Here is a 115,343-nt window from a genome sequence, read left to right on the forward strand (position 1 = left end):
CAAAAAGATCATCTCTATATTTATTCACCAAAACAGGCCGTTGACCTGCCAGATCTGTCAACGACCTGTAAAGTGAAGTAACAATTACATGTTACGGCGGTACTGCCCACCTACTTCGTAAAGAGCATTGGTAATTTGTCCAAGCGTAGCCACTTTTACCGTTTCCATCAGTTCAGCAAAAATGTTCCCGCCTTCACGTGCTACCTGTTTTAGCCGCTCCAAGGCGACTTTCGCTTCTTCCCGATGTTTTTCTTTAAATTGTTTCACATGCTCCACCTGTGAACGCTTTTCTTCTTCAGTTGCGCGTGTGAGTTGAATTTCCGGCTCTTCAGGCGGGTTAGGATTTTCAAAGGTGTTGACTCCAATAATCGGCAATTCACCCGAGTGCTTTTTCATTTCATAGTAAAGGGATTCATCCTGGATTTTGCTACGTTGATACTGGGTTTCCATCGCTCCAAGCACTCCACCACGATCACTAATCCGTTCAAATTCCCTTAATACAGCTTCTTCCACCAAATCAGTCAGTTCTTCAATAATAAAGGAGCCCTGCAAAGGATTTTCATTCTTCGCCAATCCCAATTCTTTGGTAATAATCATTTGGATGGCCATCGCACGACGGACGGATTCTTCTGTTGGAGTGGTAATCGCTTCATCATACGCATTGGTATGCAAGGAGTTACATTGATCATAAATGGCCATCAATGCCTGTAATGTAGTACGAATATCGTTAAAGTCGATCTCTTGCGCATGAAGAGAACGTCCAGAAGTTTGGATATGATATTTCAATTTTTGACTCCGCTCATTGGCTCCATAGAGATATTTCATGACAATCGCCCAGATCCGGCGAGCTACTCTGCCAATAACCGAATACTCTGCATCCAGCCCATTGCTAAAGAAGAAAGAGAGGTTGCGTGCAAAGTCATCGACTTTCATTCCACGGCTTAAATAATACTCTACATAGGTAAACGCATTGGCTAAAGTAAAAGCCAGTTGAGTAATCGGATTCGCTCCTGCTTCCGCAATGTGATATCCGCTGATACTGACAGAGTAGTAGTTACGTACTCCATGTTCAATAAAATATTCCTGAATATCGCCCATCATTTTCAATGCAAACTCGGTAGAGAAAATACAAGTGTTTTGCCCTTGATCTTCTTTTAGAATATCAGCTTGAACGGTTCCGCGCACGGTTTGAAGTGTATATCTTTTAATCTCTTCTTTTTCTTCTGCGGAAGGCTCCCGGCCATGCTCCTGGCGGAACTTTTCAATCTGCTGATCAATCGCTGTGTTGAAAAACATGGCCAAAATGATCGGCGCAGGACCATTAATGGTCATGGAAACACTGGTATTCGGTGCACAAAGGTCAAACCCTTTATAGAGCTCTTTCATATTTTCCAGAGTGCAAATACTGACTCCAGATTCTCCGATTTTCCCATAAATATCTGGCCGCTCTGCCGGATCTTCTCCATACAGGGTTACACTGTCAAATGCAGTGGATAGACGCTTCGCAGGATCATTCTTAGATAAATAATGAAACCGCTTATTGGTTCGCTCAGGTGTACCTTCACCCGCAAACTGACGCTTCGGATCTTCATCGGTGCGTTTGAGAGGGAATACCCCTGCTGTATATGGAAAATAACCTGGCAAATTTTCTTTGTGCAACCAACGCAACAACTCGCCCCAATCTTTGTATTTGGGCAGTGCGATTTTTGGAATGCGACTCCCTGCCAGGGTTTCTGTATATAACGGAGTAACAATTTCCCGATCCCGCACTTTGGTCACAAATTGATCCTGTTTGTATTTTTTCACAATTTCAGGCCATGCAGTCAGTGCCTGTTTATTCTCTTCGGAAAGCTGTTTCCTAAGTTCCTCTTCTTTTTGCTCCAGCTTTTTGACGATGGTATCATCTGACTCTGATTTCTTAAACAGCTCCTTGACACCATGCACCTGATAAAGCTGGCTGGCCACCCCGGCCTGCCGTTTGGACTCTTCATGATATTTGCGTACGGTATTCACAATATCTCGCAGATAATGGGTACGTTCTGGGGGAATAATGTGTTGTCTTTGCATCTTTTGCCCTTCAATGTTAAGGGAAGATGACCAATTGACCTGCATTTTTTCATTTAGACGATCAATGAGTGCCCGATAGAAAATATTGGTTCCTGGATCATTAAAACGGCTGGCCATTGTCCCATATACCGGGATTTGATCATCGGGCACATCAAAGAGTTGATGATTGCGCCGATATTGCTTCTTTACATCACGCAAAGCATCTTCTGAACCCTTGCGATCAAATTTGTTGATCGCAACCAGGTCTGCATAATCAAGCATTTCAATTTTTTCGAGTTGCGAAGGTGAGCCATATTCTGATGTCATCACATAAACGGATAAATCACTGATGGATACCACATCTGCATTTCCTTGCCCAATTCCACTCGTCTCTACAATGATCAAGTCATAACCTGCCTGTTTCATGACGGCAATCGCTTCACGAATCGCCCCACTCAGTTCAGAACGGGTCTTGCGGGTTGCAAAGCTGCGCATATAAACCCGAGGATGGTGAATGGCATTCATGCGAATGCGGTCACCCAAGAGTGCTCCACCTGTTTTTTGTTTGGAAGGATCAATGGATAAAATAGCAACTTTTTTATCCGTAAAATCATGGATAAATCGCCGCACTAACTCGTCTGTCAATGAACTTTTACCTGCTCCACCAGTTCCTGTGATCCCGACAACTGGTACCATACGGTCAACCGGTTTCATGATTTCTTGCAAAATCGGTTGCATCCGTTCTCGCAATTGCTTGTCTTCGGCGAGCTGTTCCACAAAGGTGAGCAATCGGGCAATGGCTCGAATATCCCCCTGTTTGACCTTTTCCAACTCCCAAGTAATCTCGGTGACGGTTGGAAAATCGGTTTCGCGGATCATGCAATTAATAATCCCCTGTAAACCCAGGCGACGTCCATCATGTGGCGAAAAAATCTTCACCACACCGTATTCTTCCAATTCCTTGATTTCACGTGGAACAATAACACCTCCCCCGCCGCCAAACACCCGAATATGGGACGCCCCTCTTTCTTTCAACAAATCAACCATATATTTAAAGAATTCCATATGCCCGCCTTGATAAGAAGAGACAGCGATTCCCTGGACATCCTCTTGAATCGCCGCTTCCACGATTTCGTTAACAGAGCGGTTATGCCCTAAATGAATCACTTCGACTCCCGATGATTGCAATAACCGCCGAAACAAGTTAATGGAAGCGTCATGGCCATCAAACAAACTGGCAGCAGTAACAAAGCGAACCGCATGTTTAGGACGAAGCACTTCTGTTTCCATCTTCATCACCTCTCGGGATCAGTTTTTCAAAGATTAATGACATCTGTCGCTTTGTATACTCCTCAATATCGTAGTAACGACTCAGTGCCCACCGACGAAACGCCCACATTTGGCCAATAACCATAATATTGTGCGCCATCAGCTTGACTGAATCAGCATCAACCGATAACGTTCCATCTTCCATTCCCCTTAGTAGAATCTTTTCGAAAATACGGGTGATCTCTTCTTCCTTTTGCAATACATAAGACATGAGGTCTTTGGGCAATGACTTGGTCTCCTGATAAATCAGTACAATCAGTGAACTCATCTCATTTACGGTATCAAACAAGTTTTTCACAGATTTTTTCAACGACTCACGTGCAGAGTCCGAATCGGACACGGACTCTCTTAATCGTTGCTCCAGTTGTGTATGAATATATTCACACACCAAATAGAGAACATCTTCTTTTGTCTGAATATACTCATACATCGTTCCAATCGATAATCCGCATTCTTTGGCAATTTCACGTGTCGTTGTTTTATGAAACCCTTTCTGGATAAAAAGCCGAACAGCTCCCTCTACGATTTGTTGCCGACGTTGGGCAATCAAGCGCTGATCTTTCACCACAGAGGGAATGATATGGGAATTTTGTTTCACTCTTCACCCTCCTTTGATCCGAACACAATCTTTCTTAGCCAAATCCGAGCCAATTGATGTTGAACCGTTTTACAGAAATGCCGTCTGGAAGCCCACGGTGCGGGTAGCAGGATGAAAGATGGCGTTATATGAAAACGTTTTCAATTGGAGTGTTTTATCATCCGAACGCGATCGCCCAGTATGGCCCCACCAGTAAAAGGACTGATGGGATCCACAGCAATCACTCCAAAGGAAAGGCCCTGTTGTCTGATCCACTGGGTTAAAAGTTCCAAAAGCGAGCTCTTTCCTGCACTTCTACTCTTTCATTAAATAATTGGCAATAACCACACGTTGAATTTCATTGGTTCCCTCATAAATTTGTGTAATTTTGGCATCACGCATCATACGTTCCACCGGGAATTCACGCGTATATCCATAACCGCCGAAGATTTGCACTGCTTCTGTTGTCACTTTCATGGCTACATCGCCAGCAAAACATTTGGCCATGGCTGACGCTTTTCCATAAGGAAGTCCTGCACTTTCCAACCAGGCAGCTTGATAAGTCAACAGACGTGCTGCTTCGATTTGTGTCGCCATATCTGCCAATTTAAACTGAATCGCCTGCTGTTTGGCAATCGGCTTTCCAAACTGTGAACGTTCTTTCGCATAAGCCAACGCATGATCAAAGGCTCCTTGCGCAATCCCAACAGCTTGAGCAGCAATCCCATTGCGCCCGCCATCCAGGGTCATCATGGCGATCTTGAACCCTTCTCCTTCTTCGCCCAAACGCTGACTCTCATGAATCCGACAGTTTTCAAACAGGATTTCCAAAGTAGGGGAAGAACGAATGCCCAATTTCTTCTCTTTCTTTCCAAATGAAAATCCAGGTGTTCCCTTTTCAACGATAAAAGCGGTAATTCCCTTATGCCTCTTACTGGGATCCGTCACGGCAAAAACCACATAAATTTCGGCCTCTCCACCGTTCGTAATAAAAATTTTGCTACCGTTTAGGATGTAATGATCGCCATCTTTGATCGCTGTTGTTTTCATGGAAGCTGCATCTGAACCTGAACCCGGTTCTGTCAAACCATAAGCACCCAGTTTCTTTCCTTCTGCGAGTGGCCGCAAATAACGATCCTTTTGTTCGGGTGTTCCAAATTTGTAAATCGGCCAACTCGCCAGTGAAATATGGGCAGATAACGTCACTCCTGTGGAAGCACAAACACGAGACAATTCCTCGACTGCAATAACATAACTCAGATAGTCAGCACCACTACCCCCGACTTCCTCTGGCCACGGAATCCCTGTCAAACCAAGTTGACCCATCTTATCAAAAATGGAACGATCAAAGATTTCTTTTTCATCCCGTTCCGCTGCTGTTGGTTCTACCTCTTTCAACGCAAAGTCCCGGACCATCTTCCGCATCATCTCATGCTCTTCGCTCAGACGAAATTGCATCTTTTGTCTCTCCCATCCATCAATCTTTTATCAGTTCATTGGCAATCACCAATCGTTGAATTTCATTGGTTCCTTCATAAATTTGTGTAATTTTCGCATCACGGAACAGACGCTCCACGGGATATTCCCTGGTATATCCGTAACCGCCAAAGATTTGGATTGCTTCTGTGGTAACTTGCATCGCTGTATCAGCAGCAAAACATTTGGCCATCGCGGCCTCCTTTTTACAAATCTGCCCTGACTGTTTGGCTTCAGCCGCTCGATAGATCAAAAGTTTTGCCGCTTCAATTTGCATCGCCATGTCCGCCAGCTTAAATTGAATTGCCTGCTGTTTGGCAATCGACTTTCCAAACTGTTCACGCTGTTTGGCATAGTCCAAAGCATATTGAAACGCCGCTTCAGCAATTCCGAGTGCCTGGGCACCGATCCCGATGCGTCCACCAGCCAAATTGGATAGAGCTATCTCATATCCCTGTCCTTCATTTCCCAATCGATTGGCGGCAGGCACTTCCGCATCCTCAAAAACCAGTTCACATGTATTGGAGCCTCCCAGTCCCATTTTCTTTTCTTTCTTGCCTACTCTAAACCCTGGCGTATCTTTCTCAACAATAAAGGCAGTAATTCCTTTCTTACCCTGGGTTGGATCCGTTACAGCAAACGTAACATAAACATCTGCTTCGCCTGCATTCGTAATAAACACCTTATTCCCATTCAAAATATACTTGTCTCCCACTTTGCGAGCTTGAGTACGAATTCCCGATACATCAGAACCTGCTTGTGGTTCGGTAATGGCAAAAGCACCCAGGAATTTTCCTTGTGCCAATGGCACCACGTACTTCTTTTTTTGCTCTTCTGTCCCATATGAAAGAATCGGAAGCGTCCCTACCGAGGTATGAACAGCCAAAATGACACCTACTGTCGCACTGACACGAGAAATCTCTTCAATCGCCAGAATATAAGAAACATAATCCGCTCCAGCTCCACCCCACTCTTCCGGAATCGGAATACCCATTAACCCCAGTTCAGCCATTTTATTGATCACTTCACGAGGAAAGCGATCTTCTTCATCCATTGAAGCAACATATGGTGCAATTTCGGACTGTGCAAAATCCCGAACCATTTTTTGCATCATGATTTGCTCTTCGCTGAACGCAAATTTCATGGCAATCCTCCCCGCCTTCCATCAACCTCCTAGGTTCCCGGTCTTATTCATATACGTAAAAGCCGCGCCCACTCTTACGTCCCAGCCAACCTGCCTTCACATATTTTCTTAGCAGCGGACATGGACGATATTTGCTGTCGCCAAAACCTTCGTACAACGTTTCCATGATATATAAACAGGTATCCAAGCCAATAAAATCAGCAAGGGTAAGTGGACCCATCGGATGATTCATACCAAGCTTCATCACTTGATCAACCGCTTCTGGTGTAGCAACCCCTTCATAAACGGCATAAATAGCTTCATTGATCATAGGCATTAGCACACGATTGGACACAAACCCCGGAAAATCATTCACTTCAACAGGTTCTTTCCCCATGCGAATAGCTAATTCTTTTACAGTTTGAAACACAGCATCAGCGGTTGCCAGTCCCCGAATCACTTCAACCAGTTTCATCACTGGAACCGGATTCATAAAATGCATCCCAATCACTTTCTCAGGCCGTTTTGTTGCTGCTGCAATCTCAGTAATCGGCAGTGAGGAAGTGTTACTGGCCAAAATCGCATGTGAGGGACAAAGGGAATCCAATTGACGGAAAATCCCTGTCTTGACTTCCATGTTTTCCACTACCGCTTCAATCACCAGATCAGCTTCAGTGGCTGCAACTTCTAACTCGTGGGTCGTTTGAATCCGGCCTAGAATCGTTTCTTTTTCTTCTTCAGCCATTCTCCCTTTTTCTACTTGACGACCCAAATTTTTACGAATGATTGCCATCCCTTTTTCCAACTGTTCGGGAGCCATATCCATTAACACCACAGCATATCCCGCCGCTGCTGCTACTTGTGCAATTCCACTCCCCATCTGACCTGCACCAATCACGCCAATGCGTTTGATTTCCAAGGATCTTTCACCCTTTCTCCCTGTTTCACTCCTGTTACTCCACCTTGACTAAAATCGCATCGCCTTGGGCCGCACCACTACAAATGGCCGCTACTCCCAAACCGCCGCCCCGTCGCTTCAATTCATGAACCAACGTTAAAATAATGCGGGCTCCACTCGCTCCAATCGGATGACCTAAGGCTACAGCTCCACCATTAACATTCACCTTTTCAAGATCCAGACCCAAAATCTTGCTGTTGGCTAAAGCAACCACTGCAAATGCTTCATTGATTTCAAACCGATCAATTTGGTTGACATCCAACTGATGTTTTTTCAACAGTTTCTGTATGGCATATGCAGGAGTGATCGGGAAATCTTTCGCTTCCATCGCAACAGCTGCATGCCCTAAAATACGCGCCATTGGCTTGATCCCCAATTCTTCTGCCTTTTCCCTTGAAGCAACGACAAGAGCTGCCGCTCCATCATTAACTCCAGGAGCATTTCCAGCTGTAATACTTCCATCTTTCAGATAAACAGGTGGAAGAGAAGCCAATTTCTCCAAACTGGTATCTCTACGCACCGATTCATCTTGGTCCACGATCACTTCCTTTTTTCTGGATTTTACTGCGACAGGGACAATCTCTTCAGCCAAATAACCCTTATCCATCGCTGCTGCTGCTCTTTGATGGCTCATAAGAGCAAATTCATCCTGTTCTTCCCGTGACACTTCATATTTTTTGGCGATGTTACTGCCATGCACAATCATATGAACGTCATGGAAAGCACACCACAATCCGTCATGAATCATCAAGTCAACCATTTGTCCATCGCCCATGCGCTGACCAAACCTTGCCGTTTTCAGGAAATATGGAGCATTGCTCATGCTCTCCATACCACCTGCCAAAATCACATCCGCATCCCCAGCACGAATAATTTGATCGGCCAAAGTGACACTGCGCATGCCTGAAGCACATACTTTATTAATCGTCTCTGTTCCCACTTCCCAAGGTAAACCGGCATGACGTGCTGCCTGCCGCGAAGGGATCTGGCCGGCTCCCCCCTGCAAAACCATCCCCATAATTACTTCTTCCACGATTTCATCTCCGATGCCAGCTCGCTTTATTGCTTCTCTTAGAGCAATTCCGCCCAGTTCCATAGCAGATACATCTTTTAGAGCACCACCAAACTTCCCAAAAGGAGTACGTGCTCCACCCAAAATAACTGCTTCCCTCATGCAGGTCACCTCCATGAAATTTCCAAATTCTACCGAGCGCTCGTTCGGGTATTGTTATGAAAGCGCCTTCATATATAGATTACATTAGTGTAATTCCATTGACAATAGTCAAAATAGGATATTATATTTACTTCATTTCATTTATGAATGTCATTTCAAAATCATGATGTATATGAGTAATTATTGAATATAAATAATGTTAATTCTCGTTAATAATCTGAATATTATTATGTATTTAATGATAAAATGTACGACAAATCCACTCAAAGAAAAAGAGGGCAGACATCTAAAACAGACATCTCCCCTCTTTAGCATGATTGACACTCCCGACGCCTGAAAGCGTGGGATTCTTGGGCTGTTAGCATCCGCAGTCCGTTTCCGTCTTTTTACAACGAACAACTTGCCACACAGACGATTCACCGATCCCAAACTATTTGGTAGCAAAATTCTCCAAGTTCACTTGTTCTTCTTCCGTTAATAGTTCTTCCTGTTTAATTGACTCCTTCCTTTCAGTCGTCTCAACTACTATCTTATTCACTTTTTCGCCATCTATATTTTCCTTTTCTTGATCATTTGTGCTCTTTTCCTCCAATAATTTACCTTTTTGCTTATTCGCTTCTTCTTCACCCATACTTTCTATTGCTGGTTCCTCAGTTTCTGATTTTTGTTTTTTCTTTTTCTTTCTCCTTTTTTTCTTTTTCTTTTTAACGTTTTTATCCTCTTCCTCCAAAACAACTGTATGATCCTCGTCTTTATCTGTTTCTATTTCCATTTGATCCAGTTTATTTAATAAATCATCCAATTCCTTTTCGATCCATTCAATTTCTTTGTCAATTTCTGTGATCACTTTCTTTTCAACCATATTTTCTTCTTCAAGATCATCCAACTGCCCAATATAATCTTCGAGACTCATTTCTGCATTTTCTCTGTCTATTTCCATTAAAGATTTACTATCCTCTCCTTTTAATTTGATGTAATCAAAACGAGAGACTTTCGTTTCATTATTAAGAATTCCTTTAAAGAAAGAAAACTGAAATGCTTTTCTTAACCGGATGGGTAACATTCCGGATACCAGTAAAATGGCTTCCTCTTTATCCAAACGAGTCAATTCATCAGGTGTCAGTAAAGGTCGTCCCGTATATGAAGAAGAAATAGAACCAGAGGTTCCACCACGGCTATTTTTTGATAGAGAAGTAGATTCCATTTGAATCGTGGTTTCACCGATCAATTTGGAAAAGTATTCAGCAGTAAGCTTATCACCAACTCCTAACAAATATCGCAAAGCACAATTACCAATAATGGCTTCCGCTTTCTCCTTATTGTATTTATCAACAAGTTGACCTATAGATTGAACAATTGTACTAATACTGATTCCGTAACTCCGGCAGGTAGCCAAAATTTCCTCATATCCAGGAATACTACCCAAATTAGGAAATTCATCCAATAAAAAATTAACGCTTACGGGTAAACGATTAAAATTTCGATCTGCAACTTTATACAATCGTTGAAACATTTGGGAGAAGAACATGGAAGTTAACGGTTCCCAAGTTGGATCAGCAACGGGCAGAATACAATATAATATAATTTTTCTCTGACCAATATCATCCAGTTTGAAATCACTCTTTCTAGTAAACCACCGTACATCTTTCGCATCAAACTTTGATAATGTCATCGCTAAGGAAACGAAAATATCCGATCGTACTGTTCCTTCAGCCATTCTCACAATCTGGTACGCTTGATAAGCTGGATGATCTGGATTTAAATGACTAAAGAATTCATCCATTTCTTTCGCTTTTTTTCCATGTACTGTCAAAATCTCTTTTACTTTATACATGGTAGCTTCATTTGGACATTCATATTTGACATATAGTAACAATGTCTTTAACAGTGCAATTTCTGCTTTCGTCCAAAAGTTTGATTTCGTGTCTTTTTGTGCATTCATAACAATGGTTGTCGCAACTTGTTCAGCATCAATTTCTGTTTCAATATAATCAAGTGGATTATATCGATCACTAATTGTCATCTCTTTAAAGTTGATCAAACGAACTTCATAGCCTTGTTCTTTTTTTAACTTGGCTGTCGCTTCATAAATTTCTCCTTTGGGATCCGTTATAACCATAGAACGATCACGTTCAAAAATGACATTTGTCAGTATATAGGATTGCGTTTTTCCAGAACCTGGAGAACCAACAATAAATACATTACGATTAGGGATTTTCGTATTTTCAGGAAGGATCACCGGCTTATCCTTTAATAAACCAAAAATAAGACCTGGACTATTTTCCATATTTCTTTTTGCTGAATGATTCCAAGTTTTTTTCACGAACGTTTTATTATCGAATACTTCGCGAGGGGTAGCAAAACGAGCAGTGCCATGAGAACCATATGCGGCCGCTTCTTTGTAAACAGATCCTTTTAATAACTTAAAAAAGAGATTAAATAAAAGTATAAATCCTAAAGCGAAAAAAACCTGAAGCTGGACGAATAAGTCAATACTGGATACAGCATAAATGAGAGATAATGGTTGTTGTATAGATAAAAGGAGTAAATCATAATATTCAATTCCATCTCTGTTAGGCATCCATACCAAAAAATTTGCAATGAAAAACTCCAACATACCGATGGAGAGTGCAGATAAAATAAATGCCCCTAAAATCGTACGTATTTTTTCTTTAAACATAGTCTCTCTTCCTCTTTTGTTCATTCATCAAGTATGTATGTTTTCCCTGTCATGAAATCATAAGTATAATCTTATCTAAGCAAACAATCTTATTTCCTTACAAAATCAAAAGAACCTACTCATTAAGTAAGTTCTCTCAGCTTCGTCATCTCCATATTGGATACTTAACATTTTCTTTTCCCCTGTTATTTCTCTCTTGAAATGCTTGGTCGCAATTGCTGCTCTTCTTTTTCACTTTTACTTAGTGCCCCATCATGATTTGGTTTATCATATTTTTCTTGCTTTTCTATACTTAAACCTCCTGACACCTTTTGATTACGATCAAATCGTTCATATTTCAAGTTTAGATTCAGATTGATTCTTTTTTCTATTTTTTGTCCTGCTATATTCAGTTTGTCTTGTGACTGTTTCAACCTTTCCATTCTGTCATTATATTGCTCAGTGGTTATCTGGTTATGATCTCGAGCTTCTTTCAATCTTTCCTGTAATTTCTCAATACGTTGATGGATATTAGAATATTCATCATTTATTTGTCTTTTATTTTCCAGTTTATCATTTCCTGAATTCTTCAATGATTTCGCCTCATCCATTTGTTCTTGCAAAGACCCATGATTCGCCACTTTTCCCTTCGACCTCCTGTCAAGCATCTAGTCTCCGCACATTTTTGATCAATGATATTAACCAATTCAATTTCAATATAAATGTTGTAAAATAATCTTAAGGATTAGTCTATATTTTTAGGACAATCACAATTGAGCTATTATACTAATTATAATAAATAAGGCGGCAAAAAACTTGAAAGGAATTAGAACTTTTTTATTTTGGTTTCTATATTATTTTTAATATTACAGGGTGCGGAAAAAGCGGGAACAGAAACACAAGGAGAATCATTAAATGAATGCATTGATGTCTCTGTCATGGTCAGTTTGGCACTCTGGACATGTCCATTCTCTCAGATTGAGACTCTTCACTTCATTGTTTCTATAGCCACATTTGGAACATAGCTGGATAGATGCTTTGCCCACTTAAACCATCGTTCTTCCAAACCATTTCGTTTTATACTCCAGCATGGCTACAATCAGACCACGATGCATCTGTAATCGATTTTGCCAGCTTGTGATTTACCATGTTTTTGACTTGCAAGTCTTCCAAACAGATCACTTGGTTATCATGAATCAGTTTGGTTGACTGTTCATGTAGAAAGTCAAGCCTTGCATTATTGACACCGCTGTTAAAATCATGCTTATTATTTTATATTATCAGTTTATTGACATATATTGAATAGTTGCTTATAATACTTTTTAGATAGAGTGCTATCTCTATCTTGGCTTGAAATAGCATATTAGAAAGACTGGTTGACAAAGCTGTTGCTTAAAGCAACAGCTTTGTCATTTTATATATAAAAACAAGAACCATATTAATAAACTGAAATGATATGAAAAAGGTGGATCCCATCACCAATGACAGGATCCACCTAAGGGGTACCTCTTTCCGGTAGGGGAACTTAACCCTTTAAGAGGTAGGACGAGATGGCTTGAAACAGCATACCGACCTCAGTGGCCCCTAAACAGGTTTAGTAGTATCTCCTCCAGTTGTTTCAAGATGGCCTCGATATCGGGTCGGACCATCGCGAAAACGACCAGACCGAGAACTACATAAACCTGGAGTCGACGAGAAAAACGATGCTCAATTTCTTTAAGTCGCTGTTGATTCCGAAACTCGACATGCTTCGAGTAAACGTACTTAGCGACATCAAGCACCGTTTCTTTATCGACCTGGGGATACTCTGCCTTTTTTTCAAGGTAGAGTTCCATTACCTCATCAAAATCCCGCTTCATTCCAGAGCTTCGTTCTATATCATCGAAGTCCTCTGGAACAGGATTCTGTTTTTCGTTCTTCTTGCGAAGTCGAAAAACAAAACCGTGCAGGATATTGCTCAGTCGTTTCAAAGCCTTCAAGCCACTCACCTCCTTTCTCACCCCCCCACATGTATACAAGTTCAAATTTTATATACATGTGGGGAGAAAGGAGGTGTCCTACGATCCCCTTGCCATTTCGAAGAGGTTCCCCTCATGTTTTTATATTAACATAAAAATAATAGATAATCTATACAAAAATTAATTTATTAAAAACAAACTTTATATAAATAAAAATGACCCCTTTCATCAAATTTACAGGGGCCAATAAACTTATCATTTATGGACATATTCAGAGAGAAACACTTCAACAAAGCTTTCAATAACATCCGGGCTTGCATGTGGATATTTTTCTTTCAGATTTTGTACGATCGCTTCCACTGATTCAACGATTGTCAATATGTCTTGAAGCATTTCATCTTTTTTCTTTTCAACACTTTCATCAGGATTGATATACTTGGAATAAACATACTTGACAATTTTCAATATCAGCTTTGGATTTACAGTTGGCTTTTTCTGTCTAACTTCTTCATCTAACGCTAATAGAATGGAAATATCTTTCTTCATTACTGACTGATTTAATGGTGAAATCCCAGTTGATTTCTTCGGAGCATTTTCTGCAAATTTTCTAATCCAATCTTTCAACCGCGTTTCCCTCCTTTCTATTATTTTCATTTTAGCAAATTATTTTCTATCAGTTTCATCTTTTCTGCAATATATTTGATTGTTTGTAGATCGATATTCTCCCTATAAACTCTCTTTTCCTACCTACGCAAAAGTTTCAAAAATCCAATTCTGGTTATGCTCAAAGTCATATTGCCCACCGTTCTTACAGTACTTCCCCATGACTGACCACCTTGAGATACATAGGTCCATTCTTTAAACAGACGTGGAGTTCTAATTATCAAAAACATGAAACTGACCATATACAACATCTTTGTAAATAGATCCGAAAAATGAGCAAAAAAAGCACTTGCCACAGATTGGACAAATAACACAAATAACAAAACTTGTACGGATTGTGTTAAAAGCGTCACAAGTGTGTATCTCCACCACATTGGAAAATAATTATACTCCTCATTCATATTGGTAGCAGCTACAATAGGGGAAATCATAAAAAGAAATGCGATCTCAGCAAGCCTTAATACATACTGAACCGTAAACACAAAGAGCATACAAACCAAAGCAACAGAAACAATAATTAATACAAAAACGGATTCAACTGGGTTAAAAAACAGACTTCGGACTTTATCTAATTCAAATTGATCAACCAACCCTCTGACTATCAAATTATTTGCATTCAAAAACCAGCTGAACAGCTCCGGAATGATAACAATTAATCCACCTGTCACAAACACACGATAGATTACATACTTTAACTGACTTTGATCCTCATGTACGTAGTATAAAGCCAAAGCCCGAATCGAATGAAATGTCATAAACGTTGTTAACATTGTCCAAGACAACTCTCGGAGATACTCAAAATATCGTTGAACAAATTCCTGTTTCTTCAAATCCTCTTTGTCTATTAAAAAGAATTTCAGAGTTTGCATTTCCAGCGATATAAGCACTTCAGTACCACTTTTCATAAAAGCCTTCAGGTGACAAAAGACATTCAACCCGCAATCATCCAGAGAGGCATAATCTGTCTCTTGCAATCCCAACTCTTTCTCTCTTTGTTCTTTAAGCTCCTTATATTTGTTTACATCTTCATCTTCACCTGTCACCCATTGTTTGAACCTGCAAATAAGATTCCAGGTTGGACACTTCTTCTTAGGAGGTGGTGGTGGTGTTACTTGAGTGGGCTGGTTCGTGTTTGGCTGGTTCGTGTTCGGTTGGTTCGTGTCTGGCTGATTTTGTGGATCTGATGGTTGAGCATATACATAGCTATAAAAAGTATTGACAAGACATACGGCTAAAAATAAGGCAACAAAGATCTTATACCAAGAAAATCTTCGTTGCTGGTTCCATTTCATAAGTTACACTCCTTTATGCATTTCTTCAAAGCTATCTTAAAGTCAAGTAATCTTTTACTTTCCATTCTCCTCCTTCTTTCACCAAATCGACGCGCATTTCATATTCTTCGTGAATTGGATGTCCATTTAATTGATAATCTGTCTCCACAAAAACGAGCGCATTTACTTCCTTACCAGTTACACGATCAAAAAAAATTTTCTTTATATCTATCTTTTTATCGGCTATCTGTGTTTCTTCACGAGGATCAGGTCCTTCTTTTTCCATTGATTCCAACTCTTGTCTAGCTTCTTTTGTAAGTGACGAAAGGATTTTCTTTTTATCTCCAGCAAAAAAAGATTCTATAAAAGAATGTACAAATTTGGATACTACTTCATCTTCTTTATAAAAAGAAATTTCTTCTTTCAACTTGGCATTCTCCCGCCATTGGCTTATATTTAACATGACAGATAAAAACAAACAGAGCAATATAACACCACTCACAACAATCATTCTGCCATTCATTTTCCCCCTCTTTTCTTCCATCTGTGAATTTGATTACTGCTGTGTTACAATCCGTCTGGCACTGTGCCAATGTTTTATATAATATGGACTGTTTATATCATCAATTTGTAAATCTTGACTGGATGATTTATTATTGATTACTTTTCCATTTCCCATATAAATGCCTACATGTGAAACACCGGCTTTATAAGTTCCTTGCAAAAAAACCAGGTCACCAGGCATTAGCTGGCTTTTATCCACTGGTACTCCCATTTTTGACTGTTCCTCAGCAGTTCGAGGCAATTGAATATTAAAATGTCTTTTAAACATATACTGGACCCAACTGGAACAATCAAAGTTTGGATAATTATCTGCTCCAAAAATGTAATTGATTACCCCAATTTGTGACACAGCTTCCTCCAGCATCGCTTTAATATTTCCTGTAGCCTGTATCGACGCAACAGGAGTACAATGATAGGTTAATCCGCCAAGTTGGTTCACAAATTTAGTTACACTGGCAGGCCATAAATGATTGGTTCCATTTGGATCATTTGCCGCACCTGGTGGAGCATATTTGGGTCCAATCTTATCGGGTGTTGTTAATCCTTGACTAATATAGTTCTTATATAAATTCCAGGTCATTTTCTCAATGCCAGCTTCAAGAGTCGGAAACCGTTGAAGAACCATGGTATTATTTGGATCCATCAAACCGCCAGGATTATTATAGTTTCTAACTGCATTGGATGTCCCATTTCCCGTTTCAAACAAAGCAATGGCAGCTACCAGTACAGGGTCCACCCCATATTTCCGACCTGCCTCAATGAAAACAGCGGCTTTATTTTCAAACACGCCTTTCCCTTGAAGCTTGGCATTCAGTTCTTCAACCGAAATTTCCTGACCATTCGGTCTGCATATAATTCCACCAGGTCCTATTGATCCGGGTGTATTTCCACTTTGTGAAAGGATCGAACCTGCAATAATTAGAAATAAGAAGAAAAAGACTCCAATCCCGCTATATATAATTTTTCTGTTCATTTTAACCACTCATGCTCTATCATCGATCTTTCAGGAATTCAAATGATTTTTTCCATATTTCTTCATGTACCAATCGAAATCCCATAATTTCAATTCCTCTGGAGTAAGCTCGACTTGAAGATGCACCTTTTTCGAGCCCACCACATATATCCCTTTTCCTGCATTTTTATGTCTTTCTGCATCTTGAACAACTAAAAGCCTTTGCTCTTCTTCGGAGAAACTTTCAGATGTTTTAGACATAATACTATTCATTTCTTCTTGCAACATCGGCAAATATAATTTAGTCACTGAATTAAGAATGACAGCTTCCCCATAGTTTTTACTGCCATCAACCGCACTCAAAAAATCCCCCACTTGTTGGGTGGCAGAGGTCACTCCTCCCTTAAACGAACGTATTAATTTATACATAGATGCAAGAAATTCCATGGCAAGAGGGTTTTTTGGATCAGCAAGAATATGTGCTTCATCAACGTAGATTTGCTTTACTCTCGTTTTATCCAGCATGGCATCATCTTGGAGAAATGTAAGAATATTATACATTGCAACTTGTTGTAAATCGCCCTCATTGCGCAAATCAAATAAGTCAAATACCACCAAATCCTTCGATAAGTCCACATTCGTATGTCCATTAAATGCTTTGGAGTAAGAGCCCTCCACATATGGATAGAGAACCTGATAAAAACCATTTAATGGTTTATAACTGTCATCGGAACGCATTAATTCTTCAATTTTATAATAGAGATCACCCATTGTAGGATAATCCAAGGAAGTTTTCTCTTCAAAATTTGTATGCCAATCAATTCCTTTTTCTTTATATGTTTCAACGATTGCCTTTTCTAATAGAGCCAGTTCTACCTGCTGATTTTTCAAATCTTTATACATTAAAGTGAACATCGTTTTTAATCGGGAAATTTTTTGATGTAGTAACGATGTTTCTGTAGTCTGACTCAACTCATTATGTATAGGTTTGACATTCATAATTTCAAATGGATTGATTATGTTGTTATTCATTGGCGAAATTTTAATCCATTCGCCACCTAATTGAACAACCTTTTCTCCAAACTCAGCTTTAGGATCAATGACTCGAATCATGACTCCCTGAATCCAACGACGCATCATGTCTCCCCAAAGGTAGGTGGACTTCCCGCCTCCACTTGTCCCAATCACTACTTCATTTCGATTGAGCAAAGCGTCATGATCCACAATGACTACACTATTACTCTTGATATTTTTTCCTTTAATAATCCCACGCTCTGCAAAGATTTCACATTCATCAAACGGGAACAACGAGGAAAGTGATTCTGCATCAAAATTACGATAAGTCAGTTCTTTTACTTTATTATCCCTTACAGGCAAAACACTGATGAAGGCATCCATCATACGAGTATGTGGAATGATTACTTTCAAATTCTTACTGGTTAACGTTTTTACCTGATGGGTAATATTGTTCAGTTCTTCCAAAGAAGAGGCTTGAATATGAATAAGCATATGCTCATTGAACAGCTCTGTACCACCACTCGTCAAATTCTCCAACAATATTTCTGCATCTTTTAAATCATTTTCAATACGAATCTGATCCATCGGACGCAGACGAGGCTCAGCCAATCTACTTCTAAGTTCTACCACTGCCCGATTGAGAGCTTTCACCATATGCTCCGACTCCGTTGGCTCAATATGGTGAATTACCGAAACATTCGCATTAATATGATGAAGCTTTTCGAGAAAGTTTGCTTCTACTTCCTTAGAAAAATAAGCAACAGCCAATGTTCGAACATAATTGCCACCCAAACGGATATAGCTGTCTTTTTCTTCAATACTATCTGGGGAAAGCAATTCAAGAAGAGCTTGATTTTCGCCAATCAAGCTTTCAAGTGTATCTTCCTGTTTCTTTTCCTTTTTCCTAAAAAAACCAAATAAACTCATATTCTCCTCCTTCTCCCAATTACAAGTATTATAATAAATACTCTTCTTTTTGTTTTAACCTTTCCGCCGCTTCTAAAAGATTCCGTTTTCCAATTATATAAGGCAGACTACTCATATCATCCATCATATGTAAATAAGCATTTTCGTAATCGAACATTTGGTATAAATATCGTTTTAATTCTTCGTTGGTTAACTCATGTACTTCCAATTTATGATTGAACAGCATTTCTTCCAATCTTAATTTCAAATCTGTAACCCGCTCTTTCAGTTTTTTAATCGCTTTTTGTTTTGAACGCTCATCTGAAAATGCTTCATCAATGATGACATAACACTGACGACGAATCATTTGCCGATCTTCTTGCAATCTTTGTGTATAATCAATATAACTTTCAAGCATTCTGCGTCTATAAGGATTTTCTGTTTTATTTAACAACTTTTTCAAATATACGATATATCCCTTTAAATTGATCGGTTCCGCTACACGAGTAATTTGAATAGGTTGTTTTAAACTTTTCAGAAATACCTCATATCCTTCAAGTACTTCTCTTTCTTCTTGATACGACATAAGTGATAGATTCACACTTGATACAGATAATATTTTAATTAGACGCTGATCTGATGTTTCAATCATCTCATCATATATATTACGCACAGGTATTAAATCCTGTGCAGCCTTTTCTGGTGGTTTATTTTTGCGCTGAACCATCCCTTCACCATCCAATATATGTTTTTTCTTTAATAGAAACTCACGTTGACGTTGGTTAAATTGATATCTCCACTTCAACTGATCATAAAGCATGATATTACTTCTTTCTTTAATTGGCCGAACAAAAATAGCTGTTGATCCAAACATTAAAGGAATTAATGATAATGTTAACTTGATTTGCATTCCTAAATCTGGCAGTATATATTGATATAAAATAAATCCAAGTAAAGCTAAGGGCAATAAAATGAGAACATCCCGCAATGTAATAAAGCGCCATATATGAAATGATTTATCTATATGATTGGGTATTTTAAATTTTTTTTTACCTATTCCTGACATTCAGCTGCCCCCATATTATTTAATTCCAGATTGGATCCAAGTGACAATCCCTTGCGCTAAAAAGCAAACAGCAGTAGCAGCCACAGTCCAAATCAACCCTTGCTTGAATTTGGTTTTGCTATTCTCATCGGTTGAAAGTAATGCTCCCAAACCAGTAATAATAATACCAACAATAGCGATAGGAGTAATGAGTTTTAACATGCCACCAACAACATCTTGTTGTAGAAAATTGGCAACGGAATCGAAAGGATTTTCTGCTAATACCAGAAGCTTCGCATTAATTTTTTCCTGAATGATGGAAAACATAAAATAAACTCCTCCCTTATTATCTGATAGTGGAAAACATTTTCATAAGTACTATTGTTTTGTTAATGTAATTCAATTATATGTTATCTAATAGTATTTTATTTTTCAAGGATATTGTCATCTACACTTTTTTTAAATTTTGTACATATCTCCTCAATGAAGCAGATTATTGCTCATTTATTTACTTTTTAGGATCAGATGAACTTTCTCTTCAACGACTGTCCATTCCGTTTCATTATCTATTTCTTCTAAAATCATATTTTCTTTGTCTTCACTATAACGATAAATAAACAAATGATTGTCTCTATTTTCATGAATCAAAGACAAAACGATATATCTTTTTCCGGTCTCTTCCACATGAAACAAGGATAGAACCTCAAATTTTTGTTCTTTCCCTTCCTCATCCTCAATAACAAGATATTCTGTCAATTGAGATTGTCTATTAACCAAAAAATTCCCCTCCACATCTTTAAGATTTCATGAAAAAAAGAATAAAGGCGATGTTGCTAGCCTTTATTCTAAGTAACCATTTTCTTTAAATGATGAATCGACTTTTCAATTTCTTCTGTCTTAACTTTTTTTTCTTGTTCACTTATATTCAATTTCTGTACCATTTCTTTTTCTTTTTCTTTTACATAGATCATTAATTTTATATCTTTAATTTCCTCTGCAAACGCATATGCCCCTGTGAAATCCATTTTGAGCATATGTGCATTAACAATAATTCTATTTCTACGATCATCACGTGGAATCTGTTTTTCCAATTTGATAATCTCATCCAAATCCTTATTAATTACCGCCTTCTCAAACTGAACCAAAGGATCATTCGATTTTAATTTATTCATTCCTTCAACATTGTTGGTTTTCACATAGTAATCAACAACACTTTTGATAAAAGCAGGTTCCAGATCGATCGCTTTTTGTGCCCGACCAGCCATTAGATAAGAAAATAAAACAATTTGTCTATCCTCTTTATTTAACTTCTTATAATCTACCTGATCAAATTCCTTTGTAGCTTCTTCATACAAGTGTTGCGCAGCTAATCGGAGTCCCTTCAATAAACTTGGATTATTGCTTTCTGGACTAACCTCCGTTTTTTTCAATGGTGTACTTGGAATGCTACTAACTATTTTATCTTTTTGAACAGGTTTGTTTTCATGCGTGATGTTCGATGCTTCAGTTGTATCAAACAGATATCCATAAGCAACAAATAATACAGCAGCTGCTGACACTAAAGCAACTACCTTCACCCATTTATTAAACGGATTAACTTGAGCAAGATTCACTTTCAAGCGTTTTTGAACTTTACTACTGTCTTGTGATGAATTCTCTTCAACCATTAATTTTTCTTTTTGAATTTCTTCTTTTTCTTTTGCAATGACCGTTAGCAATTCATCATAGGTTTTTGCATGTATGACTCTCTTGATAATTCGGCGATGTTCTTCAATAATGCGCTGATTGGCAAATTGAAATCCATTGATCCTTAACTCATCAAATCGCGCACTACAAAAGAGCCAAAGAATTAATCGCTTGATCTGATCATAAACAGATTCCTCTGTATAGCCTTCTGATGGAAGAATGTCTTTGACTCCACGGTATAAAATCTTGATTTCTCCTTTATCGTTCGCAAAAAAATTAATAGGCTTAAACACAGTCTGCAATTCCGTTTGGCCTTCGAAATACTTTGCGATCGCTATCAATTTTTCTGAGATGGCCAATTTCAGCTCTTTCGTTCCCTCAATTTGCACTCTGTTTAAAGGCAAGTATCCTGGTTCAACCAAAAAATCAAGAACTAATTTATCTTCATCGTACTTATGTTCAATTGTACAATCAAATGCCATTCCTTCATCATAAAGATCAATGATCGGAATGACTTCCTCCAAAGAATTGACATAAGTATTTTTTACAGGAATTTCAAAGTAAACTTTATTTCGGTCAAAAACAAGTGTACCTTGGTTAAAACTAAATCTTCTCATTTTATATCCTCACTACTTTATCAAATAGTGTATATTTAAGGGACGGTTGTAACTCCGTCCCCTAAATCTGTCTGACCTTCATGGTTAAAACGCAACATGGATCCATTCATTCACCATCTTGCACACCAGCATTAAAAGTTACCATATTGAACTAAAGCAAACAACAGGTCTCCATCGATTTCATTTATATTGGTTTTATACTACTTGGTGTTATTTTACTATAGATTGTTTCATTACTTGGTTTTACATTACTTGGTTTCAGCTTTTTTGCTTTTGTTGTTTTTACCATTTTCTTTCCATGTTTACTTAGAGATTGCTTCTCTTTTTTTAATACTGTTTTCTTTTGTTCCTTTTTATTAAAATCCGGTTTGGTTATTTTGTATTTTTTTTGAGCTGATTTTTCTACTTCTCTTTTTGCTTCGTTTTGCTGCTTATTCACTTGTCCAATAGGTTCACTTTTTGGCGTCTCTTGATCCAAAGACTTTTTGACTACAATTTGATCTTTGTGATTCTCATCAATCTGTACTTCTACGGTAACCTTAATCCTTGTATCTCTTACATCATCAGAACCATCTTTATCCCGTTTGTCAAATTGTACATTGTCTTGAGCGTTATGATTTGCTTTTTGATCTTCTACATCAACTTTTTTATCCATTACATCAGCTTTCTTATCTGTCAGGTCATCGGAAGGCTTGTTAATATCATCCGTGACACTTATCTTCCATTTTCGCCCATGTTCATCCAACTTATTGCCAGTCTCAACCTGCATATGATCACGAACATCAGAAGATTCCAGACTCTGGTTAAAGTCATCGAGTTTATGTTTCTTCTTAATTCCTAGGAGCGATGAATCATGATGATTGGCCAGAGTTTTTTTATGAAGCTTTAACGGTTTGAATATCTGTTTTTGCTGATTGCCAGAGGTGGTAGAATATATATTATAGTTTGTAAAATCAGAATTAAATTGATCATCTTGATTGGAAGTTGCCTGGTTTAAGGCCGCAACAATTTCTACCTTACTTTCTTTTTCCTGTTTTTCACTTAAAGCAATGGATATTACTTTTTCATCCAATAAAGCATTGAATAAATTTTCATTCTTATTTGATATTTTAGGTGCATCTGGAGACACGTTACTGAATGCGAAAGCATTATCGGCATTTAGAGTTAAATGATTGGATACATTCTCCTTTTTATGATCGCCTTTTACATCTCCATATACTTGTATTGCTCTGTTTACAATATTTTCGAAATCCCTATTTGTCAAATTGCTATAATTTTGATCACTGGCCCATGTAACCTGTTCCCCATCTTTCTCACTTGTCACTTGTTGATTAGTTGGGATTTTTTGATAGATATATTCTTTCTCCATCGATACTTTCGTTTTATTAATTGCATTCTGTTTTGATGCTACATCATCGGATTGGGAATAGCAACCTGTCAGCAATCCTACAGAACAAATAGTCATTGCTGCTGTAGCGCCCAATTTTAATGCAATTTTACGATAGTTAACCGGTGAACCTTCAATTTTTTTCATGATTCGAGAAGATGAAGCTGTAAGTTCTTCCTTTTTAAAATCAGAAAGACTCATCATTTTTTCTCCCCTTAATTTGTTTCCAATTAATCCATGTCTATTCATACCTAATGATATACTATTCTAAAATAACCATCAATAGATAATGTGTTAATATTGTAGTAATTTGTAGTTTAATTTACAAATTTATATATGGTAAATAGAGCATTCATTCTGTATGGTTTCTATAAAAGGATTTGTCATTAGTCAAGCTCGATCATCACTTTCTTTTACCTAACAATTTTTTGTTTTTTCAGATATTTTAAACATCCATACCATAAAGATAAAAAACACCTGCATTCTACAATGGTTCGTGTAGAAAACAGGTGTTTTTTTGATTAATGGACCATTTCCTTATTTTCCTCTTTTTCGCCAAAATCAATGGACATTGCGAGAATCTCGACCACATCCATGGTTTTCACGCGATCCTCTACTTCTTTTGCTTTCGTACCATCTGACAACATCGTGAGACAGTATGGGCAGGCACTACCTATAACAGATGGATTTACTTCCAATGCTTGCTCTGTCCGTGCGACGTTTACCCGAACACCTTCGGTTTCTTCCAGCCACATCAAGCCACCGCCCGCACCACAACACATTCCATTCTCACGATTGCGCTTCATTTCAACCAGTTCCAAACCGGGAATGCTCTTTAAAATATAGCGTGGTGCATCATAGGTATTGTTATAACGTCCCAGATAACAGGAATCATGATAGGTAACACGTTCTTTTACTTCTTTGGTTGGTTTAATCCGTCCTTCGCGAATCAATTCAGCCAGGACTTGGGTATGATGATATACTTCTGCATTCAATCCTAAATCGGGATACTCATTTTTAAAGATATTAAAGGCATGTGGGTCGATGGTAATAATTTTCTTCACCTGATGTTTTTCAAACAGAGCAATATTGTCCATCGCCAATTGTTGGAATAAAAACTCGTTTCCAAGGCGGCGTACGGTATCTCCTGAGTTTTTCTCTTTATTACCAAGAATAGCAAATTTCACACCAGCATGATGTAAAATTTTGGCCAAAGCACGGGCAATCTTTTGACTGCGGTTATCATAAGAGCCCATGGATCCAACAAAGAACAGGTATTCAAATTCTTTTTCCTCTTTTACTGTGGGTACAGGTACGTCCGCGTCTTTTTTCCATTGATCCCGTTCTTTCCGGCTTAATCCCCAAGGATTCCCTTGCCGTTCGATATTATTGAAAGTCCGTGTAATTTCTGCATTCATTTTTCCTTCTGTCATGACTAAATAACGGCGCATATCAATGATTTTATCCACATGTTCATTCATAACCGGACACTGATCCTCACAGTTCCGGCAAGTGGTACAAGCCCACAGTTCCTGTTCGGTAATGACATCTCCGATCATTTTGACTGGATAATCATGAGAGCCATCTCCTGCTTTGGAGCCCAGTTCCAACGCTGCCTGATTGGCCGCAGCAAAGGCAAATTGAGGGACCCAAGGCGATCTGGATGTAATGGCAGCACCTTTTGCCGTCAGATGGTCACGCAATTTCACAATCAAGTCCATCGGCGACAACATTTTTCCAGTACCAGATGCTGGACACATATTGGTACAACGTCCACATTCTACACAAGCATATAAATCAATTAACTGCTTTTGGTTAAAGTCCTCAATTTTTCCTACACCGTACTCCTCAACGGATTCATCTTCAAAATCGATTAAAGACAGTTTGGCTGGTGGCTGTTTTCTTTTTAAAAAGACATTAACAGGCGCTGCAAGCAAGTGGAAGTGCTTGGATTGCGGAATATAAACCAGGAAAGTAAATAATACAAGAGCGTGAACCCACCAGAAAACATAGAATAAAACTTTCCCAGCTGCAGGTGTAACAAAACCAAACACTTGAGCTAAAACAGACGAAATGGGCATATACCAAGTCCAGGCAGATTCACCATGCGGCCAGCCGATTTGTTCAAATGTAGCCGATAACAAAATAGAGGTTAAAAGAGAAGAAAGAAAGATGATAACCAGACCAGATTTAAATCCTCGTTTTAACCGTGGTAACTTTTCGATATAGCGACGATAATAAGCATAAAATGTTGCCAACAATACGAGAAATACAGTGATTTCTTGCACAAATGTAAATACGGAATAAATCATCCCTGGCTTTTCGGAAGAAGGACCCACCAAACCTTTAACAAATAAGTCAATCGCTCCAAACTGGATCATAATAAAGCCATAAAACATGATGACATGCATAATCCCGCTTTTCATATCTTTCAGCAATTTCTTTTGTCCAAATACATACACAAGAATATCATCAAGTTGTTCTTTCCAATTGATTTGAAACTCAACTGGCTTCCCCAGGCGAATAAACGTATATCGGCTATAAACCACATACCCAAATAAGTAGAAAGCGTATGCAGCAATAGCCAGAAAAGCCACTAAGTTGAGTATTTGCAAAGTTGCCATCAGATCCTCCCCTTTCTGACTTCTCCATATAATTATTGAATGCGCTTCCAGATATTTTGTTGTCATCCGATTCAATTTTATTTTATCACGGAATGAATGAATAATCATTCATAATTTATCTTTACAATAAGAAATGTATATTTCAGAATATTGTTTTAAATAATGGGATATCATGCATGTAAAAATCTGCCGGCTATTCTTTAGCCAGCAGTGGTTCTTTGCTTTTTATAGGAAAATAATAAATATAAGTACTCTTTTTACAATCGTGGATAATAATATATAATGACCTTATACTCTAACACCCGAATAAACCGATTCTTTTCCTACATAAGCTGTAATATACTCACCAGCTACTTCCAGCATTTTCCCAACCAGTTCTATGCCTTCATGACTATGTATAGCGCTTTCAAAAGCTTCTGGACTCTCAAAATAAATTTCCGCTAACATTGAGTAGTTTTTTTCCTTCTGATGATCCCTTTCCGCACTGATACCGGATGGAAACAAATGGGTAACACCTACTTTTATCACTCCATTGATCTTTAATAATTTCGGAAGAAATTCATGATAGTAAAAATCCTCAAAAGATGACATATCTGGAATTTCTTTATACAAAGTAATGATCTTATACAAACGTCTCCCCTCTTTCTCTCTATTTGATTGGAAATAAATAAATGATTACATTGATTTTATATAGCTATATATTGTGTAAATATAATATTATATAAGATCGTGTTCTTTAATCAATAATTTATTTAAAAAATAACGCACAGGATTCATCCCCGTGCGTATGGTCCCATCGCAGGCCACGCAAAAATGACCTTAAGCTGATTCTTCGATAAATTTGTCCATCGATCTTAATGAACACTGCTCACATTTAAGCTTTTCATTTCTTCTGTTCCCGTTTTGCAATCTCCTGGACAAAATAAGAGGCAACTTGCGGTGCTAAACTGCCTGGACCAAAACCAGCATCAAATCCCAGTTCCAATGCCAGTTCATGACTAATGCGTGGGCCGCCACAGATTAAAATGAAACGATCACGCAGGCCTTCTACTTCCAACAGTTCAACGAGGTGAGTCAAGTTTGTAACATGAACTCCTTTCTGGGTCACCACTTGGGAAACAAGCAACACATCGGCATTTAATTCAATCGCTTTTTTGATCAGTTCTTCATTCGGAACTTGACTGCCCAAATTATAAGCGTCGATTTCGGGATAACGTTCCAAACCGTATTCTCCATGATACCCTTTCATATTCATAATGGCATCGATGCCCACTGTATGAGCATCCGTTCCTGTACATGCTCCAACCACTACGATTTTTCGACCGATTTTTTCACGAATGTACTGATTGATTTCATAAAAGTTCATTACCTTGCTTTCCACTTTTGGAACACGAATCTGAGTATAGTCTACGGTATGCTGGCATTTTCCATAGACAATGAAAAAGCTAAACCCTTCACCCAAATCTTTCATATGATAAACCTGTGGCTCATCCATCCCCATCTTTGCTGCCAGCTGTCGTGCTGCTTCTCTGGCTTCCTCCCCGTAGGGAACGGGCAAGGTAAAGCTGAGTTGCACCATTCCATCATTGAGTGTGTCACCATATGGTTTAACTCGTGTAAAATCAACGTTCATACGTTGATCCCTCCCGCTGCGGAAGCCCCAACTGTTGTCTCAATTCTTCTTCAAAGGGATTATAGTAATCGGGTTCACGCTCAATAACTCCACGCAAGCCTTTTCCTCCTGTGATCGAACGCTTCACATCGGCCAACATCCCTCTTTCCAAAGCTGCAAATAAACCGATTCGTTTTATTTCCTCCAACATCTCAACCGCTTTTTGCAGCACTTCTTGAGCCCGTCGTTCAATACGGCCTCCTGGCTTAAAGAAAATTTCTTCACTCAAGTGACGTGCATTGTTGAAAATATACGCTGCGCTTTCAATGGCCAGTTGCCGATCATGAATATGAGGCGTATGCATGGCCTCGGTCATCATCCCCAGAAGTTGAATGCCCTGGTTTGTTAAAATGCTAACCAAATTAAACATGGCATCCTGGATATGTCCCCTGAAAATATTCCCCGTCATATGCTTCGTTGGTGGCATATATTTCAGTGGAGCATCCGGAAAAATTTGCCGCGCCATTTGTGCCTGCGCCAATTCCATCAGAAAACCATCTTCAATCTCTGGGTTCATCTCAAAAGCATGACCCAGTCCCATTTGTTCGGGAGGTAAACCGGCAAGTAATGCAAACTGCTCATTGATAAATTGTGATGCCAATACGGTATGCGCTGCTTCCACGGCATCTGCTGTCGTTAGATAATTATCCTCACCCGTGTTGATCACAATTCCGGCGAAACTGTTAATCATGCGTGAAAATGCCTGGTCAATCAAAGTACGTTGCATATTGATATCTCGAAACAATATGCCGTACAATGCATCATTCAACATCACATCCAGCCGCTCCAAGGCCCCCATCGCTGCAATCTCTGGCATACAGAGCCCTGAACAATAGTTACACAAACGGATATAACGTCCCACTTCTTCACCTACTTCATCCAAAGCTTTACGCATGATACGGAAATTTTCTTGCGTTGCATACGTTCCACCATACCCTTCGCGTGTAGCCCCATAGGGGACATAGTCGAGCAAACTTTGCCCCGTACTGCGAATAACCGCAATAATATCTGCTCCCTGGCGAGCCGCCGATTTCCCTTGTACCACATCTTCATAGATATCTCCTGTTGCCACAATCACATATAGATATGGCCTTTTCCCCTCCCCTAAACGCTGAATCAATTGCTCTCGCTGCAAGCGGTTGTCACGAATCCGAGCCAGACCCTGATGGGCTAACTCTCTTCCTTTGTCTACAATCATCCGTGGATCACTCGGAGGGATGTCCGTTAAATCAATCGTACCTCCAGCCACTTGCTCAGCAATGGTTTGTGCTTCCTGGCTGTAATACAGCATGGCATTAATCACCCAAAAAGCTACGCCTTTATTGAGGACTCCTTTCTCAACCAAATGATCCACCACCACATTGGGAAGCGGAACCCCATCTGCATCAACACCATCTATCCCCATCAAACGAAGCACCGTTCTCTCTATCGCTACAGTGGTCCGTTCCGAAATAAATTGGTCAACATCTTGAGCAATCGCCCTGGCCGCTTCTCGAGCTCGTCGAATCTGTCTCTCATCGAGTCTCAGTTTCTGCTCCATGCCAATCCCCCTCCCTTTGCATCCGCCTTCTCGCTTCCTCCACAATCAATGAAGGCAATCCCAATCTTTCAGCCAGAATCAAGGCTTGTTCTGGAATTGTGTCACCCGCTTCCAATGGCAATAGACGATAATCCATTTGTTCCTGCAAAGAGCGAGCAATCTCTTCACCATGTCCAAAATGGACATGCCAATCCCCCAAATTTTTCAATCCGCCCATGCGATATCCGCGAATTCCCTCTACTTGTACCACATCACGAAAATGAGTCACATGCACTGCATAATATCCTTGATCCACCAGGTAGCGTGTCACGGCTACAGATAAAGCTGAGCCTTCGACTGGATTGGTTCCTCGCCCGATTTCATCCAGCAAAAGCAAGCCGATGGTATGATTTTGCAAATATCCACTCAAACGAACCATTTCCGCTCCAAAGGTACTCAAACCTTTTTTTACATCTTGTTGATCCCCCATCAAACTGGCTATCCAAGAAAACAAAGGCAAGCGGCAAGTATTGGCTGGAACAAAGAATCCATACTGCGCCAAGGCCACAATCATTCCGATTGTTTTTAAGGTTACCGTTTTCCCGCCCATATTGGGGCCAATAATGATGGTGACTCCTGGTTTGATTTCCAGATCAATGGGGATAAACGAAGATTGTTGTTCCTCTAACTGTATGGCAATGAGAGGATGAATACCTCCTTCAATGACCAATGATTCATCTGATAATTCCGGCTTCACTCCTTGCCAACTTTCTGCTGCCCGAACCCGTGCCCAAAGTAAATCAAAAGATACGATTTTCTCTTCTGTTTGCTTCAACCACTCCAGATAGGGCTGAAAAAAAGCGGTTAACTTTTCGAGTACTTTTTGTTCCAATTGCTCAATCATCCGGTTCCAATTCATTTGCTCCTGCTGTAAAACTTCTTGCTCTTTCGACGGTTTTAGGACAAAAATACGATCATAAACCGTCTCACGAACCAACTGAACCTGATCATCCTGTAACAGCGCTTGCTCTTCCTCTGTCCCCCGTTGAACAACCCATTCGCGAAAACGATTCCGCCGAATGGAACATTTTTCTTCAATGGCCTGGGCTCGCAACTCATTTTGCTTCTGTATTTCTCTTTCAATAGCTGTTCGTTGCTGCCGCGCTTCTTTCAGTTCAGGATCAAATTCATCATAGAGCGCAAAGGAAGGCTGGAGTGGCTCAAAGGGGTTTAATTGACGAAGAAGCAATTCACATGTACCGATTTCCGCTTGGGTAAAAGAAAATCGATTCAATCCTATTTCTTGCAAACTTCGCATCCATATATAGCTGTGCCACAAAAATTGTTTCAGCTGGAACCATTCTGTCAGACTGGGAACTTCCTTGCTTTTCATTTGATCAATGATTCCATCGATGTCAGGAAGATGCTCCAAAGCGGATCGGATGACCGAAGTCTGATTTGGATGCATAAGGAATTCCCTTTGCAATATCTCCTGTTCATCCAGTAACTGCTTCCACTCTTTTTCTTGTCCCGGCAAAAAGGGAGGGAGGTTCCGAGCCTTTCGTTTTCCGACCAACGTATATGGTTGGAAACGGGACAACAATTCATCAAACAATATATCCTTTCTCGTCTCTTCATCCATCCACATGTTTTTCTCCCCTTGATCAACCATCTGGTTCATTTTCTCGCATACAATCAATAACAGGTAATGGGGAACAGATGGGCTCCAGCCATTGTTTCATCTCACTCGAAGAGTAAGAAAAGCCCTCTGGAGAAACGGGATTGATCGCCACTCCCAATAAACGAATGGGAGTAAGCACTTCGATCTTTCCACCCATACGAAAAAATTGGCGTAATGATGATAGGGACACAAAGGCATGCGTTGGACTTGGGAGATATAATGTCAAACCCCACCGTAACTGAATCCATTGCCGTAGAGTGCGATCCGTCAAGGCGCCAGGAACAATGATTGCCTGCCACTTCTTCATTTGACAGATCTTTTTCCAATCGGCTTGCAAGAGAGAAGAGACCGGCAGTGGCTCCCAATCCCCCTCGATTTGGCCATACAAACAGGCTTCCATTTGAGCTTTTTGAATCCACTTACGAGTCTCTTCTTCCTCACATCGAGGTAAACGAAACAGCTGAATGACTTCTTCTGCCTTCGTTATTACTTGAGAAAGCGAATTTCCCAAACTGGCACCTACTACCAAGATCGTTGCAACCGTAATGAATGGACTGGCTGATGTTTTTCGATCATATGCTCCATCGACCAGGGTAATATCAACGCCTGCTTCTTTCATATCCCGAATCACTCGGTTAATCCCCGATAAGGTCGGGATTCCTGCCAGTTTTATGGTCGTATCTCTTCGTGCCTTCGCAATAAATGTTTCCCCCAGAATACTTTCTACACCTGTACTCCCCAACACTTCCCAATGTCCAGCATGAAGGTCAATCAAGGCACCCGCAGTAGCCACAATCGCATCTGCCGGTACCTCGATGGCTGGTTTGGGTCTTCCACTCCAAACATCCCGTTCTTCTCCGTCAACCCCGATACTTGCAACACCTAATCGGCAGTGATCTTTCAGCTCTTGGATGAGAGCATTACATACTGTTGTTTTTCCAACGTTTTTGGCCAGACCAATAATGGATACAGAATCGATTTGCTGTCCCTTTATTTGCTGAAGAAAATGTCTCATTTTCCAATCACTTTTCTCCCATCTTATCTTCTGCTGCTGCTAACTCTACTGCTGCTTTTTCCTTTTGTTTTAACAATAGACGCCGTTCTTCGCGGGAAAGTTCTTTCGGTTCCAAATTGATTCGTTGATCACTCATTAAAGCTGCCACTCCAACTTGTTCCCCAACCGATCTGCAATATTCACAATTAACTGAATCATGCGGTTTGTAATTTTCCGGTTCTGGATAACTGGTAATCACGCCTTCAAAGTTGCGTAGTACTGTTTTGGTCGGGCTTTGCGAAATAATATAGTTGGGTGAAAGCGGAATTTTACCGCCGCCGCCAGGTGCATCCACCACAAATGTAGGTACAGCATAACCGGAAGTATGGCCACGTAAGTACTCAATAATCTCCAATCCCTTGGATACGGGCGCACGGAAGTGTCCAATTCCCATCGACAAGTCACATTGATAGATATAGTATGGACGAACGCGAATTTTCACCAGTTCATGCATGAGCTTTTTCATGACATGAGGACAATCATTAATGCCAGCCAAAATGACCGATTGATTTCCAAGTGGTACTCCTGCATCTGCCAACATTTCACAAGCCCGTTTTGCCTCAGGGGTGATCTCCTTTGGATGATTAAAATGAGTGTTCAGCCAAATCGGATGATACTTTCTCAAAATATTGCACAGGTTTTCGGTAATCCGTTGCGGGAAAACAACAGGGGCTCTGGTTCCAATCCGAATAATTTCCACATGAGGAATTTCACGAAGATTTTTTAGCAAATATTCCAAAATACGGTCATTGACCAGTAAACCGTCTCCTCCTGATAAAAGAACATCACGCACCGTTTTAGTGTTGCGAATATATTCAATACATGCATCCATTTGTTTTTTGGGTACGCCCATCCCAATCTGTCCCGAAAAACGGCGACGTGTACAATAGCGGCAGTACATGGAACATTGATTTGTAATCAAGAATAAGACCCGATCAGGATAACGATGCGTTAATCCCGGAACCGGGGAATCCGTATCCTCCAACAGAGGATCTTCCATATCATAAACCGTACGATACAGCTCAGAAGATACTGGAACTGATTGCATACGAATAGGATCTTTCGGATCATCCGGATCCATCAACATCGCATAATAAGGCGTAATATTGAGTGGAATGGTTTGCTTCGAAATCTTCACTCCTTCAATTTCCTCTGGAGTTAGATGAATCACCTTACTCAACTCATCATACGTCCGAATCGTATGGGTTAGTTGCCATAACCAATCATTCCACTGCTCTTCGGTCACGTCTTGCCACAACTCGATTTTTCGCCAATCTCTTCTCACTTTTGCCGGCGCCCCCTTTATTTAATGAGATGCATAACGAGCAACGAACAACTCTCTCAACGGTTTCGATTCTCTCAGTGTCTGGATCGTCAATTCTGCGTGTCCTTTGGCATAACCGTTTCCAATCAGCATCTGCACATCTTTTCCTACTCCCTCTGCTCCCAATGCAGCTGCAGTAAAGCGAACAGCCATACTGAAGAAATAAACCAAACCACCCTCACGTGTGATTAAAATCGATGACAACTCCGTATTTGGGACATTGACACAGTTAATGGTCAAATCAGCCAATTTGCCATCTGTCACTTTTGTTACGGCTTCCAATACTGCAACCGGATTGGTAGCATCTACACAAATGATTTCATGTGCCATTTGTAACTGGTGAATCTCCTGACAAGCGTCTTCATTTGCTTCCAGCGCGATTACCCGGCCATCTTTTCCGGCTTTCTTCCAGGCATGATACAAACTTAGCAGTCCTGACTTCCCGCCCGCTCCCAAAACAACTACCACATGATCAGGTTGAACCAATCGGGATGTTTGTGCTGGAGCACCACACACATCTAAAGCGGCCAGTGCTACTGTTTCCGGCAAATCTTCAGGCAGTACCGCATAGGGTCCACTTGCAAATAAAATGGCTTTTCCACTTACCTTGAGTTGACCCGTTTTCAGATCTACATGCTGAATCTCTTCCAGTCTTAAAGGGGTTAGTGTTAATGAGACCAAAGTAGCAATCCTGCTTCCTGCTTGCAGATTAGTATGCGGAAAATGAGATCCAATCTGTTCGACTCGCCCAATCAGCATCCCGCCAGAACCTGTGACGGGATTGTGCATTTTTCCCCGTTCTCTTACGATGGACAAAATTTTTTGTTTGATTTTCTCTTCGTTTCCCTTTGCTTCTTCTTTCAACTGCGCAAAGGAAGCGGAATCAATATTCAAACGCTCGACATTAATGAGTAATTCATTGGCATAAATTACTGGAGTTGCATCCAACTTCCACGCTGGCTGTGGCAACACCCCTATGGGTTCACAGACCCGATGCAATCCATAAGGATGTCCGATTAAAGAGGTCTTTTCCAAAGCCTCTCTCACCTCCTCGCCCTTATATAATGCAAAAATGATGCCAATACAAAATAGTCAGTTTTTACTTTCTATTCCAAATAAAATAAAGAAAAAATGCCGATTTTTCGGCACTTACAGCTTGTTGACATTTCCGTTATATACTGGTTTGTCAACACCCTAAAATGCTAAAAAATCGACATTCAATTTGTAATTCATGTTCTTTTGGATAACGGGTTCCTTAACTTTTTCTTTGCATTCTCAGTCTTTTCAATTTGTATTGCAGGGTCTGTCTTGGAATCCCCAACTTCTCTGCAGCTAACAGAATCTTGCCATCAGAGGTGTTCAATGCTTTTCGAATCAACTTCTCTTCTACTTCAGCCAGCACTTCGGGTAGAGTCCGATCCAGGTCAATATTCATATGGAGACAAGTTGCATCGGTCATCTTCAGCGATGCAAAATGAGGAGGAAGATGCTCCATCTTCAGTTCGGTATCAGTCGCCAGGTGCAATGCCCCTTCGACGGTATGTTCCAGTTCCCGGACATTTCCTGGCCAGTCATATTGTAAAAAAAGATCCATCACTTCATCCGAACACCGTTCAACAGGCGAATTCACTTTCTCCTTTAATTTTCTTAAAAAATAGTGGGTAAGGAGAGGAATATCTTCTTTTCGTTCACGCAAAGGAGGAAGCTGGATGCGCACAACATGAATACGATAAAACAAGTCCTTCCGTAATCTTCCTTCCCTCACACTTTGCAATGGATCTTCATTCGTTGCTACGATGATGCGCACATCAACGGAGCGATGCATGGTCTCTCCTACCCGTCTTACAAGCCCATCTTCCAGTACACGAAGTAATTTGGCCTGCAAATCGATCGGCATGGCATGGATTTCATCAAGAAACAGGGTTCCACCATCCGCTAACTCAAATAAGCCTAAACGGTCTTCTGCTCCAGTAAATGCACCTTTTACGGTGCCAAATAGTATGCTTTCAAGCAGTGTAGATGGAATTGCTGCACAGTTTTGGACGACAAAGGATTTTTCTTTTCGTGGTGAACTGGAGTGAATGGACTGGACAAATAGCTCTTTGCCTGTTCCGGTTTCCCCAACGACGAGTACAGGTGAAGAAGACAATGCCACTCGTTTGGCGCGTTCAATCGCCTGTTGCATCTTGGTGTTTTGCGTGATGATATCTTCAAAACAGTACATACGCTTTATACGATGACGCTTTTTTTTCGGTTCCTGGATCTGCTCTTGTAAGTCGATGACTTTTTCAGACAATTCTTTAATCCTGGTAATATCCTTGGCGATTTCTACTGCTCCAATCAATTTTCCTTTTATCCGGATGGGTAATGTTTTATTGACGGTTGTGATTTGCTTCCCTTGGCTATTCATATAGGTTTGCTGTTTTTCTTTTACAGGCTCTCCTGTTTTTAATACCTTCAGCAGTGTACTGGTTTTCTCTGTCAACGAAGGAAAAGCCTCAAGCACATGTTTTCCCAATACTTCCTGAACAGGCAGATCATCGAGCAAAGAAGCAGCTCGATTGTAAAAAACGGTAAAACCGCTTGAATCCACGATATGAATCCCTTCATCCAAACATTCCAAAACCTTTTTAAACATTTCCTCTGCCGGATCCAGCAACCATTCCTCTCTATACACTACTCGACTCCTTTCTAACTGCCAAAAATTCATCATAAAAGACGAAAATTTGTCACATTAATTCTAGCGAGCCGAAAAATAGGGTGTCCAGCCTTTCCATTTTTCTAGCACTATATATCCTGAAAATATGGATACGTTTCTCCCGCGCTTCGAGATGGGTTCCTTCCTCCGTGACGACTTCTGTATCATCAGAGTCACTCCGTAAGGAACCCACTCTCCCGCTTGATAGAAAACTGAACACCTTTTTCATCCTTCTGATGGTGTTGCTCGGTAATAGGGTCTTATCATGAATAATGCCAATCAATCCGGCTCCATATACGTTTGATGTTCAACCCGTCGCACTTTCCATTCATCTCCTTCTTTTTCCCAAACAATCAACCGATTAAAAGCATCCTTTACTTTTTTTGTTTGTCCGTCTTGATACTGCAAGGTAACATCCCTTGCGATATCAACAAATACACAAATCTGCTCTCCTTGAATATAACTGGTCAGGATCTCTGTCTTGGTTGGCTGTTCAAAAATCGTTTTGACTCCAATCTTGTTGGGTTGATTGATTTCTTTTAACTCTTTTGCACGTTGATCCACAAATTGGGAATGCAAGTAAGTGGAAGCTTGTTGAAAATAGTGTTTCGGCTGCTGATCGTCATAGGAAAAGTATACTTCGGCAAATTTTTTGGATCTTACTTTGATTTGTTCCATTTCTTGTTGACTCACTTTGATCTTTGCCACAGGTTTTGGTGGCTCTGCTTCCGTTGCTAAAGAAGGATCCGGTTTTGGTGTAGCCGTGGCATACTTATACCAAACCCAAATCAATAAAATCCCTGCAAATATGAAAAAGAGGTAAGGAGGCCTTCTTGCACGCAATCGAATCACCGCCTTTGTCTATGGAGATTTATTCATTGACTCCATAAATTGGGTGAGTATAATAACTGGGATCAAATTTACTCCGATTGCAAGGTACTCCTTTTCCAATAAAAGGAGTCGGATCAATTCGATCCCGATCTTGGTTTATATGCACCTCAAAATGCAGATGGGCTTGTGTATCTGTCATCCCGTTTCGCCCCACTTCTGCGATTTTTTGTCCTTTTTGCACATAATCTCCCACTTTGACCAACACCGATTTCCGGGGCATATGTCCATACCAAGTGGTTAATCCATTGCCATGATCGATCCCTACATACCATCCAAAACCAATGGGATCGGAAAGACTGATGGGATCTGCCTTTGAAATATAAACTTTTCCCGCTTCTGCTGCAAAAACAGGTGTACCCATTGGTGCTGATATATCAACTCCTCTGTGATAGTACGTTCCTCGATTTTGCCCATAAGGTGAAGACACACAACCTCCCTGTTTATGTACACCACCGCCCACTTGTACTGGCCACAACATTCTTCCACCAAACGATACGGGCTTACCAGAGCCAGTTAGCATAACAGAACCTAAATAGAGCTGCGCCTGTTCTTCGACTTGTGCCACTTTACTCCACGACTCTGAAAAGTATTCTGCCAATGCACAGGTTAAGGCTCCATAATTTCCAGCTTTACCTTCTTTCACTTCTTTAACGGTCTTCTTTTTCAATTCAACCATACAAGCAGTAGGATTCCCCTGTTTACTCGAATCTTCATGTTTCTTTCTCTTTTCTGCCAGTTTACTAGCTACTGATTCGACTTTTTTTCGAATTTCTTCTATTTTTGCAGGATCTACTTTCCCATCACCCATTCCTTTTTTGAATTGTTCATAGTACATCGGTACTTTTTTTACATAATCTTGCGTTTCCGGAATAGGAGGAACCTCTGGTGGTCTAGGATTGTCATCCATTCCTGAAACTCGAGCCGGTCCAGCATTATATGCCGCTAATGCAAAAATTAAATTTCCCTGGTATTTCTTCAGGTATCTGGCAATCTCTTGTGCACCTGCGTGAATGTTTTTAACAGGATCCCAGCAATCTCCATTGGGATCCAACCCAGCCTCCTGACAATTGGCTGGCATCAACTGCATGATTCCTCTTGCACCAGCGTGCGAGAGTTCTTTGGGATTAAAATTACTCTCTTGTTTTGCAATCGCTTTAAGGAGTGCTGGATCAACTCCATACTTTGCTCCTGCTTCATGAAATACTTGAGCAAATGGTACATCATTTGGAAATAATGATTTCATCTCATTCAAATAATCCCCATCGATTTTATGTACAGCTGCAAGGATATTCCAGGGAATATGATATTGTCTTCCTACTTCTTCATAAATTTGTTTGAGTGGCCCAGGGATTGCATCTTGATAACCAAATAATGGAATATCATAAGAATAAGATCCAGAATTTGAATCGACTGCAAGAAAAACAAACAGACTGATCAACATTGGAATCACTACGATAACAAACAAAATGAAAAAACCAATTCCTCCAAATAAAAAAAGATGTTTTTTTCTTCTCTTTGCAATTTTTCCCCTTATTGCTAACACAACTTTTCACCTCTCTTTCCCTGCTTCTATTCGTTCTAAAAAAAATGTCTCCTTCTTCTGACGACTTTTCCATTTTCTCTTGGCGACCTGTTTGCATGAACAATATGCAGTTTTTTCATCCCTGATAAAGCAACATTTCCTCCTATCCCATAATCCATTTTCACGATTATATATCTTTCCATTTCTGAAGTAATAGAAACATCGATTTACCTGGTCCAATAATAAAAAAGCCGAAGGAACACTGCGCCTTCGGCCAAATTTTTTATGTGCCATTTCATCACAAGTCATCATCAACAATTCATTCCCACATCTATTGTTTTACATCCGCTCAGGTGCCTGTACGCCAACCAATTTGAGTCCGTTTCGCACAACTTGTGCCACGCTCGCAAGTAAAGCCAGGCGTGCTTGAGTCAACTCTTTATCCTCTGTAATCACACGATGGGCATTGTAATAGCTGTGGAACTCGGTCGCCAAATCATAGAGGTAACGAACAACTCGATGTGGAGCGAGCTGTTCTGCTGCCTGAGCCACTTCGCTCGGGAATTCGGCCAGTTTTTGCAAGAGATCATATTCTTGCTCCAGCTCCAATTTGGCTAACTTCTCCGGCTCCAAAGAGGCTGCTAACCCTTTCTCTGATGCCTGACGGAATACACTGGCAATCCGGGCATGTGCATACTGAACATAGTAAACAGGGTTTTCGTTGGATTGCGAAACAGCCAAATCCATGTCAAAATCCAAATGAGTATCAGGACTACGCATGGCGAAGAAATAACGGGTCGCATCAACACCTACTTCATCCATCAGCTCTTCCATGGTAACGGCTTTACCCGTTCGTTTGGACATTTTGACCAGTTCCCCGCCCTGGTAGAGCTTTACCATTTGCGTAACCACGACTTCGAGTTGGTCAGCATCATACCCCAAAGCCTGCAAAGCCGCTTTCATTCTCGGAATGTATCCGTGATGATCCGCTCCCCAGATATTGATTAACCGTTGATGTCCTCTCGCTAACTTATTGCGGTGGTAAGCAATATCGGGCGTAAAGTAAGTATAGGAACCATCCTTTTTAATTAATACACGATCTTTGTCATCGCCAAATGCAGTTGTACGTAGCCACAGCGCCCCATCTTTTTCATAGGTATATCCTTTTTCCTTTAACTCTCCAATTACTTCTTCAATCTCTCCAGATTCATATAATGAACGTTCACTATACCACACATCAAAGGTGACACGGAAGCGCTCCAAATCTTGCCTGATCTTGGCAAGCAGCTTTTCTCTTCCAACCTGTTGGAAATAGCTTAACCGTTCCTCGCGATCCATCATCTCAACAAGACGATCGCCTTCCTCCTTAACAATCTCTTGAGCAATCTGAATCATTTCTTGTCCACGATATCCATCTTCAGGGAAAGTACATTCCTTGCCCAACGCTTCAAGATAACGTGCTTCAATCGATAAAGCCATCATGCGCATTTGATTTCCGGCATCATTGATATAATACTCACGAGTTACATCATAACCGGCTGCTGTTAAAATATTGCACAGTGCATCTCCGACAGCTGCACCACGAGCATGTCCCAGATGCAAATTTCCTGTTGGATTGGCACTGACAAACTCCAGATTAACCTTTTCTCCTCTACCTGTTTCGGACTTTCCATACGATTCTTTTTTCTGGTCAATTTCCAAAATGACTTTTGTCAAAAAGGAACGATCCAGGAAAAAATTAATAAACCCTGGTCCAGCTATTTGCACTTCACGAATGGATGCCTTACCCTGATCCAATTTTTCTACTATCGCAGCTGCGATTTCACGTGGGTTACGCCGAGCAATCCTTGTCAGCTGCATCGCAATATTGGTTGCCAGGTCTCCATGGGCTTTTTCACGCGGAATTTCCAAATGGACTTCTGGAATTTCTGCTTCATGGACCAATCCTGCATCAATCACTGCACGACGAATCTCTTCTTTTAAAGTCTCCTTCATTTGCTCAAGTACGCTCATTTTCCTTCCCCTCTATCCATTGAATAGTTAACTGATAACGTCCCATTTTTTCCTGACCCATCGTTAAGTGAAAAGAAAAAGAGATCCTGCCATTTGGCGGTTTCCACTCACGTATATAATCAAGGGTGGTTACATCCATTTCTGTTTGTCCTGCTGGCGTATGAACCATGCTGGTAATGGTTTGGTGCGGCCGGTAAGTTTGCCGATAGGAAACCGCACCATGACGAATCACCATTAAATAATCAGGCCATGATTTTACAGTTGTCCGTGTCTCATCTTCTGTTCCCGTATTTTCCCTATACCTCAATACCCATTCATCTTCACGTACATCAAGCTGCCCTTCTGCCTGTTGTTGAATGACTTCTGGTTCCCCTTCTCCTTCATGGTAGATCACCGATTTGATCTGGATCTGTACGGGAATCAAACTGAATACCCCTTTCCTACTCTTACAGGTATATTATCACTTCTTCATTGGTTCGCCAATGACGAAAGCCGAAGAGAGAAATGAATAAAAGCCTTCCCCGTTCATCAAAAAGGAAGGCTCCCATGATGCGCTAGAATGGCAAGAGAACGGCACGATTTCCAAACCAGATCGCCTTTATAGACAAGTGCAGATCATCCCACACATTATTTAACCCATCCTAGCAAGATCTCACGGATCAGCTTGGCGGCCACCACTGCGGTCTGTTCAGTTGGATCATAAGCGGGAGCTACTTCTACCACATCGGCCCCTACTACTCGTACTTCTGAACGTGCAATGGCATGGATGGCTGCCAACATTTCTTTGGTATCGATCCCTCCGGGTTCTTGGGTACCTGTACCTGGAGCGAATGCAGGATCGAGAGCATCAATATCGATCGTTACATAAACAGGTCGCCCAGCCAGCTCAGGCAGGCTCTTTTTCAGTGGTTCCAATACATCAAACGGATAGAAGTGAATTCCTGCTTCTTCAGCATATATCACTTCCTCCTTGGTCATGGAACGAATGCCGAATTGATATACATTCTCGCCACCGATCAACTCAGCGATTTTTCTTAGTGGTGTTGCATGCGAATAAATTTCTCCTTCATAATCCACCCGCAAATCTGCATGTGCATCAATATGGATGACTGCCAAATCAGGATAATGATTGTAAACCTCTCTTACAACCGGCCAGGTAACGAGGTGTTCCCCGCCCATTCCGATCGGGATTATTTTCCGCTCCAGTACTTTACTCACAAATTCACCGATCTGTTGCAAGCTTCGCTCAGGATTCCCAAAAGCAAGCGGAATGTCTCCTGCATCATAATAGGTAACCTCTTTTAGCTCCCGGCGCAAATAATGGCTATATTCTTCCAGTACAATCGAGGACTCCCGAATACGAGCTGGCCCAAAACGGGAACCTGGACGAAAGCTGACTGTCCAATCCATCGGCATGCCATAAATGACTGCTTGTGCTTTGTCCAAATCCATACTCGCTCCGATAAATACATTACCGGAATAAGCTTCATCAAAGCGCATGGCTTATTCCCCCTTGTCCGTTAGCAACTCTTGTACAAATACAGGTAGCTGAAAAACAGACTTATGCAATCCAGGGTGATAGTAACGTGTATCAAAAGACTGCAATTGACTTTCATCCACTTCGAGCGGATCATACTTTTTCGAACCAATGGTGAAGCTCCACAGACCACTTGGATAAGTAGGAATCGAAGCTGTGTAAAGGCGAGTAATTGGGAAGGTCGCTGAAATATCCCGGAACACTCTTCGAATCAAATCCCGGTTAAACCAAGGAGATTCAGTTTGAGCAACCATGATTCCATCTTCTTTTAATGCTTCTTTAATCCCTTCGTAAAAAGACTTCTGGAACAATCCCACTGCAGGACCCACCGGCTCGGTTGAATCTACCAAAATGACATCATACTTGTTTTTGTTTTCCGCAATATGCCGAATGCCATCAGTCACTTGAATTTCTACCCGTGGATCAGACAGTCCACCAGCAATCTGCGGGAAATAGTTTTGAGCTGCTTCAATGACCTTTCCATCAATCTCAGCCAAAACTGCTTTTTCCACACTCGAGTAGCGCAAAATTTCCCGAATGGCTCCGCCATCTCCTCCTCCGACAACCAGTACATGTTTCGGATTCGGATGTGTATTCATTGCAATATGTGTAATCATTTCATGATAAACAAACTCATCTTCATCTGTAGTCATGACCATTCCATCCAAAACCATCATCTTACCAAACTGTTCAGTCTCAATAATATCCAGTTTTTGAAATTCTGTCTGTTCATGGTGCAAAGTCCTTTTAATTTTACTGGTGATCCCATGACTTGGAGTTTGTTTTTCTGTATACCACAATTCCATATCCATCCAAAATCAACTCCTCTATGTATGTGCTTCCGATAGATTGGAAACCTGCTTAATAGCATAATTCATGTTTCTCACAGATACAATCTTTTTCCAAGCGAACCGATTAAAGATTTATGTCAGGTATATTTTTCCTTTGACTATCAAATAATATGCTTGCCTTCATCATTGAAACCATCAAGTCAAAGGAGAAGCAAAGAATGGGCGATCGCTCCTGTTCACAAATCGATTCACGTTTGGAACAACTACTAATCTGGCGCGTACTCAAGCATACCAGCCGATGGCTTAAAACCATTATTTATGCTTCTTTCGTTGGAGGAATCGGTCTGGGTCTCTTCCTTGTCTATCTTAAGTCACATCCTCTTCCCCCTCCAGATATACATCTTGCGACCAAAATTTATGACGACCAAGGTCAATTGATCAATCAGGCAGAACAAGGAAAACCACATGATCCCATTCAACTGGATTCGCTCCCCAAACATTTGATTCAGGCAACTCTGGCTGCTGAGGATCGAACTTTCTACCAGCATGCTGGCTTTTCCTTACACGGAATTGCCCGGGCTGCCTGGATTAACCTGAAGTCAGGGGAGATTGTTCAAGGAGCCAGTACAATCACTCAACAATTGGCTCGTAATCTATACCTAACCCATGACCGAACCTGGGCCCGAAAAATGAAAGAAGCGATGTTAACTGTTCAGCTCGAGTTACATTACTCCAAAAACCAGATTTTGCAATTATATTTTAACCATATATACTACGGTCATGGTGCTTATGGCGCCCAACAGGCTTCCCATCTTTACTTCAACAAACCCGTCCGGCAGCTTTCCCTTGCAGAAAGTGCTTTTTTAGCTGGCCTCCCAAGGGGACCTGAATATTATTCTCCTTATAGTCACTTTGATCATGCCAAGAAACGTCAAGAACATATTTTAGATCTCATGGTTAAAAATCAAATGGTCTCCAAAAAGCAAGCTGAACAAGCCAAGCAAGCAACCATCTCCATTATTCCTCCGAAAAAAGTGGTTCATCCAAGCACAAGGGCCAACTATTTTCGTGATTATATTATCCGAACAGCGATTATGGAATACGGCCTGGACGAGAATCTGGTTAGACATGGTGGGCTCAAGATTTATACCACGCTTAATTCTGAAATACAACAACAAGCCGAACAAGCGGTAACCAAATATCTCCAAGATCAAGGGGATTTACAAGGGGCATTAGTAGCTGTTGATCCACATACAGGCCATATCAAGGCAATGGTCGGTGGCAAAGATTATCGCCAATCGCCGTTTAATCGGGCTTTCGCACAACGCCAACCCGGTTCTTCCTTTAAACCCATTGTCTATCTAAGTGCTCTTGAAAGCGGCTATACTCCTTTAACCAAAATTTTTAGCCGCCCCACTTCTTTCGTTTATCAGGGAGGCATTTATCAACCTTCCAATTTCCACGGCCAATATCCAAATCGACCGATTTCTATGCGTGAAGCGATTGCTCAATCCGACAACATATATGCTGTGAGCACCTTATTCCAAATTGGAATCGATAGAGTGATCGATGCTGCCAAAAAGCTTGGCATCAAAAGTGAACTTCGCCCCACTCCTTCTCTTGCTTTGGGCAGCTATGCAGTCACACCTTATGAGATGGCTCAGGCATACAGTACATTAGCCTCTGGAGGTGTATTCCATCCACTTTCAGGTATTGTAAAAATCGTAGATATGGACGGCCATGTACTTGTGGAAGAAAAAAGAAGTGCAAAGCAAGTGACTACATCTGGACACGCTTATGTCTTAACCCACCTACTTTCTAGTGTTTTTGAACCTGGTGGAACAGCTCATCGTGTTCGACAAATCTTTACACGTCCCGCCGCCGGAAAAACCGGATCAACCGATTGGGATAGCTGGCTGGCTGGTTATACTCCTGACTTAGTGACCACTGTATGGATCGGATATGACCGTGGCAAAAAATTACCTACAGAAAAAACACGAATCGCACAATACATTTGGGCTTCTTTTATGAAGCAAGCAACCAGTAAACAACCAACCCGAATTTTCCCAATCCCACCAGATGCAAGAGGAGTATACATTGATCAAGAGACTGGCTATTTAGCTACACCACATTGTCCAAAGACAAGAATGGAATATTTCGTCAAGGGAACAGAACCTGTAATCTCTTGCCCAGTTCATCCAATGACTCACTCTGGACATTCAGAAGAACCTTCTCTCTGGGAAAAAATCTGGAACTGGTTTCAGCAATAAGGGGTTATCCACAAGGGGATCGATTCCAATTGAATCCTTAAAAATAGCCCGTATCACCATTGAAGTGGTACGGGCTAATCCATTTTATGTTATTTTTCTGGGCAAAATGGCGCTTGTGTGGAAGTTTGTTGAGAGCTTTTGAGTTAGCCCATCTTTTTGCTAAATATTTCACATACTAACATTCATTACTTCCACCTATTTTTCCTTCTCCATCTGCCCAGACTCTATCATTATGAACCGTGATGAGTCCTGCCTGAGCCAATTCCTGCATCACTTGGTACATACTTTCCCGCTTTGATTCGGGAAGCTGGTTAACAAATTGATTAATCTTTTCAGGAGAAACATTGGGTGTGAAATGTACGCCTCCATGCCGTACATAATGATCAAAGTTCATAATCGATCCTCCTTTTTGCCCTTAGCTTGAGCCAAAAAGAAGTTTTTTATCAGGGATTAAAACAAATAAGAGACAGACCCTTCGAAATGTTTGTGAAAATAATCCCAAATTGGAGATCAAAACAAAAATTGCGGACCGAATCATCGATCCGCAATTTTTGTGTCCTAGCAAAAGGTTCCGTAATCATAATCTAGTGTACTCTTGCTAAAGAAAGAGGACAAGATGTTTGCATATTTGTTCACATACTATTCATTTTTAAGTCAATTGTTCCTTTAATTCCTCTTTGCTATTTTCCCACATTTCCTTATTATGGGTCATTAAAAACTGTTTCAATACTGACTTTTCTTTTTCACTCAATTCGTCCAGTCGAATGCGCCGCTTTAATGCATCATCCATCCGATTGACATGGAATGCCAGATTTTTCCATCCACGTCTCTCTTCCCGATTGATAATCATCGGACAAGCAGTCACGCCTGCATAATAGGGACCGTTTTCATTACGGTCGATGGCTATCCAAACAACCCAGTACAGTTTGCCATTCTGTACTTCCTCTTTATTGGCCGTAAATTTAATCCCACGTTCAACTGCACTTTTGGCATGAAGTAATCCTAAATCGATTTTGGCCGTATCTCCATCAATTAAAACCGCAGATAGATTGCTCAAATTTAAAGTTCCTGTATAATAATCGCCATGCGTTGTTGATTTGTTACCAATAATATTAAATTGTGGTTTATTTTTCATTCTCTTCAGCCTCCTCACCTTATTTTACCTTAGGAAGGCTTGTAGGTGCAAAAAGTGAGAAGGAAAACTACTTGGTCATCAGGCGTTTAAAAGAGGGTTCCATCATCTTTTTTACAGGAAATGATTTCGTCTTGTTCTCCTTCGACTGGCGAATCGGCAAATGAATATGAAATACGGTACCACGTCCAGGTGGGCTGGTTACATGAATATGACCACCATGATCTGAGATAATCCGCTGGCAAATCGACAAGCCCATTCCTGTTCCTTCCCCTTTGGTAGTAAAGAACGGCTCAAAAATTCGTTCATAGTGTTCGGGACGAATGCCTACCCCTGTATCCTTGACTCGAATAATCACTCGATCCCGCATTTCACGCCAATGAATTTCTACCCGTCCTTTTTCTGTCAATGATTCCAAACCGTTTTGTACCAAGTTGATCAGCACTTGCTTCAATTGTTCAGGATCCGCCTCAATCATCACTCTGGAAATAGGGGGGTAAAGCTTTAATTCATGTCCCATGAGAAAAGCACGTGGTTGCAAAAGGCTAAACACATCTCGAATCAGTTGATCCAAGTCAAAATAAGCAAATTTAGCTGGACGTGACTCGCTCAGTTTCAAAAATTGTTTGAGCAAATCATTAATTCGATCAATTTCTGGCAAGATAATCGATTCCCATTTCTTAACGGCATCTGATTCAGCTGCGGAGATCTGAACAAAGCCTCGAATTGAAGTCAGCGGATTACGAATCTCATGAGCAAGACCAGCAGCCAGCTGACCAACCGCAGAAAGTTTCTCCAAATGTCTTCGGCATTCATCTTCTTTATCGCGCAATCGCTGTTGCTCAATAGACAAACGTTCTTCTGCCAAACGGATCAATTCCGCAGCAGAATTCGCTTCCTTCGGATATGAAGCCGTTCCCAGACAGTAATTGGGCAACCCCTGTTCTTCCTTTAAACCCTTCATCACTTGATCAATCAAATTCAAACCATGACACAAGGCTTTTTGATCTCCCATCAATCCAATCGCAAACTGATCTCCATCATACCGGGCCAATTGAACATGAGGTGGTAAATTCTTTTTTAACTGCCGAGCCAACATAACCAGTAATTCATCTCCGTATTCCATCCCATGCTTCATATTCACCTGCTTGAAGTCTGTCAAATCAATACATATAACATGGTATGATTGATTTTGGCTACAACGACTCAACGTTCGAATCATTTGCTCCTGAAAACCGCCCAGATTGTACAGGCCTGTTAAATAATCGCGACGATACGTTTCTTCAATTTCAGCATGGTACTCATGCAAACTTTGTTGAGCTTCTCTCAATTTGTTGAGTAAATAGACATTTTTCTTCTTTGTCTTTTTTAACTCGATAAAGGAACGACGAACCTGCAAACTGATCCAACTGATCCAGACAAACAGAAAAGTTTCACTGATAATCCGGGCCAGATAAAAGCTATGAACATAAGTACCCAACTGTAGCAAATGAAACGTTGCAGCATAAATACATGTAACAAAAACAATCCTTTCGCGATTTGTTCGAACAAGGACATTTCCTAGGACAATTAAGTATAGAACCATCATCGGAATCATGAGTGTAAGGATATCGATTGCAACTAGAGCGACCAATACGGAGAGCATGTAACCATAAGGGGGAAATCTGTTCACCTTTGACTGATTTAAAAAGATTAGAACTAGCAAAGCAATCGTAGCTGCACTCAACATCGTCCAATAAAGAAAAGGATGATTTGAAAAGAAATTTTTTACCAAATCATACATCATTCTCGTTTCAAAAGCCTTGAAGTCGTCTAGCACCTGTTTCCCCACTCCTAACTTTAGCGACTCAATACTTAATCTTGGAAGATCATTAGGGCGTAAAACGATTCATCCATTTTCTTCATTCATTCGTACAAAAATGCTTCTATTCGAACAAGATACGACAAAAGGATTGTAAATTCTTGCAAAGATTCCTATTGTTCACAAAAAGTTTCCAAAATTAGTGATAAAAGAGGGAGCCCTTTTTCGGACTCCACTCTCAACCATGATTTAATCTTTGATCTCATCCCAAATAGTTAACCAAGTGACTAAATCCTTGCGCGTTGGCTGGCTCTCTTTTTATTTCTGTTTCCTCATGGTCTTTCCCATGAGTGGCCAATTTTTCCCAAGCTGGATACGCTTCATCCATCATCACATGATCCCGTTTGAGAAGTGGAGTGACTTTTTGCGCTTCTTCAGCATAATGTTGCTGATAGCCTGAATCCATTCCAGCAGTACCGGAAGCAAAGGTTGCTTGTCCAATGTGACGGGGTGGATACATTGGCTGATCATTGAGCAACGTGTGGATCACCGTCTCTTTCAGGATGTTTTTGATTTCTTCGCTGCGATACCCACTCTCCAAGCTTTTGATCCATTGATACACCGGACCATCTTCGGGAGTAAAGGTGACGTTTCTTTGTGTGGGTACATACTCACTTCTCATTTGGATCTGCTCTTTCAACGTCCTTGCGTCACAGATGGATTGAAGCGGGAAGTAATTGTTCCGCAGATAGGATTGGATGCAGTACTTGACTAGCATCGGGAATTGACCTTTCGGAAGAATTTCGTACCAGTAACGAACCAACCGATCCTTTTTACCGAGATATACTCCAACTGTAATTGAAGACATATTTCACACCTCTTTTTTTATTGGAAAATTTTAAACTCCTTTAATTAATGTTAATGGTAGCAGTATCCAAATAAATACGTCAACAGGAGGTTTTGTCGAAATAGCTCGTATATTTTCGAAAACGAAAAAAACATGCTTTTCGCATGTTGAATTCATTTCTGGCCAGCAAATCAACCCATAAAATTTATAGACTTACAATAAATTTATCTATATTAAATAATTTTTCGGTGATTCTTTATTATTTGCCGATACATGCCCAAATCCGGCAATTTACTGAACATTTTAAATTGGGGACGGGTATTCACTTCAAAAATCCATAACTTCCCTTGCTGGTCAATCCCTGCATCAATCCCCAGTTCCTTTAGTCCTATAAATTTGTTATTTAATATTTTAGCTACCCGTTTGGACAAAAAACTAATTTCCTTCAAATGCCCTTTTGTCTTCCCATAGTTGTTTTTCGTTATACTTAATAATGCCTGAACAGCATTACAAGGTGTTCCACCTTTACAATAGTTGGTTACAATTTTGCCTGGAGCTGCTATTTTAGCTACAATTCCTGTTACTTTCCATTCATTCTCAGGTTTTTGCAAAAATATACGCAGATCAAACGGCCTTCCATGAACAGTAGCTAACGAAATCCCCTGTTGAACAATATATCTCTTTTTAGGTAAAAAACGCTGTTCGATCCATTTGAACAACTGGCTACTCGCTACGATCGAACAACCATATGGACTACAGCACTCATAACTTTTTTCGTTCCATTTGCGAACACGAATGATTCCAGCGCCACCGCCACCTTTATCTGGTTTAATATAGACAGAAGCATATTTTTCCAACATATAAAACAGGGTCTCTCGATTAAACCATTTGGTTTCAGGAAGATAAGCACGAACCTGACCATGTTTTAATAACACCATCGTTTTCAGTGCCTTACTGGCAATTTGCTGATATCTCCTTATTTCCATGGTCTCCCCTCCTTCCTCATTTATCATATTCACCATTGAAACGCTGGGCTTTACACTTTTCGCCTATTTTTTCATAATGACTTTCAAGGAGGATCCATAGAAGTAGTGGTAAAATAAGAAGAGATCATCTGTGGTATATGGCAAAACAGGAAACTTCAAGAGCTTTCATTGAACAGGACTTTCGATTGACTCTTCATAGATATAGGGGGATAAATAATGGGGGCACGCATTTTAATTGTGGAAGATGAAAAAAATATCGCGGATATTATCAAGTTTAACTTAGAAAAAGAAGGCTATCAGGTTAAATGGGTGGGAGATGGGGACGAGGCCATTCAAACAGCATTGGCAGATCCGCCTGATCTCATCATTCTCGACCTTATGTTGCCAGGATCCGATGGAATCGAAGTTTGTCGACAAATTCGACAACATCATCAATTGCCCATTATTATTCTATCAGCCAAAGATTCGGAACTGGATAAAGTGCTGGGTCTCGAAATTGGTGCAGATGATTATGTGACAAAGCCTTTTAGCAATCGCGAGCTACTCGCTCGCATCAAAGCCAATTTACGCCGCTCACAAAAAAATCAATCAACAAAAACGGAGAAAGAAAACAGTCCGCTCGTTGTTGGTGAACTATCCATTGATCCGAATACCTTTGTCGTGCAAAAACGGAATAAAACCATTGACTTGACGCATCGGGAGTTTGAGTTGCTCCTTTATTTGACGAAGCATGTGAATCAGGTTTTAACTCGTGAACACTTATTGCAATCGGTCTGGGGTTATGATTACTTTGGCGATGTGCGTACCGTTGATGTGACCATTCGCCGTTTGCGTGAAAAAATTGAAGATGACCCTGGAGCACCCAAATACATTATTACACGTCGAGGCATCGGTTACACCATGCGTGATCCTAATTCCTAAGCGGTGATGAGATGAAAAACTGGTCTTATTTTGTAAGTCGTTTACAATGGAAATTGGTTGTGATTTTTCTCCTATTATTTATTGCTTCTGTTCAATTAATCAGTGTGTACATCATTCGTTCACTAGAAGACAGCTATAAAACGGATTTTATCAAAGAACTCGGGATTCAGGCACAAGCCTTGGAAATTCCCTTACTCACCATACTCGTCAATCAAAACAATACACCCGAACAAAAGAGCAGAGAAATTGACAATCTGCTCAAGAAAAAACTAACCATCAGCAAAGACATGCAAATCCAGGTATTAAACGACAATGGAATGGTGCTGGGTACTACCTCATCCAATGAAAATATAGTGGGGACAAAAAATGGGTATATCCATCGACTCCAAAACCAGCCAACTCCAACCATGATTCGCCGTGACCCTAATACGAATGTGGATTATCAAATATATATACGGCCGATTAAAAACAGTAATGGCAATCTGGTTGGCATGATTTATATCGAGGCTTCCCTGCAACCGGTTTATACGAAAATCTCCTTTATTACCAAACGGCTTATTTTGATTGGTGGGATCGCTCTCCTCTCTTCCGGTTTTCTGATTATACTGCTTGCCCGAACCATTACTTCTCCGTTAGAGGAGATTACGAAAAAAACGACAGAAATGGCTACAGGCAACTTTGATATCCAGGTCAAAGTCTATAGCAAAGACGAAATAGGAAAGCTGGCCACCGCTTTTAACAATCTGTCCTCTGACTTACGGAAAGCGTTAAACCAGAAAGAGGAAGAAAAAGAAAAGCTTGAGTCCGTGTTGGCAAATATGAGTGATGGTGTATTGGCGACGGATCGTAATGGCAGAATCATTGTCAAGAACAGTTGGGCTGAAAAAATCCTAAATCGCCCGATTCAATTGGGAGATCCCATTGAGAAAGTGCTATCCCTTTCTGATCCACTTTCTCTGCCACTCGAAAACGAACGGCAGACCTTTTTGGAAATCCATACAGATGATCCAGAAGACCACACCATTGTCAAAATTACATTCACCCCGATTAAACCACATGGTCAAAAGGAAATGGTGGGTGTTATCGCTATCTTGCAAGATGTTACGGAAGAAGAGAAATTGGATCGACAACGCAAGGATTTTGTGGCGAATGTCTCACATGAACTGAGAACGCCTCTGACAACTATTAAGAGCTACTTGGAAGCCCTGGAAGATGGAGCCATTCACGATCCAGATCTATCGGTCCGTTTTCTAAAAGTGGCTCGCCAAGAAGCGGATCGAATGACTCGTTTAATCAATGACTTGCTTCATCTCTCGCGTCTTGATGCCAAACAGGCCCGCTTTCACAAAAAGGCGATTCATCTTCGAGAGATGTTGGAAGATGTGGTTGATCGATTTTCTGTCCAATGCAAACAAAAAGATATTTCCATTTCTTTGCAGATTTTGACCAGCTTGACTTATGTATATGCCGACCGTGATAAAATGGATCAGGTATTGGACAATCTCGTCTCCAATGCCGTGAAATATACCCCTGAAGGCGGGAAAATTACGATTTATGCCCGTCGCCGTTTAAATGGCATGGTGGAAATATCCATCAAAGATACAGGAATTGGGATTCCAAAAAAAGATTTAGGCCGAATTTTCGAGAGGTTTTATCGTGTGGACAAGGCCCGCTCGCGCAGTATGGGGGGGACGGGTCTGGGCCTCGCTATTGCTCAAGAAATTGTTCGTGCTCATGAAGGGGAAATTTGGATCGATAGTGAGTACCAAAAAGGCACGACTGTCTCTTTTACTCTCCCCCCTTGTGAACCGGAGGTTATTGGATGAAAGAAAAATGGATTGAGAATGCCAAAACAGTCAGTTTAGTCATATTAGTGGTTCTCAGTTTTGTCCTGACAGGATCATTATGGTACATGACTCCTGCTTACGAGGAAAAAAAAGACATCTATCGCCCTTTGCACTATATTGGTGATATCAAATACAATCAAAAACAGGTTTATCAATTGACATCTCCCCCTTTCCTGCTCCTGCATGAAGCAGGAAACCATTATTGGGTGACTGCCAAAGATAACAGCTACAATGAATGGCTAAAAACCCTCTCAGAAATAAAAATCCGGCATTATGAAAAAAAGAAACCAAATGCCAACGATTGGAAATACCTTTTCCAACAAGCGACTGGCATCGAGCTTTTCTTTTTTCATGATCTTCCGATTGATACGATTTCAGCCTTTATACACATTGATGAGCCTGATCTATCATTTCTAAAAGACTTAACCAAAGTTAGCCGCATCTGGCTTTATTCGGATCCACAAACCAAACAGATCAATATCTGGTTTATCTCTGATTTTCGTGGCGAAATTGTACAAGCAACGACCGATCTCTCTATCTTTCAGTTTGAAAAACAGTTTAATCTATCGGAGAAAACCGATCTCGTTACATTCGAAGCGATTCCTGCAAACAATAAACCACCTTGGGATCCGGCAAATAACAATATCCCTTTTTCCCGTATCATTTATCTGCCTAACCAGCCGATAAATGCCAAAAAATACACTTACCACCTGCAAGAGATCAACATCAACGACATGAAACAATTCCTGTTTAGTGTAGATAACATTACCCCAACGGAACTAAGCAATGGGGAACTTGTTTACGCCTATGATGGACGAACCTTGACTTATAACAAACAGGACAACTATATGGTCTACATTGGACCAATGCCTGAAAACCCGGATAAAGAAAAGAGTTTGGTTACAGATATTATTCAAATCAACAAATTTATGTCAGATCACCGCGGTTGGACTGGAAACTACTTGTTAGAAAAGGTTCAGCGTCAAGGCAGTGCAAATCGTTATACATTTCGTCTCGTTCACCAGGACTATCCTGTTTTCTGGGCAACCGAAAATCATTTATCCAAGCAATACCTGGATACCATCCAATTTCAAGTAGAAAAACAGGAAAAAAGATATTTGCGCTACATGTATACCTTACCGGAAAAACCAACAAATGTCGTAGAAAGATCATTGCCAGACAAGAAATCGCTTTTATCCATTCTGACCGAAAGAAAAATTCCTCTCGATAAAGTAGAGCGTATTTTCCCTGGCTATCGGGCTAGCAAAAAAGAAAAACAAGTGGTTTTAGAGCCCGTTTGGGTGGTTATGACAGTGGATGGAAAACAACATTTGATTGCTTTGCCTTAGTGCGGGGAGGATGAGAAATGGATTGGCGCCGAGCAAAAACCATCTTGATCATTGCTTTCATTTGTTTGGATCTTTTTTTAGGCTTTCAATTGTATCGTACGATGGAAAAGAAATCCCAGTATATGAACAGCAATATCATTGAAAATGGTCAAGTCACAGATCAGGAAGTTCAATCACTCTTGGCCAAATATCAGATCAAACTGGCTACATCTAAGCCAAAAGAGCCTACGCAAATTTCTGCTTTTAAAGCAAAAGCTTCATCTCTTTCTGGTTGGAAAAAAGGAGATGGTGAAACATACGCAAAAACCTTTCCATCTCCTGTCCCTTTTAAAGATTATCAGCATATGGATCAAATGCTGCAGAAATGGATTCCCTTTTTCAAGGACTTTCGCTATTCCGAAAATGATTCAAAGCCCAATGTACGAGTATACCTGCAAATGAAAGACCAGATCCCTATTTACAACAGCCGGATCCTTGTACATCTGGAGAAAAACAAAATAAAAGCGATCGAATTATCCCATTATGAGTTGACTCAACCGATTTCCATTTATTTAACATCTTTCAACTCCGCTCTCTATCATTTGATTCAAAGTGGGAAAGTACCGACTTCAAAAAGTCCGTCTGCTACTGTCACGATCAGAGAAGTTTCTTTAGGATATTGGGTATATCCAAAAGCAGAAGAACACATTATTTTGCCCGCTTGGCGCTTTTATATCGATCATCATTTCTATTACGTTCCAGCCAATAAAAACATGGAAGTTATTAAGAAATAAATGAAAAAGGAAAGAAGGCAAATGAGATTTAGTGTATTAGCTAGTGGAAGCTCAGGTAATTCGATCTATATCGAATCAGAGAGAGCCCGGGTACTGATCGATGCCGGTCTAAGTGGAAAACAATTGGAAGAACGCTTGAAACAGATTGGAGTGCATCCGTCAACACTTTCGGCCATCCTTGTCACCCATGAACATATTGATCATGTGAAAGGATTGGGAGTCCTCGCACGCCGCTACCAAATTCCTGTCTATATGAATGAAGCCACCCAAAAACATTTGCCGACAAGTGTAGGTACCATTCCAGAAAAACAGCAACATCTCTTTCATAGCCAAGCGATTATTGAAGTGGAAGATTTGCAAATTGAGTCTTTTCCGGTCTCACACGATGCAGCGGAACCAGTCGGTTACGCCCTTCATGTTGATAATGAAACAATCGCTGTTGTCACCGATTTGGGATATGTCAGTCAACGGATTATCGAAAAAGTTTCTGGTGCAGATACTTTAATTTGGGAAAGTAATCATGATGTAGAGATGCTGAGAGTGGGTTCTTACCCTTGGAATGTCAAACGAAGAATTTTAAGTGATATTGGCCATTTATCCAATGAGGATTCAGGAGAAGCACTCGTGGATGTATTGCACGGAAAAGGGGAACATGTTTATTTGGCGCATTTAAGTAAAGACAATAATCTTTCTGAACTGGCCCATCTTACTGTGAAAGAAATATTGGAAGATGCCGGTCTGGAAGTAGGAAAAGATGTCCACTTATGGGAAACTTATGCAGATCGTCCAACCCCTTTGCGCTATGTAAAAACAAGAAAATAAAACACCGATGTTTTTAATAAATATCACGTTTTTTTGACATCCCTCTGGCTTATCTCATGAAGAAAGTACCATTTAGTATAATGTTAATAAAAGATTCAAATACTGTAAGCGATGATCCTTGAGGGGAGGAAACTCAAAAAATGGGATTTTATAACAATCCAGAACGGCGTTCTTCTGGATTGGGGATAGCGATCATATCAGCTATCATCGGAGGGCTGATTGTCCTTTTATTTACTCCTCTGTTCATTCGAAGCGGAGTCATTCAGCTTCCAACCAATCAAACACAAGCACCAACAGCTCCGACAAAAGTAACCACTGTAAAAGTAAATTCCAATATTACTCAAGCGGTTGAAAAGGTCCGTCCAGCTGTTGTCGGAGTAGAAAGCATTCGAAAAACGGGTGGCTTTTTTACCAATGAAGAAGAACGTGAGTCCGGGTCTGGGATCATCTTTGAAAAACGAAACGGGAAAGCATTGGTTGTTACCAACCATCATGTGATTGAAAAAGCCCGTGATGTTCGGGTCGTGATTTCAACGAAAGATGAACCAAAAACCGTTCCAGCCAAAATATTGGGAAAAGACAAGATTACCGACTTAGCCGTTTTAGAAATCGATGATCAATATGTGACCACTGTCGCTGAATTTGGCAATTCTGACGTACTTAAAGCAGGTGAGCCAGCGATTGCCATTGGAAATCCGCTGGGATTCACTTTCTCCCAATCTGTAACAGTCGGCGTGATCAGCTCACCGAAAAGAACCTTCCAGGCAAATGAATACATATCCACTGAAGTTATTCAAACAGATGCCGCCATTAACCCGGGAAATAGTGGCGGAGCATTGGTTAATGTAGCCGGACAGGTGATTGGGATCAATACCCTGAAAATTGCCGAACGAGGAGTCGAAGGACTGGGATTTGCCATTCCAATTAATCATGCTCGACCGATTATTCAGGATCTAATCAAAAAAGGTCGTGTCCCTCGCCCCTATATAGGTGTTTCTTTTCTTGGTAATTTATACCAATTTTCTGACCTCGAATTAGCTGAATTGAAAGTACCTGACAATATTACAGGCGGTATTGTGATTGAATCGGTTGAAGCCAATTCTCCTGCAGCCAAAGCCGGCTTACAATACCTTGATGTCATTGTAGCCATTAATGGAAAAGCTGTTAATTCAGTCGTCGACTTAAGAAGTTACTTGTACAGCAAAACTCAAATTGGTTCAAAAATTGAGCTTACCTTTTATCGGGATGGTAAAAAACAAAAAACCCATCTCGTTTTGGCAGAGGCGCCACCTAACTTGACAGAATAACAGCAAGGACGGTTTGTAAAATAAATTCAAACCCAGCATCCTGGCAAAAAGGATTCTGGGTTCTTTTATCTGTGGATCGTACAAAATCAGGAAGGAGAACCCTATATGATTTGGCATGCTTGTGAAGAACATGTGGATTATCTCATGGACGATATCATCGACGAATATCATGTCGCACCCGTATTGGAACCATATTCCCCTGCCTTTCACATCGAAAAAGCATCGTGTAAATGGTGCGGTCAGGAACCTGTCTATCAGTTAATCTTCGAACCTGAAATGTGAGAAATGAGGGAATTCAATGCGTATCCATTTGATCACGGTCGGCAAGTTGAAAGAGAAATATTTGCGCCAAGCTTGTGAAGAATATCTAAAACGCCTTCAATCTTATGCGAAAGTAGAAATTACAGAAGTGACTGAGGAAAAAAGCCAAGATCCTGTATCTCCAACCGAAATCCATCTGATCCTGGATAAAGAAGGAGAACGAATAGCGAAAGCCATGCATGCAGATACCTATCTCATCGCTCTGGCTATTGATGGGAAATCCCTCTCTTCCATCGATTTTGCTAAAAAATTGGATCAATTAACCACTTACGGAAAAAGCCACATTACATTTGTGATTGGCGGATCCTATGGGCTCTCTTCCTCTATTCTTGAACGTGCTGATATGAAATTATCTTTTTCAGCCATGACCTTTCCCCATCAACTGATTCGCGTTTTCTTACTTGAACAAATCTATCGTGCTTGTAAAATCAATCGGGGTGAGACATACCATAAGTGAACAGGTTTAGTGAAAAAACGAAGCGGGTGTTATATCGATCTGTAACTCCAGGGATTTTTGAAATGACTTTTAGAAAAAAAGACCTAACATCCAACATAGAGCGGATGCTAGGTCTATCAGTTTTTTATATATAAACCGGACGTACCTGGATTGTTTGATCACGATCAGGCCCCACAGAGAAAATGGCTAATGGAATTCCGGTCAATTGGGTGATACGTTCCACATAATGCTGGGCTGCCAATGGTAAATCATGCAAACTGCGTACCTTTGTGATATCTTCTTTCCAACCTGGCAACTCTTCATACACTGGCTCGCATTCAGACAAGATCTTTAAATTGCTGGGGTAATTCTCAATGATTTCCCCTTTATAACGATACGCCGTACAGATTTTCACCGTATCCAAACCAGTAAGCACATCCAATGAATTTAATGATAAACTGGTGATTCCGCTCACCCGGCGTGCATGTCTTACAACGACGGAGTCAAACCAACCGACTCGGCGTGGACGCCCTGTTGTTGTACCGTATTCTCTGCCAATCTCGCGAATTCGATCACCGATTTCATCATGGAGTTCTGTTGGGAATGGTCCATCCCCGACACGAGAAGTATAAGCCTTGGCTACACCTACAACCTGATGAATTTTGGTTGGGCCTACTCCTGATCCAATACATACACCACCAGCCACTGGATTGGATGAGGTCACAAATGGATAGGTTCCCTGATCGATGTCCAGCATGACCCCCTGAGCGCCTTCAAATAAAACACGTTTCCCTTGGTCGATGGCATCATTCAATACAACAGATGTATCTGTAATATAAGGACGAATGCGTTCAGCACAAGCCATATATGGCTCATAAATCTCTTCAAATGTAAACCCTTTTTCTTGGTAAAGCTGCTCCAGGATCCGGTTCTTTTCTTCCAGATTCCGCTTCAGTTTCTCCGCAAAAGCCTCTGGATCAAGAAGATCCCCCACACGAATACCGATCCGTGCCGCTTTGTCCATGTAAGCTGGACCAATTCCCTTTCCGGTTGTGCCGATCTTGTTGGTACCTTTTCTCTTCTCAGCCGCCTGATCCAACCGAATATGATAAGGCATGATAAGATGAGCTCGATCGGAAATACACAAATTGGATGGATCCACTCCATGTTCGATCAAGTAATCCAATTCTTCCACTAAAGCTTGCGGATTGATTACCATACCATTACCAAGTACACAAATTTTTTCTTTATAGAAAATCCCCGAGGGAATCATATGCAACTTATAACGAGTTCCATTAAATACAATGGTATGACCCGCATTATTCCCACCTTGATAACGGGCAACTGCTTCCGCTTTTTCTGCTAAAAAGTCCGTGATTTTACCTTTTCCTTCATCTCCCCATTGGGTACCTACAACCACTACTGTAGACATGTTTTTTCCTCCTTACGGGGCATGCATCTACTTCATTGATCCGTACCATGCCAAGCTACGTTTCTATTTTAACAATCTATCCCCCGCCAGGTCAAATAAAAACGAACATTAATAAGAAAAAATCATTTTTTATTCGGGAATATCCTGATTCTTCATTTCAAGACTCAAAAATTTATTGTAGTTTTTCAGGAATAACAATTCCACTTTTCCCACTGGACCGTTCCTTTGCTTACCAATAATCACTTCGGCAATATTCTTTTTCTCCGAATCTTCATTGTAGTAATCATCCCGATATAAAAAGGCTACAATATCCGCATCCTGCTCAATCGAACCGGATTCCCTCAGATCAGACAACATCGGCCGTTTGTCTTGCCTTTGTTCGACAGCACGCGAAAGCTGAGACAGAGCAATGACAGGCACATCAAATTCCCGAGCCATCAGCTTTAAGGAACGGGATATTTCCGAAATTTCCTGTTGGCGGCTATCCCCACCTCTTCCTGTAATCAATTGCAAATAATCAATAAGGACCAGTCCCAAACCATGTTCTGCCTGAAGACGGCGCAACTTTGAGCGAATATCAAACACAGTAACACCAGGCGTATCATCAATAAAAATAGGCGCTTCACTTAATGTACCGATCGCCATCGTTAGTTTTTCCCAATCTTCTTCTTTTAAATTACCCGTGCGAAATGCCTGGGCATCAATATTTGCTTCAGCTGCAAGCATCCGCATTACCAACTGCTGAGCCGACATCTCCAAGTTGAAAATGGCGACAGTCTGCCCTGAACGAAGTGCAACATTCTGAGCCACGTTCAGTGCAAAGGCAGTTTTTCCCATACTTGGACGAGCTGCAATAATAATTAAATCAGACTTTTGAAAACCGGAAGTCATCCGATCCAAATCGACAAATCCGGAGGGAATTCCCTTTAACCCCTTCTGACTATTATACATGGACTCGATTTGCTCAAATGACTCCATCAGTACATTGCCAATGGGAATAAATCCGCCTCGCATACGTCGCTGTGAGATCTCCAATATTTTACGTTCCGCTTCATCAATCACATCGGCTACATCTTCTCCACCAGTATAACCTGAAGCAGCAATTTGGGTAGCTGTGCGAATGAGCCGACGTAGAATCGCTTTTTCTTCTACAATTTGCGCATAATACTCCACATTGGCAGCTGTCGGCACAATACCAGCCAGTTCTGTAAGATAAGCTACTCCTCCTACCTCTTCCAGCCATTTACGATCCTGCAGTTCAGCCGTCAAAGTGACTAAATCAACCGGTTCTCCTTTTTGTGCCAAATCATTGATTGCTTGAAAAAGCTTTTGATGACTTTGCCGATAAAAATCTTCTGCCCTTAATCGCTCATTCACAGTCAGCAATACAGATGGTTCAATTAAAATCGCTCCCAAAACTGCTTGCTCAGCTTCGATATTATGTGGAGGAAGACGATCAGCAAACAAATCACTCATTTGCTTCACCTCCCAACTCAATAAAAAAGCACCCCACCCCTAGTGGAGTGCCACCTATCTTTTATGGCAAGATTACTCTGCCACCACGTGCACATTGATGGTTACTGTAACTTCAGGATGCAGTTTGACCGGTACCTTGGTTACTCCTAATGAACGAATCGGTTCATCCAGTAAAATTTTTTTCTTATCAACGGAAAGCTGATGCTTTTTCTTCAATTCCTCACTAATTTGCTTGGCTGTAATCGATCCGAACATCCGTCCACCTTCTCCTGCTTTCGTAGCAAGCTTCAAGGTGACACTCTCCAGCTTTTTCCCCAATTCTTTGGCGCGTTCCAGTTCTTTTTCTTTTTTGATATTCATAATACGTTGCTGCTCTTTTAGGGTATTGATATTCCCAGGTGTCGCCTCAACAGCCAATTTGCGCGGAATTAGATAATTACGTGCATACCCTTCCGCCACTTCCTTGATTTCTCCTTTTTTTCCAGTCCCTTTTACATCTTGCAGTAAAATGACCTTCATCTTACTTGCCCCCACTTTCTAATGTCTCTTTCAGAATACGCAAGAGTTGTTCTTTTACTTCTTTCAGCTTCTGGCTTTTAATCTGACAAGCGGCATTGCTTAAGTGTCCGCCGCCTCCCATCTGCTCCATGATGACTTGTACATTCAAGTCTCCATGTGACCTTGCACTGATGGAAATCAATCCATCTTCTCGTTTGCAAATGACAAACGAAGCCCGAATGCCTTGCATATTTAAAAGAGTGTCCGCTGTTTGTGCGATCAACACTTGGTCATAACTCTCATTTTCATCACCCACCGCAATGGCGATCGTCTCATGGTACAATTCCGTGTTCTTAATAATCTCAGCCCGTTTGATAAAACGGTCCAGATCTTCTTTCAGCAAAGATTGAACCATTGTCAGATCGGCACCATGACGGCGCAAAAAGGACGCCGCTTCAAAAGTTCGTGAACCGGCACGCACAGCGAAATTCTTCGTATCCACCACGATTCCGGCCAACAGCGCTGTCGCTTCGAGCGGATCCATTGCCAACCTGCTTTCATGATACTGTAACAGCTCTGTAACCAACTCACAAGTGGAAGAAGCATAAGGTTCCAAATAAACAAGAACAGCATCATCGACAAAATCTTCTCCCCGACGGTGGTGATCAATCACGACAATCCGTTCTGCTCGCTCCAACAACCTGGGCTCAATCGCCAAAGAAGGTTTATGCGTATCAACCAGAACCAGGAGAGTATCTGGATCATCTATCCACTGCAACGCTTTTTCAGAATGAATGAGATGATCCCCCAGATAATCATGTTCATACACAACTTTCATCAAACGATCAATAGACGAATTTTTATCATCAAGCACGATATACGCTTCACAATCATTGATCAAAGCAAACTTCACAACACCGATTGCCGCTCCAAGCGCATCCATATCCGGGTCTTTATGCCCCATAACCAAAACCCGATTGCTATCTCGAATCAGATTCCTCATCGCATGCGAAATCACGCGTGCCCGAACGCGAGTCCGTTTTTCGACAGCATTGGTTTTTCCTCCAAAGAATACAATTCGTTCCTTATTTTGAACTGCAGCCTGATCACCACCACGAGCGAGAGCGATTTCCAAAGCTGCCTGTGCATTGCGAGAACGCTCAATCATGTTGTTACCAACACTGGCTACCCCAATACTCAATGTCAAAGGAATTTTATATTGTCTGGTCATATCCCGAACTACATCCAGTATATCAAACCGGGATTTAACCAGTTTGTTCAATGCTTTTTGCTCTGTCACAAAAAACATCCGATCCGTATCCAACCGTTTCACTGTCATCTCATACTCTTCTGCCCAACTGGATATTTCACTCCAAACATTGCTCAACAGAAGAGTGGTTTCCTGATCAGATAAACCTTGTTCTACATCATCCAAATTGTCTAAATGAAGAAATCCCAATACCACCTGTTCATCCTCATATTTTTCTTTCAGACGAACAAAATCAGTGATATCCCGAATAAAATAAAGTCGTTCTTCCGCCTGATGAATCAGCTCAAACGACCGTTCTCCCAATCGAATCTGCAGAGCTTTTTCGTCTTGATTCTTGACCTGTTTTAACTCTGGAAATACATCTCTTAATGGCTCTCCGATCAATCGTGACCGGTTTAGAATTTCTTGTACATAACGATTATGCCATTCAATCTGTCCATCTCGGTCATATAATAAAACGCCAATCGGCATCTCATCCAATACTGATTGACCTGCATTCTTAATGCGATGTGTTAATGTTAATAGATATTGATTAAAATCTTTACGAAAAGCCTGTTCAGCCCGATACAATACGAGTGCAAGTATAAAAAATACAGCTAAGCCAAAGATTCCAATGATCCAATTATAAATCGAAATAATCGCAGTAAGAATCAGGCTAAAACACATGGCAAATACCATGTGATACCCATACCATCTTTGGAATATAAATCTCGGCATCTCTTTATCCCCTCAAATTGCACTCGCTTCATAAACTTCATCTACATGAAAAACATCCCAATTTTGGATAGATCATCCATCAAACATGCTTCATCAGTTAGGTCTTAGTTATATTTTACCCTAGTTCACAGACAGCGCAACTATGGCATTGAAAGTAAATTTGACCAGGAAAGAGATTAAATGGCTATCTTAAGCGAAAGAGGCATTCACTCCAACAAAAAATCAAAACCCCAAACTTACTTTTGTCTATTCTTCATCTGGATCATCCATTGTCTTAAATCAAATCCTACATCAACCAAGCCCAAAAATTGAATAATCGTAAGAATAGGAGTAAAAGCAAGGAAAATGGCCAGCACCATCCAAGCTTTGTTCTTTTCCCCATAATCCAATAAAAACGCAATCAATGAATAGCCTTGGATCGTAAACAAAAGCTGTAAAATAAAAAGGATACTTAAATAATTATTGAAAAAGGGTGAATCCATGAAAATGGCAAGGAAATACACAAGTATGGTTACAACATAAAAATAAAAAAACATTTTTGGCAAACGCCAGTCTTTAAAAGGAGGCAATTTTTTATCTTCAACAGCACGTCTTTTCAACCACTTTCTTCCCAACCAAAGATTTATAATTGGGACAGGAGCAACCATAAAAAAGAGCATAACAGGCATAAACAGATTTAAACGAAAATAATGGGGATCAAACTCTACTCCCATCATTTGCTCCCAATATTGCCGAGCTTGCTCTAATTCCCGATCCCAAACCGTTAATAATTGTTGAAAGGCTGGAACAAACAGAAAAGCGATACCAAGGATCAGCAAAATTCCAACAAAACCAGCAAGGAAGCCAGCAAGGACAACATCTGTACCGGTCGACCCCGGTTTTCGGTAAACATGGCCCATGCTTACTCCTACCAATAAAGCGAAGAATATAAATAATAGCCACTCCACATTACCAAAAGCCAAAACAACTCCCCCTGCCAATACGGCCATGCCCAACGCATAGGACAAACGATACTGCGTGATCAAAAGAAACACAGGAAGGGGAAGAAGATAAAAGGCAAACAGAAGCATCGATGCCATAAACAAACTGATCAAAAACAAAAAGAATAAGGTAAGGAGAAAAAAGTCTCTCCATGCTTCTCTAGGCTGTCTCGGTAAGATTTATATCACCTCTTGTTCATGTATTCTTCAAGCGAAGAAAGATCACCATACCATTCTTCCAATTGGTGACCTTCATTTTTATGTTCTCTTAACTTTTCGATAACTGCCTGATCCAGCTCCCGAAATGAAAGACCCACTCTTCTGGCTAAAATATAAACCGAAACAATCAAACTAGATAAACTATCTATAATAAAATGACGATTGGCATAATGAAGCCCCTTATATAGGTTGGCAATCTGGTCAAGAATTTCAGTTTTTAGCCAATCGATAACTTTTACATTTTTTGCAAATTGCATCCCTTTCTCCGGCCGGTTCATCTGTCTTGCACTCCTTTAATGTAAAGACATCTAGAAGAATTTTCCACAACTTCCGGCCATTTTCCTGCTTTTAGACGAAAAACAGGGGCACCCAAGACCCCTGTTTTCAGATTAATCGTTGGTATATGGTAAGAGAGCCATTTGACGAGCTCTTTTAATCGCACGGGTTAATTGACGTTGATATTTGGAGCTGGTGCCCGTTACACGACGTGGCAAAATTTTGCCGCGCTCACTGATAAATTTCTTGAGCAGATCTACGTCTTTGTAATCGATGTAATCGATTTTATTCACCGTAAAGTAGCAAACTTTACGACGTTTATTTCCGCGACGACGTGCCATTGTTGATTCCCTCCTTCTATCTCAAAATCATCTTTATCTATTCCGTTCACTAGAAAGGCAAATCATCATCGGAGATGTCAATGGGTTTGCCATCATCAGCAAATGGATCATCCATCGACTGCTGACGGTTACCACCATAAGAGCTTCCACCAGAACCTCCACTACCATAAGTAGGTCCAAAATCATCAACAGGACCTGCCGCACGATTTTTCGGTTCTAAAAAGCGTACATCATCAGCTACAACCTCAGTAGTCCAAACTGTACGGCCTTCTTGGTTTTCATAGCTTCGCACCTGAATTCTACCCTCTAAACCGACCAAAGATCCTTTACGGATAAAATTCGCACAGTTCTCAGCCAATCCACGCCAAGTTACAACCGGAATAAAATCGGCTTCACGCTCACCCTGTTGGTTTGTATAGTTTCGATTGACAGCCACAACAAACCGCGTAACCGCTACACCATTTGGAGTATAACGGAGCTCTGGATCACGTGCTAACCGCCCAATCAGGATGACCCGATTCAGCATTGACATCCTCCCCCTCTAAATCACTCGATGATTCACCTTTCCCGTGTTTATTTCTCTTCCAGGTTGATGGTTAAATGACGAATAATGTTATCATTGATGTTAATGACCCGGTCAAGCTCAGAAACCAAGTCCGGATTTGCCTTGAAAGTGTACACGGTGTAAATACCTTCACGGTATTTATCAATCATGTACGCAAGACGGCGTTTACCCATATCCTGCTCTTCGAGGATTTCACCGCCATTTTCCGTGATCACCGATTTTACTTTCTCACGTGTTGCCTTCAAGGTTTCTTCATCCGCATCTGGACGTACGATGAAGTTTACTTCATATTTACGCATCACACTACACCTCCTTCTGGACTTTGCGGCTCCACCCAATTCCAGTGGAGCAAGGAGTAATAATTACTCACGATACTATATTCTATCAAAAAGATGTGGAAGCCGCAAGAATTAAACTGCAAAGCGGAAAGTAATGATGTCACCATCCTGCACGACATAATCTTTTCCTTCTAAACGAAGCAATCCTTTTTCCCGTGCCTGTACCAATGATCCTGCAGCCATTAAATCCTGATAACCAACCACTTCTGCCCGAATAAAGCCACGCTCAAAGTCCGAATGGATCACTCCAGCTGCTTGGGGTGCTTTGGTACCTTCCCGAATCGTCCAGGCACGTACCTCTTTTTCTCCTGCTGTAAAATAAGTAATCAATCCCAGCAAGCGATATGCCGCAGCGATTAATCGATCCAATCCTGAGGTTTCCAGACCCAGTTCTGCCAAAAACAACTTTCTCTCTTCCTCATCCAACTCCGCAATCTCTGCTTCCACTTGGGCACTAACCGTCACTATATCTGCCCCCTCGCTCATGGCGATTTCTTTTACTGTTTGTACATGTGGATTTTTCTCTGGATGAGCCACATCTTGCTCACTCACATTTGCTGCATACAACATTTTTTTCATGGTTAACAGATTCAAACTTTTAATGATAAACTTTTCCTCTTCAGTCAAACCTACCGAACGCGCCGGGCGGCCTTCAGCCAATGCTTCCTGCACCTTGGTCAAAATCTCATATTCCGCTATCGCCAATTTGTCTCCGCTCTTCTTCTGTCTTGCCACACGATCCAGTCTTTTCTCAACCGTCTCCAAATCAGCAAGTACTAACTCCAAATTAATGGTTTCAATATCACTGGCTGGATCCACTTTCCCAGATACATGCGTAATATTCTCATCTTCAAAACAACGGACCAGATGGATGATCGCATCCACTTCACGAATATGTGCCAGAAATTTGTTACCCAGTCCTTCGCCTTTACTGGCTCCCTTAACTAGTCCGGCAATATCCACAAATTGTACAGAAGTAGGTACGATCCGTTGTGGATTGACCATCTCTGCCAAACGCTCCAGACGTTCATCCGGAACATCTACAACCCCTACATTGGGATCAATCGTACAAAAAGGGTAGTTCGCTGACTCTGCCCCCGCTTGTGTAATCGCATTAAACAATGTCGATTTCCCAACATTGGGAAGACCAACAATACCCGTAGTTAATCCCATCAATCGCACTCCTTTTTTTCTCTGTTCATAATCCTTGTTCATTATAGTAAAAAAAAACGCAGATTTCATGTTTCATATCAAACAAAAAGAAACAGGATATCATGTCGCTGGTTGACAAAGTTTCCTTTTTTGAGGACGCAATTCCTTCTCCATTCCCCTATGATGCATCAACTATCTGAAAAAGTAGCAATATTGCGAGCTTAATGATCAGGCTAAACGGCTGATTTACGAGACATGCCCTAAACCGATCAGGTCAAACCGCCAGTAAATGATCACAAATAGCATGGCAAGCGGATATCGTGTCATTGAACTGACGTGAAGAGATACTCTTTCATATGAATACCAGCTTAGTCCATGTTCAAAAAGCCGAGAAGCATGGAGGGTCAGTGTTAGGGACAGAAAAAGGGACTGGCCCAAAAGGCGGTCCCATAACAGAGAAATCGTTCTCATTTGGTTAAAGACTCCATGATTTTATCCATGGTCAGTTTGCTTGCCACCAAGCCGTTGATCGTCCAATGGCTGGGGTCTTCCATTTCGTATACATTCCCTTTCTTGACAGCTAGGATACTTTTCCAAACCGAACTTTGCTTGAGCTGTTCCAGACCGGCTTCATTCGGCCGGCTGACGAGGAAGATGTGGTCAGCATCGAGGTCAGCCAACGCTTCAAGCGAAACCGGGCTCCAGTTCGTTTCTGCTTTTGGCAGTTTTTTTACCATATCTGGCTGAGCCACTCCCAAGTCGTGATACAGCACATTTGCAGCATAACGCGTGTTTTCAAACAGGTAATATTGTTTGCCGAACACCCACAGGATGGCAGCAGATTCATCTCCAATCGCCGCTTTGATGTCCGCTCTTGCTTTTTTGACCTTGGCATCATAGTCCGCCAGTGCCTCTTTTGCTTTTTCTTCTTTTCCCAACAATTGTCCCATCACTTGCAGCTGCTTCCGCCAATCCGCGCTTTCCGCATCTTTAAAAACGTAAGTAGGCGCGATTTTTTTGTATTTTTCATATTGCCCTTTTTTAATGGATGCCGCCGAGCTGAAAATAATCAAATCTGGATTGGCTTTGATCGTTTGTTCCAATGGCAAGTCCCACTCGATTTTAGGTACCCCTTTCAAATATGGCTGTAAGTAATCATGTACCGTTGTGCCGATCGACCATTGAGCGGCAGGTGTAACGCCAAGTGCCACGAGCGAATCTTCCATATTTGGGGCGAGGACCCGCCGGGGATTGTTTGGGATGGTCACTTTGCCCATCGCATCAGTCACGGTGATGTCTTGCTCGGTTTGCCCATTCCCTTTATGGGCGCTTCCATTCTGGCCACAAGCGGTTAATATCAATGCAACACAAAAAACACCAATGATGAATTCCATATACTTGATTCGAAATGCCATGTCCATGCCTCCTTCATGAACAAATGAACACTATCACCGAAAATGATAATTATTATCAATATAAATGTCAACAATGTCGGAATAATGATTTGTCAATTTCGGATGATTAAATACAAAAAGGGATTGAAACTTGAGGAAGGTCGATTCTATAATCATATTAATGAAAATGATTATCATTCGTATTCGATGACGTAGAAAGGTTGCGTTCAGGTGTTGAGAAATCATGTACAACAAACGATGGGAGCAGCGGGACGGAGAGCACGAACGGGATGGATCCTGTTAGTTGGGATCATCGGAATCCTGCTGGCACTTGCTGTTTCTCTTGTTTATGGAACGAAAGATCTGCAATTGAGTACAGTATGGCAAGCGTTGTTTGCTTATGATCCGGACATCAAGGCACACCAGATTGTGCAGGATATTCGCTTTCCGCGATCCTTGGCGGCAGCTTTGATCGGCGCTTACCTGGCCTTGTCGGGAGCCATCATGCAAGCGTTGACCCGAAATCCGCTCGCAGAACCTTCACTCTTGGGAGTGTCGCATGGAGCAGCATTCGCCCTTGTCGTAACCATTGCTTTTGTTCCGGACATTTCAATCGTTGGGGCAACTGTCAGTTCAATGACTGGCGCCGGGTTAGCGGTGCTGTTTGTGTTTGTGTTAGCTTCTGCGTCAAATGGAAACGTGACCCCTGTTAAACTGTCCCTTGCCGGTATCGCGACAGGGATGTTTTTAAGCTCGTTGACATCAAGCATCGCCCTGCATTTTGACGTTTCAAAAGAGATGGGTTTTTGGTATGCCGGTGGATTGGCAAACATGGATTGGCGTGCGGTTAAAGTGCTTGCCGTCGCCGGTTTATTTGGCATCCTGATTGTCACGGCGCTCGCACGTGCATTGACGTTACTCCATTTGGGTGCAGATGTAACGAAAGGTCTGGGAATTCATGTGCAGGCGGTCAAAACACTTGCAGTTCTCGCTGTGCTGCTGTTAACGGGAAGTTCAGTGGCCGTATCCGGGGCGATTGGTTTTGTTGGTCTGGTTGTTCCTCACATCAGTCGCATGTTGGTCGGACTGAATTACCGGTTTTCACTCCCGGTTTCGGCGGTCCTTGGCAGCCTGTTGCTTGTGTTGGCCGATGTTGGGGCAAGGATGATCAATCCGCCGTTTGAAACGCCCGTTGGTGTGGTGACAGCCTTGATTGGCGTGCCATTTTTCCTCTATTTGGTTCGGAATGAAAAGGGTCGGACAGCATGAACCGAAGCCAGATGAAGTTGAAGTGGACGATATGGGTTTTGTCCGTACTCCTTTTACTCGCATGTTTATTGAGCTTGAACGTCGGTGTTGTCGCCATTTCACCAGCGGAAGTGTTCCAAATGCTCACAGGTAATGGAACGGAACAACAAGCGCTGGTTTTATTTGAGATTCGCTTGCCTTCCATGGTGTTGGCACTCCTCGTTGGTACAGCCATGGCGATTTCCGGGGCCATTTTGCAAAGCATCACACGCAATGAACTGGCGGACCCGGGTATCCTTGGCATCAATACGGGAGCAGGGTTGGCGGTAGTCATTTATATCGCTTTTTCTCAAACAGCCACAGGCAGTCTGAGTGCGTCCGGTGCGCTTATTTTGCCGTTCTTCGCTTTTTTCGGGGCTTTGCTGACGGCTGTCTTGATTACCGTTCTCGCCTGGAAGCGTGGCTTTCATTCCATTCGATTGATTCTGGTGGGCATCGGAATCAACGCGGGTTTGAGTGCCATCCTGATCACGCTGCAACTGAGGCTTTCGCCCCAAGATTTTATGGAAGCCATGGTTTGGTTATGCGGAGACTTGTGGGCCACACAATGGCAGTATGTAAGGACCCTTTCATCTTGGCTTGTTTTGCTGATTCCTTACACATTATATAAAGCTCACACGCTGAACATATTGAATTTGGGCAGCCAGGTGGCAACTGGACTCGGTATCCGTTCAAACCGTGAGTACCTGATTCTCATCGTACTGGCAGTGGCGATGTCTGGACTCGGGGTAGCAGCAGGCGGAGGAATCGCCTTTTTGGGGTTGATCGCCCCGCATATCGCCCGCCGCATTGTGGGTCCACGTCATCAAGCGATGTTGCCTCCAGCCGCTCTGCTGGGTTCCCTCATATTGCTGTTGTCCGACACGATTGGGAAAAATCTCTTATCTCCAACCGAGTTGCCGGCTGGCATGGTTGTGTCTATGGTCAGTGCTCCATATTTTATCTTTTTGTTGATGAAAACGAAGTGAGGAGGGAAATGATGACAACCCTATCAGCGGAACAGTTAACGATTGGCTATGATGAACGGACGATTGTGCGACAGTTGGATTTGGTTTTTCCACCAGGCCAGATCACGGCCATCATCGGTCCGAACGGTTGCGGCAAATCCACGATCCTAAAGACGATGGCGCGGCTTCATCCAGCAACATCGGGGGCCGTTTATTTGGATGGGAAGATGATTCAAAAGATGCCGACGAAGGAAATTGCCAAAAAGATGGCCATATTGCCCCAGTCACCGGAAGCGCCAAACGGGCTCACGGTATATGAGTTGGTCTCATATGGACGAACCCCACATCAATCCGGTTTTGTGCGGTTGAATCAACACGATTGTGACATGATCGCATGGGCGCTGGAAGTGACGGGATTGACAGAGCTTCAACACCAAGCCGTGGATGCGCTGTCGGGTGGTCAGCGGCAGAGGGCATGGATTGCGATGGCCCTTGCCCAGGAGACCGATTTGCTATTGTTGGATGAACCTACCACCTATCTTGATTTGGCACATCAATTGGAAGTGTTGCAACTTCTGGAGAAGCTGAATCAAGAAGACGGGCGCACGATCATCATGGTAATTCATGATCTGAATCACGCTTCACGTTTTGCGCATCAGTTGGTTGCGCTTAAGAAAGGCAGCATCGTCAAACAAGGAACGGCGGAACAAGTGATGATCCCAAATGTACTCAAGGAGGTATTCAACATTGACACAACCATAGTCCGCGATCCGCGCACCAATAAACCAGCCATCATTTCGTACGACTTGATCAGGTAACGATGGGATGAATCCCCCAACACAAATGGTGTATTTGTTATGTACTGCTGACCAGCATCTTTCTCAAAGAAAGCGGACAATTTTTATATAAAATAAATCATCTTTTATTTAACAATTTATACATATCATCTTCATTCACCTATTTGTATAATAAAGTAGCGCAATGAATAGATATATTTCGAATAGTCGGGGGAAAATATATGAGAGTTCCAACAAGAGTCATGACATTATTTTTTCTTTTATCTAGTTTTCTTGTTTTAAGTGCTTGCAACGACAAAACCGAAGCAAAAACAGAAGAGAGCCAAAATGTGGCTTCCGCCAATACGAATCAGGAAAACAACACTACCACAGAAAACAAGAATCAAGGACCGGCAGAAACAAATCAGGAAAAAAAAGAGCCCATACCAGCGGAACAACTATTGCCACAGGTAAAACAGTTGGCCATGCAAGGGAAAGTGATCAATTGTGAATTTGCCTTGGGAACACCTCTTAGTACCGTCAAGGAAAAATACGGAAAACCGGATCAGGCAGTCGGCCATCAAGTTATGTACGAGAAACAGGGTCTATTCTTTTACTATACAAGAAACAGCCAAATTGTTTACTATATTTCTTCTGCCGATGAACGATATAAAAATATTACCATGACCAATATGAAACAGATTTTGGGAAAACCAGATGCCAATGTCAGCACGGAGGCTCTTTCTTTCCTCTATTATGCAGGGAACTATCAAGTGATTTTTCACTTTAACCCTCGCAATAAAGAATTGCTCAGTATCGATATCAATGATCCGAAAAATAGCATCCTCTATAAAAATGTGTCAACGAAACTGAACAAAACAACTCCAAAAACTCCTGCAACTCCTACTAACTAAAAATTCCTCATCAAATAGATAAACGAGCTTTCTCATTGAAAGCTCGTTTGTGCTATTCTCCAGCTTCTTCAGCTCGAATCAGTATCTTTTTCATTCGCTGTTCAAATCGGCGACGTGGTAGCAAAACACTGTGATTACAACCAGTGCATTTCATTCGAATATCTGCTCCCATCCGAATCACTTTCCAAGCATTCGTACCGCAAGGATGAGGTTTTTTCATTTCCACAATATCTCCCAAACCAAACTCTTTTCTTTGCATTACAGATCACTCTCTTCTCAAATCTGTCTTTAGACTAAACGGTCAGATTTGAAAGCACAGGTTATCTACACAGCGGATCCAACACAGCCTTTTGAATTCATTTTATGGATAAAATACATTTTTGCAAGATAAATATTTTTCCTCAACGACTGAAACAAATCCATGGCCTTTGTACGGTTTCAATTCAAGAGTCCACGATCTTTGTGCCTTCTCTGGGAATTTCCTCTTTTAACTTTAACAATATTTCCATCACTTGTTGGCTTAATTTTGTTTGTTTTTCTTTCAACGATCCTTCTTCAGGCGGGAAAATCAATGCATCGATCAATACATCGATAGGTTTGGGACGAAGAAAAAAACTTCCCTGTGGTAAAACCTCATCCATTCCTTTGAGATAAACAGGCAAAATAGGAGCCTGGCCTTTGATCGCCAAATACGCCGCTCCCTGCTTCAACTCATGCAACGATTCCTTCTCTTTGATTCCTCCTTCCGGGAAAATGCCAACCACCTTTCCCTCTTTCAACAAGGACAATGCGATCCGAATCGCTTGAATGTCCGCTCTTTCTCGATGAACAGGAAAGGCACCTGCTTTTTCCAGAAACCATCGAATCAGGCAATTGGAAAATGCCTCGCTTTTAGCCATAAAGTGAATATGCCTTGGACAAATCGCCGATAGATAAAAAGGATCCAAATAACTGGGATGATTAGCAACAATAATAAGTGGTCCTGTCATAGGGATATGATCCATTCCAATTACATGGACTCGATGATACCAACGTATAAATGATCGAAGCCATTTTTTCCCTGTCTCAAATGACATGGAGATTCACCTATTTTCCAGTTGGTTCTTCCTGATCAACTTTTTATTTCATGGATCTAGATACTATTTTAAATAAATTTATACTATTTAAAACATATAAGGGTATATATAATATAACTTGATATATGGAAGATTCTCGGCTCTCACGGCATCCCTGCCGCTTTTCCCCCCTAAACAATCAATATGGTTTGACGTTTCAAGCGCTCACTTTTTCATTCATGATTCCATGCCCATCATGGATCCGCTGTATCTATTCAACTTCCAGTCCCATCATGTATATTCTTCTCCGATTTTCCGTATACTGGTAAGGATGAACGTTTCGGAGGTAGCAAAAATGAGAGAGTTTCATTTTATTTCTAAAACCCACTCTTTCACTTTTCCATATCGCATGGAATATACACATCCACTGGCAAGACAACACTTCTCTGATCATCTTGCGTATGCATTAAAAGATATACAATCCAACATCCCGATTATTTGTGTTTGCATAGGAACCGATCGCTCAACAGGTGATTCACTGGGTCCCCTGGTTGGCACTTTTTTGTCAAAACAAGCCCCCGCCAATATCAAAGTATTTGGGACGTTGGATGAACCTGTTCATGCACTCAATTTACAAGAAACCATCCATCATATTCAAAACAAATATCCAGAAAGTCCGGTTATTGCAGTTGATGCCTGTTTGGGACATTTTAAAAACGTTGGCTGGATTCAATTAGGTCTAGGGCCCATTAAGCCAGGAGCAGGAGTCAAAAAAGAACTTCCTGAAGTCGGCCAAATCCATATCAAAGGAATTGTGAATGTGTCCGGCTTTATGGAATATATGATTTTGCAAAATACACGGCTTAGTGTTGTGATGAAAATGGCAGAAGTTATTGCTTCATCGATTTTAACGGCTACTTCATCTGAACCGATCTCTTCGTCTCTTTAGGCAAATGCTTGGCTAATTTCACGGATGGCCTGAATAAATTGATCAATGTCTGTTTCTGTATTAAAGTATCCCGGACTGACTCGCACTGCACCGATTTGCTCCGTTTTCATCTGTTGGTGGGCCAAGAAAGCACAGTGCAAACCAGCCCGCACCGCGATCTGATAATGTTGATCCAAAATCATGGCCACTTCTGTTCCGCTTACATTGGATAAATTAAAGGAAACAATCGGGAGTTCAGGTGGCTCTAACGTATATAGCTGTACCTCCCGGATGTTTGATAACCCTTCCCACAGTCGATATAGCAATTTCATTTCATGTTCATAGATTTTCTCGATCCCTGTTTCCAAAATAAACTGAACTCCTGCGCCCAATCCAGCAATTCCCGGTGTGTTCGGTGTACCGCTCTCAAAACCCGTCGGACGCTCAACAGGTTGTTGCAGCTCCTCAGAGCGACTTCCCGTTCCACCTTGAATCATGGGTTCCAATGGGACAGATTCATGCACATATAAGCCACCTGTTCCCTGCGGACCAAATAAACTTTTATGTCCCGGAAAAGCAAGCAGATCAATGGGAAGTTGCTCTACATGAATAGGAACAAGACCAGCCGTCTGTGCTGCATCCACTAAGTAAAATACACCGTGTTTCCGTGCAACTTCACCAATTTCTTCAATGGGTAAAATCTCCCCTGACACATTGGAACCATGAATGGTAACAATTAATCGGGTATTTTCTTGAATCGATTGCTCTACTTGTTTTGCCCATCCTAACTTGGCATCATATGAGAGATATGTCACTTGCACTTTCTCTTTCTGTTGTAAAAAAGCAACAGGACGTGCAACCGCATTATGCTCCCAACCCGTCAAAATCACATGATCTCCCGGTCTAACCAAACCTTTGATGGCTTGATTTAACGCTTGTGTCGTATTGGCAAAAAACAATAGATTGCTAGGATCCTTGATTCCTAGCAATTGAGTCAAGAGCTGACGTGTATGGGCAATAGCCTGATTGGCTCGCCTTGCCAGTTGGTGATTTCCTCGTCCTGGGTTGGCACCATATTCTTCAATGGCTTGTTTCACCGCATCTGCCACACCTTTAGGTTTGGGCCATGTAGAAGCTGCATTATCCAAGTAAATCATCCGATCACCCGATCCTGATGTAATAATTCAATTAACCGTTCGAGTTCACGTTCTGAATAATATTCGATCTCGATTTTCCCTTTACGTCGACCATGTTTAATTTTTACTGGTGTACTCAACAGCTGTTGTAATAAATCCTCATATCGACGAATGCTTGGATCTACTTCAACTTTTTCCTTGTTTTTTTCCTTTTTTAACGGATGCTGGTTCACTTTTTGCACCCATTCTTCCAGTTCACGTACACTGGCTCCTTCTCTCTTAACTTTCTCCGCCAGCTTTTTTTGCAACTCCACATCTTTTACCCCTAACAAAGCACGAGCATGCCCCATGGATAATGTTCCACGTGAAACATCTTCTTGAATCTCGCTCGGCAACTGTAACAGACGCAGAAAGTTTGTTACATGTGGACGGCTTTTCCCAACCCGTTCTGCCAGTTGTTCTTGAGTCAATGAAAAATGTTTCATTAATTTTTCATATGCATGGGCAATTTCAATCGGATTGAGATCTTCACGTTGGAGGTTTTCCACCAAGGCAATCTCCATCATCTGATTATCATTTAACTCTCTCACAACAACGGGTACCTTTTTTAAGTCCAGTCTTTTAGCAGCCTGAAACCGCCGTTCTCCAGCAACAATCTCATACCCACGAATACTTTTCCTTACCACCAAGGGTTGGATAATTCCATGCTGTTTAATCGATTCGCTTAATTCGTTCAGAGCTTCATCATCAAAGTGCTTACGTGGTTGGTAGGGATTGGGACGCAGTTCATCGATGCCAACTTCAGTGACAACATCATCCTCAGCAACCTCCATTTGCGGAAACAAGGAGCCCAATCCCCTACCTAATCCCTTATTGCTCATGACAAATCACTTCCTTAGCTAATTCAAGATAACATTCAGCTCCACGCGAACGAGCATCATACATTAAAATGGGCTTGCCATGACTGGGTGCTTCACTTAACCGAACATTTCGTGGAATCACGGTTTGATAAACTTTTGAGCCGAAATATTTTTGCACTTCTTCCATGACTTGTACAGATAAGTTGGTTCGTTTATCAAACATGGTTAATAAAACACCTTCAATGCCCAGATGCTTATTTAAGTGTTTTTGTACAAGGCGAATGGTATTAAGTAGCTGTCCTAATCCTTCTAAAGCATAAAACTCACATTGAATTGGAATCATCACTGTTTCTGCAGCCGTTAATGCATTGAGAGTAATGATTCCCAAGGACGGAGGACAATCGATAAAAATGTAATGAAAGTCATTTTTGATATACTGCAGTGCCCTTTTTAAACGCATTTCGCGTGAGATTGCTTGAGCTAGCTCAATTTCTACTCCTGCCAATTTAATGGTTGCAGGAATTACCCATAAATTACTTACCGAAGTGGACAAAATGACTTCATTTGCCGTCATTTCATTCATAAGTACATCATAAATGCAATGTTTTACATCGGATTTATTAATTCCCAAGCCACTGGTTGTATTTCCCTGAGGATCAATATCTACAATAAGCACTTTACGTCCCAAAGAAGCCAAACTGGCCGCAAGGTTGATTGCTGTTGTTGTTTTGTAGGGTAGAGAATTGGCGCCTTGCATTTGCAATGCAGGTTTCCAGCCTCCCCCTCCGAACCGAACGTACACCTTTCGATGTATTCGGCTCTCCAGTTGTCGCTAAGCCGGAAGTTGAATCATCTATTCCATCTTGATTGGATGATGGCAGCGTCGAATCGGATATGGAAAATACACCATCCACTTTTCTTGGCCATCAGCTGTAAGGTATGTGGTTCCAATCGTGGTTCGTTGCATCTTTGAGTGGGTGAACCCATACTTGTCGATCACCTTTTGCATCGAACATTTTTCCTTACTTGCGATGGTTTTCAGCAGGCTTCGAAAGTGATAATAACGAAATTTCCCCAACTTTTTATTTACATCATGAGCAAAGCAGTAATAATTATATAGACTGCTGATCTCTTGATGATATAGAGAAATGATCTTTGGCACAGGCAAATGGATGCGTGCAGAATAATGAGTCGGTCTCCCATTTTTCATAAAAGGCCGAAGCTTTTCTTGCAGCACAGGTTGTGGAACAAGATACAGAAGTCTCCCATTCTTTGCACGAGTAATATGGTAGCCCATAAACAAAAGTAATTGTTCCCGTAAACTGATCACCTGGCTTTGTTCTGGATCTAACTCCAAACGATATTGCTGGTCTAAAAATGCCATCAATTTTTGTTGGCATTCCACAGCCATGCTCTTTGGGCCTTGAACGAAAATCAACAAATCATCCACATGTCGAATGTACTTCATCTTCCCCTGAGATGCATACGCGTCCGCAAAATGATCCATCCAAACATCCAATGGTTGTAAATATATATGCGCCAACAAGAATGCTAGCTTCTGATCTTTTGATCCAAAAGGTGGTTGTATATATCCTGCCTGAAGAAAACGTCGAATCAATTCAAGCAAACGTCCATCTTGGATCTTGTTACTGAGTTGATGAAGTAATAAGGATGGGGACATCTGTGAAAAGAAATGCCTGATCTTTCCTCTGAATACCCAATGCGCTCCACTGGCTAATGATTCAATCTTATGTAGAAAAGGAATAACAGCCACATCCCCGTTGACCCCACCTGTAGTACGCAAAAATAGCGGTTCATATATCGCACGGAGGAGCAAATAAAGGATTTCCTGGACCAGTCGATCTATATCGCTTATTCTGCTTTGCTCACGTGAAAGAAATTGAGGATAATATTGCTCATTCCTCAATTTTTGAAGAGTGGATTGAATGGTATCTGCACTCACTTGTATATGAAGTTTTTTTTGAGCGAACAAATAAAAGTCAGGATTAAAAAAGTTACGATACAACCGCTGAAAAACAAAAGATGGATTTTCTTTCGACTTCCGGCCTAGTAATGATAAGATTACTTCGGCTCTCTGCATTACGCATACCTCCGTAATTTATCATTTCGACAACCTGCCTTCCTTCGCCATGTGATTGGCTTTCCCAATCTCGGACTACTATGAAGGCTCCGCAGCCATAGCAGATTGAATACTGCCGTAGGCTGTCTCCGTTTAGATCATGTGAATACGTGGAGTGACTTAGGTTCCCGTTCGCTTCTTTAACGTATCCATCGATACGCCGGGGAGAGATAGAGAGTGCAATCGGTGTTGGCAAAGCCGTTTGCAATCTCTCCCGTGTACGTCTCAATTAGCTTTCGTACACCTCGGTGGTTTGAGCAAAGAAGCTGGGTTTAAAGCAGTCTAGCCTTAACCATATCACTCCATTGGCCTCGCATATCAACCAGCTAGCTAATTTCACCGGTCATATGCTTTGCTGACATGCTATGTTCCCCTTTGATGTTTCCATCTCAGGTAAGTCAGCTGGCCATCAGGATCTCTCTCTAATCCTGAACCCTCTTTAGGGCAGTATTCACAGATCCTTACGGACGCACGCCAACTCCACCTTTTTGATTTGCAATCGCTATAATTCTCCCCACTTCTTTCACCTCTCTTAATTCATTATCACATCTTGTGGTTTCATGGGCACTGCTCACATGTAACCAGTAGGAACCTTTCCAATCTGCCTGTCTTTTGAAAAACGGATTGACTCCCTTTAAGCTATATCAACATTTCACTGAAGCGAAGATCGGGATCAAATTTTCATTAAGTGAAAAATGATCCCTTTTTCTTTTTCAGTTAAAGGATGGAGCAATCCTAAACAAAACGGGACTTATCAGTTTTACGATAACACAAAATTATTTTCTTGCCATCTCCTAATGATAAGAATTTTGTTGAAAGAGCGACTTGAACAAGGCAATCTTCCATGCAAGCAGCTTTTTGAAAGAAGTAGAGTAAGGAAAAAGGATGGACAGGCATTATAGGCGAAAAGTGGGAGCAGGACAGAAAAATGTCCTCTCCCGCTCCATCCTCTATCTATGATTCATACTTGAATAAATCCCCCATCTATTTTGGAATCCGGATGACTAACTCATAAAATTGATCACTCTCATGTTCATCTGTCATCACATCAATTCCCGATTCTTTAATCATATGAATCGACTGACGAACTGTATTTACGGCAATTCTTAAATCACGTGATACAGATCGACGACGTGCACTTTTCACCGGCCTTTTTTGCTCTTTCTCTAAAATTTTGCGAACCCTTTCTTCCGTCTGCTTCACATTCAAATCTCGCTCCAGTATTTCCTCCAATACCTGCAATTGTATTTTCTCGTCTTTTAAGGCCAATAGTGAACGCGCATGGCGCTCGGTAATCGTTCTTTTCAATAACTCCTTTTGTACTGATTGGGGTAGTTGCAAAAGGCGAAGCTTGTTGGCAATGGTCGATTGCCCTTTTCCCAAACGCTGCGCCAAACTTTCTTGTGTCAACTGGTGAAGTTCAATCAGTTTTTGATATGCATATGCTTCCTCAATAGCTGTTAACCCTTCTCTTTGTAAATTCTCGATCAGGGCTGCTGAAGCAGCTTGACTATCGGTCATTTCTTTGATAATGGCAGGAATCGTCATCAATTTCAGTTTTTTTACTGCACGTAACCTTCGTTCACCAGCAATCAGTTCATAAGTATTCTCCTTTCTTCGTACAACAATCGGTTGAATAATTCCATGGGAACGAATGGTTTGACATAATTCGTCAATCCGCTCATCATTAAAAATAGTTCGGGGTTGATATGGACTCGGTTCAATCTCTTCAACAGGTATGTGTTTGACAACCTCCTGTTCTTTATCACCCAAGCCTAACCAACGTGTAAATGATTCTTTCATTGATCCCGGCGCCTATATTTGCATTCCAAAAGATCAAATAGCGCCTTCCCTCCCTTGTGCTGGAATAAAGATAGCGAGAAAACCAACACAACATCTCATCATTTCGCTACAAACATCAGCCAGTCGACTCGCTCTCTTTCCCTCCCAAAGGAGATGATTTTTTCTAGCAGCCGACTCATTATTTCAATTGAGAGCTATGTAAGGTAAATAAAGTAAACCAATATATTACATTCGCTGCCTATTTCTTACTACCTGCTCATGTTCCACGTGAAACATTGACACAAATTTTACTGATTCCCAACCAAAGAGAGGAGGATTTCATCTCTTGCTAATAAAGTTTCCTGTCAATTCAATAGATATTTCCCCCTTTTTTTCATCACTCAAAATAAATAAAAAAGAAAGTCTCTAATAAAATAATAGAATAGAATTTAACAATCGATTATACCTTATTGACCCTTATCCTAAGCTACTGATAGAATCGTTCACAGAAAGACCAAAAGGAGGCAAAGCAAATGAGTGCACCTGTATACATAGGCAATGACCAAGGGTACTATGGTACAAAGGTCGTTAGCCGTGCAAATGGAAAGTTTTATAAAATGTTTATTCGAAACATGGTTGTTCCAAACCGGGTTGGAGAAATCACTTATAATAATGACCCACACAACATTATGTACAGAGAAGTAGAAGGAGATCGCGAATGGTTTGTTGGAAAGCTGGCTATTGAGCAGTCTGGCGATGATGAACTGTTCGACTCTCATAAACGTCGTCTCTTCAGTCCAACCTGGTTCCGTGAACAGGAATATCTGATTATGTTCCGTGTAAGTACAGGTCTTATGTTACAAGGCAATACAGAACCGATTGTTTCCGTCGCTCTTCCTACTGATAGCTATATTGATTACAAAGACGAGCTAAAACGAAGATTAATTGGAAAACACAGCTTTGAAGTCAAACAGGGAAATCTGCCTTATAGAAAAATTGAATTCGAAATCAAAAAAGAGAATTTGTTTGTCATTAGTCAGCCAATGGCTACCTTATTCCATATCGCTTTAGACCGAGATGGAAATCTGTTAAACGAAGATTTGTTTATTCAAAAAGTAAGTATCAATGATTTGGGATTTGGCACATCGGATATTGAAACATTGCACGGTGAAACCATTATCAAACGTCAAAGCTTTACTTCACGCTATGCAATGTTAACCGTATATCAACTGCTTGCTAAAAAATTATTAGAATTTACACGCAGTGTAGACCCTGAACAACATGGTAAGGAGTATCCTATCTGGAGTCTGCCCCGTATTGTCAGCTCCGGCGAAATCAGCTTTAAAGGAAAAGTGCACGACGTTAGCCAAATTGTTTCAGAATGTATCAAAGAAGTGGGTCAAAGTTTGGTCGATGAGGTATGGAATCGCCTTGATTATGGTGACGACATTACCTATATCATCCTGACCGGTGGCGCTTCGATTCCATTTAAACCTTTTTACAGAGAGCGCTTTGGCGACAAATTGATCTTCGCTGAAGATTATGGTATTGAGGCACAATTTGCCAATGCTTTTGGGTTATGCAAATTCTCCCAATCCAAATCCAAAGCGGTTCCAGTGAAAGATCTTCTTGAAGCAGCCGCAACCATTCAACAAGAATTTACTGTTCCTGATGCTTCAAACGAACCAGTTGTATCCAAGAAACAAAAAGCGGCAAAAAAATAAGAAATCATACCCCCAAAAATATGATTTTGGGGGTATGATATTTTTATATAAAATGTGAGAAAAAGGGGAACGAATATATAATATTATAAATTGGAACTAGCCATCCCCTTGAAAAAGAGAGATAATAAATGGAGGAGTTTTTAGGTTGTTAATCTTTATTCAAAGGAGGTGCCAAACTGTTACTTAAAACATAGAAAACAGTCCATGCCCAAAGAGAAATATACCTATTGTCAATCGTTTTCATTGCACCTCTTTAGCCTATGCAGGCAATCATGGGAGTGGACTATTATCTATGTTTTTAGTAGCAGACAAACATGTCGCAACACGAAAAACTATATGATCTCATTGTGTTGGGTACAGGGGAAAATGGAAAAGCAGCGATCGCATCATTAGAAGAACAGGGAAAAAAAGTATTATATATTGATTTAGAGACAAATCTGATTGCTTCGATGAGCGTACAGGTTCCATATGAAAATACTTCTGATGAAATCACTGACCACCAACAACCATTCAAAATCCTGGCGCATACCCAAACATTAAATACATCTACTTATGAATTGAAAACATATATTTTCCAATCCAAAGCATCGGAAGAATCACAGGCAGAAGTGGCAGCTACGGAAGAGGACGAAGCCTTTGCATTCACTGAAGACGGAGAGACCCAAATCATTGAAGAAATCGATGCTGAGATAGAAGAGGTCAAAGAAACCCTGGAAGAGTGCCACGAAGAAGACGTGGAGACGATTGAAGTCGATGAAGAAGACATCGAACTGGAAGAGGCAGTGGAAACGGTAGAGGAGCAGGAAGAGCTACACAGAGAAAGTGAGTATATCGAAGTTGTGGCTGAAGAAGAAACGGAAGAGATCGAAGGCATGGAGAGCGAATGTGAAGAAGATGGATTCTCCATTCAAACAGAGACCGAAACTGAAAATCAAAAAGAATGGGAAGTTCAATCGTTATCTTCAAAAGAACAAAGTCTGGAACAGCCAGAAGCAAATGATACTTCCTTAAATGCTATGGAGGAAAGAGGTTTATCCTTAAGGAAAAAATTATTACGACGTAAATATCAATCCGATCTCAATCATAACTCAACTTCCCTCATCCAACCTTTGAATTCAAAACCGGAAAATCAAATGGATGAAAAAGTGGAGTTATCTGCTCCAGGAACAGAAGAGACCGCTCAAACATTGGAAATATCAATGCAAAAACCTGTAGAAACGGATCAATCGGATCATTCATTTGATTCTCCTATTGATTCCATATATGATCGGGAACTGAAACTGCGCAAAAAGTTGCTTGGTAGAAACCGACACTCTCTAACCAATCCTGAACGAACTTCACAACAAAAGAACGATACGGAAGAAACAAAAGAAACCATTGTCAAAAAATCAGTATCGCTGCTAGACACATATAAGCCATCGACTGTGAGACAAGCGGAAGAGCTATCGGAAACCCTTTCTTTTGAACCATTTACTCCACGACGTCGTTCGCGAGCAAAAAAGAAAAATCGTCTGTTTGCCAATATCGTCAGCCGGCCAGCACAAGCACGAAAACGCCCTTCTCCATCTTCAGCCACAACGCCATATAATGATATAACTTCTTCAGTTCATACAAACCATATGCCAATGCAAGACGAAACATACGAAATAAACGATTCATATTATACTCCTTCATCTCATAACAGTAACCCAGCTCATACATTAAAGGCAGATACCATTGAATTTGAAGATGCTTATGGTTATAACCAATGGGAAGACTTCTTTACTCCATTCTCCCATAGTAGCCGGAAACGCCAGGAAATGAACAAGATAGAAAAAAGGAAAATTGCCTTACGTGGCTTGCACAACTTGATTAACAATTTAGGATAAAAAAATAAGCAGCAATGATGTGCTGCTTTTTTTATCTTTAAATAAGTGGCTGCTTGGCTGGAAGCCCGGTTCGTCGTGGATAGTTTTTGGGAGTTTGCTTTTTCTTTTCCATGATTAGCAAATGACGCTCTCCCATATTTTCTGGCAAAGTAAGAGCGATATCTTTGATCTCGGCTTGTCCTAATTTTTTTAAGGCTCCTTTTGCTTCTTGGATTTCATCTGCAATGTTTGCACCTTTCATCGCTACAAACCAGCCATTTACCTTCACAAAAGGCAAGCAATATTCGGCCAGTACATTCAGCCTGGCTACCGCACGAGCAGTAGCAAGATCAAATGACTCACGATAATCTTTTTTCTGACCCCATTCTTCTGCTCGCCCATGAATACATTCCACCTGTTCCAATTGCAATTTCCTTACTACTTCTTGTAGAAAAGCTACCCGTTTTTTCAAGGAATCAAGTAAGACCAGCCGAAGATGGGGAAAAGCAATTTTGAGAGGAATACCAGGAAAACCAGCCCCGGTTCCTACATCAATTAACGCTGTTACCTGTTTCATGGGAATCGATTTTACCAGTGTTAAAGAGTCATAAAAATGTTTGACATACACTTCATGCGGCTCAGTAATGGCCGTCAAATTCATGACCCGGTTGGTTTCAATTAAATGATGGTAATACTGCTCAAACTGGGCCAGCTGCTCATCGGTTAAATGGATTCCCAAAGAACAAACTTGCTCTCTTAACCAATCTCCTTCTTTCACCTAAATTCCCCTTCCTTAAAAAGGGCCTGATCTTATGGATCAGACCCACATTTACGTAACTTTTATCCTTTTTTCAAGGCTTTGTTACCCTGTTCAATATGAATCATCAAAATCGAAATATCTGCAGGATTCACACCTGAAATACGGGATGCTTGACCTAAAGAAATCGGCCGGACTTTTTCCAGTTTTTCCCGGGCTTCAGAAGAAATACCTGCAACCTTGGAATAATCCACCCAGTCAGGAATGCGTTTTTCCTCCATTTTTTTCATCTTTTCCACCTGCTGTAGTGCTTTCTTAATATACCCTTCATATTTCAACTGAATTTCTACCTGTTCAGCCACTTCTGGTGAAATCGGTTCTGGTGGTGGAGAAATGAGGGAAATTTCACGATACCCTAGCTCTGGACGCTTGATCAAACTGGCCAATTCCACAGCATTGTTAATTTCAGATGTACCCATTTCTCTTAAAATCGCTTGTACTTCTGGTGTCGGACGAACTTTTGTATTACGGAGCCGCTCGATTTCTTTTTCAATCGCTTCCCTTTTTGCAACAAAACGACGATACCGTTCTTCAGGAATCAATCCAATCTGATAACCCAAATCTGTCAAGCGCAAGTCAGCATTATCATGCCGCAACAACAAGCGATATTCAGCCCGCGAAGTAAGCAAGCGATAAGGCTCCCCTGTTCCTTTTGTCACGAGATCATCAATCAAAACCCCGATATACGCTTGAGAACGATCTAAAATAATGGGATCCTTTCCTTGTACCTTTCTCGCTGCATTGATTCCGGCCATCAGTCCCTGGCCAGCGGCTTCTTCATAGCCCGATGTACCATTGATTTGTCCTGCTGTAAACAAATTTTCCACCAGTTTGGTCTCCAAGCTTGGCCATAACTGTGTTGGTACGATTGCATCATACTCAATGGCATAACCAGTCCGCATCATTTCCGCTTTTTCCAAACCGCGAATCGTGCGAAGTACCTTCAGTTGAACATCTTCAGGCAAGCTGGTTGACAAGCCTTGTACATACATTTCTTCCGTTTCCCGGCCTTCTGGCTCAATAAAAACCTGATGCCGGTTTTTATCAGAAAACCGAACGATTTTATCTTCAATCGATGGGCAATAGCGTGGACCTGTTCCTTCAATAATCCCTGAATACATTGGCGCTCGATGCAGATTTTCCTGGATAATTTGATGGGTCTTTTCGTTGGTATGCGTTAGCCAGCATGGTAGTTGATCCATAATGAATTCAGTTGTTTCGTACGAAAAAGCTCGGGGAACATCATCCCCTGGCTGAATCTCCATTTTACTGGTATCAATCGATTTGCGATTGATACGTGGTGGTGTCCCGGTTTTGAAACGAACCATTTGAAAGCCCAACTCTTGCAGATGATGGGCCAGGTTAATGGAAGGCTGCTGGTTATTGGGGCCACTTTCATAAGAAAGATCCCCAATAATGATGCGGCCACGCAGATAGGTACCTGTGGTCAGGACTACCGTTTTGGAATAATACCGTGCTCCTGTTCGAGTAATGACCCCCCGGCACTGTCCATTTTCTACAATCAACCGCTCTACCATATTTTGATGGAGCTCCAGATTCGGCTCATTCTCCAACGTTTTTTTCATTTCACGTTGATACAAAAATTTATCTGCTTGTGCACGCAACGCATATACAGCCGGGCCTTTGCCGGTATTTAACATCCGCATTTGAATATGGGTTTTATCAATATTTTTAGCCATTTCCCCACCCAAAGCATCAATTTCCCGAACCACATGACCTTTAGCTGGACCACCGATGGATGGGTTGCATGGCATATAAGCAATTGTATCCAAACTAAGTGTAATCAAAAGAGTGGAGCATCCCATTCTGGCTGCAGCCAAAGCCGCCTCGCAACCGGCATGCCCTGCGCCAATCACAATGACATCATACTCTCCAGCTTGATATGTCATGGTCTCACCTCCAGTAAGCCTATCCTTTTCCTTCACTACCTGTCAATTTCCCTATCTCGTAAAGGATTGCAATATCCCCTGAATTCAGTTCCTGGATCATGACTATTTTCCTAAACAAAATTGGGAGAAAATCTGGTCAATCAAGTCTTCAGCTACTGCTTCTCCAATCACTTCTCCTAAGTATTGCCATGCATTTTTCAAATCAATTTCGACCATATCTAACGGCATTCCTGCTTCAATGCCTGAAAGGACTTCTTGTACGCTTTGTCTGGCTTGGTTTAACAAGTGTATATGGCGTGTATTGCTGACATAGGTTTGATCCGCTATCTCCATTTTACCCAAATAAAATAAACGTGCGATGGCTTCTTCCAACTGATCAATGCCTTTTTCCTCTTTGATCGATGTGGTAATCAGGGGTGCATCCCCGATCAGAGAACGAACTTCATCCAGATCAATCTTCTTCGGAAGATCGACTTTATTGACAATGACTACTTTGGTGTAATCCTTGAGAAGCCGTATCAACTTCCGATCATCATCGGTCAGTGGTTCTGCATGATTCAGCACCAGCAGGACCAAATCAGCTTGTGCCAAAGCTTGACGGGAACGTTCTACCCCAATGCGCTCAACCACATCTTCTGTTTCTCGAATCCCTGCTGTATCCAACAATCGTAAGGGGATTCCTCTCACATTCACATATTCTTCAATGACATCCCGTGTCGTTCCGGGGATATCGGTTACGATGGCTTTATTTTCCTGGGTCAATGTATTCATTAATGAAGACTTGCCTACATTGGGCCGCCCAACAATGACAGTCGCTATTCCCTCACGTAAAATTCTGCCTTGACGTGCAGTCTGAAGTAAACGGTCAATTTCCTGCAAAATCTCTTTGCAACGTTTTTCCAAAAATTGACTGGTTAACTCCTCAGCATCATATTCCGGATAATCCACATTGACTGCCAAATGGGCAAGTGTCTCCACAATGTCATTCCTCAAACGCCGAATCATGCGCGATAAGCGGCCTTCTGCCTGCTGAATGGCCATTTTGGCAGCCTGATCGGTTTTGGCGCGAATCAGGTCAATAACTGCTTCTGCCTGAGACAAATCGATCCGACCATTCAAAAAAGCCCGTTTTGTAAATTCGCCAGGTTCAGCTAACCGCGCTCCTGATAATAAAAGCGCTTCTAAAGTGGCTTGGACAGGAACCATGCCTCCATGACAACTGATCTCGACAACATCTTCACGTGTAAAGGTGCGTGGAGCACGCATAACTGTTACCAATACTTCATCGACCCGTTCACCGGTTTCCGGATGAACAATATGACCATAATGCACTGTGTGTGTAGGAACATCGCTTAGCTTTACTTTTCCTTGATATATTTTATCCGCAATGGCGATTGCATCGGGACCACTCACACGAATAACCGCAATACCACCCTCACCAAGCGGAGTCGAAATCGCAGCAATTGTATCGGTTTCCATCCTTTCACCTCAAACAGCCACAAGATATTTACATTTCATCCATCATATCATACTAAAAATCCCTAAATCAAAAAAACTCTCCAACAAGAGAGAGTATCATCCACTTTTGTTCAAAACCACTTGATTTAAGCTCGAACGCAGTTGGATGACACTACTCCCCACGGAGAGATTGAATGGATTTATAGCCGACAACCACATAACGGAAAGGTTCTTTCCCTACACTATGGGTTGTGATTTGCTTCATCTTCTGTAGAGTTTGGTGGATGATTTTACGATCCATCGCTGGCATCGGATCAAGTGAAACTTCTTTTTGCGTTTGAATGACACGTTCAGCAACACGATGGGCCAATGCAACCAAAGCTTCCTTTCGGCGCTCACGATATCCATCCGCATCGAGAATCAATCGCCGTTTGTCACGAAGCTTGGGGATCTGTCGATTCGCAACAATTTCAGCCAAAAATTGAAGTGCAGCAATCCGAGAACCTTTTTTCCCGATCAAAAGCCCTAAATCCTCTCCAACCAATTCCAAAACAACCGGCTTTTTCCTACTGCCACGCTCTTTGATGTGGATGCTTACCTGGAACCCAAGCATACGCGTCACATTTTGGACAAAAGCCACCGCTTCCTCAACTGGATCCATCATTCTCTCAACTTCAACCCTGGCCTCGCGTACTCCAAACAATCCAAAAAAACCTTTCTTTGGTTGCTCCAAAACACGAATCTGTACTTTGTCTCTCGTTGTGTTCAATTGCTCTAAAGCAGAGGCAACCGCCAACTCCACTGTTTTGGCTTGCACAACGACTTTGTTCAATGGATTGTGCCCTCCTGAGCCAGCTTGCGCTTCAATGGGTTAAAGACCAAGAGGTACTGTAAAATATAAATAACGTTACCATATACCCAGTAAAGGGATAAGGCTGAAGCAAAATTATAAGCCAAGACGAAAATCATGACAGGAAAGACCCACATCATCACTTTGTTCATCTGTGCCTGCTGTGGATTATCAGCAACGGATGTTGATACGATAAACTGCAAAAAGGTCGTTAACGCTGCCAAAAGGGGTAATATGAAGTATGGATCAGGTTTGCCTAACTGTAAATACAAAAAGTTGGCATCTGCAATATGCGGATTACGTACAATCGCCTGATAAAAAGCGATCAAAATCGGGAATTGAATCAACATCGGCAAGCAGCCAGAAGCGGGATTGTATCCATGCATCTGGTATAATTTCAACATTTCCTGTTGCATTTGCTGTGGATTATTTTTATATTTTTCCTGCAACTTTTTTATTTTGGGTTGCAGTTTTTTGAGCGCTTCCATGCTCTTAATCTGTTTCCAATATAAAGGAGCGATAATAACCCGAACGATTAAGGTTACAACCAAAATGGATAAACCATAATTGCCCAATACGTCCTTAAACCAATCCAGCATATCCGACATGGGAATAACCAAAAACTTGTCCCAAATGCCAGCCTGTGCACGGTCTTGTTCTGTAATCGGCTTCATATTTGGTGAACAACCGGCTACCAGTACTACGGTCATGAGCAACAGGAAGACCAATGCCATTTGACGTCGCCGCTTATACAAGAAAAACTCCTCCTTGTCCCAAAGATCAATCTATATTGAAATCTGCTACTTCCGCTTTATTTTCTTTTCTGGAACAAAGTCAATCCCACCTGGATGAAACGGATGGCATTTTAAAAGCCTTTTCAGCGTATACCATCCACCCAATAAAAAACCATGGCGTTCAATCGCAATAAGTCCATAACTTGAACAAGTCGGATAAAAACGACAAGTAGGCGGTTTAAGCGGAGAGATAAACTTGCGATAAAAATGGATAAGTGCTAACGCTATCTGTTTCATCATTTCACCCCATTACTCCTTCTTGTTTTTTTCGGGGTTGGACTGAAACAAATTCGCTTTATAGAAAACATGTCGCAAACTAGATTTTACTTGATCATAAGACATGTTCGCAACAGGATTGCGAGCGATCACAACAATATCCGTCTGTGGTCGTAAATGTTTCATCCAATGACGGGCCACTTCCTTGATTAAACGCTTGACTCGATTGCGAACGACTGCTTTTCCAAGTTTTCGACTTACCGAGATTCCTAACCGAGCCGGCCCCGCCTCCAAACGTTTGGCAACATATACGACAAACTGGCGATTTGCGACAGATACTCCTGTTCGAAATACACGACGAAAATCGTTTCGCCTTTTCAGACGATATACACGTTGCAAAAACATACTCCTTCCTAATGCCATCTGCCTTTTTCATTATGATGAAAAACAAGACAGATTAAACAAACAACAAAACCATTATGCCCGAATTTCCAGGCTTACATAGGAAAAAAGGCCACGCAACCAGTGGCCCCATCACCTTATGCAGACAGTACTTTTCTTCCTTTTCTTCTACGGTTACGCAATACTTTGCGGCCGTTTTTGGTACTCATACGAGCACGGAAACCATGTACATTTTTCCGTTTGCGTTTGCTTGGTTGATAAGTGCGTTTCATATTTCTCACCTGGCGATCCCTGGTTTTGTTGCCAAGAACCAGGGCGAACCGGATCGGATAAAGATCCGACTGTGTCCCCAGGTAACCTCCCTTCTATACTTACTCTTATGATTTGCTTAACCGTCGACAATCTCTAACATTATACCGACTTTTCAAGGAAAATGTCAAGGAACCCCTTATTCTCAAAGGGAAAACGAACAAAACTTTTTCAGTTATCCACATGTGAACACTTTTACATGTCTATTTCCTGCACATGTGGATAACTATATTCAATCATCCCCATCCACATGTGGATAATTTTCCGGTACTGGTATCTTTTTACACATGTTATCCCGAGATTATCCACCAGTTATCCACAATATCAACAGCTGTGGATAAAAAAAATCCACATCGATGTGGATTGTGGATAACTTTCCTTTTTTCGTTGTAAATACTGGGATAATTTGATATTCTATTGTTGTTTTACCAGTGGATAACTCATGTTGTATTTTGAACTTATCCACAATTGTGGATAAGTGTGTGATTTATTATCCACACCAATGTGGAAAAAGAATCCACAAGGATGTGGATATTGTGGGTAAGTCGATTTCCGCTTATTACACTACCGTTTCATCCTGTGGATAACTTCCGCTAACCACCTCTCTCAATGAAAGGAGGCAAATGGGTGGAACATATTCAAGAATTGTGGGCTCGAGCACTCGAAGTCTTAAAAGAACAGATTAGCAAGCCCAGTTTCGAGACTTGGCTCAAGGCTACAGAAGCTACTGACTTTCGAGACAATACTTTAACCATCACCACCCCTAATGAGTTTGCCCGAGATTGGTTAGAATCACGTTATGCCAATATGATTCGTTCCACTCTGCAAACCATGACGGGAACCAACATGGAAGTGAAATTTGTCAGCCTGCAACCGGCAACACAAAAAGACAACCATCTGGCTTCCGCATTCCATGCACAAGAAGCAGTTGAAATAGAGCAACCTCCCCAATCACAGTTAAACCCGCGTTATACCTTCGACACATTTGTAATCGGTTCTGGCAACCGTTTTGCACATGCCGCTTCTCTAGCCGTGGCCGAGGCACCAGCTAAAGCGTATAATCCTTTATTCATCTATGGCGGTGTTGGACTAGGTAAAACTCACCTCATGCATGCGATTGGTCATTATGTACAGGCCCACTCGCCTTCAAGTCGTGTGGTTTATCTGTCTTCTGAAAAATTTACCAATGAGTTTATCAACGCTATTCGCGACAATAAAGCAGACGATTTTCGAAATAAATACCGATCCGTTGATGTCTTGTTAATCGATGATATTCAGTTCCTGGCCGGAAAAGAACAGACACAGGAAGAATTTTTCCACACCTTTAACGCCTTGCACGAAGACAATAAACAAATCATCATTTCCAGCGATCGCCCTCCCAAAGAAATTGACGACCTGGAAGATCGTCTCCGCTCCCGTTTCGAATGGGGGCTCATTACTGATGTCCAACCACCCGACTTGGAAACAAGAATTGCGATTTTACGAAAAAAAGCCATCGCCGATAATCTGGATGTTCCCAGCGAGGTATTGGCTTATATCGCTGATCGTGTGGATACCAATATCCGTGAGCTCGAAGGCGCACTCATCCGTGTCGTTGCCTATTCCGCCTTGATGAATCAACCCATCACAAGTGAACTGGCCCAGGAAGCGCTAAAAGATATTATTTCCAGTTCACAACCAAAAGTGGTAGGTATTCAGCATATTCAGCAAGAAGTATGTAACTATTACCGTTTGCGACTCGATGATCTCAAAAGTAAAAAACGAACCAAAACGGTGGCTTTTCCAAGACAAATTGCCATGTATCTATGTCGTGAGCTTACTGATTTTTCCCTTCCGAAAATCGGTGAAGACTTTGGTGGACGGGATCATACAACCGTGATCCATGCCCATGAAAAAATCAGTCGGATGCTCAAAAATGATCCACAACTAAAACAAGTCATTGATAATCTAAAAAAACGAATTACACGCGGTTTATAAAATAGGGTCTGTGGAAAACTGTGGACAACCTGTACCCATTTATGCACACGTTATTCACAGCGAATATCGGCTTGCTGTCTGGGCCCAGGCAACTTATCCACAATATCCACAGCCCCTACTACTACTATTACTATAAAAAGAATTAAGAATAAATAAATATAAAATAAGGCAATTGCCCATGAATCTTGCGTCAATCAGAAACAAACTGTCCACAACAAACAAGTGATCGATTTTCATCTTAAGGAGGATCTCAATGGAACTGTCTACTGCTCATTCCACAGCCATTCGTATGAAACTGAACATTAACAAATCAGCATTGGTTGATGCTGTTTCACAAGTGTCAAAAGCAGTCTCTAGCAAAACAACCATTCCGATCCTGACAGGAATTAAAGTTCAAGCGGATGAAGAAGGGCTCATTCTGACAGGAAGCAACTCTGATATCACCATTTCTGTTCGTGTTCCCAAAAAGGTGGACGACAAAGAGCAAGTGATTGTGGAAAAAACGGGAGATATCGTTTTGCCTGGTCGGATTTTTGGCGATATTGTACGTAAACTGCCCGGAGATAAAGTAGAGTGGACGGTCAACGATCGCCTTCAAACGATTATTCGATCAGAACAGGCAGAGTTCCAGTTAAACGGCTTGGATCCCGAAGAGTATCCAAGGTTACCCAAATTGCCAAGAGAACAGGTATTTACGATGCCAGCTGACTTGTTGAAATCTGTAATCCGTCAAACGGTTTTTGCTGTAGCGACCAATGAAGCGAGGGGTGTACTGACAGGGGTCCAATGGCAACTGGAATCAGGAATTCTCACTTGTGTAGCAACAGACAGTCACCGTTTGTCGCGTCGTCAAGTCAAGGTGGAGGGATCTGAGGATCTGGTGCTGAAAAATGTTGTGATTCCAGGTAAAAGCATGAACGAATTGGCCAAAACCTTGGCAGACAGCTCTGGATATGTTGATATGATCGTGGCAGATAACCAGATTTTGATCAAAAACAATCATTTGGAATTTTATTCTCGCCTGCTTGAAGGTGTTTATCCCGATACCAATCGTGTGATTCCTAAATCAGGGGAAACTGTTTTGATTACTTCGACGAAAGAATTGTTACAATCTGTTGAGAGAGCATCCCTGATTACCCGAGAAGGTCGGGACAATGTGATAAAATGGACAATAAATGACGGTAAGGTACAGGTAACATCCACAGCACAGGATATTGGAAGCGTAACGGAAGAAGTAATCGCCAAAGTAACAGGTCCGGATTTAAGCATTTCGTTCAATGCCCGCTACATGATGGAAGCTCTTCGTTCGATTGACAGTGATTCCATACGCATCCAATTTACTGGTGTCATGACTCCATTTATTATCCAGCCAGCAGACCGAGAAGATTCCCTCCACTTAATCGTACCAATCCGTACCCGCTAACTTGAGGAAGGAAGAAAATTATGCGACAAATAAAGATAGATGGCCAGTATATCACTCTTGGTCAGTTGTTGAAAAAGCTCGATCTGATTGATAGTGGAGGACAGGCGAAAATTTTTTTACAGGAACGGGAAGTAAAAGTAAATCAACAGCTTGAATTGCGCCGGGGTAGAAAGATTTATCCACAGGATATTGTGGATATCGCAGGATATGGGATTGTCCAAGTGGTACAACTTTAAGGGAGGGCGCCCATCTTGCGTGTTCAATCCTTGGATTTGTATCAGTATCGAAATATTGCTACCCTCGAATTAAAGTGTCCAGAAGAACTTCATCTTTTTGTTGGACCCAATGCCCAAGGAAAAACAAATATCCTCGAATCCCTTTATGTGCTGGCCCTTGGCAAATCACATCGCTCTCGTTCTCCACGAGAACTTATTCAATTTGGCAAACAGCGGGCCCATTTAAAAGCAAGAGTAGCAAAAGATGGACAAATTCATCGTCTGGAAGTCCAACTCTTCGAAAAAGGAAAAAAGGTGAGCCGTAATGGAATCGAACAATCACGGCTCAGTCAATATATCGGGTTTCTTCCAGCTGTTTTGTTTGCGCCAGAGGATTTGGCTTTGGTTAAGGGAAGTCCACAAGTTCGTCGTCGTTTTCTGGATATGGAAATAGGGCAGGTCAGTCGAACTTATGTCCATCATTTATCTCAGCTTTCAAAACTGATCATTCAGCGCAATCACCTTTTAAAAGAGCTGGGCAAAAATAGGCAAACATATTCACCACTGCTTGACGTAATGGATGAACAATTTGTGTCATTGGCTGTACCCATTTGGGAGAAGCGATTCCGGTTTTTACGCATGTTGACAAAATGGGCGCAAGAAATTCACCAGACGATCACTCAAAAACAAGAGGAACTTATGATAGAATATGTTCCATCTATCCAGATCGATGATGGGATGAGAACAGAACAGTTAAGAGAAATCTTCGCGAATGAATTGTTAAAGATCCGAGATAAGGAAATACGACGAGGAAGTACTTTACTTGGCCCTCAACGGGATGACTTTCGGCTGAAAGCCAATCAGTTGGATTTGCATACGTTCGGTTCCCAGGGCCAACAACGGACGGCTGCATTGTCTTTAAAACTAGCAGAAATCGAGCTCATTCATCAGGAGATGGGGGTTTATCCCATTCTCCTATTGGATGATGTTTTATCAGAGCTTGACGATTCACGAAAAACCCATTTGCTTACCGCCATTCGCGGGCGTGTCCAAACATTTGTAACGACTACCAATCTCGAAGGAATTGACTCTGCCACGTTGGAGCAGGCACGGATTTATCGGGTAAGACAAGGAATTATAACCGAACTGGGGTGAGACGGTGTTTATTCACCTGGGTGGGAATCGCATGATTCGCATTGGTGAGGTGATCGCCATCATCGATGCACAAAGCAGCAATGCTGCGGATCCCTATTTTTCTTTTTTGGATATTGCAAATAAAAAAGGACGATTTGAGCAGATTTCATCCGATGAAATAAAGGCCTATGTGATTACGGATCAAAAAATCTATGGCTCTCCCATCTCTTCACTCACGTTGTTGAAGAGAGCGGAACAGAGCCAATATGATCGGAAATAAATGCGATTCGATCAAACAGGAAAGAATTACGATTTGATGAGAGTGCAGGTGACCGAGATTGACCGTACAAAAAACCAGCTATGATGAAACGCAAATTCAGGTGCTTGAGGGATTGGAAGCGGTAAGGAAACGGCCAGGAATGTATATCGGTTCAACCTCAAGCCGTGGGCTACACCACTTGGTTTGGGAAGTGGTAGACAACAGTATTGACGAAGCGTTGGCTGGGCGATGTGATACGATTATTGTCATTGTCAACCCGGATAACAGTGTAACCGTCATCGACAATGGTAGCGGGATTCCGGTCGGAATTCAGCCCAAAATGGGACGTCCTGCTGTGGAAGTCGTCATGACTGTTCTTCATGCAGGTGGTAAATTTGGAGGCGAGGGATATAAGTTTTCAGGTGGTTTGCATGGTGTGGGGGTATCCGTTGTCAATGCCTTGTCTGAATGGCTGGAAGTAGAGGTAAAACGTGAAGGAAAAATTCATCGCCAACGCTACCGCCGCGGTGTACCTGAGATGGATCTGGAAGTGATTGGGTACACGAATGAGACGGGAACCAAAATCACCTTCAAGCCAGATAAAGAAATTTTCACAGAGACCACTGTTTATGATTACGACATTTTGCAAAATCGTTTGCGGGAACTGGCGTTTCTGAATCGAGGAATCAAGATTGTTCTTGAAGATCAGCGCGGAGAAGGCCGAAAGGATATTTTCCAGTTTGATGGTGGGATCTGTTCGTTTGTGGAGCACTTGAATCGCAATCGTGAAGTGTTACACGAACCCCCCATTTACATCGAAGGAACCAAAGAGCAGATCCAGATCGAAATTGCGATGCAATACAATGACTCGTATTCTTCAAATATCTACTCTTATGCCAACAATATTCATACGCATGAAGGTGGAACCCACGAAGCAGGTTTCAAATCTGCTCTTACCCGTGTCATTAACGATTATGCGCGTCGCAATAACCTGTTAAAAGAAAGTGATAGCAATCTGACAGGAGACGATGTGCGCGAGGGATTAACAGCTATTGTCAGTGTGAAGATCACTAATCCTCAGTTTGAAGGACAAACCAAAACCAAGCTGGGTAATAGCGAAGCACGTACAGCAACAGAACAATTGTTCTCTGATCGTTTCCAATCCTACCTTGAAGAACATCCGGCTGTTGCGAAAAAAATTATCAGCAAGGCTGTTACAGCTGCCCGTGCCCGGGAAGCAGCCCGGAAAGCCCGGGAGCTCACCCGTCGTAAAAATGCGCTGGAGGTTAGCTCACTACCAGGGAAATTGGCAGACTGTACTTCACGCAATGCGGAGATCAGTGAGCTGTTCATTGTCGAGGGAGATTCCGCTGGAGGTACTGCCAAACAGGGACGCGACCGGATGTTCCAGGCGATTCTGCCACTAAAAGGTAAAATTCTGAATGTGGAAAAGGCGCGGCTGGATAAAGCATTGTCCAACGATGAGATTCGCACGATCATTACGGCTCTTGGGACAGGCATTGGCGAAGACTTTAATTTGGATAAGCTTCGCTACCACAAAATCATTATTATGACGGACGCCGATGTAGATGGAGCCCATATTCGTACCTTGTTGCTGACCTTCTTCTATCGCTATATGCGACCATTGATCGAAAATGGGTTTGTCTATATTGCGCAGCCTCCACTTTACAAATTGCAACAAGGGAAGACAATTCGTTATGCATACAATGACAAAGCCAAAGAAGAGCTTCTGAAGGAAATGGAAGAAAACGGAAAAGGAAAAGTGGACATTCAACGTTACAAAGGTTTGGGAGAAATGAATGCCACTCAGTTGTGGGAAACCACAATGGATCCTGAAAGTCGTGCACTGCTTCGGGTTTCTTTGGAAGATGCCATGGATGCAGATCAGGTATTTGAAATGTTGATGGGCGATCGAGTTGAACCACGCCGTGACTTTATTCAAGAGTTTGCAAATCAGGCCAATCTGGATGTGTAACTTATTCAGCTTGTTTTGTAAACCAATGGGGAGTTGATCTACTTGGCAGAAACAGAACGTATTCAATCTGTAAATATTAGCGATGAGATGAAATCATCCTTTCTTGATTATGCGATGAGCGTCATCGTTAGCCGGGCTTTGCCAGATGTTCGTGATGGGCTAAAGCCCGTTCATCGCCGGATACTGTACTCTTTGTATGAACAAGGGATGACTCCAGACAAGCCTTATAAAAAGTCAGCACACGTAGTTGGAAACGTGCTAGCACAATACCATCCCCATGGAGATGCGGCAGTTTATGATGCCATGGTACGGATGGCACAAGACTTCTCGTATCGTTATATGCTGATCGATGGACATGGAAATTTCGGATCAGTGGATGGGGATTCCCCGGCGGCCATGCGTTATACCGAGGCGAGAATGGCTCCCATTACGTTGGAGTTGCTTCGCGATATTCAGAAAAATACCATCGACTTTATGCCGAACTATGATGGACAGAAGCAAGAACCCAAAGTTCTTCCGGCACGTTTCCCCAATCTTTTGGTCAACGGGTCTGCTGGAATCGCAGTAGGAATGGCGACAAATATTCCACCGCACAATTTGCGTGAAGTCATTGATGGAATCCTTCTCCTGATTGATCGACCTGATGCGGCCATTGAGGACCTGATGAAAGTCATCAAAGGACCAGACTTCCCAACAGGCGGTATTATTCTCGGTTTAGACGGCATTCGCAAGGCTTATCGGACAGGTCGGGGCAGTATTCAAATTCGGGCGAAAACACGTATTGAAGAAGCTGGCAGCGGTAAAATGCGCATCGTGGTGGAAGAACTGCCATATCAAGTTAACAAGGCCAAGCTGGTCGAAAAGATTGCGGAATTGGTGCGGGATAAGAAAATCGATGGGATTACTGATTTACGTGATGAATCGGATCGGAATGGGATGCGTGTTGTCATCGAGTTAAGACGGGATGTCAATCCACGGATCGTATTGAACAATTTATTTAAACACACTTCACTCCAGACAAGCTTCGGCGTCAATATGCTTGCACTTGTGGACGGGCAACCCAAGGTGCTCAACTTGAAACAGGTTCTTTATCATTATCTTGAGCATCAGGTGGAAGTGATTCGCCGGCGTACCCTGTTTGATCTGAATAAAGCGGAAGAACGGGCTCATATCTTGGAAGGGCTTCGTATTGCTCTGGATCACATCGATGAAGTGATTCAATTGATCCGGTCCTCTCAAGATGCAGGAGAAGCACGGACTGGTTTGATGGAAAGATTCGGGTTGAGTGAAAAACAGGCCCAGGCGATTCTGGATATGCGTTTGCAACGTTTAACAGGGCTTGAACGTGACAAAATCGAGGCAGAATATCAGGAACTTCAGGAAAAAATTGCTGAACTGAGGGCGATTCTGGCGGACGAAGCCAAAATTCGTGAAGTCGTCAAAAAAGAGATAATCGAAATCAGGGAAAAGTATGGAGATGACAGACGGACACGTATCAAACTGGATGTAGAAAGCATCGAAGAAGCCGATCTCATTCCGGAAGAAGAAGTTGCCATTATTATGAGTCATCGTGGCTATATCAAACGGATGCCGCTATCCAGTTATCGTGCGCAAAAGCGTGGCGGTAAAGGTGTTACCGGAATGGGTACGAAAGAGGATGATTTTGTACAAAATCTCTTTGTCACCCACTCCCATAACTATCTGCTGTTCTTCTCCAATAAAGGAAAAGTTTATCGCTTAAAAGCTTATGAAGTTCCGGAATTGGGTAGAACAGCACGAGGTACTCCGATTATTAACCTGATTCAAATTGATCAAGACGAGTATATTCATGCGATCATTCCTGTAAAGGAATTTGATGACAAGAGTTATCTCATCTTCTGTACAGCTCAAGGTATTGTGAAGAAAACCGCTTTGTCTGAGTTTGAAAATATTCGCCGCAATGGTCTGTTCGCCATCAACTTGCGGGATGAAGACGAATTGGTGAGTGTTCGCTTGACAGATGGAGATCAAGAAATCATTATCGGTACCAGCTTGGGAATGTCCATTCGTTTCCATGAATCTGAGGTAAGGGAAATGGGACGTTCGGCTACCGGGGTCAAAGGCATTACTCTGGGTGATGATGATCATGTCATTGATATGGATATTGTGATTCCGGGTAAAGATGTGCTCATTGTTACCAAAAAAGGATATGGAAAACGGACGCCATTAAGCGAGTATCGGGTACAGTCACGTGGAGGAAAAGGAATTAAAACATTGAGCATGACAGAGAAAAAAGGGCCTGTGATCGGACACAAAGTGATTTCTGAAGAAGAGGATTTAATGATCGTCACCCAATCGGGAACCGTCATCCGGATCAATGTATCTGAGGTCTCTGTCTTGAGTCGTTATGCCCAAGGTGTAAAACTGATTGCTGTTGAAGGCGATGAAGAAGTCGCTACCGTAGCCCGTGTTCAAATTACAGATGACGAGGACGAAAGCGAACAGGAGAATTAAGACAGAGGATGATTTCTGCGAACATTGCCTATCCTAAGGGTAATGTTCGTTTTGTTTTATCCTTTTATCCACATAGTTATCCACAGTTATACACAGGTTATCCACAATTTGTGCACAATTATCCAGCATTTTTCAGATGATTTCTACCTATTTGTTTATCATTGACAGTCAAAATCCAGCTTTGCTACACTAGCAAAAAATCTGGGACATCTGTGAAAGGGAGCTGTTAATCAATGTGGGAGCAAAAATTTGCTAAAGAAGGATTAACGTTTGATGATGTGTTACTGATCCCTGGGAAGTCTGAAGTACTGCCAAAGGATGTAAATGTAGGTACCCGACTGGCTGACTCGATTCGTTTGAATATCCCGTTGATCAGTGCTGGGATGGATACAGTAACAGAGGCATCTTTGGCTATTGCGCTAGCTCGCCAGGGGGGAATTGGCGTTATTCATAAAAATATGAAAGTGGAAGAACAGGCGGAAGAAGTAGATCGGGTTAAACGTTCAGAGAGTGGAGTGATTACCAATCCATTTTATCTCCATCCTGAACATAAAGTGCATGATGCAGAAGAGCTGATGGCAAAATATCGAATTTCAGGTGTGCCCATTGTCGATGATCAATTAAAATTGGTCGGTATTATCACGAACCGTGATTTACGTTTTGTTCGCGATTATTCTACACCGATTTCCGAAGTAATGACGAGGGATAATCTGGTGACAGCTCCAGTAGGAACCACTCTGAAAGATGCTGAAGCGATCTTGCAAAAGCATAAAATTGAAAAGCTGCCATTGATCGATGAGCAAGGTGTATTAAAAGGGTTAATTACGATCAAGGACATCGAGAAAGCGGAACAATTCCCAGATGCTGCAAAGGATGAACATGGCCGTTTACTCGTGGGTGCAGCTGTTGGTGTAGCAAAAGACACTATGCGTCGGGTAGCTGCTTTGGTAGAAGCGGAAGTAGACATGATTGTGGTCGATACAGCACATGGCCATTCCAAAGGTGTTTTGGAAACAGTAGCCGCTTTAAGAAAGCAGTATCCTGATCTCGTCATTGTGGCTGGAAACGTTGCAACTGGAGAAGCGACACGTGATTTGATTGAAGCAGGAGCAAGTGTGGTCAAGGTAGGTATTGGCCCTGGATCGATCTGTACGACACGGGTAGTGGCAGGAATTGGCGTTCCACAAATAACGGCGATTTATGATTGCGCAACAGTGGCAAGACAGTATGGAATCCCGATTATTGCCGATGGAGGTATTCGTTACTCTGGGGATATTGTCAAAGCCATTGCTGCAGGCGCAGATGCTGTTATGTTGGGTAGCTTGTTTGCGGGAACAGAGGAAGCTCCAGGCGAATCGGAAATTTTCCAGGGACGCCGCTTTAAAGTATACCGTGGCATGGGATCCATTGGTGCCATGCAAGCAGGCAGTAAAGATCGATATTTCCAAGAAAACCAACAAAAACTGGTTCCTGAAGGAATTGAAGGACGTGTGCCATACAAAGGGCCTTTGGCCGATACGGTCTATCAATTGATTGGTGGTCTGCGGGCAGGTATGGGGTATTGTGGAGTAAAAACCATTGAAGAACTGAAAGAAAAAACCCGTTTTATTCGTATTACCAATGCATCTTTGCGTGAAAGTCATCCACACGATATTCAAATTACCAAAGAGGCCCCCAATTATCATGGATAAGAGGGCTTGCTGATTTTGTTTGAATCAGAACACAATGAAATACTATCATTTGAATCATCTCTTAAAATTGTGAAGAAGTAGGGAATTTCTCTACTTCTTCTTCTTTTTTTAAATAGATTGTTATAGAATGGAAAAATCAGTGGTGATACGGCATGTGTTATATTCAAAGTGTAATGTAGGAAGGAGGGATTGGGAATGGCTGGAAGATGGGGAATGGGTTTTCTTGGCGGGATTGTGCTGTTTTTTTTCTGTTTGTTTGGTTTTCCTGCATCTTTGGTAGCGGCTGAGCAGCCCAAGCTTCCAGATATTAAGGCAGAAGCTTATTACATTATGGACTTCGAAACAGGAGCTACTTTGGCTGAGTATAATGCAGAAGAGCCGCGTGCACCTGCCAGTATGACCAAAATGATGTCTGCATTCGTGGTGTTGGATCAGATTAAGGCAGGAAAACTTCGATGGGATGATAAGGTAGAGATCAGTAAACGTGCGGCGGCGATCCCGGAAGCGAAGATTGATTTAAAGCCAGGAAAAGAGGAAACGGTGCGAACACTTTTTGATGCCATGTTAATTCAATCAGCCAATAATGCTACGGTCGCTCTGGCAGAAAAAGTGGGTAGGAGCGAAGAAGGCTTTGTTGCATTAATGAATAAAAAAGCCAAAGAGCTGGGGATGAAGAATACACAGTTTCGTACAGCGTCCGGTTTGGACGAGAAATCATACGGCCGGTATATGCCAGCGATGCCTGCTGGACACAGGCAATTTGAGAATAATGTCATGTCTGCACATGATACAGCGATCCTTGCTCGTAAATTGATTCAAACACATCCGGAAGTACTCAAAACGACTGAAACGAAAACAAAGACATTACGAGAAGGAACATCACGTGAAGAGAAAATAAAAAACTGGAATCTGATGTTACCTTCTTTTCCTCACGCATTTGAGGGAGTGGATGGAATCAAAACAGGGCACACGGATGAAGCAGGATACTGTTTTACGGGTACAGCGAAACGTGGGGAACTGCGCTTGATTACCGTGATAATGGGGGCTAAAAGCGATGATCGGCGGTTTATCGAAACCAAAAAACTGCTTGAATATGGATTTGAGCATTATGAACTGAAAACGATGTTAACCGCCAATCAACCTGTACCAAAGCATTCTACCCTGGCTCTCCCCAATGGTGTGGAACGTGAAGTTCCAGTAGGAGTAAAGACATCTGTCAAGGCACCTGTACTTAAAGGAGAAGATAGCAAATATACTTATCAAGTCCAGTTTGATCCAGCAGTGAAGGCGCCGCTAAAAAAAGGAGACGTCGTAGGGCAAGTGAAAGTACTTTACAATGGCAAAGAAATCAAAAATATCGACCCCGTTCAGTTGACTGCCCAAGCCGATGTCGAAGAAGCCAGTTCCATTCGTTTATTCTTCCGAGATCTCTTTGATTCCATCACGAGCTGGTTTCGTTAAGTACATATCTGGGTTGGACCATTGCCAGCATGATTCAGGATCCAATAGGAAAGATGAAAATAACCGAATAAGCTTATAGAGCAAGGAGAAATCCTTGCTTTTTTTGTAACAAACGGGACAAGCGAATCGTTGTCTGATCCAGGATCGGGAGCAAACACCATCCAAGAGAAAGGTTAACAATTCGCTGAAGGTACATGAGCTAGAATAAAGGGGTTTGCCCTCGTTGTTGGTGTAAGGCATGTAAGTACTCTCGAATGACCAGGCACATTTCCTTGATTCCATAGGAGAGCTCATTTTCACTTACATTGGAAAAGCTGAGGCGAAGATGATTCCATTCAATTTCACTTGGGTAACAAGCGGAGCCAGGTAAAAAGCTGATTTCCTTCTGTTTCATGAAACTTAAAAGATCAATGGAATTTGTTCCTTTAGGGAGCGTAATCCAAATATTAAATCCGCCTTTGGGTAGAATCCATGAGACGCCCGAAGGGGCATGTTTATTTAGTAGATGAATGGTCATATTTCTTTTTTGCTTGAGTGTTTCTCTTAATTCTTTTAACAAACGATTAATGAGTTTTGTTTGGAAGATAGGTAGAATCACCTTTTGATTCAGTAAAGGATTCCCCATGTCCGCATTGGTTTTGGCGGCAATTAAACGGTTCAAAATCCCTTCCGAAGCGACCAGAAACCCGATTCGGCAACCTGGAGAAAGAATCTTGCTCAATCCTTTCAGATAAATAACGTTCCCGTAATGATCCATGGCTTTGATGTGCAAGGGTGGGGACTCATCAAAATAGATTTCGCTCCAAGGGTCGTCTTCCAGAATTAAACAGTTCATGTGATAAGCCAATTCAATCAGCTCTCTTCGGCGCTTTTGACTCAAGATATAACCCGTAGGATTTTGAAAGGTAGGTATGGTATAAATCAATTTCGGGTTGTAGGTATCAAATAAAGCAGTCAGTTTGTCCATTCGCATACCTTCTTCATCCATGGGGACAGAGATAACAGTGGCACCTCGGCTACGGAAAATATCGATCGCAGCCGGATAAGTGGGTTGCTCGGTGACGACAATATCACCAGGTCCCAAAAAGCATCGCGCGACCAAATCAATCCCTTGTTGCGAGCCATTGGTGACCAGGATGTCCTGGGGTGATACTTTAATTTCTTCTCCTACCAAATAGGTAGCGAGAGCCTGGCGCAGTTCAATATCTCCTTGGATTTCCCCATATTGAGCCAAAATTTCCGGTTCCCGTTGCACAAGCTGCTGAATACTCTCAGCCAAAATGTTGGTTGGCAAAAGATCTGGATGAACAATCGGGCTGGAAAAATTAATCCTGGCAGGTGTTTGATTATAGTACATTTGCTGAGTGCGATGTAAATAATCCGGAATTTGCAATAGTGTTTTTTCTTCTTTCGATTCCTCTTCTTTTTCTCCGAAACTCCGGTTGGTAACAAAAGTTCCTTTTCCTTGAATCCGTTCGATCAACTGCTGTTTTTCCAGCAAATCAAAAGCTTGTATGACTGTTACAGGACTGACCTGCAGTGTTCTGGCCAATTTCCGTACAGATGGCAGACGTGACCCACTGGGAAAATAACCGGATAAAATACGATCGGCAAATGCCTGGAATATTTGCTGAGCAAGCGGTATCTGTGATTGACGATTCAGTTCGATTTTCATGCAATTCGCCCCTAAGTGTTACAATATGTTATTGACTGTTATATTTAAGTGTACATAGAATCAAAATTGAAAACAATAAAAAAGGTTAGTTAAAGAATAAATTCATCCAATAATCGCCGAATAGATGAGAAAAAACACATAGTAACAGTGATGGTTCAATAGCAGGAGGGAGAATATGACGGTTTATAAAGCATTAACGATTGCAGGTTCGGATAGTAGCGGTGGTGCTGGATTACAGGCAGACTTGAAGACGTTTCAAGAACGTGGCGTATATGGAATGACAGCGATTACCACCATTGTAGCGATGGACCCCGATAACAACTGGAACCATCAGGTGTTTCCTGTTGAGCTGGACACTGTGAAGGCACAGTTAAAGACCATTTTGGAAGGTGTAGGCGTCCATGCTTTAAAGACAGGAATGTTGGGAACGCTTGAACTGATCGAACTCGTTGCAGAGACACTGGAGAAATATGAAGTGGAACGTATTGTCATTGACCCTGTTTTGGTCTGCAAAGGAACCGATGAAGTGTTAAATCCTGATACACTTATTGGATTACGGGAGATTCTGGTTCCTAAGGCAATGGTAACTACCCCCAATTTGTTTGAAGCGGCTCAATTAAGCAAACGCGGCCCTATTCAAACCATTGATGACATGAAAGAAGCTGCTGCCAAAATTCATGAACTGGGTGCCAAGTATGTATTGATTAAAGGTGGAGGAAAACTAAAACACGAAAAAGCTGTCGATCTTTTATATGACGGTGAAACTTTTGAGCTTCTGGAGTCGGATCGGATTGATACCTCTTATACACATGGAGCTGGTTGTACTTATGCTGCGGCGATCACGGCGGAGTTGGCGAAAGGAAAATCAGTGAAAGAAGCGGTTTATACGGCAAAAGCGTTTATTACGGAAGCCATTCGCCACTCTTTCCCACTTAACCAATATGTAGGTCCTACACTACATGCAGCTTATCGGTTGTATGGTGAAAAGTAATAATTGGATTCACAGGATAAGGAAGAATCCGTTTCTCCAGTAATCCTCAAGGCGAAAGAAGTAACGACATGGAGAAACGGATTCTGGTGATTTGATCAATGATACTTGCTATACCCCCATTTTATCGGTTTACAATCGGATTGAAAACCAGAAGGAGGAAGGATTTATGCGACAAACGGGTACAAATCGTGTCAAACGTGGAATGGCTGAGATGCAAAAAGGCGGCGTCATTATGGATGTGGTGAACGCTGAACAGGCAAAGATCGCTGAAGCTGCCGGTGCAGTAGCGGTTATGGCCTTGGAACGCGTTCCGGCTGATATTCGTGCAGCCGGTGGAGTAGCGCGGATGGCTGATCCACGTATTGTTGAAGAAGTGATGAATGCCGTTTCGATTCCAGTGATGGCTAAAGCACGTATTGGGCATTTTGTGGAAGCGAGAATTCTGGAAGCGATTGGAGTAGACTATATAGACGAAAGTGAAGTATTAACACCAGCTGATGAAATGTTCCATATCGATAAAACCCAGTTTACCGTACCATTTGTTTGTGGAGCGCGTAATTTGGGTGAAGCATTGCGCCGCATTGGGGAAGGGGCGTCGATGATCCGAACCAAAGGGGAACCAGGTACCGGAAACGTAGTCGAAGCTGTTCGGCATATGCGGACCATGCAAAGCCAAATTCGCAAGGTCCAAAACATGTCTCGAGACGAATTGATGACCGAAGCCAAAGAACTGGGGGCACCTTTTGAACTGCTGCTTCAGGTACATGAAACAGGCAAGCTCCCAGTGGTGAACTTCGCTGCAGGTGGTATTGCCACTCCGGCTGATGCAGCACTGATGATGCATTTGGGAGCAGATGGTGTATTTGTCGGATCCGGAATCTTTAAATCGGAAAACCCGGAGAAATATGCACGGGCGATCGTAGAAGCAACCACCCACTATGAGGATTTTGACTTGATTGCCAAATTATCGAAGGATTTGGGTACACCGATGACAGGGATCGAAATCTCCCAGATTCGTCCAGCCGAACGGATGCAAGAGCGAGGATGGTAAGGGGGAACGAAGATGAAAATCGGGGTACTCGCTCTGCAAGGAGCAGTAAGGGAACATGTGTCTTTATTGGAGAAAGTAGGCGCTCAGGCGATTGCCGTGAAAAGAGCGGAGCAACTGGCTGATTTGGATGGTCTGGTGCTCCCGGGTGGAGAATCCACTACAATGGGAAAACTGATGCGAAAATATGATCTGGTTGATCCCATTGTCGAAATGCATCAACAGGGAAAACCAATTTTTGGAACTTGTGCAGGAATGATTTTATTGGCCAAAAAAATCGAAGGTCAAGAGGAACCGCATTTGGGTTTGATGGATATCACTGTCAAACGCAATGCCTTTGGCCGTCAAGTGGACAGTTTTGAGGCGGATCTGTTCATAAAAGGAGTTGCCGAGGATTTTCGCGCTGTGTTTATCCGTGCTCCCTATATTGCCAGTGTCGGACCGGAAGTTGAGATTTTATCTGAAGTTGATGGAAATATCGTAGCAGCAAAACAGGACACTTTGCTTGCGGCTTCATTCCACCCTGAGCTAACTGATGATGTTCGCGTTCATCAATATTTTGTGAAAATGGTACGAGAATCGCTGGATAAAAAACAGTCAGTTGGAGTATAATAATAATTAAAATTGTACGCTGAATCTTGGATAGGTTAAACGTGAAGAAGAGGCTAGTAACCGCTTTGGTTTGTACCAGAGAGGCGATGGTGGGTGGAAATCGTCCAAATCAAGTGGTGAATCCACCTCAGAGCGAAACGTGAAAAAGTGGCAAAGCTTTAAGCGTTTTCGGCAGCGAACCGTTATCTCGCTTGAGAGGATCAGTGCTAAAGCTGATCAATAAGGGTGGCACCGCGGAACCTTCCGTCCCTTTGTGGAGGAAGGTTTTATTTTATTTCAAAGGGGGTCTTGTTATGCTGAATGTAAAACTGCTCCGAGATCAGCTGGAAGAAGTCAAGAAAAGATTGGCAACCCGTGGTGAAGATCTCAGTCATCTCGACTTGTTTTTGGAATATGATCAACAAAGACGTGAAGTGATTCAAAAAGCGGAAGAATTGAAAAATCGACGCAATGTTGTTTCCCGGGAAATAGCCCAGTTGAAAAAAGCCAAACAGGATGCAGAAGCAAAAATTTTGGAAATGCGCCAGGTTGGAGAAGAAATTAAGCAGCTCGATGAGCAGGTTCGGCAATTGGAAGAAAAAATCAACGATATTTTGCTTACCCTGCCCAATATTCCGCATGAGACCGTTCCGGTTGGTGCTTCGGAAGAAGAAAATGTAGTTGTTCGTTATTGGGGTGAAGTGCCAGATCCAGCTTTTGAGATCAAGCCCCATTGGGAAATTGGGCAAGCGTTGAACATTTTGGATTTTGAACGGGCAGCGAAAGTCGCTGGTTCGCGGTATGTATATTATCAAGGAATGGGTGCACGGCTGGAACGGGCTTTGATCAGTTTTATGCTGGATCTCCATACGAAAGAACACGGCTATACTGAAATCGTTACACCCTTTATTGTTCATCAGGATAGCATGCTAGGGACCGGGCAACTGCCCAAATTCGCTGAGGATGCTTATAAGATTGGAGAAGAAGAGTCTTACTTGATTCCTACAACAGAAGTTCCACTTGTGAACTATTTCCGGGAAGAAATTTTGAGCAATGAAGATCTGCCGAAATATGTGACAGGTTATAGCCCCTGTTTCCGGTCAGAAGCAGGGTCTGCAGGAAGAGATACCCGTGGAATCATTCGTTTGCATCAATTCCATAAAGTGGAGCTGGTAAAGGTTGTTCATCCGGAAAACTCGTATGATGAACTGGAAAGCATGTTGGCCAATGCTGAAAAGGTACTCCAACTCCTTGAACTTCCTTATCGTGTGATCGAACTCTGTACAGGAGATTTAGGTTTTACTGCTACCAAGACCTATGATATTGAAGTATGGTTACCAAGCTCGGGTACTTACCGTGAGATTTCTTCCTGCAGCAATTGTGAAGATTTCCAGGCGCGCAGGGCAAATATCCGCTTCCGGCGTCATCCAAAAGCGAAACCGGAATTTGTTCATACTTTGAACGGATCAGGTTTGGCTGTTGATCGGACCATTGCTGCCATTTTAGAAAACTATCAGCAAGAGGACGGTACCGTGTTAATTCCAAAGGTGTTACAACCTTATATGGGTGGAATCACACATATTGGCAAATAATCAACAAAAAATGCACCCTGATCCGTACCATTTCTTTGACAGGCCAGGGTGCATTTTTTAGATGATGAATGGAAATCATCATGCCAAAAACGTTATCGTTTGATAAGCTATTGACAAATCGATCAAAACAGGTATAATGTGTTAATGTATTCCTATTTTTTATGGAGAGGTGGCCGAGTGGTTTAAGGCAGCGGTCTTGAAAACCGCCGTAGTCGAGAGGCTACCGTGGGTTCGAATCCCACCCTCTCCGCCAACTGTTTTGAGCGTTATAAGCGTTATTTTAAAGGTAGGGAACCGGTGATTAACCGGTTGCGTGTGAAGCGTCTACCTTTCTGTCTTTACAGACGGAAAGGTGGACGCTTTTTATTATGTATGAAACCCCACGTAAAACACTGATAAAAGAGCGTAAAGGTAAAAGCCGCATTCAAGAACGTGAAGCGGTATCTCCTGCCGCTAATTTTTCCGCTGAATTGACTTTAAAGAAGGACTAGAACTGTTTGTAACAGCGAAAAAAGCCGAAGGGATGCGCCCGTGAACCATTCACGGCTATTACAAGCACATCGTTAAATATGGATTAACGCGATTTATTCGTTATTGCTTCGGTTGATAAGGTTCTCAATTAACTCCCAGGGGTAGTCTTACCAGGCGCCTGGTACCATTAGATTGCCGACAGGAGAAATAACCCTGGGGCAAATCCGATAACTATCCGTTAAAAAGTTTCGTGTGAATTTTCCAATGTCGGGGGTTACATTTAATTCCGTCATTATGCTAAAAGGGGGATCACCAGCTTTTTGTAAGAAACCTACGCTAAGAAGTCGTTTGACGAGAAATAAGGGGTTTACTCTACCTTAAGACATTCTGTGATAAAAATTAATCTACTGATAATATTTATCCTTTTAACATGGATGGTGGGACACAACTAAAAGTATCTAATACAGGTATGAAACTCACTAGAATAAACAGAATGAATTGACACGAAAGAACAAATAAAAAAAGTTGAAAGCCTTCTTTCCCCAGCTTTTTCTTTCCTTGAGACCTTATTATATTCGTCGCTATTATGGCACCAACAACAAAAACAGGACCTACCAAAAATAATAATGTTAATAAGTTTGCATTGTAATTAATGCCAATATCGCATTTATACCAATGATAGGATTGAATGTTGATAAATGCATAGGCATAAGCAAAACAAAGAATGCTTTCAATTAGGACGTATATAACATTATAGAAATTCCTCTTTGTTTTCTGTTTCTGCTCATGCTCCTGGTACAAGCGAATCCTCCTCTTTAAATATAATCGTATTTATTTTTATTATATAACTCATTGAATATTTTTCAGCATATATAAGCCTAAATGTATACTTTACTCTCGTGCCATTGTTATTTCATAATCCTACATATGTTGAAGTAACAAAGTTACAAGAGTATGATGGCAGGTCAAATAACGCCATTTATATTTTCAATATTTATAATATTATGTCCTGTCAACTGAAAACGCCGTGGGTGAGGATGATTCCAAATAAGATTCGGAGCCATGGCTTGACTTGATGCAATGAAGTGTGCTCCAAAAAAACAGTGTTGACAATGTAAGCCAGATGATCGGCCTAAAGATCAACAGCACTCCGCTCGTTAACCCCGCTCTGGATTAACAGCCAAAAACCAGCTCACCATGGTTTTCCATCGACCATGGGAATTTGAAGTCAATGAAAAAATGGGGATAAAATGGTCGGTCGGATGACACTGCTTTTGTCAGGGTTCCATAGCGAACCATTGAAAGGATCTAAAAGAATGCGATGGTTCCTATATTCATAGAAAATGAAACTATCTCCGGATGATATAAACGATCTGGCAAAACATCCATAAAGATCCAGGTCTGATTACTCTAAATAAGGCAATGAATCTACTTATTATGAATAAAGAAATATTTTGAATAAAGGGGATTGTTTTATAAAATAGACTGTGCTAATATAATAACTGAAAACAGAATCTGTTATATAATAAGATAATTACACGAACGGAAGGAGTGTGTAGCGAAAAAAATACAACCATGAAAAACCCATTTCCCCATGTTGAATCAAACTTTTGGTGATGATGTCACAGGGTTGCGAAATATGACTTGCTTTTAAAGCACAAATCGGATCATGCCGGAGGGATACCTATTACGCAACGCGTGTTGTGTACAGGCCTTCGGTTTCGCGGGATGGATGCGTTCGCAGAAAGTAAACGTTGGCATGTGGTTTGCTTAAGTTATAGGGATGGATGCCTTCTATTCGAAAAAGAGTTAATATTCAAATCTATTAATGAATTTGGAGGGGAGTGATGGTCTGTGTCCCAGCACAAACCGCAAATTCTTGCCATTGATGCTGGCGGAACGATGACTGACACGTTTATCATTGACGACCGTGGAGAGTTTGTCGTCGGAAAGGCGCAGACGACTCCGGAAGACGAGTCGGTCGGCCTCTTGAATTCTGCTGAGGATGCCCTTCTGTATTGGGGCATGACAGGAGAAGAGGCGTTTCCGCAGATGCTGACCGGGGTTTATTCCGGCACCGCAATGCTTAACCGCCTTGTGTCCCGCAAAGGGCGTAGGGTCGGGTTGATCGTTAACAAGGGCATGGAGGACTTTCACCGGATGGGACGTGCTGTGCAGTCGCACCTCGGATACTCATATTCGGACCGACTACACCTTAACACACATCATTATGATCCGCCGCTGGTGCCCCGTGAGTGGACTCGTGGCGTGACAGAACGGGTCGACATGTTTGGAAACGTTGTCATTCCGCTTTATGAACACGAAGTCGAGCCTGCTGTGCGGGAATTGGTCGAAGAAGGGGTTGAGGCCATCGTCATCAGTCTGTTGCATTCGTACAAAAATCCGGTTCATGAGCGGCGCGTGCGCGACATCGCCCGCGAGACGATCCAAAAGATGGGAAAGGATATCCCGGTGTTCGCATCAGTGGATTACTATCCGGTGCGCAAAGAGTCCCATCGGACGAACACGACCATTCTGGAGGCGTACGCGGCAGACCCTTCGCGCCATACTCTCGAGAAGGTCAACCAGAGGCTCAGCGAGAAAGGGGCAAAGTTCGACATCCGCGTCATGGCGAGCCACGGGGGAACCATTAGCTTTCGCGCCAACGAGTTGGCCCGCACATTGGTGTCCGGCCCGATCGGTGGAGTTGTCGGTGCCAAGTATTTGGGCGAGCATCTGGGTATCTCCAACATTGCTTGTTCGGACATTGGGGGAACCAGTTTTGACGTTGCACTGATCACTCAAGGGGACTTCACTATCAACACCAGTCCGGATATGGCTCGTTTGGTATTGTCGCTGCCGCTGGTGTCAATGGACTCCATTGGAGCAGGTACCGGTAGCTTTGTCCGTGTCGATCCCTACACGAAGTCGATCGTTCTAGGACCTGACAGCGCCGGATACCGGGTGGGTGTTTGCAATCCGAACGGAGGTATCGACACGATCACCGTGTCCGACTGCCACGTGGTGCTAGGTCTCATCAACCCCGACAACTTCCTCGGTGGGCAAGTGAAGCTGGAGCGGGAGCGCGCATACGAGGCTGTCAAAACCCAACTAGCCGAACCGCTCGGGTTGTCGGTGGAAGAGGCATCCTATGGTGTTATCGAGCTGCTCGAGTCGCAGTTGCGTAACTACCTGGAGTCGATGATCACCGGTAAGGGCTATTCCCCCACACAATTTGTTTGCTTCTCCTACGGTGGCGGAGGACCGCTGCACACCGCCGGTTACGTAAAAGGGCTGGGCTTTGAGGATGTCTTGGTGCCCGCGTGGGCGGCTGGATTTTCTGCGTTCGGTTGCGGGGCAGCTGATTTTGAATACCGGTACGATATGACCTTGGACATCAACGTCCCCGACGGAGCGGCAGAAAATCAGAAGACCGAAGCCGCTAGTGTACTGCAAAGGGCATGGAGCGAACTGCAGGAAAAAGTGACAGAAGAGTTTGTTAAGAACGGCTTTTCACGCGATGATGTCCGCTTCCGGCTGTTTTTCCGCATGCAGTACCAAGGCCAGCTCAACGACCTGGAAATCGAGTCACCTCTGATGCATGTGGAAACGGTAGACCACTGGGACGCGCTTGTGAACGCATTCGAAGAAACTTACGGTCGGGTGTATGCCAAAGCGGCCCGTTCGCCAGAACTCGGGTACACCATTACGGGTGCCATCGTACGTGGCGTCGTCGACATACCGAAGCCCAAGATCCCAGAAGAGGAGCTGGCTGGAGAAGAGCCACCGAAAGAGGCCTATCTCGGCAAACGGCGGGTATACTGGGCCGGCGAGTGGATCGAGGCTGACATCTGGGAGATGGAAGCCCTCAAGGCAGGCAACCGTATCAAGAGCTTCGCGATCATTGAGTCACCAGCGACCACGTTTGTAGTGCCCTTTGGATTTGAAACCGTTCTCGATTCGCACCGCATTTTCCATCTGCGGGAAGTATCCCGTTAACCTTTGTAAGGAGGGATTGTTCCATGGCGATTCGTGAGAGCGATTTGGCTGCGAAACAGACGAAAACCATCGGATGGAACGGCAAGACATTGAAAGAGATGCGCCGCGAAATCGATGAGTTGACGAAGGAAACTGGTTATTACGCAGGTTTGGAGAAACTACCGTTCAAAGAATCGGAGCCGATCCGTTTTGAGAAAATTTTCGCCAAGTTGCGCGGCGGTGTTGTACACGCCCGGGAGACAGCCAAGCGCGTGGCTGCTTCCCCCATTGTCGAACAAGAAGGAGAATTATGCTTCACCCTTTATACTCCGGAAGGAGATTCGGTAGTCACGTCAACGGGTATCATTATTCACGTTGGAACGATGGGCTCGGCGATTAAGTTTATGATTGAAAATGATTATGAGGAAAATCCAGGAATTGAACCAGGGGATATCTTCTGCAACAACGACTGTCAGGTTGGTAATGTTCACCCCTGTGACGTCCATACCATTGTCCCGATTTTCTGGGAAGGGGAAGTCGTTGGTTGGGTCGGTGGGGTCACACACGTCATCGACACCGGTGCCACAGCTCCCGGAAGCATGTGCGTCGGACCAGTGACGCGCTACGATGATGGTTACCAGATAGCTTGTCGCAAGATCGGTCGTAATGACGAACTGTTGCGCGATTGGCTGGTCGAAAGCCAGCGATCGATTCGGACGACGAAGTACTGGCTGCTCGACGAGCGGACACGCGTGGCCGGTTGCCACATGATCCGTGACCTGGTTCTGAGCATCATCGAAGAGGAAGGGATTGACGCGTATAAGCAATTTATTCGCGAGCTCATCGAAGAAGGGCGGCGTGGACTCATCAACCGCCTGAAAGCGATGACAGTCCCTGGAAAATATCGGCAAGTGGCGTTTGTTGATGTCCCGTATCGCCATCCCGATGTGGATGTCCCGCCTTATGCCAAGGTTGACACGATCATGCACGCGCCTTCAGAAATTACCATTAATCCCGACGGCAGCTGGGAGCTGAGTTTCGATGGTGCGAGCCGTTGGGGTTGGCACAGCTACAACGCACAACCCATCGCGTTCACCAGCGGTATTTGGGTCATGATGACACAAACACTGATCCCGAACGACCGCGTGAACGATGGTGCGGTCTATGCCACCCAATTTGTGCTCCCTGAGGGAGGCTGGATGAAGCCCGACGACATCCGCACGGCTCACAGTTATGCATGGCATTTCCTCGTTTCCGCTTGGAGCCCCTTGTGGCGTGGCCTGAGCCGGGCTTACTTCAGCCGTGGCTATTTGGAAGAAGTGAATGCCGGCAACGCAAATACGAGCAACTGGTTGCAGGGTGGAGGGTTTAACCAGTACGACACCATCCATGCCGTGAACAGTTTTGAGGCTGCCGCTGAGGGAACTGGTGCTTCGGCTGTGCGAGACGGTCTTGATCATGCGGCCGCGATCTGGAATCCCGAAGGTGACATGGGAGACATGGAAATCTGGGAGCTGGCTGAGCCACTGCTATATCTTGGCCGGTCGATCAAACCTAATACCGGCGGGTATGGAAAGTACCGCGGCGGCTGTGGCTACGAAACCCTACGCATGGTGTGGAACGCCAAGGACTGGACAATGTTCTTTATGGGAAATGGTTACATGTCGAGCGACTGCGGACTGATGGGCGGCTATCCAGCGGCTGCAGGATACCGCTTCGAAGCGCACGGAACCGACCTGAAGGAGCGCTTCGAAAAACGGTTACCGTTCCCACAAGGCGGAGATCCCAATCCAGACGATCCACAATACGAAAAAGTTCTCGAGTCGAAAGAGATCAAGCGCGACAAGCAGGCCATCACCACGGAAGCCATTTTCGAAAACTACGACCTGTACCTCAATTACCTGCGTGGAGGTCCTGGTTTCGGCGATCCGCTGGAGCGCAAGCCTGAGCATATCGAAGCGGATCTCAATG

The 115,343-nt window shown here is 42.1% G+C and carries 99 protein-coding genes, 1 tRNA gene, 2 pseudogenes and 1 other annotated feature (1 of these 103 only partly in view); of the genes and pseudogenes, 33 read left to right on the forward strand and 69 right to left on the reverse strand.

What is annotated here, in order from left to right:
- Positions 1-84 precede the first annotated feature (84 nt).
- The 36 genes and pseudogenes from icmF to speE form a co-directional block, all read right to left on the reverse strand.
- Complete coding sequence (icmF, locus tag BMZ78_RS01635) at positions 85-3,336, reverse strand: fused isobutyryl-CoA mutase/GTPase IcmF (protein ID WP_093227388.1); 3,252 nt, start codon at positions 3,334-3,336, stop codon at positions 85-87.
- Positions 3,311-3,973, reverse strand: coding sequence for a TetR/AcrR family transcriptional regulator (locus tag BMZ78_RS01640; RefSeq protein ID WP_093227389.1), 663 nt, complete (start codon positions 3,971-3,973; stop codon positions 3,311-3,313). Before BMZ78_RS01640 ends, icmF begins: the two co-directional genes overlap by 26 nt.
- Before the next feature lie 146 nt (positions 3,974-4,119).
- Positions 4,120-4,272 (reverse strand): annotated as a pseudogene (locus tag BMZ78_RS01645) (methylmalonyl Co-A mutase-associated GTPase MeaB); the annotation flags it as partial.
- Positions 4,268-5,410, reverse strand: coding sequence for an acyl-CoA dehydrogenase (locus BMZ78_RS01650; protein ID WP_093227392.1), 1,143 nt, complete (start codon positions 5,408-5,410; stop codon positions 4,268-4,270). The gene BMZ78_RS01650 and the pseudogene BMZ78_RS01645, both read right to left, overlap by 5 nt.
- A gap of 19 nt (positions 5,411-5,429) precedes the next feature.
- On the reverse strand, positions 5,430-6,572 hold the full coding sequence (locus BMZ78_RS01655; protein ID WP_093227394.1) for an acyl-CoA dehydrogenase: 1,143 nt from the start codon (positions 6,570-6,572) through the stop codon (positions 5,430-5,432).
- A 43-nt stretch (positions 6,573-6,615) separates the two neighbouring features.
- Positions 6,616-7,470 (reverse strand): 3-hydroxybutyryl-CoA dehydrogenase, encoded by an 855-nt coding sequence (locus BMZ78_RS01660; RefSeq protein ID WP_093227395.1) that lies wholly within the window; start codon positions 7,468-7,470, stop codon positions 6,616-6,618.
- Between the two features lie 34 nt (positions 7,471-7,504).
- The gene (locus BMZ78_RS01665; RefSeq protein WP_093227397.1) at positions 7,505-8,683 is read right to left on the reverse strand and encodes an acetyl-CoA C-acetyltransferase; all 1,179 of its coding nucleotides are present in this window, start codon (positions 8,681-8,683) and stop codon (positions 7,505-7,507) included.
- A gap of 430 nt (positions 8,684-9,113) precedes the next feature.
- Positions 9,114-11,363: a VirD4-like conjugal transfer protein, CD1115 family gene (locus BMZ78_RS01670; RefSeq protein ID WP_175482235.1), complete on the reverse strand. Its 2,250-nt coding sequence runs from the start codon at positions 11,361-11,363 to the stop codon at positions 9,114-9,116.
- A 185-nt stretch (positions 11,364-11,548) separates the two neighbouring features.
- The gene (locus BMZ78_RS01675; protein WP_093227399.1) at positions 11,549-11,983 is read right to left on the reverse strand and encodes a hypothetical protein; all 435 of its coding nucleotides are present in this window, start codon (positions 11,981-11,983) and stop codon (positions 11,549-11,551) included.
- Positions 11,984-12,253: 270 nt separating this feature from the next.
- Positions 12,254-12,587: pseudogene (locus tag BMZ78_RS01680) on the reverse strand (RNA-guided endonuclease TnpB family protein); the annotation flags it as partial.
- Between the two features lie 329 nt (positions 12,588-12,916).
- Positions 12,917-13,321, reverse strand: a complete 405-nt coding sequence (locus BMZ78_RS01685) for a hypothetical protein (protein ID WP_093227400.1) — start codon at positions 13,319-13,321, stop codon at positions 12,917-12,919.
- Positions 13,322-13,555: 234 nt separating this feature from the next.
- Complete coding sequence (locus tag BMZ78_RS01690) at positions 13,556-13,924, reverse strand: hypothetical protein (RefSeq protein WP_093227401.1); 369 nt, start codon at positions 13,922-13,924, stop codon at positions 13,556-13,558.
- A 119-nt stretch (positions 13,925-14,043) separates the two neighbouring features.
- Positions 14,044-15,255: a conjugal transfer protein TrbL family protein gene (locus BMZ78_RS01695; protein ID WP_093227402.1), complete on the reverse strand. Its 1,212-nt coding sequence runs from the start codon at positions 15,253-15,255 to the stop codon at positions 14,044-14,046.
- 31 nt (positions 15,256-15,286) lie between these two features.
- Positions 15,287-15,757: a nuclear transport factor 2 family protein gene (locus BMZ78_RS01700; RefSeq protein ID WP_093227403.1), complete on the reverse strand. Its 471-nt coding sequence runs from the start codon at positions 15,755-15,757 to the stop codon at positions 15,287-15,289.
- A gap of 33 nt (positions 15,758-15,790) precedes the next feature.
- On the reverse strand, positions 15,791-16,771 hold the full coding sequence (locus BMZ78_RS01705; RefSeq protein WP_093227404.1) for a C40 family peptidase: 981 nt from the start codon (positions 16,769-16,771) through the stop codon (positions 15,791-15,793).
- A gap of 30 nt (positions 16,772-16,801) precedes the next feature.
- Positions 16,802-18,634: a VirB4 family type IV secretion system protein gene (locus tag BMZ78_RS01710; protein WP_245739691.1), complete on the reverse strand. Its 1,833-nt coding sequence runs from the start codon at positions 18,632-18,634 to the stop codon at positions 16,802-16,804.
- Positions 18,635-18,722: 88 nt separating this feature from the next.
- Complete coding sequence (locus BMZ78_RS01715) at positions 18,723-19,739, reverse strand: hypothetical protein (protein WP_093227408.1); 1,017 nt, start codon at positions 19,737-19,739, stop codon at positions 18,723-18,725.
- 15 nt (positions 19,740-19,754) lie between these two features.
- Positions 19,755-20,045, reverse strand: a complete 291-nt coding sequence (locus tag BMZ78_RS01720; RefSeq protein ID WP_093227409.1) for a TrbC/VirB2 family protein — start codon at positions 20,043-20,045, stop codon at positions 19,755-19,757.
- Between the two features lie 177 nt (positions 20,046-20,222).
- Positions 20,223-20,495 carry a DUF1292 domain-containing protein gene (locus BMZ78_RS01725; RefSeq protein ID WP_175482236.1) on the reverse strand — a complete coding sequence of 91 codons (273 nt, stop codon included), beginning with the start codon at positions 20,493-20,495 and terminating at the stop codon, positions 20,223-20,225.
- A gap of 68 nt (positions 20,496-20,563) precedes the next feature.
- Positions 20,564-22,021, reverse strand: a complete 1,458-nt coding sequence (locus BMZ78_RS01730) for a type VII secretion protein EssB/YukC (protein WP_093227413.1) — start codon at positions 22,019-22,021, stop codon at positions 20,564-20,566.
- 184 nt (positions 22,022-22,205) lie between these two features.
- On the reverse strand, positions 22,206-23,612 hold the full coding sequence (locus BMZ78_RS01735; RefSeq protein WP_093227415.1) for a hypothetical protein: 1,407 nt from the start codon (positions 23,610-23,612) through the stop codon (positions 22,206-22,208).
- Positions 23,613-23,929: 317 nt separating this feature from the next.
- Positions 23,930-26,032, reverse strand: coding sequence for a (Fe-S)-binding protein (locus BMZ78_RS01740; protein ID WP_093227417.1), 2,103 nt, complete (start codon positions 26,030-26,032; stop codon positions 23,930-23,932).
- Positions 26,033-26,320: 288 nt separating this feature from the next.
- Positions 26,321-26,662: an EthD family reductase gene (locus BMZ78_RS01745; RefSeq protein ID WP_093227419.1), complete on the reverse strand. Its 342-nt coding sequence runs from the start codon at positions 26,660-26,662 to the stop codon at positions 26,321-26,323.
- A gap of 253 nt (positions 26,663-26,915) precedes the next feature.
- Positions 26,916-27,665 carry a lysine 5,6-aminomutase subunit beta gene (gene kamE / locus BMZ78_RS01750; protein WP_093227421.1) on the reverse strand — a complete coding sequence of 250 codons (750 nt, stop codon included), beginning with the start codon at positions 27,663-27,665 and terminating at the stop codon, positions 26,916-26,918.
- A complete protein-coding gene (gene kamD / locus BMZ78_RS01755; protein WP_093227423.1) occupies positions 27,655-29,244 on the reverse strand; it encodes a lysine 5,6-aminomutase subunit alpha in 1,590 nt (529 codons plus the stop codon). Before kamD ends, kamE begins: the two co-directional genes overlap by 11 nt.
- Positions 29,219-30,871, reverse strand: a complete 1,653-nt coding sequence (gene kamC / locus BMZ78_RS01760) for a lysine 5,6-aminomutase reactivase ATPase KamC (RefSeq protein WP_175482237.1) — start codon at positions 30,869-30,871, stop codon at positions 29,219-29,221. The genes kamD and kamC overlap by 26 nt, the downstream gene beginning before the upstream one ends.
- A gap of 16 nt (positions 30,872-30,887) precedes the next feature.
- Positions 30,888-31,919, reverse strand: coding sequence for a lysine 5,6-aminomutase reactivase subunit KamB (gene kamB / locus BMZ78_RS01765; RefSeq protein ID WP_093227427.1), 1,032 nt, complete (start codon positions 31,917-31,919; stop codon positions 30,888-30,890).
- A gap of 7 nt (positions 31,920-31,926) precedes the next feature.
- Positions 31,927-33,243 carry a lysine 2,3-aminomutase gene (gene kamA, locus BMZ78_RS01770; RefSeq protein ID WP_093227429.1) on the reverse strand — a complete coding sequence of 439 codons (1,317 nt, stop codon included), beginning with the start codon at positions 33,241-33,243 and terminating at the stop codon, positions 31,927-31,929.
- A 21-nt stretch (positions 33,244-33,264) separates the two neighbouring features.
- Entirely contained in the window at positions 33,265-34,317 is a 1,053-nt protein-coding gene (gene kdd / locus BMZ78_RS01775) for an L-erythro-3,5-diaminohexanoate dehydrogenase (RefSeq protein WP_093227431.1), read from the reverse strand.
- 220 nt (positions 34,318-34,537) lie between these two features.
- Positions 34,538-35,959, reverse strand: coding sequence for a sigma-54 interaction domain-containing protein (locus BMZ78_RS01780; RefSeq protein ID WP_341849619.1), 1,422 nt, complete (start codon positions 35,957-35,959; stop codon positions 34,538-34,540).
- 300 nt (positions 35,960-36,259) lie between these two features.
- Positions 36,260-36,823 carry a hypothetical protein gene (locus BMZ78_RS01790; RefSeq protein WP_093227435.1) on the reverse strand — a complete coding sequence of 188 codons (564 nt, stop codon included), beginning with the start codon at positions 36,821-36,823 and terminating at the stop codon, positions 36,260-36,262.
- A 28-nt stretch (positions 36,824-36,851) separates the two neighbouring features.
- Positions 36,852-38,414: a transglycosylase SLT domain-containing protein gene (locus BMZ78_RS01795; RefSeq protein WP_093227437.1), complete on the reverse strand. Its 1,563-nt coding sequence runs from the start codon at positions 38,412-38,414 to the stop codon at positions 36,852-36,854.
- Between the two features lie 318 nt (positions 38,415-38,732).
- The gene (argS, locus tag BMZ78_RS01805; RefSeq protein ID WP_093227441.1) at positions 38,733-40,406 is read right to left on the reverse strand and encodes an arginine--tRNA ligase; all 1,674 of its coding nucleotides are present in this window, start codon (positions 40,404-40,406) and stop codon (positions 38,733-38,735) included.
- The gene (locus tag BMZ78_RS01810; protein ID WP_093227443.1) at positions 40,393-40,830 is read right to left on the reverse strand and encodes a YwiB family protein; all 438 of its coding nucleotides are present in this window, start codon (positions 40,828-40,830) and stop codon (positions 40,393-40,395) included. Before BMZ78_RS01810 ends, argS begins: the two co-directional genes overlap by 14 nt.
- A 203-nt stretch (positions 40,831-41,033) precedes the next feature.
- Positions 41,034-41,906, reverse strand: a complete 873-nt coding sequence (gene speB, locus BMZ78_RS01815) for an agmatinase (RefSeq protein WP_093227445.1) — start codon at positions 41,904-41,906, stop codon at positions 41,034-41,036.
- A gap of 3 nt (positions 41,907-41,909) precedes the next feature.
- A complete protein-coding gene (speE, locus tag BMZ78_RS01820) occupies positions 41,910-42,749 on the reverse strand; it encodes a polyamine aminopropyltransferase (protein ID WP_093227707.1) in 840 nt (279 codons plus the stop codon).
- A 203-nt stretch (positions 42,750-42,952) separates the two neighbouring features.
- On the opposite strand from speE, the gene BMZ78_RS01825 reads away from it, so the two are divergent.
- Positions 42,953-45,004 (forward strand): transglycosylase domain-containing protein, encoded by a 2,052-nt coding sequence (locus BMZ78_RS01825; RefSeq protein ID WP_175482238.1) that lies wholly within the window; start codon positions 42,953-42,955, stop codon positions 45,002-45,004.
- Positions 45,005-45,179: 175 nt separating this feature from the next.
- On the opposite strand, the gene BMZ78_RS01830 is transcribed toward BMZ78_RS01825, so the two are convergent.
- The 5 genes from BMZ78_RS01830 to BMZ78_RS01850 form a co-directional block, all read right to left on the reverse strand.
- Entirely contained in the window at positions 45,180-45,398 is a 219-nt protein-coding gene (locus BMZ78_RS01830) for a hypothetical protein (RefSeq protein ID WP_093227449.1), read from the reverse strand.
- Between the two features lie 255 nt (positions 45,399-45,653).
- Positions 45,654-46,139: a YwhD family protein gene (locus BMZ78_RS01835; RefSeq protein WP_093227451.1), complete on the reverse strand. Its 486-nt coding sequence runs from the start codon at positions 46,137-46,139 to the stop codon at positions 45,654-45,656.
- A gap of 67 nt (positions 46,140-46,206) precedes the next feature.
- A complete protein-coding gene (locus BMZ78_RS01840; protein WP_093227453.1) occupies positions 46,207-47,955 on the reverse strand; it encodes a sensor histidine kinase in 1,749 nt (582 codons plus the stop codon).
- Positions 47,956-48,199: 244 nt separating this feature from the next.
- Entirely contained in the window at positions 48,200-48,805 is a 606-nt protein-coding gene (locus BMZ78_RS01845; protein WP_093227455.1) for a hypothetical protein, read from the reverse strand.
- A 212-nt stretch (positions 48,806-49,017) separates the two neighbouring features.
- A complete protein-coding gene (locus BMZ78_RS01850; protein ID WP_175482239.1) occupies positions 49,018-49,770 on the reverse strand; it encodes a YheC/YheD family protein in 753 nt (250 codons plus the stop codon).
- Positions 49,771-49,983: 213 nt separating this feature from the next.
- On the opposite strand from BMZ78_RS01850, the gene yycF reads away from it, so the two are divergent.
- The 8 genes from yycF to rlmH all read left to right on the forward strand — a co-directional run bounded on the left by yycF (position 49,984) and on the right by rlmH (position 57,567).
- Positions 49,984-50,691, forward strand: a complete 708-nt coding sequence (gene yycF / locus BMZ78_RS01855; protein WP_093227459.1) for a response regulator YycF — start codon at positions 49,984-49,986, stop codon at positions 50,689-50,691.
- Between the two features lie 11 nt (positions 50,692-50,702).
- Positions 50,703-52,517: an ATP-binding protein gene (locus BMZ78_RS01860; RefSeq protein ID WP_093227461.1), complete on the forward strand. Its 1,815-nt coding sequence runs from the start codon at positions 50,703-50,705 to the stop codon at positions 52,515-52,517.
- Entirely contained in the window at positions 52,514-53,887 is a 1,374-nt protein-coding gene (yycH, locus tag BMZ78_RS01865) for a two-component system activity regulator YycH (protein ID WP_093227463.1), read from the forward strand. The genes BMZ78_RS01860 and yycH overlap by 4 nt, the downstream gene beginning before the upstream one ends.
- Positions 53,888-53,904: 17 nt before the next feature.
- Complete coding sequence (gene yycI / locus BMZ78_RS01870; RefSeq protein WP_093227465.1) at positions 53,905-54,660, forward strand: two-component system regulatory protein YycI; 756 nt, start codon at positions 53,905-53,907, stop codon at positions 54,658-54,660.
- 21 nt (positions 54,661-54,681) lie between these two features.
- Positions 54,682-55,482 carry an MBL fold metallo-hydrolase gene (locus tag BMZ78_RS01875; RefSeq protein ID WP_093227467.1) on the forward strand — a complete coding sequence of 267 codons (801 nt, stop codon included), beginning with the start codon at positions 54,682-54,684 and terminating at the stop codon, positions 55,480-55,482.
- Between the two features lie 140 nt (positions 55,483-55,622).
- Positions 55,623-56,789 carry a S1C family serine protease gene (locus BMZ78_RS01880; RefSeq protein WP_093227469.1) on the forward strand — a complete coding sequence of 389 codons (1,167 nt, stop codon included), beginning with the start codon at positions 55,623-55,625 and terminating at the stop codon, positions 56,787-56,789.
- Between the two features lie 105 nt (positions 56,790-56,894).
- Positions 56,895-57,071 carry a CxxH/CxxC protein gene (locus BMZ78_RS01885; protein ID WP_093227471.1) on the forward strand — a complete coding sequence of 59 codons (177 nt, stop codon included), beginning with the start codon at positions 56,895-56,897 and terminating at the stop codon, positions 57,069-57,071.
- A gap of 16 nt (positions 57,072-57,087) precedes the next feature.
- Entirely contained in the window at positions 57,088-57,567 is a 480-nt protein-coding gene (gene rlmH / locus BMZ78_RS01890; protein WP_093227473.1) for a 23S rRNA (pseudouridine(1915)-N(3))-methyltransferase RlmH, read from the forward strand.
- Positions 57,568-57,691: 124 nt separating this feature from the next.
- Here rlmH and BMZ78_RS01895 read toward each other — a convergent pair whose 3' ends face one another.
- From BMZ78_RS01895 to BMZ78_RS01945, 12 genes are all read right to left on the reverse strand, one after another.
- Positions 57,692-58,978, reverse strand: a complete 1,287-nt coding sequence (locus tag BMZ78_RS01895) for an adenylosuccinate synthase (protein ID WP_093227475.1) — start codon at positions 58,976-58,978, stop codon at positions 57,692-57,694.
- A gap of 129 nt (positions 58,979-59,107) precedes the next feature.
- Positions 59,108-60,454, reverse strand: a complete 1,347-nt coding sequence (gene dnaB, locus BMZ78_RS01900; protein ID WP_093227477.1) for a replicative DNA helicase — start codon at positions 60,452-60,454, stop codon at positions 59,108-59,110.
- Between the two features lie 72 nt (positions 60,455-60,526).
- A complete protein-coding gene (gene rplI / locus BMZ78_RS01905; protein WP_093227479.1) occupies positions 60,527-60,973 on the reverse strand; it encodes a 50S ribosomal protein L9 in 447 nt (148 codons plus the stop codon).
- Position 60,974: 1 nt separating this feature from the next.
- Positions 60,975-62,939 carry a DHH family phosphoesterase gene (locus BMZ78_RS01910; protein WP_093227481.1) on the reverse strand — a complete coding sequence of 655 codons (1,965 nt, stop codon included), beginning with the start codon at positions 62,937-62,939 and terminating at the stop codon, positions 60,975-60,977.
- A gap of 236 nt (positions 62,940-63,175) precedes the next feature.
- Complete coding sequence (locus tag BMZ78_RS01915) at positions 63,176-64,039, reverse strand: DUF2232 domain-containing protein (RefSeq protein WP_093227483.1); 864 nt, start codon at positions 64,037-64,039, stop codon at positions 63,176-63,178.
- A gap of 65 nt (positions 64,040-64,104) precedes the next feature.
- Complete coding sequence (locus BMZ78_RS01920) at positions 64,105-64,416, reverse strand: MazG-like family protein (protein WP_093227485.1); 312 nt, start codon at positions 64,414-64,416, stop codon at positions 64,105-64,107.
- Positions 64,417-64,527: 111 nt separating this feature from the next.
- A complete protein-coding gene (gene rpsR, locus BMZ78_RS01925; protein WP_093227487.1) occupies positions 64,528-64,755 on the reverse strand; it encodes a 30S ribosomal protein S18 in 228 nt (75 codons plus the stop codon).
- Positions 64,756-64,804: 49 nt separating this feature from the next.
- Positions 64,805-65,281 carry a single-stranded DNA-binding protein gene (ssb, locus tag BMZ78_RS01930; protein ID WP_093227490.1) on the reverse strand — a complete coding sequence of 159 codons (477 nt, stop codon included), beginning with the start codon at positions 65,279-65,281 and terminating at the stop codon, positions 64,805-64,807.
- A 47-nt stretch (positions 65,282-65,328) separates the two neighbouring features.
- On the reverse strand, positions 65,329-65,619 hold the full coding sequence (gene rpsF / locus BMZ78_RS01935; protein ID WP_093227492.1) for a 30S ribosomal protein S6: 291 nt from the start codon (positions 65,617-65,619) through the stop codon (positions 65,329-65,331).
- Between the two features lie 111 nt (positions 65,620-65,730).
- Positions 65,731-66,831, reverse strand: coding sequence for a redox-regulated ATPase YchF (gene ychF / locus BMZ78_RS01940; protein ID WP_093227494.1), 1,101 nt, complete (start codon positions 66,829-66,831; stop codon positions 65,731-65,733).
- A gap of 225 nt (positions 66,832-67,056) precedes the next feature.
- Positions 67,057-67,281: a hypothetical protein gene (locus tag BMZ78_RS18465; protein WP_139203247.1), complete on the reverse strand. Its 225-nt coding sequence runs from the start codon at positions 67,279-67,281 to the stop codon at positions 67,057-67,059.
- Positions 67,278-68,225, reverse strand: coding sequence for an iron-hydroxamate ABC transporter substrate-binding protein (locus BMZ78_RS01945; RefSeq protein ID WP_245739692.1), 948 nt, complete (start codon positions 68,223-68,225; stop codon positions 67,278-67,280). Before BMZ78_RS01945 ends, BMZ78_RS18465 begins: the two co-directional genes overlap by 4 nt.
- A gap of 237 nt (positions 68,226-68,462) precedes the next feature.
- Here BMZ78_RS01945 and BMZ78_RS01950 point away from each other — a divergent pair, with 237 nt between their 5' ends.
- The 4 genes from BMZ78_RS01950 to BMZ78_RS01965 all read left to right on the forward strand — a co-directional run bounded on the left by BMZ78_RS01950 (position 68,463) and on the right by BMZ78_RS01965 (position 72,149).
- On the forward strand, positions 68,463-69,473 hold the full coding sequence (locus BMZ78_RS01950) for a FecCD family ABC transporter permease (RefSeq protein ID WP_093227711.1): 1,011 nt from the start codon (positions 68,463-68,465) through the stop codon (positions 69,471-69,473).
- Positions 69,470-70,480 (forward strand): FecCD family ABC transporter permease, encoded by a 1,011-nt coding sequence (locus tag BMZ78_RS01955; RefSeq protein ID WP_093227496.1) that lies wholly within the window; start codon positions 69,470-69,472, stop codon positions 70,478-70,480. Before BMZ78_RS01950 ends, BMZ78_RS01955 begins: the two co-directional genes overlap by 4 nt.
- Positions 70,481-70,491: 11 nt before the next feature.
- Positions 70,492-71,277, forward strand: a complete 786-nt coding sequence (locus tag BMZ78_RS01960; RefSeq protein WP_093227498.1) for an ABC transporter ATP-binding protein — start codon at positions 70,492-70,494, stop codon at positions 71,275-71,277.
- A gap of 200 nt (positions 71,278-71,477) precedes the next feature.
- Positions 71,478-72,149, forward strand: a complete 672-nt coding sequence (locus tag BMZ78_RS01965) for a DUF4309 domain-containing protein (protein WP_093227500.1) — start codon at positions 71,478-71,480, stop codon at positions 72,147-72,149.
- A 52-nt stretch (positions 72,150-72,201) separates the two neighbouring features.
- On the opposite strand, the gene BMZ78_RS01970 is transcribed toward BMZ78_RS01965, so the two are convergent.
- On the reverse strand, positions 72,202-72,408 hold the full coding sequence (locus tag BMZ78_RS01970; protein ID WP_093227502.1) for a DUF951 domain-containing protein: 207 nt from the start codon (positions 72,406-72,408) through the stop codon (positions 72,202-72,204).
- A gap of 184 nt (positions 72,409-72,592) precedes the next feature.
- Entirely contained in the window at positions 72,593-73,225 is a 633-nt protein-coding gene (locus BMZ78_RS01975; RefSeq protein WP_093227504.1) for a lysophospholipid acyltransferase family protein, read from the reverse strand.
- A gap of 334 nt (positions 73,226-73,559) precedes the next feature.
- Here BMZ78_RS01975 and yyaC point away from each other — a divergent pair, with 334 nt between their 5' ends.
- Complete coding sequence (gene yyaC, locus BMZ78_RS01980) at positions 73,560-74,153, forward strand: spore protease YyaC (RefSeq protein ID WP_245739694.1); 594 nt, start codon at positions 73,560-73,562, stop codon at positions 74,151-74,153.
- On the opposite strand, the gene BMZ78_RS01985 is transcribed toward yyaC, so the two are convergent.
- The 5 genes from BMZ78_RS01985 to noc all read right to left on the reverse strand — a co-directional run bounded on the left by BMZ78_RS01985 (position 74,150) and on the right by noc (position 80,071).
- Positions 74,150-75,289: an aminotransferase class V-fold PLP-dependent enzyme gene (locus tag BMZ78_RS01985; RefSeq protein WP_093227506.1), complete on the reverse strand. Its 1,140-nt coding sequence runs from the start codon at positions 75,287-75,289 to the stop codon at positions 74,150-74,152. The genes yyaC and BMZ78_RS01985 overlap by 4 nt on opposite strands.
- A complete protein-coding gene (locus BMZ78_RS01990; RefSeq protein WP_093227508.1) occupies positions 75,286-76,149 on the reverse strand; it encodes a ParB/RepB/Spo0J family partition protein in 864 nt (287 codons plus the stop codon). The genes BMZ78_RS01985 and BMZ78_RS01990 overlap by 4 nt, the downstream gene beginning before the upstream one ends.
- A complete protein-coding gene (locus tag BMZ78_RS01995) occupies positions 76,139-76,885 on the reverse strand; it encodes a ParA family protein (protein ID WP_093227510.1) in 747 nt (248 codons plus the stop codon). Before BMZ78_RS01995 ends, BMZ78_RS01990 begins: the two co-directional genes overlap by 11 nt.
- Positions 76,886-76,981: 96 nt before the next feature.
- Positions 76,982-78,229: a reverse transcriptase/maturase family protein gene (locus tag BMZ78_RS02000; protein ID WP_093227512.1), complete on the reverse strand. Its 1,248-nt coding sequence runs from the start codon at positions 78,227-78,229 to the stop codon at positions 76,982-76,984.
- A gap of 1,023 nt (positions 78,230-79,252) precedes the next feature.
- Entirely contained in the window at positions 79,253-80,071 is an 819-nt protein-coding gene (gene noc / locus BMZ78_RS02005) for a nucleoid occlusion protein (RefSeq protein ID WP_093227514.1), read from the reverse strand.
- Positions 80,072-80,583: 512 nt separating this feature from the next.
- Between noc and BMZ78_RS02010 the strand changes: the two genes are divergently transcribed.
- Complete coding sequence (locus BMZ78_RS02010) at positions 80,584-81,774, forward strand: ParM/StbA family protein (protein WP_093227516.1); 1,191 nt, start codon at positions 80,584-80,586, stop codon at positions 81,772-81,774.
- Between the two features lie 314 nt (positions 81,775-82,088).
- Positions 82,089-83,642, forward strand: a complete 1,554-nt coding sequence (locus BMZ78_RS02015; RefSeq protein ID WP_093227518.1) for a hypothetical protein — start codon at positions 82,089-82,091, stop codon at positions 83,640-83,642.
- A gap of 37 nt (positions 83,643-83,679) precedes the next feature.
- Here the strand turns inward: BMZ78_RS02015 and rsmG are convergent, their stop codons facing one another.
- The 8 genes from rsmG to rpmH all read right to left on the reverse strand — a co-directional run bounded on the left by rsmG (position 83,680) and on the right by rpmH (position 90,340).
- Positions 83,680-84,399: a 16S rRNA (guanine(527)-N(7))-methyltransferase RsmG gene (rsmG, locus tag BMZ78_RS02020; protein ID WP_093227520.1), complete on the reverse strand. Its 720-nt coding sequence runs from the start codon at positions 84,397-84,399 to the stop codon at positions 83,680-83,682.
- 62 nt (positions 84,400-84,461) lie between these two features.
- Positions 84,462-86,348 carry a tRNA uridine-5-carboxymethylaminomethyl(34) synthesis enzyme MnmG gene (mnmG, locus tag BMZ78_RS02025; protein ID WP_093227522.1) on the reverse strand — a complete coding sequence of 629 codons (1,887 nt, stop codon included), beginning with the start codon at positions 86,346-86,348 and terminating at the stop codon, positions 84,462-84,464.
- 102 nt (positions 86,349-86,450) lie between these two features.
- The gene (gene mnmE / locus BMZ78_RS02030; protein ID WP_093227524.1) at positions 86,451-87,827 is read right to left on the reverse strand and encodes a tRNA uridine-5-carboxymethylaminomethyl(34) synthesis GTPase MnmE; all 1,377 of its coding nucleotides are present in this window, start codon (positions 87,825-87,827) and stop codon (positions 86,451-86,453) included.
- 151 nt (positions 87,828-87,978) lie between these two features.
- Complete coding sequence (jag, locus tag BMZ78_RS02035) at positions 87,979-88,638, reverse strand: RNA-binding cell elongation regulator Jag/EloR (protein ID WP_093227526.1); 660 nt, start codon at positions 88,636-88,638, stop codon at positions 87,979-87,981.
- Complete coding sequence (locus tag BMZ78_RS02040; protein WP_245739695.1) at positions 88,635-89,411, reverse strand: YidC/Oxa1 family membrane protein insertase; 777 nt, start codon at positions 89,409-89,411, stop codon at positions 88,635-88,637. The genes jag and BMZ78_RS02040 overlap by 4 nt, the downstream gene beginning before the upstream one ends.
- A gap of 45 nt (positions 89,412-89,456) precedes the next feature.
- Positions 89,457-89,687, reverse strand: a complete 231-nt coding sequence (gene yidD, locus BMZ78_RS02045) for a membrane protein insertion efficiency factor YidD (protein ID WP_093227717.1) — start codon at positions 89,685-89,687, stop codon at positions 89,457-89,459.
- A gap of 12 nt (positions 89,688-89,699) precedes the next feature.
- Positions 89,700-90,065, reverse strand: coding sequence for a ribonuclease P protein component (gene rnpA / locus BMZ78_RS02050; RefSeq protein WP_093227719.1), 366 nt, complete (start codon positions 90,063-90,065; stop codon positions 89,700-89,702).
- A gap of 140 nt (positions 90,066-90,205) precedes the next feature.
- Positions 90,206-90,340 (reverse strand): 50S ribosomal protein L34, encoded by a 135-nt coding sequence (gene rpmH / locus BMZ78_RS02055; protein ID WP_093227528.1) that lies wholly within the window; start codon positions 90,338-90,340, stop codon positions 90,206-90,208.
- Between the two features lie 664 nt (positions 90,341-91,004).
- Here rpmH and dnaA point away from each other — a divergent pair.
- The 9 genes from dnaA (at position 91,005) to BMZ78_RS02100 (ending at position 103,026) form a co-directional block, all read left to right on the forward strand.
- The gene (gene dnaA / locus BMZ78_RS02060) at positions 91,005-92,354 is read left to right on the forward strand and encodes a chromosomal replication initiator protein DnaA (RefSeq protein ID WP_139203248.1); all 1,350 of its coding nucleotides are present in this window, start codon (positions 91,005-91,007) and stop codon (positions 92,352-92,354) included.
- Between the two features lie 289 nt (positions 92,355-92,643).
- Positions 92,644-93,777 carry a DNA polymerase III subunit beta gene (gene dnaN / locus BMZ78_RS02065; protein ID WP_093227721.1) on the forward strand — a complete coding sequence of 378 codons (1,134 nt, stop codon included), beginning with the start codon at positions 92,644-92,646 and terminating at the stop codon, positions 93,775-93,777.
- A 20-nt stretch (positions 93,778-93,797) separates the two neighbouring features.
- Positions 93,798-94,013, forward strand: a complete 216-nt coding sequence (gene yaaA / locus BMZ78_RS02070) for a S4 domain-containing protein YaaA (protein ID WP_093227531.1) — start codon at positions 93,798-93,800, stop codon at positions 94,011-94,013.
- A gap of 15 nt (positions 94,014-94,028) precedes the next feature.
- Positions 94,029-95,147 (forward strand): DNA replication/repair protein RecF, encoded by a 1,119-nt coding sequence (recF, locus tag BMZ78_RS02075; protein ID WP_093227533.1) that lies wholly within the window; start codon positions 94,029-94,031, stop codon positions 95,145-95,147.
- Positions 95,148-95,151: 4 nt separating this feature from the next.
- Complete coding sequence (remB, locus tag BMZ78_RS02080) at positions 95,152-95,406, forward strand: extracellular matrix regulator RemB (protein WP_093227535.1); 255 nt, start codon at positions 95,152-95,154, stop codon at positions 95,404-95,406.
- A gap of 58 nt (positions 95,407-95,464) precedes the next feature.
- Positions 95,465-97,381, forward strand: coding sequence for a DNA topoisomerase (ATP-hydrolyzing) subunit B (gene gyrB / locus BMZ78_RS02085; RefSeq protein ID WP_093227537.1), 1,917 nt, complete (start codon positions 95,465-95,467; stop codon positions 97,379-97,381).
- Positions 97,382-97,468: 87 nt separating this feature from the next.
- Positions 97,469-99,874, forward strand: coding sequence for a DNA gyrase subunit A (gene gyrA / locus BMZ78_RS02090; RefSeq protein WP_425263903.1), 2,406 nt, complete (start codon positions 97,469-97,471; stop codon positions 99,872-99,874).
- A gap of 233 nt (positions 99,875-100,107) precedes the next feature.
- Positions 100,108-101,565, forward strand: coding sequence for an IMP dehydrogenase (gene guaB / locus BMZ78_RS02095; RefSeq protein WP_093227541.1), 1,458 nt, complete (start codon positions 100,108-100,110; stop codon positions 101,563-101,565).
- Between the two features lie 195 nt (positions 101,566-101,760).
- A complete protein-coding gene (locus BMZ78_RS02100) occupies positions 101,761-103,026 on the forward strand; it encodes a D-alanyl-D-alanine carboxypeptidase family protein (RefSeq protein ID WP_093227543.1) in 1,266 nt (421 codons plus the stop codon).
- 199 nt (positions 103,027-103,225) lie between these two features.
- Here the strand turns inward: BMZ78_RS02100 and pdxR are convergent, their stop codons facing one another.
- Positions 103,226-104,701 (reverse strand): MocR-like pyridoxine biosynthesis transcription factor PdxR, encoded by a 1,476-nt coding sequence (pdxR, locus tag BMZ78_RS02105; RefSeq protein WP_093227544.1) that lies wholly within the window; start codon positions 104,699-104,701, stop codon positions 103,226-103,228.
- A 175-nt stretch (positions 104,702-104,876) separates the two neighbouring features.
- On the opposite strand from pdxR, the gene pdxK reads away from it, so the two are divergent.
- The 8 genes from pdxK to BMZ78_RS02145 form a co-directional block, all read left to right on the forward strand.
- Positions 104,877-105,692 (forward strand): pyridoxine/pyridoxal/pyridoxamine kinase, encoded by an 816-nt coding sequence (gene pdxK / locus BMZ78_RS02110; RefSeq protein WP_093227546.1) that lies wholly within the window; start codon positions 104,877-104,879, stop codon positions 105,690-105,692.
- A 166-nt stretch (positions 105,693-105,858) separates the two neighbouring features.
- Positions 105,859-106,743, forward strand: a complete 885-nt coding sequence (gene pdxS, locus BMZ78_RS02115; protein WP_093227548.1) for a pyridoxal 5'-phosphate synthase lyase subunit PdxS — start codon at positions 105,859-105,861, stop codon at positions 106,741-106,743.
- A 12-nt stretch (positions 106,744-106,755) separates the two neighbouring features.
- The gene (gene pdxT, locus BMZ78_RS02120; RefSeq protein WP_093227550.1) at positions 106,756-107,352 is read left to right on the forward strand and encodes a pyridoxal 5'-phosphate synthase glutaminase subunit PdxT; all 597 of its coding nucleotides are present in this window, start codon (positions 106,756-106,758) and stop codon (positions 107,350-107,352) included.
- A 35-nt stretch (positions 107,353-107,387) separates the two neighbouring features.
- Positions 107,388-107,606: a binding site (T-box leader), on the forward strand.
- Positions 107,607-107,645: 39 nt separating this feature from the next.
- Positions 107,646-108,923, forward strand: a complete 1,278-nt coding sequence (gene serS / locus BMZ78_RS02125) for a serine--tRNA ligase (RefSeq protein ID WP_093227552.1) — start codon at positions 107,646-107,648, stop codon at positions 108,921-108,923.
- Positions 108,924-109,086: 163 nt separating this feature from the next.
- A tRNA-Ser gene (locus BMZ78_RS02130) sits at positions 109,087-109,176 on the forward strand.
- Between the two features lie 115 nt (positions 109,177-109,291).
- Positions 109,292-109,414: a hypothetical protein gene (locus BMZ78_RS19315; RefSeq protein WP_281244519.1), complete on the forward strand. Its 123-nt coding sequence runs from the start codon at positions 109,292-109,294 to the stop codon at positions 109,412-109,414.
- Positions 109,415-111,248: 1,834 nt separating this feature from the next.
- Positions 111,249-113,393 carry a hydantoinase/oxoprolinase family protein gene (locus BMZ78_RS02140; protein ID WP_093227556.1) on the forward strand — a complete coding sequence of 715 codons (2,145 nt, stop codon included), beginning with the start codon at positions 111,249-111,251 and terminating at the stop codon, positions 113,391-113,393.
- 23 nt (positions 113,394-113,416) lie between these two features.
- Positions 113,417-115,343 carry the 5' portion of a hydantoinase B/oxoprolinase family protein gene (locus BMZ78_RS02145; protein WP_093227558.1) on the forward strand. 362 nt of this gene lie beyond the right edge of the window, so 1,927 of the gene's 2,289 nt are visible here — the first part of the coding sequence; its start codon is at positions 113,417-113,419; its stop codon lies beyond the right edge, outside the window.

Origin of the sequence: Thermoflavimicrobium dichotomicum, from assembly GCF_900114055.1 — a bacterium.
In the GTDB taxonomy this organism is placed as follows: domain Bacteria; phylum Bacillota; class Bacilli; order Thermoactinomycetales; family Thermoactinomycetaceae; genus Thermoflavimicrobium; species Thermoflavimicrobium dichotomicum.

What these genes read in the sequence shown, in the direction of transcription:
- BMZ78_RS01830 (WP_093227449.1), bottom strand. Translation starts at nt 45,398, where the DNA reads ATGAACTTTGATCATTATGTACGGCATGGAGGCGTACATTTCACACCC.
- BMZ78_RS01650 (WP_093227392.1), bottom strand. Translation starts at nt 5,410, where the DNA reads ATGCAATTTCGTCTGAGCGAAGAGCATGAGATGATGCGGAAGATGGTC.
- BMZ78_RS01665 (WP_093227397.1), bottom strand. Translation starts at nt 8,683, where the DNA reads ATGAGGGAAGCAGTTATTTTGGGTGGAGCACGTACTCCTTTTGGGAAG.
- BMZ78_RS01730 (WP_093227413.1), bottom strand. Translation starts at nt 22,021, where the DNA reads ATGAGAAGATTTAGTTTTAACCAAGGTACACTTGTTTTTGACCGAAAT.
- BMZ78_RS02100 (WP_093227543.1), top strand. Translation starts at nt 101,761, where the DNA reads ATGGCTGGAAGATGGGGAATGGGTTTTCTTGGCGGGATTGTGCTGTTT.
- BMZ78_RS02015 (WP_093227518.1), top strand. Translation starts at nt 82,089, where the DNA reads ATGTCGCAACACGAAAAACTATATGATCTCATTGTGTTGGGTACAGGG.
- guaB (WP_093227541.1), top strand. Translation starts at nt 100,108, where the DNA reads ATGTGGGAGCAAAAATTTGCTAAAGAAGGATTAACGTTTGATGATGTG.
- BMZ78_RS01995 (WP_093227510.1), bottom strand. Translation starts at nt 76,885, where the DNA reads ATGCAAGGCGCCAATTCTCTACCCTACAAAACAACAACAGCAATCAAC.
- gyrA (WP_425263903.1), top strand. Translation starts at nt 97,469, where the DNA reads ATGAAATCATCCTTTCTTGATTATGCGATGAGCGTCATCGTTAGCCGG.
- BMZ78_RS01705 (WP_093227404.1), bottom strand. Translation starts at nt 16,771, where the DNA reads ATGAACAGAAAAATTATATATAGCGGGATTGGAGTCTTTTTCTTCTTA.
- yaaA (WP_093227531.1), top strand. Translation starts at nt 93,798, where the DNA reads ATGCGACAAATAAAGATAGATGGCCAGTATATCACTCTTGGTCAGTTG.
- rplI (WP_093227479.1), bottom strand. Translation starts at nt 60,973, where the DNA reads ATGAAGGTCATTTTACTGCAAGATGTAAAAGGGACTGGAAAAAAAGGA.
- BMZ78_RS19315 (WP_281244519.1), top strand. Translation starts at nt 109,292, where the DNA reads ATGTATGAAACCCCACGTAAAACACTGATAAAAGAGCGTAAAGGTAAA.
- ssb (WP_093227490.1), bottom strand. Translation starts at nt 65,281, where the DNA reads ATGCTGAATCGGGTCATCCTGATTGGGCGGTTAGCACGTGATCCAGAG.
- BMZ78_RS01990 (WP_093227508.1), bottom strand. Translation starts at nt 76,149, where the DNA reads ATGAGCAATAAGGGATTAGGTAGGGGATTGGGCTCCTTGTTTCCGCAA.
- BMZ78_RS01880 (WP_093227469.1), top strand. Translation starts at nt 55,623, where the DNA reads ATGGGATTTTATAACAATCCAGAACGGCGTTCTTCTGGATTGGGGATA.
- BMZ78_RS01715 (WP_093227408.1), bottom strand. Translation starts at nt 19,739, where the DNA reads ATGTCAGGAATAGGTAAAAAAAAATTTAAAATACCCAATCATATAGAT.
- BMZ78_RS01960 (WP_093227498.1), top strand. Translation starts at nt 70,492, where the DNA reads ATGACAACCCTATCAGCGGAACAGTTAACGATTGGCTATGATGAACGG.
- serS (WP_093227552.1), top strand. Translation starts at nt 107,646, where the DNA reads ATGCTGAATGTAAAACTGCTCCGAGATCAGCTGGAAGAAGTCAAGAAA.
- ychF (WP_093227494.1), bottom strand. Translation starts at nt 66,831, where the DNA reads ATGGGATTAACTACGGGTATTGTTGGTCTTCCCAATGTTGGGAAATCG.
- rpsF (WP_093227492.1), bottom strand. Translation starts at nt 65,619, where the DNA reads ATGCGTAAATATGAAGTAAACTTCATCGTACGTCCAGATGCGGATGAA.
- dnaN (WP_093227721.1), top strand. Translation starts at nt 92,644, where the DNA reads ATGAAACTGAACATTAACAAATCAGCATTGGTTGATGCTGTTTCACAA.
- BMZ78_RS01955 (WP_093227496.1), top strand. Translation starts at nt 69,470, where the DNA reads ATGAACCGAAGCCAGATGAAGTTGAAGTGGACGATATGGGTTTTGTCC.
- BMZ78_RS01700 (WP_093227403.1), bottom strand. Translation starts at nt 15,757, where the DNA reads ATGAATGGCAGAATGATTGTTGTGAGTGGTGTTATATTGCTCTGTTTG.
- BMZ78_RS01885 (WP_093227471.1), top strand. Translation starts at nt 56,895, where the DNA reads ATGATTTGGCATGCTTGTGAAGAACATGTGGATTATCTCATGGACGAT.
- pdxR (WP_093227544.1), bottom strand. Translation starts at nt 104,701, where the DNA reads ATGAAAATCGAACTGAATCGTCAATCACAGATACCGCTTGCTCAGCAA.
- icmF (WP_093227388.1), bottom strand. Translation starts at nt 3,336, where the DNA reads ATGGAAACAGAAGTGCTTCGTCCTAAACATGCGGTTCGCTTTGTTACT.
- BMZ78_RS02010 (WP_093227516.1), top strand. Translation starts at nt 80,584, where the DNA reads ATGAGTGCACCTGTATACATAGGCAATGACCAAGGGTACTATGGTACA.
- yycI (WP_093227465.1), top strand. Translation starts at nt 53,905, where the DNA reads ATGGATTGGCGCCGAGCAAAAACCATCTTGATCATTGCTTTCATTTGT.
- mnmE (WP_093227524.1), bottom strand. Translation starts at nt 87,827, where the DNA reads ATGGAAACCGATACAATTGCTGCGATTTCGACTCCGCTTGGTGAGGGT.
- noc (WP_093227514.1), bottom strand. Translation starts at nt 80,071, where the DNA reads ATGAAAGAATCATTTACACGTTGGTTAGGCTTGGGTGATAAAGAACAG.
- yidD (WP_093227717.1), bottom strand. Translation starts at nt 89,687, where the DNA reads ATGAAACAGATAGCGTTAGCACTTATCCATTTTTATCGCAAGTTTATC.
- kamD (WP_093227423.1), bottom strand. Translation starts at nt 29,244, where the DNA reads ATGGAGCAGAAACTGAGACTCGATGAGAGACAGATTCGACGAGCTCGA.
- BMZ78_RS01875 (WP_093227467.1), top strand. Translation starts at nt 54,682, where the DNA reads ATGAGATTTAGTGTATTAGCTAGTGGAAGCTCAGGTAATTCGATCTAT.
- kamB (WP_093227427.1), bottom strand. Translation starts at nt 31,919, where the DNA reads ATGAGACATTTTCTTCAGCAAATAAAGGGACAGCAAATCGATTCTGTA.
- kamC (WP_175482237.1), bottom strand. Translation starts at nt 30,871, where the DNA reads ATGTGGATGGATGAAGAGACGAGAAAGGATATATTGTTTGATGAATTG.
- BMZ78_RS01850 (WP_175482239.1), bottom strand. Translation starts at nt 49,770, where the DNA reads ATGGAAATAAGGAGATATCAGCAAATTGCCAGTAAGGCACTGAAAACG.
- BMZ78_RS01835 (WP_093227451.1), bottom strand. Translation starts at nt 46,139, where the DNA reads ATGAAAAATAAACCACAATTTAATATTATTGGTAACAAATCAACAACG.
- BMZ78_RS01860 (WP_093227461.1), top strand. Translation starts at nt 50,703, where the DNA reads ATGAAAAACTGGTCTTATTTTGTAAGTCGTTTACAATGGAAATTGGTT.
- yyaC (WP_245739694.1), top strand. Translation starts at nt 73,560, where the DNA reads ATGAGAGAGTTTCATTTTATTTCTAAAACCCACTCTTTCACTTTTCCA.
- rlmH (WP_093227473.1), top strand. Translation starts at nt 57,088, where the DNA reads ATGCGTATCCATTTGATCACGGTCGGCAAGTTGAAAGAGAAATATTTG.
- BMZ78_RS01970 (WP_093227502.1), bottom strand. Translation starts at nt 72,408, where the DNA reads ATGCAAAGAAAAGAGTTTGGTTTGGGAGATATTGTGGAAATGAAAAAA.
- pdxS (WP_093227548.1), top strand. Translation starts at nt 105,859, where the DNA reads ATGCGACAAACGGGTACAAATCGTGTCAAACGTGGAATGGCTGAGATG.
- BMZ78_RS01735 (WP_093227415.1), bottom strand. Translation starts at nt 23,612, where the DNA reads ATGATGAGTCTTTCTGATTTTAAAAAGGAAGAACTTACAGCTTCATCT.
- BMZ78_RS01965 (WP_093227500.1), top strand. Translation starts at nt 71,478, where the DNA reads ATGAGAGTTCCAACAAGAGTCATGACATTATTTTTTCTTTTATCTAGT.
- BMZ78_RS01845 (WP_093227455.1), bottom strand. Translation starts at nt 48,805, where the DNA reads ATGTCTTCAATTACAGTTGGAGTATATCTCGGTAAAAAGGATCGGTTG.
- rpmH (WP_093227528.1), bottom strand. Translation starts at nt 90,340, where the DNA reads ATGAAACGCACTTATCAACCAAGCAAACGCAAACGGAAAAATGTACAT.
- dnaB (WP_093227477.1), bottom strand. Translation starts at nt 60,454, where the DNA reads ATGAGTGATTTGTTTGCTGATCGTCTTCCTCCACATAATATCGAAGCT.
- BMZ78_RS01740 (WP_093227417.1), bottom strand. Translation starts at nt 26,032, where the DNA reads ATGGCAACTTTGCAAATACTCAACTTAGTGGCTTTTCTGGCTATTGCT.
- pdxK (WP_093227546.1), top strand. Translation starts at nt 104,877, where the DNA reads ATGACGGTTTATAAAGCATTAACGATTGCAGGTTCGGATAGTAGCGGT.
- mnmG (WP_093227522.1), bottom strand. Translation starts at nt 86,348, where the DNA reads ATGACATATCAAGCTGGAGAGTATGATGTCATTGTGATTGGCGCAGGG.
- speB (WP_093227445.1), bottom strand. Translation starts at nt 41,906, where the DNA reads ATGCGCTTTGATGAAGCTTATTCCGGTAATGTATTTATCGGAGCGAGT.
- BMZ78_RS01950 (WP_093227711.1), top strand. Translation starts at nt 68,463, where the DNA reads ATGGGAGCAGCGGGACGGAGAGCACGAACGGGATGGATCCTGTTAGTT.
- BMZ78_RS02000 (WP_093227512.1), bottom strand. Translation starts at nt 78,229, where the DNA reads ATGCAGAGAGCCGAAGTAATCTTATCATTACTAGGCCGGAAGTCGAAA.
- BMZ78_RS01670 (WP_175482235.1), bottom strand. Translation starts at nt 11,363, where the DNA reads ATGTTTAAAGAAAAAATACGTACGATTTTAGGGGCATTTATTTTATCT.
- BMZ78_RS18465 (WP_139203247.1), bottom strand. Translation starts at nt 67,281, where the DNA reads ATGAGAACGATTTCTCTGTTATGGGACCGCCTTTTGGGCCAGTCCCTT.
- speE (WP_093227707.1), bottom strand. Translation starts at nt 42,749, where the DNA reads ATGGAATTGTGGTATACAGAAAAACAAACTCCAAGTCATGGGATCACC.
- BMZ78_RS01985 (WP_093227506.1), bottom strand. Translation starts at nt 75,289, where the DNA reads ATGATTTACTTGGATAATGCAGCTTCTACATGGCCCAAACCTAAAGGT.
- BMZ78_RS01720 (WP_093227409.1), bottom strand. Translation starts at nt 20,045, where the DNA reads ATGTTTTCCATCATTCAGGAAAAAATTAATGCGAAGCTTCTGGTATTA.
- yycH (WP_093227463.1), top strand. Translation starts at nt 52,514, where the DNA reads ATGAAAGAAAAATGGATTGAGAATGCCAAAACAGTCAGTTTAGTCATA.
- rpsR (WP_093227487.1), bottom strand. Translation starts at nt 64,755, where the DNA reads ATGGCACGTCGTCGCGGAAATAAACGTCGTAAAGTTTGCTACTTTACG.
- BMZ78_RS01655 (WP_093227394.1), bottom strand. Translation starts at nt 6,572, where the DNA reads ATGAAATTTGCGTTCAGCGAAGAGCAAATCATGATGCAAAAAATGGTT.
- kamE (WP_093227421.1), bottom strand. Translation starts at nt 27,665, where the DNA reads ATGAACGTTGATTTTACACGAGTTAAACCATATGGTGACACACTCAAT.
- BMZ78_RS01825 (WP_175482238.1), top strand. Translation starts at nt 42,953, where the DNA reads ATGGGCGATCGCTCCTGTTCACAAATCGATTCACGTTTGGAACAACTA.
- BMZ78_RS01910 (WP_093227481.1), bottom strand. Translation starts at nt 62,939, where the DNA reads ATGCCGAGATTTATATTCCAAAGATGGTATGGGTATCACATGGTATTT.
- argS (WP_093227441.1), bottom strand. Translation starts at nt 40,406, where the DNA reads ATGAGCGTACTTGAGCAAATGAAGGAGACTTTAAAAGAAGAGATTCGT.
- BMZ78_RS01895 (WP_093227475.1), bottom strand. Translation starts at nt 58,978, where the DNA reads ATGTCTACAGTAGTGGTTGTAGGTACCCAATGGGGAGATGAAGGAAAA.
- BMZ78_RS01975 (WP_093227504.1), bottom strand. Translation starts at nt 73,225, where the DNA reads ATGTCATTTGAGACAGGGAAAAAATGGCTTCGATCATTTATACGTTGG.
- BMZ78_RS01695 (WP_093227402.1), bottom strand. Translation starts at nt 15,255, where the DNA reads ATGAAATGGAACCAGCAACGAAGATTTTCTTGGTATAAGATCTTTGTT.
- pdxT (WP_093227550.1), top strand. Translation starts at nt 106,756, where the DNA reads ATGAAAATCGGGGTACTCGCTCTGCAAGGAGCAGTAAGGGAACATGTG.
- BMZ78_RS01945 (WP_245739692.1), bottom strand. Translation starts at nt 68,225, where the DNA reads ATGGCATTTCGAATCAAGTATATGGAATTCATCATTGGTGTTTTTTGT.
- BMZ78_RS01920 (WP_093227485.1), bottom strand. Translation starts at nt 64,416, where the DNA reads ATGAACCGGCCGGAGAAAGGGATGCAATTTGCAAAAAATGTAAAAGTT.